Annotated in this window: 79 protein-coding genes; 35 read left to right on the forward strand and 44 right to left on the reverse strand. The window is 45.2% G+C overall.

Annotated elements, in window-relative coordinates:
• Positions 1 to 45: 45 nt before the first annotated feature.
• From QUB13_RS18375 to QUB13_RS18385, 3 genes are all read left to right on the forward strand, one after another.
• Positions 46 to 342 (forward strand): hypothetical protein, encoded by a 297-nt coding sequence (locus QUB13_RS18375; protein ID WP_333383144.1) that lies wholly within the window; start codon positions 46 to 48, stop codon positions 340 to 342.
• Between the two features lie 124 nt (positions 343 to 466).
• Positions 467 to 1,090, forward strand: a complete 624-nt coding sequence (locus QUB13_RS18380; RefSeq protein WP_333383147.1) for a restriction endonuclease subunit R — start codon at positions 467 to 469, stop codon at positions 1,088 to 1,090.
• A 132-nt stretch (positions 1,091 to 1,222) separates the two neighbouring features.
• Complete coding sequence (locus tag QUB13_RS18385) at positions 1,223 to 2,494, forward strand: bifunctional sterol desaturase/short chain dehydrogenase (protein ID WP_333383149.1); 1,272 nt, start codon at positions 1,223 to 1,225, stop codon at positions 2,492 to 2,494.
• A gap of 110 nt (positions 2,495 to 2,604) precedes the next feature.
• On the opposite strand, the gene QUB13_RS18390 is transcribed toward QUB13_RS18385, so the two are convergent.
• The 6 genes from QUB13_RS18390 to QUB13_RS18415 all read right to left on the reverse strand — a co-directional run bounded on the left by QUB13_RS18390 (position 2,605) and on the right by QUB13_RS18415 (position 7,605).
• Positions 2,605 to 3,420, reverse strand: a complete 816-nt coding sequence (locus tag QUB13_RS18390; protein WP_333383152.1) for a phytanoyl-CoA dioxygenase family protein — start codon at positions 3,418 to 3,420, stop codon at positions 2,605 to 2,607.
• Between the two features lie 182 nt (positions 3,421 to 3,602).
• Positions 3,603 to 4,202, reverse strand: a complete 600-nt coding sequence (locus QUB13_RS18395; protein WP_194064944.1) for a glyoxalase-like domain protein — start codon at positions 4,200 to 4,202, stop codon at positions 3,603 to 3,605.
• Between the two features lie 294 nt (positions 4,203 to 4,496).
• On the reverse strand, positions 4,497 to 4,709 hold the full coding sequence (locus QUB13_RS18400; protein ID WP_333383155.1) for a hypothetical protein: 213 nt from the start codon (positions 4,707 to 4,709) through the stop codon (positions 4,497 to 4,499).
• Positions 4,710 to 4,731: 22 nt separating this feature from the next.
• Positions 4,732 to 5,280: a hypothetical protein gene (locus tag QUB13_RS18405; RefSeq protein ID WP_333383157.1), complete on the reverse strand. Its 549-nt coding sequence runs from the start codon at positions 5,278 to 5,280 to the stop codon at positions 4,732 to 4,734.
• A 66-nt stretch (positions 5,281 to 5,346) separates the two neighbouring features.
• On the reverse strand, positions 5,347 to 5,592 hold the full coding sequence (locus QUB13_RS18410; protein WP_333383159.1) for a hypothetical protein: 246 nt from the start codon (positions 5,590 to 5,592) through the stop codon (positions 5,347 to 5,349).
• Between the two features lie 576 nt (positions 5,593 to 6,168).
• A complete protein-coding gene (locus tag QUB13_RS18415; protein ID WP_333383161.1) occupies positions 6,169 to 7,605 on the reverse strand; it encodes a tyrosine-type recombinase/integrase in 1,437 nt (478 codons plus the stop codon).
• A 174-nt stretch (positions 7,606 to 7,779) separates the two neighbouring features.
• On the opposite strand from QUB13_RS18415, the gene QUB13_RS18420 reads away from it, so the two are divergent.
• Positions 7,780 to 8,184: a gamma-glutamylcyclotransferase family protein gene (locus tag QUB13_RS18420; protein WP_333383165.1), complete on the forward strand. Its 405-nt coding sequence runs from the start codon at positions 7,780 to 7,782 to the stop codon at positions 8,182 to 8,184.
• Positions 8,185 to 8,188: 4 nt separating this feature from the next.
• Here QUB13_RS18420 and QUB13_RS18425 read toward each other — a convergent pair whose 3' ends face one another.
• The 3 genes from QUB13_RS18425 to QUB13_RS18435 form a co-directional block, all read right to left on the reverse strand.
• A complete protein-coding gene (locus QUB13_RS18425) occupies positions 8,189 to 8,923 on the reverse strand; it encodes a response regulator transcription factor (RefSeq protein WP_333383168.1) in 735 nt (244 codons plus the stop codon).
• A 47-nt stretch (positions 8,924 to 8,970) separates the two neighbouring features.
• Positions 8,971 to 9,240: an ATP-binding protein gene (locus QUB13_RS18430; protein WP_333383171.1), complete on the reverse strand. Its 270-nt coding sequence runs from the start codon at positions 9,238 to 9,240 to the stop codon at positions 8,971 to 8,973.
• A gap of 480 nt (positions 9,241 to 9,720) precedes the next feature.
• Complete coding sequence (locus QUB13_RS18435; protein WP_442922180.1) at positions 9,721 to 10,557, reverse strand: IS5 family transposase; 837 nt, start codon at positions 10,555 to 10,557, stop codon at positions 9,721 to 9,723.
• Positions 10,558 to 10,816: 259 nt separating this feature from the next.
• On the opposite strand from QUB13_RS18435, the gene QUB13_RS18440 reads away from it, so the two are divergent.
• Positions 10,817 to 13,282: an NACHT domain-containing protein gene (locus QUB13_RS18440; protein ID WP_333383175.1), complete on the forward strand. Its 2,466-nt coding sequence runs from the start codon at positions 10,817 to 10,819 to the stop codon at positions 13,280 to 13,282.
• Positions 13,283 to 13,451: 169 nt separating this feature from the next.
• On the opposite strand, the gene QUB13_RS18445 is transcribed toward QUB13_RS18440, so the two are convergent.
• The 3 genes from QUB13_RS18445 to QUB13_RS18455 form a co-directional block, all read right to left on the reverse strand.
• On the reverse strand, positions 13,452 to 14,012 hold the full coding sequence (locus QUB13_RS18445; RefSeq protein ID WP_333383178.1) for an anti-sigma factor family protein: 561 nt from the start codon (positions 14,010 to 14,012) through the stop codon (positions 13,452 to 13,454).
• Between the two features lie 337 nt (positions 14,013 to 14,349).
• Positions 14,350 to 15,009: a sigma-70 family RNA polymerase sigma factor gene (locus QUB13_RS18450; RefSeq protein ID WP_194012629.1), complete on the reverse strand. Its 660-nt coding sequence runs from the start codon at positions 15,007 to 15,009 to the stop codon at positions 14,350 to 14,352.
• A gap of 163 nt (positions 15,010 to 15,172) precedes the next feature.
• Positions 15,173 to 15,661 (reverse strand): molybdenum cofactor biosynthesis protein MoaE, encoded by a 489-nt coding sequence (locus QUB13_RS18455; protein ID WP_333383321.1) that lies wholly within the window; start codon positions 15,659 to 15,661, stop codon positions 15,173 to 15,175.
• A 114-nt stretch (positions 15,662 to 15,775) separates the two neighbouring features.
• Here QUB13_RS18455 and QUB13_RS18460 point away from each other — a divergent pair, with 114 nt between their 5' ends.
• On the forward strand, positions 15,776 to 15,955 hold the full coding sequence (locus QUB13_RS18460) for a hypothetical protein (protein ID WP_333383181.1): 180 nt from the start codon (positions 15,776 to 15,778) through the stop codon (positions 15,953 to 15,955).
• Between the two features lie 344 nt (positions 15,956 to 16,299).
• Positions 16,300 to 16,677 carry an SH3 domain-containing protein gene (locus QUB13_RS18465; RefSeq protein WP_333383185.1) on the forward strand — a complete coding sequence of 126 codons (378 nt, stop codon included), beginning with the start codon at positions 16,300 to 16,302 and terminating at the stop codon, positions 16,675 to 16,677.
• A gap of 140 nt (positions 16,678 to 16,817) precedes the next feature.
• Here QUB13_RS18465 and QUB13_RS18470 read toward each other — a convergent pair whose 3' ends face one another.
• Positions 16,818 to 17,798 carry an aspartate carbamoyltransferase catalytic subunit gene (locus tag QUB13_RS18470; RefSeq protein WP_333088075.1) on the reverse strand — a complete coding sequence of 327 codons (981 nt, stop codon included), beginning with the start codon at positions 17,796 to 17,798 and terminating at the stop codon, positions 16,818 to 16,820.
• A 1,029-nt stretch (positions 17,799 to 18,827) separates the two neighbouring features.
• Between QUB13_RS18470 and QUB13_RS18475 the strand changes: the two genes are divergently transcribed.
• Complete coding sequence (locus tag QUB13_RS18475; RefSeq protein ID WP_006631282.1) at positions 18,828 to 19,046, forward strand: DUF4327 family protein; 219 nt, start codon at positions 18,828 to 18,830, stop codon at positions 19,044 to 19,046.
• A 200-nt stretch (positions 19,047 to 19,246) separates the two neighbouring features.
• Here QUB13_RS18475 and QUB13_RS18480 read toward each other — a convergent pair whose 3' ends face one another.
• The 8 genes from QUB13_RS18480 to QUB13_RS18515 form a co-directional block, all read right to left on the reverse strand.
• Positions 19,247 to 20,488, reverse strand: a complete 1,242-nt coding sequence (locus tag QUB13_RS18480; protein ID WP_333383189.1) for a protein kinase domain-containing protein — start codon at positions 20,486 to 20,488, stop codon at positions 19,247 to 19,249.
• Positions 20,489 to 21,036: 548 nt separating this feature from the next.
• Positions 21,037 to 23,322, reverse strand: a complete 2,286-nt coding sequence (locus tag QUB13_RS18485; protein ID WP_333383192.1) for a serine/threonine phosphatase — start codon at positions 23,320 to 23,322, stop codon at positions 21,037 to 21,039.
• A 332-nt stretch (positions 23,323 to 23,654) separates the two neighbouring features.
• Positions 23,655 to 26,219 carry a single-stranded-DNA-specific exonuclease RecJ gene (locus tag QUB13_RS18490; protein ID WP_333383195.1) on the reverse strand — a complete coding sequence of 855 codons (2,565 nt, stop codon included), beginning with the start codon at positions 26,217 to 26,219 and terminating at the stop codon, positions 23,655 to 23,657.
• A 478-nt stretch (positions 26,220 to 26,697) separates the two neighbouring features.
• Positions 26,698 to 27,513 (reverse strand): PD-(D/E)XK nuclease family protein, encoded by an 816-nt coding sequence (locus QUB13_RS18495; protein ID WP_333383198.1) that lies wholly within the window; start codon positions 27,511 to 27,513, stop codon positions 26,698 to 26,700.
• Positions 27,514 to 27,673: 160 nt separating this feature from the next.
• Entirely contained in the window at positions 27,674 to 28,321 is a 648-nt protein-coding gene (locus QUB13_RS18500) for a Uma2 family endonuclease (protein ID WP_333088086.1), read from the reverse strand.
• 79 nt (positions 28,322 to 28,400) lie between these two features.
• A complete protein-coding gene (locus tag QUB13_RS18505; protein WP_333383201.1) occupies positions 28,401 to 29,069 on the reverse strand; it encodes a Uma2 family endonuclease in 669 nt (222 codons plus the stop codon).
• A 193-nt stretch (positions 29,070 to 29,262) separates the two neighbouring features.
• Positions 29,263 to 29,847: a PAP/fibrillin family protein gene (locus tag QUB13_RS18510; RefSeq protein WP_333383204.1), complete on the reverse strand. Its 585-nt coding sequence runs from the start codon at positions 29,845 to 29,847 to the stop codon at positions 29,263 to 29,265.
• Between the two features lie 299 nt (positions 29,848 to 30,146).
• Complete coding sequence (locus tag QUB13_RS18515; RefSeq protein WP_333383207.1) at positions 30,147 to 31,826, reverse strand: glycosyltransferase family 4 protein; 1,680 nt, start codon at positions 31,824 to 31,826, stop codon at positions 30,147 to 30,149.
• A 391-nt stretch (positions 31,827 to 32,217) separates the two neighbouring features.
• On the opposite strand from QUB13_RS18515, the gene QUB13_RS18520 reads away from it, so the two are divergent.
• From QUB13_RS18520 to QUB13_RS18530, 3 genes are all read left to right on the forward strand, one after another.
• The gene (locus QUB13_RS18520; RefSeq protein WP_194010307.1) at positions 32,218 to 32,457 is read left to right on the forward strand and encodes a DUF3134 domain-containing protein; all 240 of its coding nucleotides are present in this window, start codon (positions 32,218 to 32,220) and stop codon (positions 32,455 to 32,457) included.
• Positions 32,458 to 32,587: 130 nt separating this feature from the next.
• Positions 32,588 to 33,703, forward strand: coding sequence for a phospho-N-acetylmuramoyl-pentapeptide-transferase (mraY, locus tag QUB13_RS18525; RefSeq protein ID WP_333383211.1), 1,116 nt, complete (start codon positions 32,588 to 32,590; stop codon positions 33,701 to 33,703).
• A 216-nt stretch (positions 33,704 to 33,919) separates the two neighbouring features.
• Complete coding sequence (locus QUB13_RS18530; protein ID WP_333383213.1) at positions 33,920 to 34,909, forward strand: glycosyltransferase; 990 nt, start codon at positions 33,920 to 33,922, stop codon at positions 34,907 to 34,909.
• A gap of 32 nt (positions 34,910 to 34,941) precedes the next feature.
• Here the strand turns inward: QUB13_RS18530 and QUB13_RS18535 are convergent, their stop codons facing one another.
• Both QUB13_RS18535 and QUB13_RS18540 read right to left on the reverse strand, forming a co-directional pair.
• On the reverse strand, positions 34,942 to 35,877 hold the full coding sequence (locus QUB13_RS18535; RefSeq protein ID WP_333383216.1) for a DUF4214 domain-containing protein: 936 nt from the start codon (positions 35,875 to 35,877) through the stop codon (positions 34,942 to 34,944).
• Between the two features lie 182 nt (positions 35,878 to 36,059).
• The gene (locus QUB13_RS18540) at positions 36,060 to 36,218 is read right to left on the reverse strand and encodes a hypothetical protein (protein ID WP_333383219.1); all 159 of its coding nucleotides are present in this window, start codon (positions 36,216 to 36,218) and stop codon (positions 36,060 to 36,062) included.
• A 395-nt stretch (positions 36,219 to 36,613) separates the two neighbouring features.
• Between QUB13_RS18540 and QUB13_RS18545 the strand changes: the two genes are divergently transcribed.
• The 6 genes from QUB13_RS18545 (at position 36,614) to QUB13_RS18570 (ending at position 43,910) form a co-directional block, all read left to right on the forward strand.
• Positions 36,614 to 38,473, forward strand: coding sequence for an NAD(P)H-quinone oxidoreductase subunit F (locus tag QUB13_RS18545; protein ID WP_333383222.1), 1,860 nt, complete (start codon positions 36,614 to 36,616; stop codon positions 38,471 to 38,473).
• A gap of 175 nt (positions 38,474 to 38,648) precedes the next feature.
• Positions 38,649 to 39,368, forward strand: coding sequence for a carbonic anhydrase (locus QUB13_RS18550; RefSeq protein WP_333383225.1), 720 nt, complete (start codon positions 38,649 to 38,651; stop codon positions 39,366 to 39,368).
• 107 nt (positions 39,369 to 39,475) lie between these two features.
• On the forward strand, positions 39,476 to 40,981 hold the full coding sequence (locus QUB13_RS18555; protein ID WP_333383228.1) for an NADH-quinone oxidoreductase subunit M: 1,506 nt from the start codon (positions 39,476 to 39,478) through the stop codon (positions 40,979 to 40,981).
• Positions 40,982 to 41,449: 468 nt separating this feature from the next.
• Complete coding sequence (locus QUB13_RS18560) at positions 41,450 to 41,770, forward strand: hypothetical protein (RefSeq protein WP_333383231.1); 321 nt, start codon at positions 41,450 to 41,452, stop codon at positions 41,768 to 41,770.
• Between the two features lie 216 nt (positions 41,771 to 41,986).
• Complete coding sequence (locus tag QUB13_RS18565) at positions 41,987 to 43,309, forward strand: CO2 hydration protein (RefSeq protein WP_333383235.1); 1,323 nt, start codon at positions 41,987 to 41,989, stop codon at positions 43,307 to 43,309.
• Between the two features lie 394 nt (positions 43,310 to 43,703).
• Entirely contained in the window at positions 43,704 to 43,910 is a 207-nt protein-coding gene (locus tag QUB13_RS18570) for a hypothetical protein (protein WP_333248265.1), read from the forward strand.
• Positions 43,911 to 44,055: 145 nt separating this feature from the next.
• Here QUB13_RS18570 and QUB13_RS18575 read toward each other — a convergent pair whose 3' ends face one another.
• The 3 genes from QUB13_RS18575 to QUB13_RS18585 all read right to left on the reverse strand — a co-directional run bounded on the left by QUB13_RS18575 (position 44,056) and on the right by QUB13_RS18585 (position 45,054).
• Complete coding sequence (locus QUB13_RS18575) at positions 44,056 to 44,274, reverse strand: type II toxin-antitoxin system HicB family antitoxin (RefSeq protein ID WP_333383324.1); 219 nt, start codon at positions 44,272 to 44,274, stop codon at positions 44,056 to 44,058.
• A 113-nt stretch (positions 44,275 to 44,387) separates the two neighbouring features.
• Positions 44,388 to 44,531: a hypothetical protein gene (locus QUB13_RS18580; protein WP_333383238.1), complete on the reverse strand. Its 144-nt coding sequence runs from the start codon at positions 44,529 to 44,531 to the stop codon at positions 44,388 to 44,390.
• 52 nt (positions 44,532 to 44,583) lie between these two features.
• Positions 44,584 to 45,054, reverse strand: coding sequence for a hypothetical protein (locus QUB13_RS18585; protein ID WP_333383241.1), 471 nt, complete (start codon positions 45,052 to 45,054; stop codon positions 44,584 to 44,586).
• A 167-nt stretch (positions 45,055 to 45,221) separates the two neighbouring features.
• On the opposite strand from QUB13_RS18585, the gene QUB13_RS18590 reads away from it, so the two are divergent.
• The 5 genes from QUB13_RS18590 (at position 45,222) to QUB13_RS18610 (ending at position 46,696) form a co-directional block, all read left to right on the forward strand.
• Entirely contained in the window at positions 45,222 to 45,434 is a 213-nt protein-coding gene (locus QUB13_RS18590) for a helix-turn-helix domain-containing protein (protein ID WP_006631306.1), read from the forward strand.
• Positions 45,435 to 45,495: 61 nt separating this feature from the next.
• The gene (locus QUB13_RS18595) at positions 45,496 to 45,714 is read left to right on the forward strand and encodes a helix-turn-helix domain-containing protein (RefSeq protein ID WP_194010317.1); all 219 of its coding nucleotides are present in this window, start codon (positions 45,496 to 45,498) and stop codon (positions 45,712 to 45,714) included.
• A gap of 77 nt (positions 45,715 to 45,791) precedes the next feature.
• Complete coding sequence (locus tag QUB13_RS18600; protein ID WP_193974409.1) at positions 45,792 to 46,004, forward strand: helix-turn-helix domain-containing protein; 213 nt, start codon at positions 45,792 to 45,794, stop codon at positions 46,002 to 46,004.
• Positions 46,005 to 46,158: 154 nt separating this feature from the next.
• Complete coding sequence (locus QUB13_RS18605) at positions 46,159 to 46,353, forward strand: hypothetical protein (RefSeq protein ID WP_236506337.1); 195 nt, start codon at positions 46,159 to 46,161, stop codon at positions 46,351 to 46,353.
• Positions 46,354 to 46,501: 148 nt separating this feature from the next.
• On the forward strand, positions 46,502 to 46,696 hold the full coding sequence (locus tag QUB13_RS18610) for a hypothetical protein (RefSeq protein ID WP_190744088.1): 195 nt from the start codon (positions 46,502 to 46,504) through the stop codon (positions 46,694 to 46,696).
• 124 nt (positions 46,697 to 46,820) lie between these two features.
• On the opposite strand, the gene QUB13_RS18615 is transcribed toward QUB13_RS18610, so the two are convergent.
• From QUB13_RS18615 to QUB13_RS18630, 4 genes are all read right to left on the reverse strand, one after another.
• Positions 46,821 to 48,908 (reverse strand): NACHT domain-containing protein, encoded by a 2,088-nt coding sequence (locus QUB13_RS18615; RefSeq protein WP_333383244.1) that lies wholly within the window; start codon positions 48,906 to 48,908, stop codon positions 46,821 to 46,823.
• A gap of 269 nt (positions 48,909 to 49,177) precedes the next feature.
• On the reverse strand, positions 49,178 to 51,403 hold the full coding sequence (gene psaB / locus QUB13_RS18620) for a photosystem I core protein PsaB (RefSeq protein WP_333383247.1): 2,226 nt from the start codon (positions 51,401 to 51,403) through the stop codon (positions 49,178 to 49,180).
• Between the two features lie 108 nt (positions 51,404 to 51,511).
• Positions 51,512 to 53,806: a photosystem I core protein PsaA gene (gene psaA / locus QUB13_RS18625; RefSeq protein ID WP_194010323.1), complete on the reverse strand. Its 2,295-nt coding sequence runs from the start codon at positions 53,804 to 53,806 to the stop codon at positions 51,512 to 51,514.
• A 68-nt stretch (positions 53,807 to 53,874) separates the two neighbouring features.
• Entirely contained in the window at positions 53,875 to 54,021 is a 147-nt protein-coding gene (locus QUB13_RS18630) for a hypothetical protein (RefSeq protein ID WP_333383251.1), read from the reverse strand.
• Positions 54,022 to 54,448: 427 nt separating this feature from the next.
• Between QUB13_RS18630 and QUB13_RS18635 the strand changes: the two genes are divergently transcribed.
• From QUB13_RS18635 to QUB13_RS18645, 3 genes are all read left to right on the forward strand, one after another.
• Positions 54,449 to 56,011, forward strand: coding sequence for a hypothetical protein (locus tag QUB13_RS18635; RefSeq protein ID WP_333383254.1), 1,563 nt, complete (start codon positions 54,449 to 54,451; stop codon positions 56,009 to 56,011).
• A gap of 122 nt (positions 56,012 to 56,133) precedes the next feature.
• Complete coding sequence (gene arsM, locus QUB13_RS18640) at positions 56,134 to 57,102, forward strand: arsenosugar biosynthesis arsenite methyltransferase ArsM (protein WP_333383257.1); 969 nt, start codon at positions 56,134 to 56,136, stop codon at positions 57,100 to 57,102.
• Between the two features lie 202 nt (positions 57,103 to 57,304).
• Positions 57,305 to 58,345, forward strand: a complete 1,041-nt coding sequence (locus tag QUB13_RS18645; protein WP_333383260.1) for a DNA cytosine methyltransferase — start codon at positions 57,305 to 57,307, stop codon at positions 58,343 to 58,345.
• Here the strand turns inward: QUB13_RS18645 and QUB13_RS18650 are convergent.
• On the reverse strand, positions 58,342 to 59,040 hold the full coding sequence (locus QUB13_RS18650) for an MAE_28990/MAE_18760 family HEPN-like nuclease (RefSeq protein ID WP_333383263.1): 699 nt from the start codon (positions 59,038 to 59,040) through the stop codon (positions 58,342 to 58,344). The two genes, QUB13_RS18645 and QUB13_RS18650, sit on opposite strands and share 4 nt — an antisense overlap.
• Complete coding sequence (locus tag QUB13_RS18655) at positions 59,037 to 60,143, reverse strand: DUF262 domain-containing protein (RefSeq protein ID WP_333383267.1); 1,107 nt, start codon at positions 60,141 to 60,143, stop codon at positions 59,037 to 59,039. Before QUB13_RS18655 ends, QUB13_RS18650 begins: the two co-directional genes overlap by 4 nt.
• A 310-nt stretch (positions 60,144 to 60,453) precedes the next feature.
• On the opposite strand from QUB13_RS18655, the gene QUB13_RS18660 reads away from it, so the two are divergent.
• Entirely contained in the window at positions 60,454 to 62,094 is a 1,641-nt protein-coding gene (locus QUB13_RS18660; protein WP_333383270.1) for a thioredoxin-like domain-containing protein, read from the forward strand.
• Positions 62,095 to 62,226: 132 nt separating this feature from the next.
• On the opposite strand, the gene QUB13_RS18665 is transcribed toward QUB13_RS18660, so the two are convergent.
• Together QUB13_RS18665 and QUB13_RS18670 are read right to left on the reverse strand one after the other, a co-directional pair.
• Complete coding sequence (locus QUB13_RS18665; RefSeq protein WP_333383273.1) at positions 62,227 to 63,030, reverse strand: circadian clock KaiB family protein; 804 nt, start codon at positions 63,028 to 63,030, stop codon at positions 62,227 to 62,229.
• A 68-nt stretch (positions 63,031 to 63,098) separates the two neighbouring features.
• On the reverse strand, positions 63,099 to 64,379 hold the full coding sequence (locus tag QUB13_RS18670; RefSeq protein WP_333383327.1) for a type IV pilus twitching motility protein PilT: 1,281 nt from the start codon (positions 64,377 to 64,379) through the stop codon (positions 63,099 to 63,101).
• Positions 64,380 to 64,683: 304 nt separating this feature from the next.
• Between QUB13_RS18670 and QUB13_RS18675 the strand changes: the two genes are divergently transcribed.
• From QUB13_RS18675 to QUB13_RS18690, 4 genes are all read left to right on the forward strand, one after another.
• Positions 64,684 to 66,081 (forward strand): amidase, encoded by a 1,398-nt coding sequence (locus tag QUB13_RS18675; protein WP_333383276.1) that lies wholly within the window; start codon positions 64,684 to 64,686, stop codon positions 66,079 to 66,081.
• A 218-nt stretch (positions 66,082 to 66,299) separates the two neighbouring features.
• Positions 66,300 to 68,303: a cation:proton antiporter domain-containing protein gene (locus tag QUB13_RS18680; RefSeq protein ID WP_333383279.1), complete on the forward strand. Its 2,004-nt coding sequence runs from the start codon at positions 66,300 to 66,302 to the stop codon at positions 68,301 to 68,303.
• A gap of 213 nt (positions 68,304 to 68,516) precedes the next feature.
• Positions 68,517 to 68,660, forward strand: a complete 144-nt coding sequence (locus QUB13_RS18685; RefSeq protein WP_333383283.1) for a hypothetical protein — start codon at positions 68,517 to 68,519, stop codon at positions 68,658 to 68,660.
• Between the two features lie 69 nt (positions 68,661 to 68,729).
• Complete coding sequence (locus QUB13_RS18690) at positions 68,730 to 70,388, forward strand: alpha/beta hydrolase (protein ID WP_333383286.1); 1,659 nt, start codon at positions 68,730 to 68,732, stop codon at positions 70,386 to 70,388.
• 1,070 nt (positions 70,389 to 71,458) lie between these two features.
• Here the strand turns inward: QUB13_RS18690 and ilvC are convergent.
• On the reverse strand, positions 71,459 to 72,508 hold the full coding sequence (gene ilvC / locus QUB13_RS18695; protein WP_194066123.1) for a ketol-acid reductoisomerase: 1,050 nt from the start codon (positions 72,506 to 72,508) through the stop codon (positions 71,459 to 71,461).
• Between the two features lie 310 nt (positions 72,509 to 72,818).
• On the opposite strand from ilvC, the gene gloA2 reads away from it, so the two are divergent.
• Together gloA2 and QUB13_RS18705 are read left to right on the forward strand one after the other, a co-directional pair.
• Positions 72,819 to 73,205: an SMU1112c/YaeR family gloxylase I-like metalloprotein gene (gloA2, locus tag QUB13_RS18700; RefSeq protein WP_194066122.1), complete on the forward strand. Its 387-nt coding sequence runs from the start codon at positions 72,819 to 72,821 to the stop codon at positions 73,203 to 73,205.
• Between the two features lie 109 nt (positions 73,206 to 73,314).
• Positions 73,315 to 74,607 (forward strand): endonuclease/exonuclease/phosphatase family protein, encoded by a 1,293-nt coding sequence (locus QUB13_RS18705; protein WP_333383290.1) that lies wholly within the window; start codon positions 73,315 to 73,317, stop codon positions 74,605 to 74,607.
• On the opposite strand, the gene QUB13_RS18710 is transcribed toward QUB13_RS18705, so the two are convergent.
• The 4 genes from QUB13_RS18710 to QUB13_RS18725 all read right to left on the reverse strand — a co-directional run bounded on the left by QUB13_RS18710 (position 74,574) and on the right by QUB13_RS18725 (position 79,432).
• Positions 74,574 to 76,256, reverse strand: coding sequence for a dynamin family protein (locus QUB13_RS18710; protein ID WP_333383294.1), 1,683 nt, complete (start codon positions 76,254 to 76,256; stop codon positions 74,574 to 74,576). The two genes, QUB13_RS18705 and QUB13_RS18710, sit on opposite strands and share 34 nt — an antisense overlap.
• A gap of 14 nt (positions 76,257 to 76,270) precedes the next feature.
• The gene (locus QUB13_RS18715; RefSeq protein ID WP_333383296.1) at positions 76,271 to 78,349 is read right to left on the reverse strand and encodes a dynamin family protein; all 2,079 of its coding nucleotides are present in this window, start codon (positions 78,347 to 78,349) and stop codon (positions 76,271 to 76,273) included.
• Between the two features lie 33 nt (positions 78,350 to 78,382).
• Entirely contained in the window at positions 78,383 to 78,715 is a 333-nt protein-coding gene (locus tag QUB13_RS18720; protein WP_333196572.1) for a hypothetical protein, read from the reverse strand.
• 195 nt (positions 78,716 to 78,910) lie between these two features.
• The gene (locus QUB13_RS18725) at positions 78,911 to 79,432 is read right to left on the reverse strand and encodes a pentapeptide repeat-containing protein (RefSeq protein WP_333088135.1); all 522 of its coding nucleotides are present in this window, start codon (positions 79,430 to 79,432) and stop codon (positions 78,911 to 78,913) included.
• A gap of 230 nt (positions 79,433 to 79,662) precedes the next feature.
• On the opposite strand from QUB13_RS18725, the gene QUB13_RS18730 reads away from it, so the two are divergent.
• Positions 79,663 to 81,201, forward strand: coding sequence for a SagB/ThcOx family dehydrogenase (locus QUB13_RS18730; protein ID WP_333383301.1), 1,539 nt, complete (start codon positions 79,663 to 79,665; stop codon positions 81,199 to 81,201).
• 43 nt (positions 81,202 to 81,244) lie between these two features.
• Here the strand turns inward: QUB13_RS18730 and darG are convergent, their stop codons facing one another.
• From darG to QUB13_RS18755, 5 genes are all read right to left on the reverse strand, one after another.
• Positions 81,245 to 82,279 (reverse strand): type II toxin-antitoxin system antitoxin DNA ADP-ribosyl glycohydrolase DarG, encoded by a 1,035-nt coding sequence (gene darG, locus QUB13_RS18735; RefSeq protein WP_333383304.1) that lies wholly within the window; start codon positions 82,277 to 82,279, stop codon positions 81,245 to 81,247.
• A 25-nt stretch (positions 82,280 to 82,304) separates the two neighbouring features.
• Positions 82,305 to 82,931: a type II toxin-antitoxin system toxin DNA ADP-ribosyl transferase DarT gene (gene darT, locus QUB13_RS18740; protein ID WP_333383307.1), complete on the reverse strand. Its 627-nt coding sequence runs from the start codon at positions 82,929 to 82,931 to the stop codon at positions 82,305 to 82,307.
• An 85-nt stretch (positions 82,932 to 83,016) separates the two neighbouring features.
• Positions 83,017 to 84,402 (reverse strand): tRNA uridine-5-carboxymethylaminomethyl(34) synthesis GTPase MnmE, encoded by a 1,386-nt coding sequence (gene mnmE, locus QUB13_RS18745; RefSeq protein WP_333383310.1) that lies wholly within the window; start codon positions 84,400 to 84,402, stop codon positions 83,017 to 83,019.
• 25 nt (positions 84,403 to 84,427) lie between these two features.
• A complete protein-coding gene (locus QUB13_RS18750; RefSeq protein WP_333383313.1) occupies positions 84,428 to 84,784 on the reverse strand; it encodes a type II toxin-antitoxin system PemK/MazF family toxin in 357 nt (118 codons plus the stop codon).
• Positions 84,781 to 84,990 (reverse strand): hypothetical protein, encoded by a 210-nt coding sequence (locus tag QUB13_RS18755; protein ID WP_333383316.1) that lies wholly within the window; start codon positions 84,988 to 84,990, stop codon positions 84,781 to 84,783. Before QUB13_RS18755 ends, QUB13_RS18750 begins: the two co-directional genes overlap by 4 nt.
• Before the next feature lie 363 nt (positions 84,991 to 85,353).
• Here QUB13_RS18755 and QUB13_RS18760 point away from each other — a divergent pair, with 363 nt between their 5' ends.
• Complete coding sequence (locus tag QUB13_RS18760; protein WP_333383318.1) at positions 85,354 to 87,555, forward strand: tetratricopeptide repeat protein; 2,202 nt, start codon at positions 85,354 to 85,356, stop codon at positions 87,553 to 87,555.
• Positions 87,556 to 87,953: 398 nt separating this feature from the next.
• Positions 87,954 to 90,140: a tetratricopeptide repeat protein gene (locus QUB13_RS18765; protein WP_333383330.1), complete on the forward strand. Its 2,187-nt coding sequence runs from the start codon at positions 87,954 to 87,956 to the stop codon at positions 90,138 to 90,140.
• Positions 90,141 to 90,218 lie beyond the last annotated feature (78 nt).

Consider the following 90,218-nt stretch of genomic DNA (forward strand, 5'->3'; position numbering starts at 1 on the left):
AAACTTATATTGCCGAGGCGCTCTCAAATTCACTCATCTTTCTAAATGCTGTTTTCTGACTTTTTCAGCAAGCCCTACGTAGTTGTTATGTGGTCGATCGACCCTAAAGACTTTTTTCAACCATCGGCGGCTGCTATAACCCGCAGTGTGCTGTCTCAAGCGACATCGGGGGCGATCGTATTGTTGCACGACGGCGGGGGCGATCGCCAGCAAACAGTCGAGGCCGTGTCGGCAATTATTCCCAAACTCAAACAGCAGGGATACCGTTTTGTCACCGTGCCGCAATTGCTGCAAATGCAAGCAGCCCAAAAACAGCCAAATGGCGATCTCAAGCCCAAATAAACAAAAACCTCAACAAAATCAACTCTACCCATCTGCGTTCACCTGCGTTTATCTGCCTTTATCTGCGGTTGCAATCACACTTATGCTAAAATTATTACCAATAATTTAAACTCGATAAATTATAATGCAAAAACTTCAAGCAAGAGATATTAACCTCCGCTATCTAATCGATAACTTCGGCTTGCAGCGAGTTCGTAAAGCTGATTTTTTCCCAGAATGGCAAGAAAACTTGCCGGAAGTAACAGACTCAGAAAAACAATTACTCGATCGCGTTCAAGACATATACTTCAACTTGGTAGACAGCCCGCCTGTTTGGGAAAATGCAGTCAAACTGACGATAGTCAGCCCTATTTTGTTTATTGCCGGTCTGTTTGAGTCTCCTTTTCAAGTCAAAGCCGAAAAATCGATATCCATTCAAGAGGAAGACGAAGGCAGAATCATCGAAGGCAGAATAGATATCCTAATCATGAAAGCAAACTTGTGGGTGACAGTAATTGAATCCAAACAACTTTCGTTTTCAACGGACGAAGCACTCGCACAACTCCTGACATATATGCTGGCAGATCCCAATCCTGAAACTCCTACTTTTGGGATGATTTCTACAGGTGCTAACTTCTCTTTTGTGAAGTTAGTCACAGGGGAAACTCCCCAGTATGCCCGATCGGCTGAATTTGTTATTTCCAATCCCGGCAATGAATTGTACCGCGTTTTGCAGATTTTAAAACGCCTAAGTCAACTGCCCGACTAGCAATAAAAGCAATTTTAAGCTTTGTTTTAAAACAGACAATATCTAATATCATGTCCGCCGATAACGACCGCGACCGAACCTTTTTTATGACCAGACATGATATAATATCTTAAATTTATAACTTCTGCGAGTATGGTAAATTACTGGATAGTCGGCGCTGTAGCAATAGCTTCTGTGTTTTGGGCAGAAATCATCCGAGACTTTTATCACGTCGCGTCTCATTATGTGCCGCCTTTGCAAAAGCTGCACAATTGGCATCACCGCGTTTTCCGCCCGAATTTGACTGCTGTCAGCGAGACAATTTACAAGCAAGCACACTGGCGTCACGATGTGCCCGAAGCTGCGGCGATGATGGTTTTGGGCTTGTTGCTGTGGCTTTTAGCTTATTTTGTGATGCCGGCATATCACTGGGGCGCAGCAGCAGGTTGTATTTATACTTTAGGCTTTTTGTTGAGTGCGATCGCCCGCGCGTGTGGCATTAAAGGTGCAGACGAATTAACCGACATCACCCACCAACCGGGAGAATTCCAGACTACCCCCGGCAACTGGTTCGTTAATAAACCTTATCATTGGCGGCATCACTTCGACAATCAAAATGCTTACTATTGCGGTACTTTCACCTTAATAGATAAACTTATGGGAACAGCACTTTCTCTTAAAGGCAAAACTGTAGCCGTCACCGGTGCATCGGGAACTTTAGGGCGTTTGCTTCTCAAACACCTGCACAAAGCTGGTGCAAAAGTTATCGCCCTATCCTCTGGAAACGAGCAAATTACTTTGAATGTAGGCGGCGATATTTTGCCTGTAAAAACTGTAATTTGGCACGCTGGCGCAGAGGCAGATTTAGCTCAATTGTTAGAAAAAATCGATATTCTCGTCATCAATCACGGGATTAACGTACAGGGAGAAAGAACCGGAGAGGCGATCGCAAATTCATACGAAATTAACACTTTTTCGGCGTGGCGACTGATGGAACTCTTTTTCTTAACAGTCCGAACTAACGAAAACATCGCTTGCAAAGAAGTCTGGATCAATACTTCCGAAGCAGAAGTGATTCCCGCTGTCAGCCCGCTGTACGAACTCAGCAAACGCGCCTTGGGAGATTTAGTTACTTTGCGGAGGCTGGATGCGCCCTGCATCGTTCGCAAGCTGATTTTAGGGCCGTTTAAAAGCAACTTAAACCCGATCGGCATTATGTCGCCAGACTGGGTAGCGCAGCAAATTGTCAAACAAGCTAAAGCCGATGTCCGCAATATCATTGTCACCATCAATCCTTTAACTTTGATCGTTTTCCCAGTTAAAGAGTTTTTTGTTTCTCTCTACTTCCAAATCTTCAGCCGGAAAGCAGTCTCTTTGACAGATATAGAATTAGAGCGATCGGGCGTTGAAGTAATAACTAAGTGATATCAAATCCGGTTAAATCAACCTAATGCTTCTAGGGTTCTAGGTGAAGTACGAATGACTTACGAAGTACATTCGGGCTTCACCTAGTGAGGGTACAGTAAGAATTGGTATTACTTCTTTCCTACCAACTCTGCTCTCTTTAGAAGTAGTTTCAGCCTGCTTGGCAACAGTTCCTTAAGATTCCAGCGATAACCAACGTATTTCAAATGATTCCAGGGGTTCAGGAAACCTGTATGAAGATTAACAAACTCTGGCTGGGATTTACCGTTACGGGCAACCACAAAATAGGGTGGTTTGAGAGAAGGATCGACGTGATTTAGGGACATATACTCAATCACGTAAGCCCAGCGGGTTTCCTGCGAAACATTAGGTGTTGTACTGTGAAGTGTCAGCGAGGAAAACAAAACAAGATCCCCCGCTTCTGCTTCAATGAAGAGTGGACTCTCAGGAGTTCCATCATACACAGCATAGTTACCTTCAAATTTGTGCCGCAGCCGTTTTTTGTGACTCCCCGGTTGTAGCCAAAGCCCACCATTTTCGGGGGTCATTCTGGTCAGTGCAATCCACAGTTGGTAGTGATTATCCTTAAGGTTGCTGTAGCCATTATCCTGATGCCAAGGAAAGGTTTCTGCTCCAGGTCCTTTGGCTACTGCCTGATCCCACCGCACCCAGAAATTTGGACCAATGAATTGTGCAAGCAGTTCCACAAGTCGGGGTTGAGAGATGAAGTTTTGGATCTTTTCACTGTATTGGAATAGCTGACTGTGAAAAGTTAAGCTTCCTTTATTCAGATTATTGTCCATGTGCTTCGGATCGGCTTCTTTAATATCCTCGATCAGTGTTCTCATCTCGGCTTCTGAAAAAAAAACCCGGAGCTTAACATATCCATCTTGATTAAACTGATCAATTAATTTTGTCTGTCCCATTTGCTTTACCTCTTGAATCAAGTTCTCAGTTTTAAACAATGTTTGGTGAAAATTAAAGATTTAGTTAAGTTGCAACGGAGAGGAAGAAGTCATAGCAACAATAACTTGTAAACTCGTAACTTTAGAAACCCGCTTTCTGGGAGAAACCGGATTTCTATATCTAAATTTTTTTGCCTGTGAGCTTAATTACTAACCTCGGCCATTTCAATCACGCGGCCGTCATAATCCTTGACCAAAAAATTCAGCGGCTTTTCCCGGCGAATTTTATAACTAATACCCCTAGTTTGTACCCTCATCAATAGCTGATCCAAACAATCGCGATCGAAACAAACGTGACGCTGGCGATTTTTTTCCCCTACACCGGCGCCGCTAATAATGTGCAGTTGAGTATTTTTCATCAACTGATACCACAAACCCTCGGGACTCCCCATCGTTTGAGAGCTCGTTCCCCTGCCGACATTCGGCGACAAATACAGGGGGTCGATACCCGTGGTTCCCAAGGTTTGCTCGTAATTGTAGTAGTAATGCAGCGGCACTTCTGCTACGGGCAGGTTTAGCATACCTTCATAAAACTCCCTGGCTTGTCCGAGATCCGATACCATCACCGTGTGTACCTTCGGAGCACTGGTGAGAAACATCCACATCGCCCCCGCATAGGCGGCCAGCAGCATCACCATAATCCCTTGAGTCGAAAACAAGCTGTCGAGGGGCAGGTCTGGCAAAAAAGAGCTCACGTACAAGGGCTGAAGTCCAAAAGCAATAAAACTAACTGTTAGAGTCATGAATTATAAGAAAGGGTAAACAACGAAATTTATCAAGATTGCCGTCGCGATCGCCCGCGAGACTTAAACTATTAGCTTAGCCATCTATCTTTTGACAAATCACCTAAAATCAATAGTTTCAAGCATTTTCAGACTAGATTCTAGAAATTTTCTAGTTGTTTAACGTATTTAGTACATCCTAGCCGTTGAGAATGCTTACCTAAACGAGTTAATTTTCTAGTCACATTCTAGCGCTGTAAGTACATTTATAAAATACACCCCTGTAAAAAGGGGGGTGTAAATTGAAAATACGTGTCAGCCTTTGAATCCAGAATTACCAGCGATCCAATTTTCAATTTTATCTAATCGATTAGATAGAAATTCTATTTGTAATCGGATGCCAACTCGTTCGGCTTCGGCTTCTTTAACCCCTTTAATAGTTTGATTGAGTTGTTGAATAATAGGTATTAAAGCAGCAATTACACCAATCACTAAAAATAAATCAATCCAAAAACTGATGTTCTGCACTAGCAATCCTCAAGACAGGTGGTTATTCGTTTTTCTTGTTAGCCAATTTACTTTTGTCTGTGAAGGTGCTGTTAATTGAAACTCTAGAACCTGCTGCCGTCTTAAAGTAAGTAGGTTTTTTGGTTCCACTGAAAGAGGTATTAATCCACAGGATTATTGCGGTTAAGCTCATAGTAGAAGGTACTCGCATAGTAACCTCTTTAATTGGTTTTTGTACACCCTTAATTTTACGAGTATATCCGCCCCCGGTTGGAACTTTGATAGCTCTGCCAATAATTTTCGCGGAATCACTTTTTACGGTTCCCGCGCCCGCACTGTTTGGAGTAACAGGTGTTGTACCAGTACCGCCCGTTACTACCTTCTTTTTTGGAATGAATAATGTTGCCCCTTCTAATGCCGTGCTAGTAGGTGTAATGCCAAAATGATCGACAAAATCCTCACGAACCTTGAAAGTTGTGTAACCAGTTGGATCTACTAGCGCTGCTACTGTTACCGATTGCGTCCCTTTTTTATCTTTAGCGGCAGCTATTTCAGCCTCTAGAGCTGCTTTAGTTTCTGCAAGTGTTGCCATAATTTACTTCCTTTTGTTAAGTGAATATCCTCCACCACAAAATGAAATTGCGGTGGAAAATATTGTTTAGTACACCGCTACAGCTTCTACAGCCGTGCCTGTGGTGTTTATGTTTACTGTAATTGGAATACTGAGGGTAACGCTTTTAGTACCCGCGACATCATCGGTAACGTTAGAAGAGACAATTCTACGAACAGTTACACCGGGGGCGGCTGCTGCAACCGCAATAATTTGCGCGTTGGTTATCTCTTCGATAAGCTGTAATAATTGTCCTTCGAGGGTTGTAGCCGTTAAGGTTGCTATAGCTGCCATGTTTGTTTTTGGTGAATTTACTTTGTAATTTAAGATTACAATACATCAGAGCCTATTCAATCCTTGATGGAGTTGTCTAAACCCTATAGGTTCTGACAATTTTTTTCTTAAATTAGCAATTAAATTTCATTCTCAATATACATACAATAGGATTGAAGTAAAATAATATGGCACAAAAAAAGCACCCTGCTAAAGGTGCTTTATCTGATTTACACCCCCCTTTTTACAGGGGTGTATTTACATAATGTGACTAGACACTGATTAGATCAGGATTTTTGTGATTGCTATCAGCGTTTAATTGTGTCAAAACCCGGCTTTAATAAGACAATTAACACCGTTGTTCATCTTGACAAGGCTAGGGGGGGATTTACACGCTTCCAATCGCCCCCTTCAGCGCTATCTTATCCCCTTCTCTTTACATCCCATTTTATCCCTACCTTGTAATACATACCTCTGCTATATCATTATATAAATTTTGCTTATCTGTCATTTTTAGGCACAAAAAAAGCACCCTGCTAAAGGTGCTTTATCTGATTTACACCCCCCTTTTTACAGGGGTGTATTTACATAATGTGACTAGACACTGATTAAGTCGGGATTCTCAGTCCTGCATAAATAGTGTCTGAGGATGACATCTACACTGTTACCGCAAGAGGTAGCTATATAGAGCAATGAATCTGTGTTGTGCTTATTAGCGTGTGCTGTAAGCGTAATATAAGTGTGTCTGGTATGGTACAAGCTCAAGTAGGTTTCGAGCTTGCCATCCTCTACCAATTGAGAAACTACCGCACCAAAATGATATGTTTTCATGGTTCCATCTGCAAGCATCTTTTTGATGCTATTACCCGCCCATGCGTTCGACAGACTAGCGTATTTGATGTACTTCCCTTTTTTACTAGGGAATACTAAATCAGACTTACTAGCACTTTTTATCTCAAGTAATATCTCTCTTAATCGAGAATCGTTTTTGAAATAAAATATTCGTACCTCACCCGTTTTAGTTTCTTTGATTTTGTTAGTACAAGTACCAATCGATTTTGAGAATCGAATAGTACCCCGGTTAAAATCAATATCACCCCAATTAAGCGCTACCGCTTCTGATGTGCGGCAACCAGTGAGAAAGTAGAATTCAATCAATGGCGCTAGGTAACGGTTGGTTGAATTTTCATTTTCATAGAAAGCTTTGATAATAGTATCGCGCTCTATTTTGGTAAAAGCACGTCTATCCTCTTCTAAAGCTTTCTCATCCTGTACTTCGTGCCAACTAATAAGTTCACCGTTAACAACCTTGTCAGCATATTTATCCTGAGTTGTTACGGTAGGTTTGCTGAATTTACCCGCTAAAAACGGGTTTTCAGTAGTAGCATTAATCGCTTCCTTTGATTTACAAAAATCAAAAGCCCTTGATAGTTCGTTCATAAGGTAAGGCTTCCGACAAACCTTTATCTTATCAAACTCTTCTATTATCAGCGCTTTGTCGCTTAACTTTACCGTTGACAGATGGGTTTCTAGTTGACTGTAGGTCTTTAAATTGTTATCCCATTTTTTGCCAAAAATGACATTAGTAAACCCGTTAAACATTACCTTAAAAGTGGTCTCTTCAACGGTTGTCACTTTCCATTCAAGGTAACGCTCCCAACACTCACCTACCGTTATCTCAGGCTCTAACTGAGTTGTGCCAGGTAACTGTAGTACATCGGCTATTTTGGCGTATTTACCGCCTCCCAAACCGTACTTAGCAAGGGTAAGGTCAAATAACTTATCCCATTCTGGATGGTCTAAATCACTCTCTATTGCGATCGCAATTTGAGCGGCACGCTTACGATCAGCCGGGTTGTCAGCTTTAAAGCCATACTTGGTCAAATAAAGGTACTTGGGCTTACCCTTTAACGATTTACCGTCTAGTGTCTCCCATAGCGGCGTGTGACGCTTAGGGAAGGATAGGCGGATCGAGTTGCCATCAGTGGCAACCTTGATGTCACAATCCAACTGGGGATGCTTATCAGCTCTCATTTGATATTTCTCCTGAAACTATTGATTTGTCAATGTTCTGGTTTTCTAGATATTTTCTAGATTATTGCCCGTTACCGGGTCAATCACACTATGCAGATGCCTAGAATCATAAGGATAGCACAATTTTGCGTCAGCCATCTATCTTAGCAAAAACTAGCGGTTAGGCCCTACCCGATGAAAGTCTTTGTCTACGGTACTCTCAAACCGGGGGAGTGCAACTACCGGCGCTACTGCGAGGGAAAGGTTGTGGATGCTTGCCCCGCGATCGCCCGCGGTCAACTTTTTGCGCTGCCGGTCGGTTATCCTGCGATGGTGGCCGGAGAAGGCATCGTCTGCGGTTTTCTCCTTTGTTTCGCTCGATCGGCTATTTTGGAAGATTTAGACCGACTTGAAGACTACGATCCGCTGCGGGAACCGACACAAAACGAATATCAGCGGCAGGAAATCGAAATCTGCGATCGACAATTCAAACCTCTAGGCACGGCTTGGGCTTACTTCATGCTACCCGATCGCGTTCGTGCTCTAGGAGGCATCTGGCTGCTCGATGGGACGTGGGAAAATAGGTTTTTCACAAAATAAAACGTTAATGCCGATGAGCTGAGGAAATTGCCATTGCCGCGGGCGAGGGCGGCTCGAACCTGTAACCGTAACCGCGAACAGTTTTAATAAACTGCGATCCTGTAGCATCAACTTGAATCATTTTCTTGCGAATCTGGCCGATATGTACGCTAACAACTTTCTCTTCTTCTGTGTTGCTGCAGTTCCAACCCCAGATTTTTTCGATTAGCTGTTGGCGACTCCAAGATTCACCGGAATGACTTGCCAAAAAATACAAAATATTAAATTCCAAGGTTGTTAACTTGATAATTTTGTCGTTGAGTGTTGCTTCCCGACGCGCTGAATCGATCGCGAATCGATCGAATATCATACGAGATGGAGTAACACACCTCATCCGTCTCAACACAACTTCGATCCGCATTGCCAACTCCGCCAGACCAAATGGTTTGCAGATATAGTCATCAGCACCGACAGACAGGACTTTAAGTCGATCGGCTTCTTCTGTGCGGCTGCTTAGCATGACCACAAAAACATTAGTACGGCGCTGCATTTCCTGGCAAAGATGATAGCCTGTAGTATCCGGCAAATTCCAATCTAGAACTACTAGCATTGGCTTGAATTCCTCAAACAATGCTAAAGCAGTCTCGCCATCTGCTGCCGAATCTACTTGATATTTCTGATTTAAAAAACGATGAACTAGAGTGCGGATGGCTGTGTCATCATCCACAACTAGAATTTTGGGAGCAGTATTAGTAGTCATCACAAAAAAATATCTTTCTTATTAGTTAAAAGTTGACGATTACAGATTTAGTCAAGCATAAATCCCAGCTCTCTCCAAATAACAGGCAATTCTTCAAGCAACTTAGCTTGGAGGTCAAAAGGCTCTCCCATATCCCAAATTTTGACTTCTAGACGTTCGTTAAACACGGTTATTTCAAGGTCGATCGGAGTTTGAAAGGGCAGATTTTTGTGTGCGTGGCGAACAGCATTTGTAAATCCTTCTATCGTAGCAAGTTTGCACTGCTGCAAAACTGCTTCTGGAATGGGTAGATCCTCAATAACTGCTCGACCCACCATAAAACTTGTGCAACACTATTGAGGTCAGTGTTTAGTTGAAGGTGAATTGTTTTAGTTGGCTGATTGTAACTTCGATAAAAGTGGCGATTGTGTCCTTTTTTAAATCCAAAATTCAAGCTGTTTAAAAAAATAACTGCCCGCTTCAAATAACCAGATTGATTCGTCTGCTGGGGTGACATTGTGTCGGGCTGAAAATTTTTCACAATTAACAGACAGTTGCGATTGTCAGAAGTGCGTGTATAGCTTAGCTTGTCGGCAATTTTGCTAATAAGTTTTATGCCGATTCCACGGGAGGGGATTTCATTGATATTATTTCTCATGTTGCTATCCTTTCTCATCATTTAATAGGTGATTTTGAGAGACACAAGAGAGTGGCATTTTGAAGGATTAATTTTGGATGATTTATGCCTAACTTTTCCCCTATGCCGTGCATTAGACCTCTTGCAAAAAAGATATATGTTATAATCAGAGGTTTTAAATTTAATCCCCTAGAGCTAACTCATAATTGTAAATTGCTGACAACAAATTACAACGCAGACCATAACGGCGACGGCGATTCCGATAACGACTCGACAATATTTTAAAAATTTTGAGACTCCGATTAACGTGTTCAATCACAATTCGCTCCTGTGCTAGAACTCGATTGTAGTCTTTTTCTATTCGAGAAAGTTTCCCATTTTTAGGTTTCTTTCTAGGGATATAACTATTGGGGTGATAATCCTTTATCCCTTGATAGCCACTATCTTGTAAGCTATTTGTTTCGGGATGAAAATGAGTTTTACTTTTTTTAAACAAGTTAAAGTCATGGCAATGCCCTGGTCCAAAAGCAGTGCAAATAATTTCTCTTGTCTCTTGATTAATTACCAATTGAGTTTTTAGAGTATGACATTTTTTCTTGCCTGAGTAATATCTTTTTTGTTTTTTTTTGGGTCGTTCAATCGCTGTTTCTGTGACATCCATCACCACGACCTCTGGATAATCAGAGTTTTTTAGTAATGCTTTCTTCCCAGGAATACGGAACTTTCCCGTTTTCATTAAAGTTGATTCGATATCAGTTACAATTCGGCAAATAGTTGATTCAGATACTCCCCAACTTGTCCCAATATGAAAATATGTTCGATATTCTCGCCAATATTCCAAGGATCCTAAGACCTGTTCTTCTAGAGTTAGGATGGTGCGACGTCCTCTTCTGTCTTTAGGATTTTCTACGGCAAACTTTTCTAAGGCATTAACCATTGCTTTTAGGGTTTGAATCTTGATACCAAATCTACGTTGAAATTGATCGGGTTTCAAATTTAGGTAAGATTGATTTTTCATGATTTACTTATTGTGTAACGACAACATAACTTTTTAGCATTTTATCCTGTTTATAGCAAGACAAGAGTGAAAATAGCTGAGGGGTTGGGATTCAATCAACTCAAGCAAAACTTTTCATTATATCATAAAATTATTTTGCAAGAGGTCTATTAGTTGTCAGGATCATTTTCTCTTGGTTGCTGGGGTCTTGACAAACTCAGTTTGCGATCGCTAAACTGATCTAAAATTGACATTGACAAATACAAAAGTAAATTATATAATGACGACCCTCAAAGCCTCTGACGAGGGATTAGTAAAAATTAGGCAAGCTAGAAGAGAGAGGGGCTCGACGATAGAAGACCCCAGATGGCTAGTAGAAGCTAGTCAAATATTAGAACCCGATCGCGCTTGGACAGAGGCAGGGCCCTATGCCGATGGCCTATCGCTGCCAACTTGGAGGCGTTTTTTAGCAGGAAGAGAACCAATTAAAGCCCATGCTTTCAAGGCTTTCTGCACGGTTTTGCAGTTGGATTGGGAAGAAATTGTCGATCGTCCTCCTTTAGCCTCCCCTTACCAAGTGGGGGTTGGGGGGGTTAGAGATTTTTGCCAACAGCCTATTGATTCGGTAGTGGAAGAGATACGGCAAAAATGCCACAGCAAAATCCAACAGCTTTACAGCAAAATGCAACTGTTGGATATTGCACAGCCCGTTGATGTCAGCAACCTCTACGTTGAAGTCAACATTTTGGAGGAAATTACCAGTTGGCAGCCGGGAGAAATTCGCGATTTATTGAGAGACTTCAACCCAGATGCGGATAACTTTAATCGCTTGGGATTGGGTAAAGTACGCCAGAAACGAGTACCAGGATTGGATGCGGTAAAATCTCACTCTAAACTGATGGTACTGGGCAAACCTGGTTCCGGTAAAACTACTTTTTTGAAACACATCGCCATTCAGTGCGATCGGGCAAAATTTGAAGCAAACAAAATACCGATTTTTATCCCTCTAAAAACCTTTGCTGAAATCGCTAATTTTGATTTATTAGAATATATCAGCGACGAATTTGCCAGTTGCGGAGTTGAGGGGCGATCGCAAACTGAATTCGCACTCAGTCAAGGCAGAGGTTTGATTTTATTGGACGGCTTAGATGAAGTACCAGAATCAGATAGCGATGCAGTCGTCAGACAGATTCGTCAGTTTGCCGGAAAGTATTACAACAATCAGTTTATTATTACCTGTAGAATTGCCGCTGCTAAGTACAGATTTCACGACGAAGCCTTTACCTGTGTTGAGGTAGCCGATTTTAATGATAAGCAAATCGCTGCCTTTGCGATCAATTGGTATGTGGCTTTTTCCCAGAATATGGAGGCAGGGAAAGCTTTAGCATCTCAATTTGTAGAGAAGCTGACACTGCAAAAAAATCAGCAAATCCGAGAACTGGCAGTAACGCCTATCTTGTTAAATTTGACTTGTTTAGTATTCCAAGCAAAAGCTGATTTTCCATCCAACCGAGCCAAGTTGTATGAGGAAGGAATGGAAATAATGCTCAGAAAATGGGATGAAACCAGAGGCATTCAACGGGATGAAGTTTATCGCGCTTTGAATTTGTGTCGCAAGAAACATTTACTTGCTTTTGTGGCAGCTATTACTTTCGATCGGGGGGATTATTTTGTTGAAAAAAACACAGTTCAGCAATTGATTGCTGATTATCTAGCTAACTTACCCGATGCCACAACTAACCGCGTTCAGTTGGAGAGCGATAGTGAGGGTGTGCTGAAGGCGATCGAGGCACAACATGGATTATTAGTGGAAAGGGCAAGAGGGATTTATTCATTTTCTCATCTAACATTCCAAGAGTATTTTACTGCTACAGAAATAGTTAACAATTCTGCTCCACAAGCTTTGGAAAAACTGGTCAGCCACCTGACCGAGAAGCGTTGGCGAGAAGTCTCGTTGTTAGCAGTTGGGATGTTGCAAAAAGCTGATGACTTGTTGCTGTCAATGAAGCAGAAAGTTGATGGAGTCATCGCTGACGATGAGCAGTTACAGCAGTTCCTAGTGTGGATCAACAAAAAATCCCTTTCTGTTGATTGTGCCTACAAACCTGCGGCAGTTAGAGCATTTTACTTGACCCTTGAATATCCCCTCCTTGACTGCGGCTTTGCCCTTTCTCTTGACCCTTGTCTGAAAAAAGTTGTGGGACAAGCTCTGGAACAGGTTCTTAACCTTGCACTTGAAGGTGCTCTTGACCTTGCCCTGAATACCGTCCTTAAGGATGCGCTTGAGCCTACTCTTGGTTACATCAGGCTTACCCTTGAACGTACCCTCGTCCCTAACCTTGACCTTGTTCTTGAATGCGACCTTGTACCTGCCCTTAAGCCTGAACAAAGGCAAGGGATACAAGAACTTCTGGAACAACTGCCCGATCCAAAAAGTGACAAAGAGATATTTGCAAAATGGTGGCAAGATAACGGTCAGGCTTGGGATAAGCGATTAAGACAAATGATGATTTTGTATCGCGATGTGCGTCGCGTTTGGCAATTTAGCGAGCAGCAGAAGTCATTGCTGAAAAATTATTACGATGCTAATAAATTGCTGGTAAAGTGCCTCAATAGCGGTTGTAATGTATCTCCTGCTGTGCGGCAGGAAATTGAGGAGACATTGCTGTTGCCGATCGCCAATATCCAAAAAATCGGTGACAAGTGCGTGAAGCGAAGCTATCCCGTAGGGAATCGCCCGCTCTAATTCCACTCGCTACCTACTCGGATATCAAGATGCGATCGCCCCACAATTCGTCATTCAAAGCCGAGGAAGCGTCAAAGAATCTATCCACCTTGAAAAACTGGGAAAAACAGCAAAAAGCCCCCTTTTTTAGGGAGCTTAGCAACTTCAGTTACTGCTCAAAAATGCAATCCTACTGCGCCTTTGGCAATGACTTTTGAGGGGTTGCTACACCAACTTTGGGAATATCCACGATCGGCGCATTCACCCCAATCATCAAATCGTTGGGATTAAGAATCTCTACCACCGGCTCGTTCAAAGCCACAACCAAACCATCAGATTCAGCAGGAAGGGGCGATCGAGCAAACTGGGGAGCAAACAATTGGCGGCCCCCACCGACACCAGACACCGCCGCAATCAACAAAGCTGCGATCGCACCTCCACCCAAAACCCAATTTCGTTTCGTCTTGCGTTCAACCCGCTGCAAAACCTTCGCCGCCAAATCCTGTGCCGATTGTTCCGCAGCCGGCACCGGCATTGAGCTAAAACTTCGCTGCATACTCAAAAGTCGCGAGTACAAACGCTTCGTCGCGGGGTCATTTGTCAGCAATTCTTCAACTTCTCGGCGTTCTGTCGCCGTCACTTCGCCGTCAAGGTAGGCACTCAGCAATTCAAAGCGATCGCGCATCATGGTAGTTACATTGCCCTGGGGATAATTGTTGTTAGCTGGAGTTTCACCGAGTGAATCCCCCATACGTTGCTGATTCTGATTTCTTGCTGATTCAAAGTTATGATTCATCTTTCACACCACTCGATAAAATTGGGAGAAGTACGCGATCGCTTTTAAAATGATTGACTCTTTATTTAGATTGTAAAATAGAAGCTTTGATGTCATAATAAACTTCATCAAATTTTCTTCACCTCGCCCAAAAACCGATACAATCTCCTCACTTTTGTCCTGCCGATATCCTAATTTTAGACTTTTGTGCGCTCTCCTTTGATTCACCCACCGACAAGTAAATCTAAAATCTCAAACTTGTAGGGCGAAATCTAAAATCTCAAATCTAGAATCTAAAATCGAATGAATTTTGCTAATGACCGTCAAGATATTTTTGCAATTGCAACTGCAATCTTTGACGAGCTCTAGCAATTCTAGACTTGACCGTTCCCAGAGAAACTCCGGTTATTTCCGCTATTTCCTCATAGGCTAAACCTTCAATTTCTCTCAAAACAATTGTCGTGCGGAAAACTTCCGGCAAATCGGCGATCGCCGATCGCAACTCGTCATAAAATTCTCTAGTCGTCAAATCATCATCAGGCCCCGGACTGTCCGCCGGAATTTCCCAATCAATCTCTCCATCTTCCAGAGCCCTGGGTACGTCCAGGGACAGAGGAGTTCGCACGCGCTTGCGCTTTCGCAACTCATCGTAAAACAAATTAGTGGCGATGCGACTCAGCCAGCCCCGAAATTTAACAGGCTCTTGCAAGCGGTTAATATTGCGGTAGACACGAATCCAGACTTCCTGAGCCAAGTCGGCTCGGTCTTGCCAATCGGGGGCCAAGTGATAGAGAACCCTGTCTACGTGGGACTGATACCGCTTCAACAGTTCTGAAAAAGCTGTGCTCTCAGGTCGGCTTCCTTCCTGACATCGCAACACCAAGTCATAATTAGAGAGTTTTTCGGCTGGCAATTGCACTCTTTGAACGGTCGCCACAACCGCAGACCAGGACACGGAAATAAAGTCGCTCATGGGTGGAATTGGCTCATCGAACATTCCACAGTTGTTGACGCTGACCGATCGTCACAAGTTCCCAAACAGGGGAAGAGATGGAGACTGGGGCATGGGACACGATCCCGAAAAGCCTTGATAACAAACAACCAATAACCAATGACTAATGACTGATGACTAATGACTAATGACTGACCTCGCACGCTCCAATACTAACCCAACTGCTAGAACCGTCGGCCCAATGTTCCTTTTTCCAAATCGGTACGTTGTGTTTGAGCGTATCTATGGCGTATTGACAAGCTGCAAAGGCAGAGTCGCGGTGGGGACAGCCAACAGCTACCAGTACGCTGATTTCCCCCACCTGCAAGTGTCCGACGCGGTGGTGAATGACGACCCGATTGACATCGGCCCACTGGCGGCGGATTTCCGTAGCAATTTGCTGGAATACTCGCACGGCCATTGGTTCGTAGGCTTGATATTCTAGGGAAACTACAGCTTGACCGTCAGTTTGGTTGCGGACTGTACCGCTCATCATTACCACCGCTCCGTTGGCGGGGTCATCTGCCAAAGTGTATATTTCTTCTACAGATAACGGCGCTATGGTAATGGCGAAGCTGTCTGATTCATGACATTGAGGTATTGTGCCGATCGCAAGTGCAGAAAGAGAGTTCATTGCCAAAGAGGTGATGCTGGAGAACTCTATCGATCTTGACACAAATCAAGTCGCGATCGATTTATCTTGCATCATGTCACGCATACATAAAAATCAATTTTTAGCAATATAGTTGTGAAGCCTAGCTATCTATCTTCGGGAATCTGCCCGAATAGTTGTAGCAGTGCGATCGGCAAAAATATAACTCACCAGAATCAAATTCCGACAGTGTTTAAAGGCGAGCAGCCTGTTTGCGCGATCGCCCATAGCTATCTATCGGCAATCGCAAATCAATCAGCAAGCACAGCAACATAAGTCGTATTATGCCAGAGTCGCAGTAAGCAATTTCTAAGCCCAAGCGATGACTGCGTTCCCTTTTTGATGACACAGTTAAGTTTAATTCGGCGCTCATACCGAGCCGCGCCGTCCAAATTTTTAGGAAAAAATGTAAACTTTATTTATTTTTTGTTCCGCAATGCTGGTTAAATGACATGATGTACTTGTGCAGATTTCAGGCAAAGCCAGCGAATACTCGGCAAAGCAAGACTGTAGCACCCTTTTGTACCTTTTTTTACCCACAAATTAATGGTTTGGGTGTTAATCTAACGTTTTGACCTGAGTCTGCATCAACAACTGTTAACAACAATCATGAGGAAACTATGGAAGCACTAGCATTGAATCATTCTTTTGTTGCTTATGAATCTCCAGAGTCCGAACTCCAACTGGAATTGAAAATTCCTAAATCTGCATTGGTCGGCGTTGCAGGTATGGCAGTAGCCTTATCTGTTGTTAGCGTCACTGGCGAAGCGCAGGCAGCTTGCCACTACAAGCGCTGCGGCGGCGGTCACAACCATCACAGCTACCGCGAAGTTGCCACCAACGGCGGTCGTCTGAATATCCGCCACCGCCCCAATGGCTGTTCTCGTGTCATCGGCAAGTTATACAGGGGAGATAACGTAAAATTGACCGGTCGTTACAGACACGGCTGGGCCCAACTCAAAGGTGGCGGCTGGGTTTCTAGTGCATGGCTCAACTAATTCTTAACTAGAGAAATTTACATTTTCTAGAAAGAATTTTAATCGTTATCCGGGTAGACCGGGTAACGATTATATTTTAAAGAGGCGATAGATCCTGAGAATCATCGAAGATCCGAAATTAATCACTAACAGCCCACCACCTAAACTTTACCGCCGCCGATCAGATACAGTAAAGCCATCCGCACCGCTACGCCGCTGGTAACTTGCTGAGAAATCAGGCTAAATTGGGGATCGTCCATCAAGTCCGAGCTAATTTCCACGCCGCGGTTAACCGGGCCTGGGTGCAAAACCTTCACATCCGGCTTGCAGAGTTTGAGCCGATCGCGCGTCACCCCATACAAAGAATGATACTCTCGTAAACTCGGCAGCAAATGCTGGCTCATCCGTTCCTTTTGCAGCCGCAAAGTCATCACAAAATCAGCATCAGCCAAAGCAGGTTCAAGCTGCCAGTGCAAAAATAACTTACCTGGACGAACATCGCCGCACTCAGCAAACAACAGCGGTAGCAAAGTCGGCGGCCCGGCCAAATGAACTTCAGCCCCAGAAGCCGTGAGACTCCAAATATTAGACCTCGCCACCCGCGAATGCAAGATATCCCCCACCACAGCAATTTTTTTGCCCGCTAAAAGTTCCAGCCGCGGGCCTTCGCTATCTAACAGAGAACAGATAGTAAATAAATCTAGCAAACCTTGGGACGGGTGTTCGTGCTGGCCGTCTCCTGCATTGAGAACGCTGACTCTCGAACCCAACCGATCCATTTCCGAAGCAATTGTGCTGGGAACTCCAGCTTGTTCGTGGCGGACTACCATCAAATCCGTTCCCATCGCCAGATAAGTCTTAGCTGTATCCAGAATAGTCTCTCCCTTGGTCAGAGAAGAACTACCAGGGGTAAAATTCAGCGTATCCGCCGACAGCCGCTTCGCCGCCAATTCAAAACTGTTGCGAGTCCGGGTGGAGGGTTCAAAAAACAAATTCGCGACCACTTGACCCTGCAGGGCCGGCACTTTCTTCGTGCGGCGGCCGAGCACCTCCCGAAAACTGGCCGCAGTTTGCAGCACCGTGTCGTATTCGTCGGAGGTAAAATCAGCTAGAGTGAGAATGTGTCGCCTTGTCCAAGTCATGCAATTTTAGATTTTAGATTTTAGATTTTAGATTTAGTGCATCATGACTATAGCGCGTTGCGTGAGAACCCCGGTCTTTTAAGCCGGGGATGAAACGCAGTTGCAGCCTTTAGGCGGCGAGTAATCTGTGTTATAATTTTAACAATGCGGAACAAGTGTATCAACTACGTATTGAACCATTCCTAGAACGGTGAGATCCCGGGCAGTAAGACACCCTCAGCATTTTTGTCTGAGAAAGACTTTTGAGACAGCCAAGCAGCGCAGGATGGGGAGCGTACCGAACTGGCAAGAGTGTTGAAAAGTGCGAACGAAAGCATAAGGCAAAAAGTAAGCGTAATTGCACCACCAAAAGGTAGTTGTTTTGAACGTCTAGAGGTGTCTTGACAGCGCCTTTAAGAGTGTCAAAGCTTCTTAAGAATCTCCGTACCTTCAGGTCGGAGAGTGTCAAGGGTTGGGAACTTGCTGGCACGCCTGCGTCGGGCGGCCTAGAATGTTCTACCGACAGTCGCGCGGATTCCGCTCAACATTATCTAACCATTTTTGACCGCCTTTGCCGTCATTAGAGCTATAATTAGTTTATGCAGTTGAGTCCCCACTGTGGCAGCTTTCACTAGCGCCGAAGTTGAAACGAATGCTTGACTCGCCCGAAAGCGGAAATTAGACTGTAGCAGCGAAAGAGTAATTTCAGTCGATCGCCAACTCAGCCTTGTCAAAAATAAGCCGAACGCAGCCTTTGCAGCATATGCTATGATATGTGGAAACAATCGAGGCGGCAAACTTCCCACGGCCGCTCGACAGCATATAGCGTGACATTTTAAAGATGATTAATTCTTTGAAGTCAATCTTGACTCTTCAGTCTTGCTTATAGGCCCTTGTCAAAACGAACTGTGTTAAGATACAAGTTGAATATGTAGCTTCCCGAAAAAAATCTACACGTATCTTGGCTAGACGGTTCTTGGCGAAACTGCGATAAAGAGTGTGCGCTGGGAAGTGGTAATTACACAAGATTTAAACAATTCAAGAGGTATTATGAGCCAGCAGGTTATACAGCCGATGGTTAAGTTCCAGCGTCAGGTGCATTCTCTCGTCACGTCTGACATTATCAAGCCGACAGACAGTATTTGGAAAATAGCTTTGCTTTATGGGGACGAATGGCCTTACTGGAAACAGCAACTCCTAGAGTTTGATTTTTCTATGCAAGATCCCGTTAGCGAGTTGATCGCTGTAGAAGCTTGGGACGAGGAATAACAGCCCAGACGGAGGACTTTGGTATCTGGGAGAAATTAACAGGCGATCGGGTAAATTTATCAATAAATTTGCCGCTTCTAACTTCTTCCTGATGACGTTGGACGTTGGGCGTTGGACGTTCGATCGATCGTTCGATCGCTCACGACATCGCACTAAGGACTGATGACTAATGACTAATGACCAATGACTAATGACTTCTCTTAAAGGCAAGCTGCTAAAGCTCTAGCTAATTGTTTAGCGGTTTGAAAACGATCGCCCGGTTTAGTTGCAGTGGTTCGCAAAATGGTCTCGCGCAACGAACGTGCGATCGTCGGAATATTTTCCAGCTTAAACCCGTAACCTTGAGTTATTTTGCCATAAAACTTTTGAGGGCTTTCGCCCGTCAGCAAAAAAATTAAAGTAGGCCCGATCGCATATAAATCAGACTGAGGGAGAGGTTGTCCCCGGTCTTGTTCCGGTGCGGTGTAGCCTTCAACGCCGATGCGAGTGCCCGGTGGAGTGCCGATTTCTTTAACCGCACCAAAATCCAGCACTGTAATGCCATTGTCGCGGTGGCGCACCAGCAAATTAGCAGGTTTAATATCCCGGTGGACGATCGGGGGTTTTTGAGAGTGAATGTAATCCAAAATTTCACAGGTTTGGATCATCCACTCGATCGCCTGTTTGGGAGCAACAGGGCCGCGGTTGTAGATGCGTTTTTCTAAATCCTCGCCGTGAAGCATTTCCATTACTAAATATTTTTTCCCCCCTTCGACAAAAAAGTCAAAAAACTGAGGAATTCCCGGATGGTGGAGAGCCTTGAGAGTTTTAGCTTCGCGTTCAAACAGTTCTTGAGCTTTACCTATTTGAGCCATATCAGCATTCATTTCTTTGAGGACTACCAAAGAAGCTGCGGGAGAACTTCCGGGTTTTTGAGCTTTGGCTTTCTCTCGATCCCAAGCTAAAGTCGTTGTCCCCATACCGCCTTGGCCCAAGGTTCGCAGCACTTGGTAGTGACGGACAGTGCGATCGACTTTAATCGGTTCGCCGCAGTGGATGCAGAATAAATTCCCCGGCGGGTTTCCCGCGTGGGTACACCTCGGGGTGGCAGTATGGGCGGTAGGGATCGCCTCAATTTTGCCGCCGAGTTCAATCGTGACAGCTTGGAAATGCAGAGTTGGGCCGCCCCGCGCCAACTGGATCAGCACACCGTCGGAGATCCAACCCTGAGACATCAGAATACCGTTAACAAAAGTGCCATTTGTTCCCGAATTGACTAAGTACCACTGACTGTCGGTGCCGCTTTTAACTCTTTGCAATTCCAAGTGTTCGCGCGACACAAGAGCATTGGGGATCACAACGTGATTTTCAGGAGAACGGCCGATGCGGACAATGGACTCGCTCTCGAAACTCCACTGTTGCAGGGGGGTCTGTTTTTCTGGATCTAAAAGAGTCAGCAGCATTTTCGATTCATAGGATTAATTCTGCCCGGTAAGATCTATATAAGGTGGACAAGACTGATATCAAGGACAGATTTGAAATTTATTTCTTGCTTATTTCTAGGGAGTCGGTTGCTTCTAGTCTACAGGCGGGAATTCAGGACGGCGTATCCTTACTCACCAAACTCACGGATAACGGGAATTAGAGATCGAATCATTGCTGCGTTTAAGTCCCGATCGAGCAACAAATAGTCAGACTCACAATCACAAACTCGTTTTTTTGGCATTGGTTGCTTGTTACCGCCAGCCCCACAAGTTTTTGATGATGGATATGTCGAAGGGTTGACAGTTAACTGTTACCTCTGGCTAAAAGGAAGAAAATTGAAACAATGAATAATTTTGTTTTATTTCCCGCTCAAAGGAGGAGGCTTTAAACCCATTTTTCTCGGTAAGAGGACAGAAAGTCAAGCCTTGCCCGGAAAAGGCCGTTCCTGTTCTCGAACGCCCAACAATTACAGTTTTAACCTAGCGGGCGAGGGCGCTGCTTTGGAACAGTGGACAGCATCCAAATTCTAAAATCGAAATGCGCCTACCTGGGCGCGAATGATAATTGCCGTGAGGTTGTCGTGACCGTTGCGTTTGTTGCCTAATTCAATCAACTCGGCAACTCCGCGATCGAGATTAGCTTGGGGATTCAACAGGGGTTCGAGAGTGCTGGGCCAATTAGTTTCGAGCAAATCATTATCTGTCAGACCGTCGGAGGCCAAAATCAATAAAGTATCTTCGCACAAGTCTAAAAACTGCACGTCAGGCTTGAGAAAATTACCGTCTCGCGGGCCGAGGGCTTGAGTTAGTTGATAGGCGTCGGGACGGGAATAAGCAGTTTCCGGGTCAATCCCGCGCTTAATTTCGCGCTGTCCGACTTCGTGGTCTGAGGTAATTTTTTCTAGGGGCTGGCCTTTTCTGAGTCGGTAGAGGCGGCTGTCACCGACGTGGGCCACGGCGAATTTGGTGTCTTGAACTAAGACTGCGACTAAAGTTGTACCCATGCGGGCGCTGCCGGAGCGTTTGTCGTTTTGATTGATTTCAAAGATGGCTTTGTTGGCGAGGATCACTCCTTCGCGGATGGTGTCGGCCTGGGGGAGTTGATTTTCCCAACAGTTTTGAAAGAAGTCTCTGAGGGTTTCAGCGGCTAGTTGACTTGCTACTTCTCCGCTGTCGTGTCCGCCCATCCCGTCGCAGAGAATGTAAAGCCCTTTGGTTTGAAAGATGCGACCGAAGCAGGTTTCGAGTTTGTCTATCTGAGTCCAGATGCTGAAGAAGTCTTCGTTGTGGTCGCGGGTGCGGCCGACATCGGTGAGGCCTGAGTCTTCTAAGCTGTACATCTGGACTGGCATGGGCTGCGTTAAGACTTCGCCAGCGTCGGAGGGCGAGTTGTCGGGGATGCTATTTTGGAAACGGGTGGGGGTTAGGGTTAAGGTTGCTGCTGGTGGGGTTTGGAGTTCGAGGGGAACGGTTTCTAGGCGCGATCGCAATTCTTCGATGGTGTCAATCTCGCCTCGGTACATTTGTTGCAGCAGTTCCAGCAATGCGCCAAACTGAGTGCGAGCGGACTGGTTAAATATCGTCTCCCACAATTGCCCCAAATCTATTAGTTGCAGGTTTGAGCCGGCGGGTTCGGGATAGAGGTATTGCATCCGCAAAGAGGCAAAGGAAAAGGAAGTGTCGGGGTTGACTCGCAAATTTGTCAGTTCCAGCAAGCTTTGCCGACAGCGCCAAGGTTCTAGGGCTGCCCACAGTTCTGTCATTTCGTGCAGCCAGTACACAATTTGCTGGATGGATGTTTCCGGCTGACTCCACCGTTCTACCAGCAGCGGCCATTGGGAGCAGTTTTCTAGCAGCAGCACTGCCTGTTTGTTGTCTGACCAGCTATCGTGAATGACTGGCAGGTTGTGAGAGAATTGCCAGCGGAGTGCTAGATAAGGTTCGGCTATGCCTTGGCAAAGCTCTGCTAAGGCCGAATTGGTCGAATTGTCTCCGTCTTGGATTGCTTTGTAGGGTGAAGTTCGTTTGGCGACGCTGGCAGAGTTGGCTGCTAACATTGCTTTGAGCGGTGACATTTGCAGCGGCTGAGTGTCTAATACTTTTACTGCTACTGTGTCTGAGGGTTTTCTCGCCGGCAGGGTTTCTAGGAGTTGGTAACGCTGCTGGCGGTCTAGATAATCTCCCGCAGGCTGGGAAGAAATTAAATATTCGGAATTGGGGACGGGGATTTCTGGGGATTGGGGAGATGCGACCTCGGGGTTCTCTGTTGTTTGTGGGGGCGGAGCTGGCTGTGGTGCGGTGATGAAATTGCTTTCAGATAAGGTTATTTCGCGCTCTGGTGCTGTTATAGAGCTTTTTTGGTCTGTTTGCAAGGATGCGGGGACGATCGCCTCCACGATGTTTTCTGGGTCAATATTTTCTGGGCTGCTGAATTCGGCGGCATCGGGCTGCGGAGAATTTGGTGCGGCGGCTGTTGCTGCGTCGGCGGTAATTTCTGTTTTAATCGGGTTGGCGATCGGTTCGGGAGAGTTTTGGGCTGATGCGGTTTGTGGAAGGTTGTCGGTTTTTTGGGCAAATTCGGCTGGGGGTATGGTTGACTGGTCTGGCGGGACTGCTAGAAATTTCGACGGACTGCAGATAATTGCCCGCCACACTTGACCTGTTGCGACTCCGCAATTTTGACATAATGCGGCGCTAACAGCGACTTGGGCTCCGCATTCATGGCAAGGTTTGTAAATTAGGGAATTTCCGCATTGTTGACAAAACTTGTTTAGATTGGGATTTTCAAATTGGCAGCGGGGACAGAGGATCATAGGGCTTTTAAATTGGAGATGTGCGATCGACTCAAAGCGGTGGGGAAGTTTTTGGTTTTGGGCTGTGAGTTATGACTTTTGAGTTTTTGGGCGTGACTCGCAAGGGATAACTCCCATTGTCCTATGCCTTATTTTACCGGCATCAATTGAGAACTAAGATATTTATTAGAACTGAGTTGTTGTACCGGCGTCAGGAATCGGTCTGTCAAGCGATCTCCACAACAAAGTTTTTTGCTTCACAACCTTTGGGGCCCCGCGCCACCAGCGTAAGCGTGAACTCATAGTTGGACAAAGCCCGAAGCCCCTGTTTAACAATGGTTGCAAAGATTAGGTTAAAAGAAATTTTCTGTATAATCTTCTTGGACAACGGTTTCTCGGGCGATCGACACAATGGTGGAAAGGGGTACTTCACAAAAATATTTCCTGCGGAATTGTTCTTCGGAGACTGCTGCTAGGAATTGCGCTACAAAACCGACTGCTGGCGGAAAATTGGGCTCGTCGAATTGGGTTGAGGGACTAGAAAATAAGGCTTTGGAGATTTTCTCTCCCTTTTCTGCGGTTTCCGGTTGTCTGGTGATGTGAAAAGCTCGATCGCGATAATTGACTTGGAAACCGAGATTTTTTAGGGTTGTGAACCCCCATCGCAGGGGTGTGTCGCCGATGCCTAGTTTTTGAGTTAGTTGGTGCCTGGTGACTGGTTTGTTGGTGCGGCTGAGGTATTTGGCGATGCCGATAAGCTGTTGGCAGATTTGCTGTGGGGGCAATGGTGGGGGTAAACTGTAGGCGATCGCCAGTTTTTGCTTAGTCTGCTGCGCTTTCCGAAACCAGATCCGCAGTTCGTCCCAGCTTGCTGGACATTCTTTGAGGATAATTGAGTTTTCGCGATCGGCTATTTCCAAATAGTCGGGATTTTCTGCCAGCATTTGAGATCCCAAGTTTCTGCTAGCTGCTAACAACTCTTCATCGTTATTTCTATTCCGCCAGTCTACAATCCAATCTATTTTTGTCTGGGGATTAACTTGTTTCTCATCCCTGGATTCCTGCACAGAAATCAACCGCACTTCATAGTCCGACGTGTAAGTATTGAAATCAAGTTCGACAGTTGCATCGCACCGCCCTTGGGGAACTTCGTCTCGGTAGTGTCCCCACCAAATGCCGGGAAATCCTGTATCGCTAGATTCATCCCAAACTTCAAAAGAAGTTTTGATATACTTTACTTGGTTTCCTTTTAAATCTTGAATATTCTTATTTTTGATATTCTGAAACCAGCAGTTTTCAACCAGCAATTTTGGTGCAGGGTTGCCCATGCCGCAAGGTTCGAGCAATTTGAGTTCTTGAAATAACTCTTTTCCTAACTCGGTTACAGTAATTTTTAAATCTGCTTGAACGGAGGCTGCTGTTAAACTATCTGGGCTGTATTGTTGTCGGAGTTGTTGATTTACGGCATCGGTAAATATAGGAATATTTTCAACAGGGAGACTCAATCCGGCGGCGAAGGGATGACCGCCGAATCTGTCCAATAAATGCGCTTGGTCTTTGACTAATTGGTAAAGGTCGATTTGATTGGCGGAACGCGCCGAACCCCTGGCTATTGGGGATTTGGAATTTAGGATTTGGGATGGAGAAAGTGTTGCCAAATCCGGGTTTAAAGAATCAATTACTTGTGTTTCCGCAAGACTGGGGTTAATTTTTTCGCTTCCTTCTGTGCAGAATAAAATTACCGGGCGGCCGTATTCCTGGGCGATTTGTCCTGCGACTAATCCTAATACTCCTACGGGCCATTGGGGGTCGCTGAGGACAATAACGCTAGTAGTTGAAAGGTCGAGTTTGGCGAGTTTTTCGGCTGCATCTTTGGCAACATCTTTTTGTAAAGATTTGCGTCGGGTGTTGGCAATTTCGGTTAAATTTGCTAGTTCTTCGCAGCGTTTTTTGTCGCGGCTGGTGAGGAGTTCTACGCAGAATTTGGCGTCGCCTTGAATGCGGCTGACGGCGTTGATTCTGGGGCCAATGCCGAAGGAAATGTCGGTTGGGCGATCGCCTGTTCTTTTGCACAAATCGAGCAATTTTGCAACTCCCGGACGGGTGGGATTTGTGATTTGTTTTTGCAGTTGTTCTATGCCGATTTGTGCTAAATGGCGGCTGTCTCCTGTAAGTTGGACTAAATCGGCAATTAAGCCGATCGCCACTAATTCCAATAAATCTGTGAGCGGGCGCTGCGGAATATCCGGCAGTGTGTGATACAATGCTTCGATTAATTTGTAAGCTACCGCAACGCCAGACAGGTTAAACAGTTGGTGGTTGGAGGGAAAGTAGCGGGGATTGATGATTGCTGTCGCTGGCGGGCGATCGTCCGGTAATGTATGATGATCCGTGATAATTGTATCGATATTTAAGCTAGTAGCATATTCGATTTCAGCAATATTTGTACTGCCGGTATCGCAGGTAATAATTAAGCTAATTCCAGATTCATGTAATTTATCTATGCCGGGGATATTGAGTCCGTGAGATTCAGTTAAGCGGTTGGGAATGTAATAAGTTAGTTGGTCATTTTGAACAAAAAACTCTCCCAATCCGTCCCAAAGTACCGATGTTGAAGTTATGCCATCGGCATCGAAATCTCCCCAGATTGCGACTTTCTCGCTGTTGTTTATTGCTTGCTGAATTCGTGCGATCGCCCAGTTCATTTCTAGTCCGAATTCAAACGGACTTGCTGGCTGGTAAAGTTGGGGGTTTAGAAAACCAGGGATTAGTTCTGGATTGTCAATTCCTCTGTGCCAGAGAAGTGCCGCCGCATAGTTTCCGGGGAGTCCTGGCGCGTGTTTTCTAACAGCTTGGATTAGCCAATCGGGGGGTTGGGCTATGGGTTGATTTTGCCAATTTTGAGTTAATTCGACCATTTTATTTTAGATATTTAAATTGATTTTTTGAGTAACTAAGTTAACCATAATTCTGTAGGGACGGGTTCACCAACAATCTTTAATTAAAATCCACAATATAGCCTTTCTCAAGCGTGGTGAGGTATGCCCAATGCCCAATGCCCAATGCCCTATGCCCGACAGTACCTCATCTTTGGCTTGAAAGGCTATATCTATAAACCCGCCCCTCGCTTGCTAACAAATCAGAAACCCGTTTTCTTCCTAAATTTCTCGTTTATAGCCGCAAAAATTCGTATAAACCGGGTTTCTAGCATCCCAATGCGTCCAAGATTGAAACTGTCCGAAGATTTTGCATAGTAAAAGGTTTAATTATATCGCGTCCTGTCGGTTGACTGCAATAAAATTGGTTCGCAGCATCGCACAGAAGTCGTGTGAAACTGCGGATTTAAGTCCGCACTACAAACTGTTTTTTATTATGGTCGATCGACCGAACATAATATTAAATAGATATTTCCTCGATTATAGCAAGATTTGGCAGCCAATTTGCGGGAGTTTCTGCCGGAAGGTTTAGTGAGGAAATTTGGGTGTCTTGGGTGCGGTTGCATCTAGTGGCGAATTGACAGGAATCGCACAGATTGGCACTAATTTCTACTTGCGGGAAGAATTCGCCGCCTTCTGTATAGCGCTGTCGCCAGTCGGTTAGCTGCTGCAATATTTGGGTTAAATCTTGTTTGGTGCGATCGTGTTCTGTTTGATTGTAAGAAAATGTGAGTTTTTGTGGCGGTTCTTTTCCTTGGAATTGGACGAACCAGTATGTCATAGAAACTTGTTCGGGGGAATAATCGCTGGTTTCGACTAAGACGTATAAATAGAGGCGAGTTTGCCAACTTTCGGCTATCCATTTAGATTTTTGAGGGCGGGGATAGGTTTTCCAGTCGAGGATTTGGGCTGTGTTGGGTTCGGCGATTAATAAATCGTAGATAACTGTGAATAGGTAGTCTTGAAAAATTAAGATGCGCGGATGTTCGGCTTGACGGAAAATGCGATCGCTACTTTCTGAGTTTGCGAAAAGTTCGGGGGCGGCGTTGATAAATGCTGCTACACAGCGCCCCAGTTCGGCGTCTTGTTGGATGATGGATTCAATGGGAAGTCCGAGTTCTCGCTGCTGCATCAAGAGGTGAAAGTGGCTACCCAATGTGAGTTTTTCTTTGTGTTCTGGGGATGCGGTGGTGGCGAGGAGTTCTAGGTAGCTGTATTGAAATTTGCGGGGGCATTCTTCGAGGATTTTGAGTTGGGTTTGGGAGAGTCGGAGCATTTTTATTTAGGAGATATTAAGGATTTTTGGTAAAGTTTTGTTGTGCAAATTATCAAATTTAGGCGTATCCAGCCTGGACGACTTGGAGAAACGTCTCACAAATCATTGAGGATTGCTATAGCTATTGAATACGATCGCCCTTTTCCCATCCCAAATCCATTCATAACGATCGCAATACCTCTTCAAACTCTCGCAGCGCCACACTAGAACCAATCTGCCAAGCGCGATCGCAATATTGAGGAATTAGCGTTTTGAGATCGTAACCGGGAAACCAGCGACTCGTTTGAGACTCTCGATACTGCTGTGACTCGAACTGATAAATGAATAATTGACTTTGACGGTAAACCCAGAGTTCCAAAGGTGCGATCGCTTGATAATCCTCTGGTTTAGTAGTGCAAGTCAGGTCAATTTCAATCGCTAAATCTGGGGGTGGATCTGTTTCTAAATCAATGCGCTCATTGCCTAATATCTGTTCCCTATTCTCGATATAAAAACAGTAATCTGGTTCAATTCCCTGTTGGTTAATCCGCTTCAGCGTAATTGGGGTAAATGCGTCCCAATCTCTGCCGACATGACGTAGCAAAGCTTTGACAAAATCTGCCAGTATATCTGCATTCTTACCGTGTCTTGGCAATGGTGACATAATTCTAATTTCTTGAGTCTTGCTACTGTAACGAATTCTCAATCCAGCTTTATCCTCTCGACTGGCTAGCAATGCCTCGTAATCTTCCCAAGTTCTAAATCGCAGAATGAGTTCGTCTCCTGCTGCGAGAGAAATTGTATCTTCAGTAATTGTTGGTAATACCATATTTTTCAATTCCCGGTCAATATGACTTCTTCCTAATCATAGCAAAGTTAGAGTTAGCATTCGCACGTTCCCAAACAACCTACAAGTACCCAATTTGTTGAGCAAACCACATTGCCGCCGTCCCATTTCCTTCAGTCAAAAGTTTCAAAGTCTCCGACAGCAAAGCAATTGGCAATCCCTCAAGTGCTACAGAAAATTCGCACTGCTCATATTTTCCATTCTCCTGCAATCGAAATGCTAATACTCTCACACCATTAATATCTACTACCCAATATTCAGGAATTCCCAAAGCAGCATACAAGCGCTTTTTTTCATCTAAATCGCTCGTCAAAGTAGTATCGGAAATCTCTGCGACTAAATCGGGAACTCGTGAATTATTGAGGTTAATGCGTCGCGGTTCTCCTTTTTGGGATTGGTGGAAGTCTCCGCCAATGTATAAAACTTTATCGGGTGCACCTGAACCCACTTTAGGTTTTTCAATGACACAACCGCTAAGAGAATCAAAATTTTGTCCTGCTTTGGTGGTAAACCACACAAAAAATATGATTGTAAAAATATCGTTAAATCTGGCGTGTTGAGGCCCTTCGTTACCCATGTTTATCCAAATATATTCTTCGTGAAAGAATATTTTTGCTTGCTCAAATTTGGGATTTTCGCAAGCAGCTACATAATCTTCCCATGTCGCGGGTTGCCATTGAGGAATTTCGTCCGCTTTAGGAAGGATGAATTTTGCAGTTGTAGAAGTCATAATTCAAAACCAAATTAAGGATAACTTTGTCCTAAATGAAGTTGATAGTTATCTGCTGGGAACCAAGAAACCCGGTTTTTGCTGACAAGACACGTTACCAACCGCAAAAACCGCAAAAAAGCTGATTTCTTTATCATTTTAGATCGATCGCAACTTTCAAGCAAAAGATCGATCGCACTCAAACATCACAAAATCACTCTTTTGTCAAGACAAAAACACTTCCTTCATTGCCGCGCCCGATCCGCAAATCGCCATCTAAATAAGTAATATCCAGCCATCCCTGCTGTTCCCGCGCATCCAGCTTGAAATCTACAGCAGCAAACTTTTTCCCCGACTCAATCTCATCGATATATTTTGCCGGAGATTCATAGCCAATCAACCTGCTTAAACCCAAAATCGATCGCTCAAATTTCACCTGCACTCGCCGTTCAGAGGTAGCCTCAAATCTCGCAGCTACGCTGACAATTCCTTCTAAATAAGGCAATCCGTAAACTTCGGCAATGTTATAAATTTTTGATTCTTTGACGCGGATAGATTGATAAATTTGACCTAATTTTAACAGCGGAAAACTGTCAATATTCAACAGGGCGCGGCTGCTGGTGTACAACAACCGCCAATCACCTTCTAAAAGCTCTGCGGCTTCGACGGGGCGAGATGTGGGGTTGTAATCTTCCAATTGGGCGATCGCACTTAAAATCGCCTGTTTGTCGTTGGGAGTCGCCAGCAAACCGCGATTCTTACCAGCAATTATCTCTAATAGTGCAGATTTTTTAAGCATAATTTTTTAAGAGTCAGTAGTCAGTAGTCAGTAGTCAGTAGTCAGTAGTCAGTAGTCAGTAGTCAGTAGTCAGTAGTCAGTAGTCGGTAGTCATTAGTCATTAGTCATTAGCAGTTTTTAGGGGCGGATTTAGCTAAGGATATATGATACAAATGACTGAAAAAATGGCAAAGCCCGCCCTCTTCTTCTCTGTACGTAGTGCGAACCCTAGATTTATTTTAATCTTCAGTCTAGCCGCGAAAATCGTTTGATAAGGAGTGGTTTCAACCGCCGAATCTTATTCGATTTAGCATGAACCATTACCGATTCCCAATGACTAACACGCCAAATTTTACGAGATAGAGTAGCGTCCGATACAGGTGCGCTAATTCTTGCTCGTTTTTGGCATAAAGCCTGAGAATTTCGCCCGCGCTGACAGTACCTTTTTGCTCGATCGCCTTTAACATCTCCATCTGAATCTTAACAGAGATTCTTCGGTCTTGACCGAAACTGCTAAACCAAATAGTCTGCAACTCTTTCAGAAGTTCTGGTGTGGCGATCGCACCCAGACTCAGCACCATATCATTGGTTAAAGTTCTAGTCGCATAATGGCCCAACACCCGAAACGGATCGTCGCTTAGCGGATAAGGCGGTTTCCCTGGTTTTAAAGGTGCCGATTCCGGTGCCGAAATCCGAATTTCTGCTAATTCCCGCCACAACTGTTCGTAAGCAGCAATTACTACTTTCCAATCATAAATCTCCCTCGCCCTTTGTCGGGCATTTTCACCCATCCGCTTTCTCAATTCCGCGCTGTCAATTAACAGACACAAAGCACGGGTACAAGCATCAATATCAACTGCTGTGGCTAAGGAAGTGTGACCCATGTAAGTCGGCCAATTCAAACTACCGTCGAGATAATTTAAGGCTAAATCCAAACAAACTTCTGGCGGCGGGATGAGTGTGGGAATGCGGAAGCCATCGATTTCGTGGCGTACTGATTCTTTGTATCCGTTCCAATCAGAAACTATGGCCGGCAGTCCGTTAGCCATTGCTTCGATTGGTGTCAGTCCGAAGGTTTCTTGAATGTTATCGGAAAGCGAAATAAAAATGTCGGCGGCCGACCAAATATTAATTCTAATTTCCGGCTTTCTGCCGTCTAAAAAAATAGCATTTACCGAGGGACAAAATATTTGCGCGCTATTTTTAAAGTCGGGTTCTTCTCTCAAATCTTCGATCCAACCGGCTTGAATTAGGTGGATTTTAGCTTTAGTCTGCTGTGCTGCCCGTTCTAAAGCGATGTACATTGGTACGGGATGGGCTTTTGCCGAAAAAGTTAATCTACCGACAAACAACACAACAATATCGCCGGGAGAAATGCCGAGTTCTTGTCGCTGTTGGCGGCGGCTGTTAACTGCTTCCACACCCTGCGGAAACGCGCTGCAATCGACTCCTAGGGGAATAATTGGCAATTTGATCAAAATTTCCGGTTGACCGCCGTTGCGCTGCGCTAAATATTCTGACCACTGCGTCAAAACTCCTTCTACTGCTGTTTTCACGGCCCCAGAGGTGCAGATCAGCGCGTCCCAAGGCTGTGTCGGTGCGGCGATCGAATCGCCGATCGCCTCCATGACATATTTTGTACCGATTGTGTGGGTAACGCCGCAAATGCTGTAGGCCCGCTGATCGACAAATCTGCGCGCCCAAGCCAGGTCTGCCAGGGCCGGATCGGGTCGGTAAATTGTCCCCGGTTGAGATAGCAAATCCGATCGTTGTGTGGGAATCCAGCGGACTTTCCGAGGTGTTTCCAGCCAAGGTTCGATGCGGGCACAAAATTCCTCAAAAGTGGTTTGGCTATCTGCACAACAGTAGAGAGAGTCAGCGGTGCCGTGTTGGACTAAGCTTTTGAGAAATCCTTCTCCGGCTGCATGACGCCCCAGAAGTCTCTTTCCTGTGGTGTCGTAACCCTCTTTGTTGTATAAAACGGCTGCGGTGGTATCCATCCTGAGATTTATTGCTTGAGAGTTGACTGAACAATGTAGAGGGTATTCGCCATCAGGCTTCACTCGAAAACCAGGAGAGTGTTGTGAATCTGCCGCTTGCCAGAGAGCCCTGCGTCCTGGATCTGTTAAAGGGCGATCGTCTCAGATTACAATACTTACGGCTAAAAAAGGATTGGCAAGAGCGGATTTTAGTGTTATTCTGGGGCCCATGCTCGGGACAAGTTCCTTTTCGGTCTGCCATCCTATCGAGATCCGGAAGCAAACAGTCTCTGTGGTATAATGCCCTAGCGCTGCTAAATGCCGGATGTGCAAGCGATTGATCGAAAGAGCAGTCACTCGGCAAAATATTACCTCTACTCGATCGCGTCTTTCCGTTTAGAAACCGAGAATCATGTATAACCCATCTCTGCGCCAAATCCCTCGCCACTTGCCTGCCGACGTAATTCCATTAAAGCAGGAATCATCTCTTTTAGACTGGTTGGAATCTCAGAATCGCCTGTTAGCAAGGGATGTCCAAGAACCCAACTATCTCAACGAAGAAGAATTTCCCGAACTGATGGCAGTTGACGACAATCCTTACGATGATTTAGAAGAAGAAGCGGAAGATGATGCCGGTGCAGGCGACGAATAACGGATAACAGGGTGAAAGAATCAACCGGAAACAGGGAATAAAAACTAAGAGATTTTGCAATCTCCGGTATCCCACCCTATTCCTCAATTGTCAATTGCTTATTCTCAAATGGTGTGTGTGCAGGAGTGATATGGATAACTTTGTCGATGAAAGAATCCCTTTTAGTATACCTTTCAAACTTACAGGTCGGAATTTATTGCTCGTGCTGGGTTTTGGACTTGGCATTGTAGCGATCGGTTTAGATGTAGCATCTGGCAGATTTTTGAATTTGCCTCGATCGCTATTTTTACCGCTAGTGGTTTGTGCTTTCGTTGCATCGGGATTGGGCTATCTAGTAGTTCCCGTACTCCAAAAACTGAAAGCAGGACAAATAATTCGCGAAGACGGCCCCCAAGCCCACTTGAAAAAAGCCGGAACTCCAACAATGGGCGGAGTTTTTTTTGTACCGGCGGGAGTCGCAGTCGCTTTACTCTGGTCTAATTTTAACTCAGACGTTGTGGCAGTATCGGCTTTAACTTTAGCTTACTGTTTCATCGGCTGGCTGGATGACTGGCAAATTCTGCGCCACAAGTCGAATAAAGGTATTTCACCTCGGATGAAATTGGCTTTGCAAATAGGTTTTGCAGCTTTATTTTGTCTGTGGTTAATGTTGCACAATCCAGCAATTTCTACGAATATTGCTTTGCCTTTCGGTTGGGTATTGCCTTTGGGTTTGCTGTTTTGGCCGCTGGCGGGTTTTGTGTTAGTTGCTGAAAGCAATGCTACTAATCTTACCGACGGCATTGATGGGTTGATGGGAGGTTTAGGGGCGATCGCACTTTTGGGATTAGGCGCATCTGTAGCCTCAACTTCTCCAGAATTAATGATATTTTGCGCCTGCATTAGCGGCAGTTGTCTCGGTTTCTTAACTCACAATCGCAATCCAGCCAAAGTGTTTATGGGCGATACAGGGGCCTTAGCTTTGGGCGGTGCGTTGGGTGCGGTAGCTTTATTAACAAACAGCCTTTGGATATTATTAATTATCAGCGGGATTTTCTTTGTAGAAACGCTGTCGGTAATTGCTCAAGTAGGTTATTACAAAGCTACAAAAGGCCCGGATGGCATCGGCAAGCGTCTGTTAAAAATGGCTCCGCTGCACCATCATTTAGAACTGTGCGGCTGGCTGGAAACTCAGGTTGTTGGTATCTTTTACTTAACTAACGGGGTGTTAGTGTTAATGATTTTGATGTTGTCTAGCAATAGTTAACAGCGGATTATTAATAGACTTTACAGCATATGTAGCTGATGTTTTCTGCCATGTTAAAAAACAAATAAGATGCCCGTTCCACAAGAACTCAATGCAGTTGTGGAACGGGCATTTTGCCAGTTTTAGATTAAAAAAAGCCTCAAAAAAGGTAAAATAAAACTGGTTCGTAGTAAGGACTTTAGTCCTGATTGACTCAACAACCAGCAGAGAGGATGAATGAACAGTGCGGAGTTTTTACCCTTTGTTTCGGTTGTGGTACCTGTTTACAACGGTGAGAGGGATTTGCCGGATTTAATCGAGTGTTTGCGATCGCAAACTTACCCGCGACACAGTGTAGAATATCTCATAGTAGACAACAACAGTCGCGATCGCACTTCAGCAATTATCCAAACAGCTACAAACTTGAACCCCCCCTCAGTCCCCCCCTTGGTAAGGGGGGGAGGCAATTTGGATAGAATAACCATTCGCCACCTCACCGAAAACCAGATTCAAAGTTCCTACGCCGCCCGCAATAAAGGGATTCGCGCCTCCACAGGCGAAATCATCGCCTTTACCGATGCAGACTGTCGCCCCGAAACTCAATGGTTGGAAAATTTAGTTAAACCGTTTGCTGACTTAGAAATAGGAATTACCTGCGGTGAAATCCTCGCCCTCCCCGGTAATAGTCTCTTAGAAAAACACGCAGCCCGCGACAATACTTTATCTCAAAAACATACTCTCGCTCACCCTTTTTGTCCCTACGGTCAAACGGCAAACTTAGCTGTACGCAGGCATATTTTAGCACGAGTCGGTTTATTTCGCCCGTACCTTACGAGTGGTGGCGATGCGGATTTGTGCTGGCGGATGTTGCGGGAAACATCCTATAAAATGTATTTTGCCGAAAATGCGATCGTCCGACACCGCCACCGTTCTACAATAAAACAGTTGCAAAGTCAATGGTATCGGTACGGCGAATCTAATAAATATTTGCACGAACTCCACGGCGTCGATTTGATGCGTGAATTTACCACAGGCGAATATTTGTATCGGCTGGCTAGGTGGCTGTTAAAAGAGTTGCCGGTTGCTGCGGCTAAAAGTGATCTCGCCCGCCTCGATCTGGTAGATTTGTTACATACGCCGATCGGTCTTTTGAATGTTAGGGCAAGGGCGAGGGGACAGCGACAAGCCAAACTGCCTTTAGCAGCTCGGAAAATCCCACAATTATAACTGTACGTCCGTTATTTTTAAATTTGTTGCGCTTAAATTTGTGCCAATCGAGACTGGGATTCCTTGGGAGATAGGTGGAATTGTGTTAATAAAGTTGATGTTCCTTTCCGCTTCGCTCTCATGTCTAATGCTGTTTGATAAAGTTCCCAATCTTCGCGATTGAGATGTCTTAGCTCATTCACGATTTCGCTGTCCTTCAGTATACTTTTTACCAAAGAGTTATAGCCGTCATATTTGTTTGTGTTTTCATGGGTTATTTGGATTTCTGGCCAATTTAACATCTCGCCAATATCTGTTAAATCATCTTTAAAAAATGCTTGGATTCCTACAAAATCAAAATCAGTTATATTGCGTCCCCCAACGTATTGAGACATTTCATTACGCAGTTTAGGAATCTTGGCAAATTCCACTATATCTAAGTTGTTTTTTTGCAGATAATTGTGCCAACTCTCATCTTCAGTACGAGGGAGAGTTTTCCAAAAAAAATACAAAGAAATTAACCGAAGAATAGGATCTCTCAACCATATTATTTCTTTTATATTAGCATGGCGAAAATACTTTCTCGCAGGAACATGACCGTGTATTACTTTTATTGCTTGCGGATCTGCACCTTCACTTAATGCTAAGGACTCCTGCAAAAAACCAGCGATTTTCTCTATACCGTAAACCTGTGTTAAAGCTATAAAAAAACTTGTTCCTGCCGTTTTTGGTATGTGGTATGACATAATTTCCAAACCGGGCAATCCTAAAATACTTTTTTGCCATTCACTTATAAAATTAAATTCCGGTGACTGCAAAAACGAGCTGAGGATTTCCGACCGTGTAAGTTCGCGGTTTTGCAATTTATGAAGAAATAAGTTTTTACCATCTGCGTCGGAATCGCGTTTAAAATAAGTACGGTAAACTTCTTCCACAAAAGCTTCATCATCAAGTTGCTCTGTTCCTTGCAAAAAATATTTTTCGTTCATCACTAAAGGTTATACACAACAGATAGTAGGTGAAAAAATGTTCCTAACCATAGTATAAATTATAACTGGCGATCGCTTATATGCAAGTGCGATTCATGAATTTACCTGTTTTTAGTATCTCGTTATTGCTCATTTACTCGCGATCGGGCTATTGACAACAGGAGAATATTGGTATCCGCTGGCTAGTGGCTGTTAAAGGAATTACCGATTGCTGCTGCTAAAAGCGATTTTGCCCGCGCCGATCTGGTAGATTTGTTAGATGCGCCGATCGGTCTTTTGAATGTTAGAGCAAGGGCGATCGGACAGCGACAAGCCAAACTGCCTTTAGCAGCACGGGACATTGAGCAGCTTTAATCCTTAGAACAAGACAGGGCGGTAGAAACCTCGTCTGGACAGGCTTGCACCCACTCGAAAGCGGGTTGAAGACCTATGTTGTCCTCTTGGGTATGGAGAGGTGTTCGGCAAGGGAAGTCGAGTCGCAGACGTCGTTTGTGTAAACCAGGTTTCAATCGCCCTCTGATATTTGCATCATATAAGTACAGTTTATCTGTATATAAGTACCCTGAATCAGGGAATATGAAAATTTCAGGCAATCCTTAATATAAAATTAATAAGTCTATTCTGAAGCGCCGGCTTCAAAACGACAAGAAATTCGCAGTCACCCCAAAATTTCTTTACTGGCGATCGAGATTATTCTCAGATTATTAATTTTTTGTAACATTTACAGGTAGTGCCAATGGCTCAAATCCTACTCCAGACCGTTTGGTTTATACCTTGCTACCCACTCATCGGCGCATTTCTGTCGATACTGTGGTTTCCTGGACTAACCCGCCGCACGGGCCCTAGACCCTCCGGTTACATAAACGCCATTTTAACCTTCTTCGCTTTCGCCCACGGCGTCATAGCCCTAACCGCAGCCTGGAACCAACCGGCACAACAGCAGTTGATTCCCTGGCTGAACGTCGCAGGTTTAGACCTCACCATTCCCGTAGAAATCTCTGTTGTCACCGTCGGGGCTACAGTTTTGATTACCGGACTAAACTTTGTGGCGCAGGTTTATGCCTTCGGCTACATGGAAATGGACTGGGGCTGGGCGAGGTTCTTCTCCCTGATGGGGCTGTTTGAAGCGGGGATGTGCAGCTTAGTTTTGTCCAACTCCCTGTTTTTCAGCTACATGATTCTGGAAGTCCTGACTCTGGGAACTTACCTGCTAATCGGGTTGTGGTTCAATCAATCTTTGGTAGTGACGGGAGCCCGCGACGCTTTCTTGACTAAGCGGGTGGGAGACTTATTCCTACTGATGGGAGTAGTTGCAATTCTGCCGCTGGCTGGAACTTGGAACTTTGACGAGTTGGCAGTTTGGGCTCAGACTGCAAACATTGACCCCACCGTCGCCACGCTGTTGAGTTTAGCTTTGATTGCCGGCCCGATGGGCAAATGCGCCCAATTTCCCCTGCACCTGTGGCTGGATGAAGCGATGGAAGGCCCCTTGCCGGCAACGATTTTGCGGAACACGGTAGTTGTGGAAACCGGCGCTTGGATTTTGATTAAATTGCAGCCGGTCATCGCTTTGTCGCCCGTGGGACTGAAGACAACTATTATTGTAGGTGCTGCAACGGCTGTTGGTGCTTCCTTAATTGCGATCGCCCAAATCGACATCAAGCGCACGCTATCTTATATAGTTAGCTCTTACATGGGCTTAGTATTTATCGCCGTCGGTACCGGACAAACCCAAACAGCTTTGACATTGATATTTGCTTATTCCTTGGCAATGGGTTTGCTGGTGATGAGCATTGGTTCAGTAGTTTGGAACAGCATCACTCAAGATGTCCGAGCTCTCGGCGGTTTGTGGCCCAAGCGTCCAATATCCGGCATATCGTTTCTTGTCGGCGCTGCAGGAGTGATTGGACTGCCACCATTCGGCTGCTTCTGGGCTTTATCGGAACTAGCAGGCGGGCTTTGGAATACCCACCCTTCACTGTTAGGAATAGTGCTGTTTGTCAACGGCGTAACTGCTTTTGGCTTAGTGCGCGTTTTCGGTTTAGTTTTCGGCGGCAAACCAAAGCAAATGACCGAACGTTCCCCCGAAGTTTCCTGGCCTTTTATCTTGCCGATGACCGTGTTAATGGGATTTACCTTGCACGTTCCGCACTTGCTCGCCGCGTGGCAACTTTTGCCTTTGGCAACTTTGAATTATACTGCGGCCGGACTGTTAGTTTTGTCAAGCGCGATCGGCATCGGTGCAGGGGCATTTATTTATCTCAACGAAAAGTGGGAAAAACCGGTGCGAATTGGTTCTCAAGCCGTACAAGACTTCTTTGCCTACGACTTTTACACCGCCAAACTTTACCGCGTCACAGTGGTATTTGCCGTCGGTCTGGTATCCCAAATCATATCCTGGGTCGATCGCAATATTGTTGACGGATTCGTAAATTTAATAGGTTTTGCCACAGTTTTAGGCGGTCAAAGTCTCAAATACAACGTCAACGGTCAAACTCAATTTTACGCCCTGACTATTTTGTTCGGAGTTGCACTTTTGGGACTGCTAGTAAGCTGGCCTTTGTTGGCTCGTCTCTCGCTGATTGTTGGCGGGTAAAGAGATATAACATTTAAAATTTTAGGTGACATTTATAACCTAAAATCTTAAATAAATGAATTCTCGAATAAAGATTTCAAACACTTAAAATTTTAGGTGACATTTATAACCTAAAATCTTAAATAAATGAATTCTCGAATAAAGATTTCAAACCCGCTCCAACAATCCCAAGTACATGAAAGACAATAACCGACCAGTCAATCTTTCCCGACGTAATTCAATCAAATTTGTAGCAGGAGCAATAGGTACAGGAATACTCGCAGCACGAGTAGGCGCTGATGTGGCTGCACCGGCACCAGCAATTGCTCAAAATGACATGAATCCCGATGCAGCTTTGAAAAGCTTAATGGATGGGAACAAGCGATTTGTTGACAAAAAACGCACAAGTCCCCACCAAGACTTCCCCCGCCTCACCGAAATTGCCAAAGCTCAAAAACCCTTTGCTGCTATTCTTGGCTGTGCAGATTCCCGCTTTCCTTCCGAGATTATTTTCGATCAGGGATTTGGAGATTTATTTGTCTGTCGCGTGGCCGGAAATGTGGCTACCCCAGAAGAAATTGGCAGCTTGGAATTTGGCACTCTGGTACTCGGAGCAAAAGTGCTTGTGGTAGTCGGGCATAAAAGATGCGGTGCGGTAGACGCAACCATCAAAGGAGCTCAGGTTCCCGGTCAAATTGGCAGTTTGCTAGAAGCAATTAAGCCTGCTGTAGAAAGCTCGAAAGGTCAAACGGGCGATCATCTAGAAAATGCCTCAAAAGCCAATGTTTTGCTACAAGCTAAAAGGTTGAAAGCATCTCCAGTCATCTCTAAGTTAATTGAGGAGAATAAACTGAAAGTTGTGGGTGGATACTACGATTTAGACACTGGTGTAGTCAGCATTATTGCTGATTCGTGATGCAATTTTTGATTGACAATTTGGGGTAAAGTTAACATCTAAACTCTCAAATTATCAATCACAAAAACATAGAAACTTGATTCTTTACTCTTCACTCTTCACACATTATGCTTAGTGCCTTGCTCTGGTTGCCCGCGTTGGGCGCTGCGGTAGTGGGTTTCTTACCAGGAAATATCAATGCAATGCGACTGCGCTCAATAGCCTCCGCCTTCGCTGTTGCTATTTTCCTGTTAAATATCTTGCTGCTGACTCAATTTGACACGACAAATTCAGGACTGCAATTTCAAGAATATTTGCCTTGGATTCCCCAATTAGGTTTGAGCTACAACTTAGGGGTTGACGGCTTATCTTTGCCGCTAATTGTTTTAACCGGATTGTTGACGCTATTAGTGATTTACGGCACCGGCGAAGGAATAGCTCGTCCACAGCTTTACTACGCGATGATTTTGCTGATCAATGCGGGTGTCGTTGGGGCATTGATGTCTCAAAATTTGCTGTTGTTCGTACTTTTTTACGAGCTAGAATTAATTCCTTTTTACCTCTTAATTGCGATTTGGGGTGGCAAGCAGCGGGAATACGCGGCGATGAAGTTTCTGATTTATACGGCTGTTTCGGGACTTTTAGTTTTAGCTGGATTTTTGGGTGTAGCTTGGCTGAGCGGCTCTTTAAACTTCGATTACAGTGCGATTACTACTCAAGACTTGTCCTTTAAAACTCAATTAATCCTGCTAACTATTGTGCTGATTGGGTTGGGAATTAAAATTCCTTTAGTGCCCCTTCATACATGGCTGCCGGATGCCTACGTCGAAGCTTCGCCAGCAACAGCAATTTTGTTGGGAGGTGTTTTGGCGAAATTGGGAACTTACGGCTTAATCCGGTTTGGTTTGCAGTTGTTTCCCGAAACTTGGTCGATTGTCGCTCCCGGTTTAGCGATAATCGGGACAGTCAGCGTGATGTACGGTGCTTTGAGCGCGATCGCCCAAAAAGATATCAAGCGCATGGTAGCCTATAGTTCGATCGGGCATATGGGCTACATCCTCGTCGCCTGTGCCGCCGGAACAAAACTCGCCTTAATCGGTGCAGTCGGGCAAATGGTAAGCCACGGCTTGATTTTAGCTTTGCTATTTTATCTAGTAGGCATCATCGAAACCAAAGCCGGCACGCGGGATTTGGACGTGCTCAACGGCTTGATGAATCCGCTGCGGGGTTTGCCCACAGCAAGTTCGCTGTTAGTTTTGGGAGGCATGGCAAGCGCCGGCATTCCCGGTTTAGTCGGTTTTATCGCCGAATTTTTAGTATTCCAAGGCAGTTTTTCAGCATTTCCAATTCCGACTTTACTGTGCATTTTAGCCTCCGGGTTAACAGCAGTTTACTTTGTAATTCTGCTCAACCGCACCTGTTTTGGAAAGTTGGACAACGCCACGGCTTACTACCCTCCAGTTAAGTTTGCCGAAAATATGCCAGCCCTAGTCTTAGCCACTCTCATTTTCTTCTTGGGAGTGCAACCGGTGTGGCTGTTGAAGTGGAGCGAATCTACTACAAATGCGATGGCAGTAACTCTGTCAACGGGCAGATATTCTCAAGTAGCTGTCAGCTATCAGCCGGATAAATAGAGCGTGAGAAAGTGGAGGATGGAAAAAGTACGAGTCTTTTATGATTCTGCTTTCTTCTTCTTTCTGCTTTCTTCTTCTTCCTTCGGCAGATTATCAATGTGTTAAAATAGGATACATCCGTCAAAGACTGGTGCTTGACAAATAGACGCTAGAGTTTAACCGACTGACAAAATAGCACTGATTGCTAGGAAATAAAAACTCATGAAACGGGAAAATATTTTTAGTTTTCTCGCAATGCTTTAAATCAGTCGATCTGTCCGCGCCAAGAAATCTTGATTCCTTTGAATTGCAAATGTGTTACACTCAAAAAAGAATCAGATACAGGAACTAATAAAACAATAAAATCTAGTTTCTGTTGCCGGATAGAAACAGCAGTAAGGAGTAAGTAAAAATTGCTCATGAAACACACACACAAAATTAGTTTATGTGCAGCAGCACTTGGTCTTTTAGTCGCAGAAACTTCTGCTATTGCCCAAGCTAGAACCCGAATTGCCGATTTGCAAAAACCGAGAACAGCAACTACCATTTCTGGCAGTAATAGGTTTCGGAGAAGCTGATGAAAATGAGTGGATTATTGACGACGGTAGCGGTCAAGTGAGAGTCGATGGCGGCTCCCGAAAGAAGCGCAACATCAATTTATCCAAAGGCGAAACGATCGTAGTTGTAGGTGAGATGGACGAAGATGAATTTGATGCTTTCTCTATTACGCGATGGGACGGCTCAACGATAAACATTCGCTCTCCAAAACGCCGGCAGCATTCGGATGACCATGATGATGACGATAGATAACAGCGACAGGACTTGCGCGCTCATGTGATTGATTTGACATATACCTGATAGGCGCAAAGCGATCGGCAAGTATCCTAAATGGGGCAGTAAAGGGCTACACAATCGTACAAGTGTGCCCTGCACTCCCCATAAAAGCTGAAGGTATCAGCGCGCCCCCCAAGCCGCAGAATTGGGCAATTTCTAAATATTGAAATTCACTCAAACTAAGGAAAAAAAATGGTACAAACTCCTACAAAACCAGCAACTAAACTCCCTCCTTCCAAGCACGAATTTGCAGATGTAATCCACAGGCTGGAAGCCGGCGGCGCAATGATTCCCGATACGCCGGAAAATCTGATGCAAATCATCGCGATTTGGAAAGCCTACGCGGTACCGATGGACTTCTACTGGCGGGATTTGCTTTACATCGCCGAACGGGTATTTTTACACCCGCTTCCCTTCTTTAAATACTTCTTACCCCAGGAGTATTTAGACTTGCAAAATCACTATGCAGGTGACGATGCAGATTTGCGGATTTGGCGGGGAACTGGTAGCGCCCATCCAGAACTTTTGGAGTTCATGGAAAAAGGGGAAATTGGTAAACAGCCACGACTTTTTCACCATTTGTGGCACGATCGCATTAACATGGAATTTGCCGAAGAAGTTATGAGGTCGATGCTTTGGCACCGGGGGATGTACGTTCCCGTCAATCAGTTTGACCCTTATCTCGACACCGACGAATACAAAGCTAATGCCGATCGCGCCATTAAAGCTTACTTCAAAAAAGATCCGTTCATGCTGGCGCTGCACAAAGCATTCCCGGATTTGTTTTTAGAACAGTGCCGCCAAATGTCTTATTACAGCAATCTCGGCTTGTTTTGGGAAGTAATGGCCCCGGTGTTTTTTGAAGTTTCCGACTTGTACGACGAAGGCAAAGTTACCACAGTCCCGCAGGCGATGGATTTCATCACAAATGGCATATTTGCGATCGCCGGTCGTCCGATTTACCACCACGTTGTCATCGACGGAGAAACCTACGAAATAATCCCGAAATCTAAAGGTTTCACTTGGCTGTACGAAGCAGCGCTACCTTATGTAGAAGCTATATTTTACCGCACTTCGCCGTTCCGGGGAACCAAATCGTACAACGCGCAAGCCAAGGAAGTTCCCGACGATCAAAAAGACTTCCACTACGGAGTTTTGTATGCAGATAAATTCCCAGTAGGTACTGCCGGAATTCCGCCGACTTTGCTAGCACAAGATATGCTGCACTTCCTGCCGCCTTATTTGATGGATTTCTACAAACAGCGGTGTCGCGGCGAGGATGATATTCTCAATCAAATTGGCGTAACGTTCCAGCGATCGATGTACTGCGTTACTTCGGGGGTGATTCAAGCTTTGCGGGTTGCCCTACTGTATCCTTTGGACGATCCAAATCCGAAGCATTTGAAGGCGAATCGGGCGTTTTTCGAGTCTCAGATCGATCGCTTCTGCCGCCCGGAATACGGCATGAAATACGCAGCGAAGTTGAAGAACATTCAGACTTCAGATTACAGATAAAAGATGTTGGCGGGCGGGCTAGAATCCCACCACACAACAGAACTCATTCTTTGTGGAACAGGCATTTTGCCTGTTCTCGACAATGGTGCAAAATATAAGTTGCAACTGACATGGAAAAAAGAGAGTTGTTTAATCGATTTCAAAAAAGGTATGATATTAAATAAATTAGCATCATAAATATACACCTCTCTCTTCTCCTCCTCTGCGCTCTCTGCGCTCTCTGTGGTAAAAAAAATCCAATCTAAAAAAGAATCATGAATAGCCAAGATATCGCAAAATATATCAAAGCAACCGATTAAATAAATTAGCATCATAAATATACATCTCTCTCTTCTCCTCCTCTGCGCTCTCTGCGCTCTCTGCGGTCAAAAAAAATCCAATCTAAAAAAGAATCATGAATAGCCAAGATGTCGCAAAATATATCGAAGCAACCGACGGGATTTCTAAACCGTGGCTGTTGGTGCAACTGCGGCTGAAAAAACTGCAAGAAAGGCGATCGGAGATTTCGACTGAAGAATATATGATAGAACTTGCCGACCTCCACCGGGATTTAATGAATCTGGGCGAATGGTGGGTGGGAATCGAAGATGAAGTGTTTTAAAAGTTAAATCGCGATCGGTAAAATCAGCAATTCATCAATAGTCTAATTCCATCATCTAGTTGTCTCAGTTTAATAGACAAAGAGAACAGGCGATTCACGAAGAAGGATAGCTGCGATTCACAAACTTTTCGGCCTTGGATTATACTCAGGCGATTTGAAGAATGCTAGGTTCCGGGATGGGTTCACCTTCTTCCTGCCAAGCTTCTAGATACATTTCGAGCACTTCTTCGCCATGTCGGATGGCTGCTTCGCGGGTTTTGCAGTGGGTACAGGGCATGATAACGCGATCGGCAAATTCTGGAATAGTCACTAGGAAAAGTTGATCTTCGTCAGACCATTGGATGCTGATACTGTATCGATTCATGAATCTTCCTGCTTTAACTCGTCGAGTTCCGCTAACAATATTGCCAACTGCTTCTCTCTCATAGCGTGGCACATCATCTCCGTCTTTGCCTGGAATTGTTAAGGTTTTGCAAATCAAAGGATGCTGCTATCTCTCATGGCTACGTTTTCCGCGTTTTGCCAAATAAAGCCTTCGCGGGTAATCTGAGCTTTTAACTCGCGAATTTTTCTAGGCATGGTGATTGTCCATTTTCTACCTCCATTGTATCCATTAGCCATTTATTTGAATTGTGCCTGTGCCCATTCTCACAGTTGCTCGTGCGATCGCACTTTAAAATTTTTCCATTAAATCTTTTTCTTGGGCATAAACATCTCGTAGCTGTTGCAGCGCGGCCCCAGAAATAACTGATTTAACATTAGCTACCAAGAGCCCCCACTCCAGCAATCTGTCAACTGAAACAGCTTTTTTAAACTTGTGCGTGTAGAATTTAGTCCAAAATGCCGGTGCTAGCTTGCTTTTCCAGCGTTTGTACCATCTGCCAAAATCTTGAATGGCGATCGGCTTTACTTCTATAATTGGGGGAAAATCGGCGTAGCTGACAAAGCGGCTGATGTGTTTGGCGTGCACGTAAACCATGTAGCGGCAGCATTCGATGCGGTAAATGTCGTCTACTGCGATATCGAACAGCAGTGCGACTGTTTCTTCGGTGACGAATCGCGCCAGCGGATGCAGGATGGGAGATTTGTGAATTATCTTTGATTCTGCGATCGTCGATGATTTTCTCGAAGTATCTGATATCATAGTAAGTGCCTATTCTGATTGTAGATAAATCTATTGATGGTAGGTCAGACAGCTAGTAACTGTCTATTTAAGTTTTGAAAACGATCGCCTTTTAGTTTTCGAGGCCAGAGGGCGATCGCTTTTTCAGATGAAATTATTGTAAGGTGTTGTAACACCCATTGTCAAGCATGGGTTTAGTTAGAATTAAAGTCAGAGAACTAGCCGCCGAGAAAGGCTGGACATTCAAGGAAGTTTCAGAACGTTCTGGGGTGGTGTACAACACTGTCAAGCACTATGCCCGCTGTCCCGGGCTGACAACGGTTGACTTTACCTTACTGCTGAAATTAGCTCGAACTTTTGATGTGATGATTGAGGATTTGGTTGAGGTTTTGGAGGAATAGCCGATCGCTTTTTCAGATATCTAATATTAAACGACAGCAGATTGTCATTTGTCAAGTAAGTATGAGTAAAGGGTTAGTGAGGTTGCGGATTCGGGAGTTTGCAGAGCAGAATGGATGGACGCTTAAGGAAGTTTCCGATCGATCGGGCATTGGTTACAGCACCATCAGAAACTATGCCCAATGTCAAGGCATGACAACCGTTAATTTCGCCTACTTACATAGGTTGGCTCGCATTTTCGATATTATGATTGAGGATTTGGTAGAGATTTTGGAGGAATAGCCGATCGACCTTGAGCATCCTCGGTCAAAATAATCTATCTTTATAAAATAACTACGCAATTGCATCAACTATCAAGCATGGGTTTAGTCAGGCTAAAAATTCGGGAACTAGCGGCGGAGAAGGGCTGGACGCTTAAGGAAGTATCCGATCGCTCTGGGGTAATTTATAGCACCGTCAGAAGCTATGCTCGGCGTCCTGAAATGGCAATGGTAGACTTTACTTGCCTGCGGAGGTTAGCTCGAACTTTTGATGTGATGATTGAGGATTTGGTTGAGGTTTTGGAAGAATAGCCGATAGACCTTAAGTTGTCTAGACCGGGGGCGATCGCTTTTTTGGATTTTTTACACTATAGCATGATTAATTGTAGTTAGTCAAACATTATTTTACTTAATCGTACTAAGGATGGTAACATCAAGGAAAGTTATTAATAGTTGATTATTCTTCGTGGCTAAAACTAATACGGCGATCGCGGTCAGTTCCGTGATAAAGGAAGTCATTCAAAAACAAGCCCAAGCGACAAGACTAACTCAGAAGGAAGTCGTGTACTTGGGAATGCTGGCAATTGATGCACTCGATAAGGAAAGCCGCCAAGAGTTGGCTGACAAAGTACATCAAATGCAGGTAAATGGGGAGATTTGAGGGGTTGAGGGCGATCGACCTTTCCACCCTTCTATAAACCTTTGTATTTCGTCTTTTCAAGACGCGCTTAATCGCTTTGCATCGCAGCTAAAAGCTGAGGTTAAAAGTGCTAAGATTTAATCGAAGTTATTAATCTCCCGTTACCTTTGTGACTAGAGCCAGTACCGCCATTGGAGTCAGCCCCATAATTAAGGAACTTGTGCAGAAAAAGGCGCTAGCAACCCGACTAACGCTGAAGGAAATTATCTATGTTGGGATGCTGGCGATCGACGAGTTGGACGAAAAGCGCTTGCAAGAATTGGCTGACAAGGTGCATCAGATGCAGGTGAATGGGGAGATTTGAAGAAAAAGGAAAACCAGGTGGGTGTCCAGAAACCGGGTTTTTTACGAAATACTTCGTTGTAACAGACAAGTTAGCTAAAAACCCGGTTTCTTTAGTCGTAGTGCGTAACTCAAGAGCGATCGTCTCAAATGGTAGAATTCTCTGGAACTACCAACATCCGCGATTCTATTTCTTCCCAGGTTTTTGCTGATATTCTCACTGCTGCTTCTTTGCATCCGACGATCAGATAATTGGCATATAAATAATCTGTCAGCACCTTTACTTCTTCCTGAGATAATTTGACTATTTCTATATTGAGATGGAGTGCGTTACACCAGGTATCTAAAAGGCCATCTAAAAATGCTAAGTCTGTTTGGTCGGATTGGTTAGCATCAAGAAATCGATCTTTGAGTGCTATCAGTTGAGCAATCAGTTCAGTCCAATTCACATCCTTGAAGATTTTGATTTTTTTAAATTCTTCGGCGATAGTGATGGCGTAGGCGTAGGCGTTGGCGTTGCCGATGGCGTTGCCGATGGCGATCAAGTTGGGGTAGGCGATAGCGATGCCGTTAACGTTGGCGATGGCGTTGGCGATGCCCTTAACGTTGGCGTTGCCGATGGCGATAGCGATCGCCAGAGCACGTTTACCCACAGGCTTATAATTACCTTCCGAGTCCTTAGTCGCTGCATCTGCCCATTGCAATAGCCCTTGCAACTTCGGCGTGTTAATGTACTTTTGAGCTTCTTTTTCCATTAACAGCAGCAAGCCATCAGCCCCATTTTTTGCACGCACCAACCCCGCTACCAACAAAAACACTTCTGGCCAGCGTAGATCGGAAAGATGGCCGGTAACTAACTGCTCAATTAAATTATTATCAGCAATATATTGCGCCGTGAGATATTCCTGAAGCGTCAAATGCGAAAACGAGAACACATCCTCAGCTCGTTCTACCAAAATCCCCTGTTGAACGGCAATAGCTTTCAGAACCGCCTCACCGTCTAAATGCTTCGGTGCATTCAAATTGCCTGCTAAAAAAGTTTTGATTTCCTCAACCACTTCTCGCTGCGAAAAAAACAGCTTATCACTCTCAAAACCAGTATAAGCAATCTCCGATAACAAACTCTCTTCTAACTCCGTGCTGAGTCCTTGATAAATTTCCTCTTTCTGAATACGCTTTTCCGCCGCCCATTCTTCCAACAATATCCGCAAAGCCTGTTTGTAAAGAGCACTGCGATTATTCGGAAATTTTTGCGAACGGTCATAAATGAGGCAGAGGAAAGTTAGCAATAATGGCGTGTGGGCTAACTCCTTAGCTGCTGCATATTCTGGCTTTTGCAATAACTCCCAACATTTTTGAGCAGTTCCCGCTTGTTTATCAACCTCAGACTGAAACCAGTTACCAATAAATTGCTCAATTTGAGTATCGTCAAAGTCGGCAATTTTTACATCCGTAAAGCGTTGAAAGTTGTTTCTATAAGCGGCTGTGCGACAAGAGACAATGAAGCTATTTTTATCATAGCGGTCAACAAAATTTTGAATTTTACTAATGACTTCATTGGTGTTGACTGTCGGCACTTCATCCAATCCATCCAGCAAGATTAACAGCTTTCCCTGCTCTAATGCCTTAGCGATAAATTGCTCAGAAGAGGGAAAGCCACAAATGCTAAACTCTTCAACAATTAATTTTTCTATGTCTATCTGGCTAGATGTAAAGCTTTTAAGTTCGATAAAAACAGGAATGCGATCGTGCTTAAATCCGCCTTTTTTGCCCTTCAGTGCTTCGAGTCCTATTTTCCGCAAAAATGTAGATTTTCCCGCTCCGGGCTGCCCTAACACCATCAAATATTGCTTCTGATTAGCAATTTTTAGCCCTTCTTGCTTCTTGCAATCTTGCTGCTGAAAACTTCGCTTCTTTGCTTTGCGGTAAGCTTCTTCTAAATTTTGGATTGATTCAAAACTGCGGATTTCTTGGTCATCCAAAAACTGCACAGCAGTATAAACCGATTCTAATGGCACAGCCTCCCGCATTCCCAATACTTTCAGCATACCGTGACGCTTGATGTAGCGTTTGCTGTATTCCCCCGATGCCGTGTAAATTAGCTGTTTAGTTTCCTCATTTAGCTTTTTGCCCATCAAACCGAGAAACTTGCCACCACTTTCAAAGACTGACTGGAAAATGGGCAGGGCGATACCGCTAACACAACTTGTAATTAATGGTTCTAATCCTGTCATAGAAGTATTAATAAGTTTTTTATGATTATCGCACTTATTCCTGCTTGATATCAATTCCGGTTGCACTCCTTATGATAGAGGAGACGGCAGTGCCGTGTCCCTACCCAAAATAATATTGTAGGGACACGGCACTGCCGTCTCCTAATTTCGACTAATAATAATTCCGATCTACCGGATTTGATATCATTTCCATTAACCAAAATACCAAAAAAATCCCCCGCCAGAAGGCAGGGGATTTCATTTAATTACCTAGAAACCAGAATTCAGAATTACCCGAATTTCCCGGCCGTCGAGGCAATTACAAAGGCCGCGTAAGTGAAGACATTACCCACCGTAAAGTGAACTAAGCCAACCAAACGACCTTGGACGATCGACAAAGCAACAGGCTTGTCTTTCCAGCGAACCAAGTTAGCCAAAGGAGTGCGCTCGTGAGCCCAAACCAAAGTCTCGATCAGCTCTTGCCAGTAACCTCTCCAAGAGATCAGGAACATGAAACCAGTTGCCCAAACCAGGTGTCCGAATAAGAATATCCAGGCCCAGATAGACAAGTTGTTTGTACCATACGGGTTGTAACCGTTGATCAACTGAGAAGAATACAGCCAGAGGTAATCGCGGAACCAGCCCATCAGGTAGGTAGAAGACTCATTGAACTGAGCCACGTTACCTTGCCAGATGCCTAGGTGCTTCCAGTGCCAGTAGAACGTTACCCAAGCTAGGGTGTTCAACATCCAGAAAACAGACAGGTACATGGCGTCCCAAGCAGAGACATCGCAGGTACCGCCACGGCCGGGGCCGTCGCAAGGGAAAGCATAACCGAAGTCTTTTTTGTCCGGCATCAGCTTAGAACCGCGTGCATCCAGAGCGCCCTTGACCAAGATCAAGGTGGTGGTGTGCAAGCCAAGTGCGATCGCGTGGTGAACCAAGAAATCGCCAGGTCCGATCGCCAAGAACAGAGAGTTAGTGCTGCTGTTAATTCCGTCCAACCAGCCTGGGAGCCACACGTTAGCGTAGTTCGGCCAAGCGGTAGAAGCAATACTGTCAGGGTTAGACAACAGTACGTCCATGCCGTACAGAGCCTTTCCGTGAGCAGCTTGAATGAACTGTGCGAACACTGGTTCAATCAAGATTTGTTTTTCGGGAGTTCCGAAAGCGACTACAACGTCGTTGTGAACGTACAGGCCGAGAGTGTGGAAGCCCAAGAACAGCGATACCCAGCTCAAGTGAGAGATAATCGCTTCTTTGTGCTGCAACACGCGATCGAGCACGTTACCTTTATTTGCTTCAGGATCGTAGTCCCGCACCAAGAAGATAGCTCCGTGGGCGAAAGCGCCGACCATGATGAAACCAGCAATGTACTGGTGGTGGGTGTACAACGCAGCCATTGTCGTGTGATCCTGCGCCATGAAAGCGTAGGGAGGCATCGCGTACATATGCTGTGCTACCAGGGAGGTGATCACGCCTAAAGCAGCGAGGTGCCAACCCAATTGGAAGTGCAGCGAGTTGTTGTAGGTCTCGTAAATGCCTTGGTGAGGCATATTGAACGGGCCTTCAACTTTTTTGCCAAAGAAATCTTTGGCGTCACACATTTCTTTGATGCTGTGACCGATACCGAAGTTAGTCCGGTACATATGACCGGCAACGATAAACAGAACTGCGATCGCCAAGTGGTGATGAGCAATATCTGTCAACCACAGAGATTCTGTCTGAGGATGGAAGCCACCCAAGAAAGTCAGAATTGCTGTTCCTGCACCTTCGGCAGTACCGAAGACATGGCTCGCTGCATCTGGGTTTTCGGCGTATACGCCCCAGTTACCCGTGAAGAACGGAGCCAAACCTGCTGGGTGAGGCGGAGTTGACAAGAAGTTGTCCCAACCTACGTGCTGTCCGCGAGATTCGGGGATAGCAACGTGAACCATGTGACCCGTCCAAGCCAAAGAGCTGACACCGAACAAACCAGCCAAGTGGTGGTTGAGGCGAGATTCAGCATTCTTGAACCAAGACAAGCTCGGGCGGTACTTGGGCTGAAGGTGCAACCAACCTGCGAACAGCATGACAGAAGCCAGCAGTAGCAAGAAGATAGCTCCTTGATACAGGTCGCCGTTAGTCCGAACCCCTTGGGTGTACCACCAGTGGTATACGCCGGAGTAAGAGATGTCAACAGGGTTAGAAGCGCCAGCTTGAGTGAAAGCTTCTACTGCAGGAGCACCGAATTGAGGGTCCCAAATCGCGTGAGCGATCGGGCGGACATTTAGGGGGTCTTTAATCCACTGTTCAAAGTTACCTTGCCATGCTACGTGGAACAGGCTGCCCGAAGTCCACAAGAAAATGATTGCTAGGTGGCCGAAGTGAGAAGCAAAAATCTTTTGGTAAAGATTTTCTTCGGTCATGCCATCGTGGCTTTCAAAATCGTGCGCTGTGGCAATCCCGTACCAGATCCGCCGTGTGGTCGGGTCTTGGGCAAGGTCTTGGCTAAATTTTGGAAATTTCGTTGCCATAAGCCTTGATTAATCCTGAATCCTGAACGTTGAAGAGGTTCGGTTCCGAGGTTTGGATTCTGGGTTTGAGATTGCTCCCAAATCCTGAATCCAAAACCTAAAGGTAGTTTACCCTACCGAGATGATTCGCGCTAGGAAGAATGCCCAAGTAGTGACAATTCCTCCCAGGAGGTAGTGAGCTACACCCACTGCCCGACCCTGAATAATGCTCAGAGCGCGAGGCTGAATCGACGGAGACACTTTGAGTTTGTTATGAGCCCAAACAATGGACTCAATCAGTTCTTGCCAGTAGCCGCGGCCGCTGAACAGGAACATCAAGCTGAAAGCGAATACGAAGTGTCCGGCTAGGAACATCAGACCGTAGGCCGACAGTGCCGAACCGTAGGACTGAATTACCTGAGAAGCTTGCGCCCACAGGAAGTCCCGCAGCCAGCCGTTAATCGTGATCGCACTTTGTGCGAAGTTGCCGCCGGTGATGTGAGAAATTGTGCCGTCTGGCGATACTGTTCCCCACACGTCCGACTGCATTTTCCAGCTAAAGTGGAAAATCACGATCGAGATGCAGTTGTACATCCAGAACAAGCCGAGGAAAACGTGATCCCAACCGGATACTTGGCAGGTGCCGCCACGGCCGGGGCCGTCGCAAGGGAACCGGAAGCCCAAGTTACCTTTGTCAGGAACCAAGCGTGAACTGCGTGCAAACAACACGCCCTTCAAAAGAATCAGGACTGTAACGTGAATTGTGAAAGCGTGGATGTGGTGGATTAAAAAGTCCGCCGTACCCAATTCGATCGGCATCATCGCTATTTTGCCACCGACTACTACTGCACCGCCGCCAAAAGCGTGGCTGACGATTTCCGTAGCATTAGGCGCTGTTGTTCCCGGAGCCAAAGCGTGGATGTTTTGCACCCACTGGGCAAATATCGGACGCAACTGAATCCCGGTATCCGAGAACAAATCTTGAGGACGACCGAAAGCCCGCATTGTATCGTTGTGAACGTACAAACCGAAGCTGTGGAAGCCTAAGAATATGCAAACCCAGTTGAGGTGAGAGATAATTGCATCTCTATGGCGGATTACGCGATCGAGCAAGTTATTAACGTGCTGAGTCGGATTGTAATCTCGCACCATGAAAATTGCTGCGTGAGCCGCTGCTCCAACAATCAGGAATCCGCCAATCCACATGTGGTGGGTGAACAGGGATAGCTGAGTCGGGTAGTCGGTTGCGATGTACGGATACGGAGGCATCGCGTACATGTGGTGAGCCACGATGATGCTCAAAGAGCCCATCCAGGCCAAGTTCCACGACAGTTGGCAGTGCCAAGACTGTGTGAAAATTTCGTACATTCCCTTGTGGCCTTCGCCAGTGAAGGGGCCTTTGTGAGCTTCCAGAACTTCTTTGAAGCTGTGGCCAATGCCCCAGTTCGTGCGATAGAAGTGTCCAGCGACGATGAACAGCACTGCCAAAGCTAAGTGATGGTGCGCTGTATCTGTCAGCCACAAACCGCCTGTAGTAGGGTTCAGACCGCCTTTGAAGGTCAGGAAGTCTGCGTATGCGCCCCAGTTGAGGGTGAAGAAGGGGGTTAAACCTTTTGCGAAACTCGGGTAGATGTCAGCCATCAAGCCCGGTGTCAAAATCCACTCATGCGGCAGGGGGATATCAGCAACTGTTTTAATCAGCTTGCCGCCCACTGTCAGGGGTGCGCCTGCATCTATCGCGTCCATGCAAGCATTTATCGGCAGAGCAACGTGAATTTGTTGTCCTGCAAAGCCCAAGCATCCGCAGCCGAGCAAACCTGCCAAGTGGTGGTTCATCATCGATTCTACGTTCTGAAACCATTCCAGTTTCGGAGCGCGGACGTGATAGTGGAACCAACCGGCAAATAGCATCAAAGCTGCCATTACCAAAGCGCCGATCGCAGTGCAATATAGCTGGTATGAGTTAGTGATGCCATTAGCGCGCCACAGTTGAAACAGACCAGAGGTGATCTGAATTCCGTGAAAGCCGCCGCCTACATCTGCATTTAAAATTTCTTGACCAAAAATCGGCCAAACCACTTGAGCGCTGGGCTTAATGGCTGTTGGATCTGTCAGCCAAGCTTCGTAGTTGGAGAATTTAGCGCCGTGGAAATATGCGCCGCTTAACCATACGAAAATTACTGCCAAGTGGCCGAAGTGAGCGCTAAAGATTTTGCGCGAAACGTCTTCTAAATCACTTGTATGACTGTCGAAGTCGTGAGCGTTAGCGTGGAGGTTCCAAATCCAAGTGGTGGTTTTTGGCCCCTTAGCTAGAGTGCGATCGAAATGTCCCGGTTTAGACCACTTCTCGAAAGAAGTTGGAACGGGATCTTTATCGACTACTACCCTAACTTTTACCTCTCGCTCTGGAGGACTAATGGTCATGAAGACTCTCCTCTCGGTAAGACAAGGAACGAGAACTGAATACTGTATCTGACATTTCCCACGCTTAATTAGGCGGGGTATTCTCGGTTGACCGATACTGCTTGCACTTCACTCTTTGCAGAGTTAGATACAGGTGTACCGTTTCCCCAAGCGTTTTGCTTCTCTAAAGAAGCCAGTTCCCCAGTGTCGCTAACAATATATCTGGGTACTGCCAACTCTTCTCGTTATCTGAAGCAACCGATCGCATCCTTAATATCAGGTTTGATGCGGCTGCTCCTTTTGAGGGAGTTTTATGAATTATAAGCTTGCTACAGGACTATTCATCGCTTGTTAACAATACTTAAAAAACCTTCTATTCTCGATGGAATTAGCCCTTTATTTTTCACATAGCCTTGCAAAAGTCAAGGGGTATTGCAATTAAATTTACAAAACTCAAAGATAAGGTAATTGAGGAATACTAAGTTTATAGAGAGATTTTTGGGAAAACGGCTGCGAGATTTCTTCGCGAGCTCGGATTAGTCGCCCGCAGACGCTCAATCGCAGGAAGAGAGCTCTCAGGAATTCTCGATCGGCAATTCCCCAATACAACATTCAGTTTTGGGCTATAGTTCCCTATGAGAAGGCTTCTAGGAGTATGGTTGCGTGATTGGCATCAATTGGCACAGAACGGTTGCGGGCAGGCTGGTGGCATTGTTCGCAGCAGCAGTATTAATTTTCGGTTTAGCAAGTTGTGGGGCGCGCGAGTCCGAATTCCCCGCATCAGGGAACAAGAGTGGCTCAGCTACCGCCCCAGCAAACAAAATTTCAGAGGTTTCTCCCCCAGAAGCCATTCAACAACTGCGTCAGGCGCTAGAAATATATCAGCCTCAAATTAGTATTTTGAATCCCAAACCTGACGAAGTGCTTCAGGATATAAATGTGTCCGTTCAGTTCCAAGTAAAGAACTTACCCCTTTTCAAAGACGCAAACTTGGGTTTGGGGCCCCACCTGCAAGTTTTATTAGACAACCAACCTTATGCAGCAGTTTACGACATCAACCAGCCTTTAACACTCTCAGACTTAGAACCCGGAACCCATACCCTGCGGGTGTTCGCGGCTCGTCCTTGGGAAGAAAGCTTTAAAAACGAAGGTGCTTACGCCCAAACCACCTTCCACATTTTTACCAAAACACAGAACAATAATCCCGATCGAACATTGCCCCTATTAACGTACAACAGCCCCCAAGGCAGCTACGGGGCAGAACCCATCATGCTTGACTTTTACCTGACAAATGCTCCCCTGCACCAAGTGGCGCAACAAAATTCCCAAGATGAAATACTCGATTGGAAAATTCGAGCCACAGTTAACGGCCAAAGCTTTGCGATCGACCAGTGGCAACCTATATATCTTAAAGGATTCAAGCCAGGGAAAAACTGGGTACAGCTAGAATTAATCGACGAGGCGGGAAATAGCGTCAAAAACGCCTTTAACAACACAGCCAAACTGGTAAATTACCAACCCCAGGAGCAAGACACCCTTTCCAAATTAGTGCGGGGTTCCCTAACGGTAGCAGATGCTCGCGGCATAGTCGATCGCACCTACCAAGCCCCCACACCAACCCCAACCCCAGAACCAACACCCCCACCAACAGTAGAAAAAATACCAGCAGCCGAACCCGAAACAGCAGTTCCAGAAACCCCAGTAACCCAACCTAACTTAGATAGAACAATTGCTCCCGAAGTTGCACCCGTTCAAATAACAGAACCCGCACCCACAGCCACCCCGCAACTCCAAGCACCGAAAATTGTGGAACCAGTTCAAGAAATAGAACCACAACCCACAACAACACCAGAATTAGAATCACCGAAAATTGTGGAACCAGTTCAAGAAATAGAACCACAACCCACAGCAACCCCACAACTACAAACCCCCAAACTTGTAGAACCAATTAAAACAATAGAACCGATACAAACAGCACCCCCAACACAAAAACAGGAAGATGGAGGATACTACAATCGGTTCCGCAACTTTTTGCATCAAGTTACCGAACCCGATACCTTTTCAAATTCTCCAACTCTGCCAGAAATAACCGAAAAAGCTCCAATACCAAAAATAGTCGCTCCTGCACTACCAGAAACATCTCCCAATCTGATAGCGCCAGCGCCCCCAGTTGCCACTCCCGAAAACTCCCAATCAGCCCCAGAACGAACAGTTTTTGAACCATAAAACCCGCCCAAATCCGAACAAAAAGTCAAATTTGAAACCTAAATATTTCTGAATTAATCAGCGTTCATCCGCGTAAATCCGCCTCAATCTGCAGTCAAAAACAAAAACCAGAAAAATCAAAAATGACCTATCTCGAAACTGCGGCCCAATTCTATAGCGACGTAGCCGAAACCCCCCAAATCGGACTTTGCTGCGTCCAAAGCAGCCCCTTGCAACTGCCAGGATTAAACATCCCCCAACAAATGCAAGAAATGAACTACGGCTGCGGCACAACAGTTCACGCCGCCGAACTTGTCGGTAATCCCATCGTGCTTTATGTCGGAGTCGGCGGCGGCTTAGAAGCACTGCAATTTGCTTATTTTTCTCGACAAAAAGGAGCAGTGATTGCCGTTGACCCGGTTGCAACAATGCGAGAGGCGGCTGCACGCAACTTGCAAAAGGCAGCCCAAGAAAATGATTGGTTTGATGCGAGTTTTGTAGAAATTCGCGAAGGCGATGCTTTTGCGTTGCCGGTGCCGGATGCCTCTGTCGATGTTGTTGCACAAAATTGCTTGTTTAATATCTTTGAACCGGCGGATTTAGCTAAGGCATTAAAAGAGACCTATCGAGTGTTGAAGCCAGGGGGTAGGTTGTTAATGAGCGATCCGATCGCAACTCGCCCCATTCCGCAACATTTGAAGGAAGACCAACGCTTGCGGGCTTTGTGTTTGTCGGGGGCTCTGATCTACGCAGAATACGTTCAACACCTTGTAGGTGTGGGCTTTGGGCAAGTGGAAGTCCGGGCGCGCCGTCCTTACCGGTTGCTCGACAAACACAATTACAAATTGGATGCGGATTTGCTGTTAGAAAGCCTCGATACAGTGTCTTTTAAAGTGGACATTCCCCCGGATGGCGCTTGTATTTTCACTGGCAAGACGGCGATTTACGCGGGGTCTGATGAGATATTTGATGACGGTGCAGGTCACGTTTTGCAGCGGGGAGTTCCGGCGGCAGTGTGCGATAAAACGGCTGGGAAGTTGGGGGGATTGATGCCGGATAAGGTGTTGATTACTGATTCGACTTGGCACTATGATGGCGGCGGTTGCTGTTAGTTGAAAAAGCAGCGGGGTGGTTGAAATCGGGGCCATACAAACAAATCTGGGCGGTATATTTGCCAATCGTGGGGTATACAGAAGTTTTCAACCGCATCAGGTACAATCAGTCAAAGTAACACGCTAACTCGCTGTCTTGTAGTTTGCAGCCAAATAAGCTAGACTACCCTGTTGGTTCGGGTATCCTAACAAGAGCGAGTTAATGACTAGAAGCATCTCTACAGTAGATTTATTTTGTGGTGCTGGAGGACTAACGCATGGGTTTGAACAAGCAGGTCTTCCAGTCAAAGCTGGATATGATATTGATCCTGCGTGTAAATTTCCATACGAACACAACAACAAAGCAAAATTTATATTACAAGATGTCGCAAATATCAGCGGTTCTGATTTAGCAGAACATTTTTCTACAAGTAGTATAAGCATTTTAGCCGGATGCGCTCCTTGTCAACCATTTTCCAGTTATTCAAGACGTTACAACGATCGACAATTGAAGTGGAAACTATGTCGCGATTTTGCTCGTCTCATTGAAGAATGCCAACCGGATATTATTTCAATGGAAAATGTACTTCAGTTAAAACATCATGCGGTTTTTGAAGAATTTATCACTGAGTTGAAAAAGTTAAACTATTACTTTGAATCTTATGAAGTTAACTGTCTAGATTATGGAATTCCTCAATCTCGAAAGCGATTAGTCTTACTTGCTTCAAAATTTGGCGAAATTAATTTAATTCCATCGACACATCAGCCAAAATTGTACAAAACAGTACGAGAAACTATAGAAAACCTTGAACCTCTTTCTGCGGGTGAATCCTCTAAAATAGATCGTCTGCATAGATGTAGTAAACTTTCGGATCTAAATCTGCGCCGTATTCGTGCTTCCCAACCTGGAGGAACTTGGCGAGATTGGCCTCAAGACTTAATTGCAGAATGCCACCTAAAAAAGAGTGGTAAAACCTATCCGGGAGTATATGGTCGAATGGAGTGGGATAAACCCAGCCCAACTATTACTACGCAATGTTTTGGTTTTGGTAATGGTCGGTTTGGTCATCCCGAACAAGATAGGGCAATTTCTCTCAGAGAAGCAGCTTTATTACAAACTTTTCCACTAGAATATGAGTTTGTAGCCCATGATGAATCAAGATCGATCGATCTAGTAGGACGCTTGATTGGCAATGCTGTGCCTGTCAAACTTGGTCAAGTAATTGCTCACAGTATACTAAATCATATTGAACAGTTTATTTAAGCAGTGCCTGCCGTAGCTGAATCTAAGTAGTCTTGATTTGATAAATATTGTTCAATATTTTGCAGTATTTGCCTTAAATATCTGACTGTGTTATTCTTGATTTCTAATAACTCATTGGCAGTCTTATCTTTGCCTACGTCCGCAAAAGATTTAAAACCATGTGCTAAATCATTTCTATTGGTTTTAATAATTAGTAAATCACTGCCATTTCCAGTTTTGGCATAGTTAGTCAAATGAGAAAATCCATATTCTGTCGCCGTTGCTCTTATTTTTAGTCCATCAATATTACCTGAAAATAAATCTTTTTTATCGAAGCCTGCAGTAATAATATCGAGCGAAATGGCTGTTATACTTGAAAAAATTATGTCAGGGTTTCTCTTTTTTAAGTTTTTGAGCACGATTTTCTTGAGTTCAGGTTTAACTTGGTCGTAAGAAATGCCTCTACCTCGAAGTTCATCAAATATTGCTTCGATAGCATTTCGCATTGTTGCTTCCACTAGGTTATAGAGCAACAGAAAACCACTAGCTTTTAACGTCTTGATTAACTCAGAATCAATTTCTTTGATTTTTGGGATTCCTCCCTGACCTTGCATACTTAATTTAGTAGTTCCCTGCTCCAAACTCTTCAAGAACATAAAATATTTGCTCACTTCTTGAGAACGTTCATTGAAGTCCTGAAATAATGTGCTAGTCATGCTTTATCGAGAAGTCGATCGCGAACATATTCAATACGCTTAATTACTTTAGGTTTGGAGTTACTTGCGTCAGAGGTAGTATATTCCTTAAATTCTGGTGAGTCAAGCCATTTCATTGACTTTGGCACAAGATCGCTTTTTTCTCTTAAGGCAAGTGCAACACCTACAGAAATTGCCTCGAATCGAATTCTTGGTGTTTTGACATGACCTTTTAATTTGCTAAATCCATTGGAAAAGTATTTTTCAACAAAGTCTAACATTTTGTGAAATTCAGAGCGCATACCGTCTTGGTTAATTCCAACATGGTTATGTTCTTCTAGATATTCGTTAAGAAATTCATTAACTCGTTTGTCAAAGTTTTTATAATTATTTAAATATGCAAAAAAACGCAGGACAAATTCTTCTGGTTCCCGTTTGCGAACAAGTGCCTCCGACAAGGGGCATAGTTTAATAAATTTGGGAGTTTTGGCAAGTTCTTCAAGAAGATTGACAAATGGGCCAGGAGATATGCCTCTACGCTTCTCCATGTCATTTAGTTGGACGCTACCAGTATTGATGCGCTCAAACATATCCCGTCGGGTTTCTTCATCAGCTTGCTCAGTCAAGACAATCATGCGAATGGTAGATCTGTTAAATCGTCTCTGTCTTGCCAGCGGTAAATCGCTGAATTTGAAGTTGTTAAGATTTCTGAGTTTTTCTAATTCAGACAGCTTTAGCTTGTTACTTAGAAATCTGTCTAAAGTACGGATACGTTGGGTTCCATCAACAATTTCTAGCCTACCTAAATCATCCTCATCATCTTCTGGCTTGGGCGGCAAATCGGCAACAAAAATATAGGGTATGGGTAGTCCTAGAAAGATAGATTCAATAAACTTTGACTGCCGAGTTTCTTCCCAAATCAGCTCTCGTTGATAGTCTGGTATGTACAATTCGCTGATGTCTTCCTCTAGCCCATCTCTATATTTCTGGACAAGCACTTCCACTGGATATTCTTTTGTGTCATAGTCAACTGTTTTTTGCTTTTCCCGAATTTCTGCTTCTGCGGCTTCTCTTTGTTTATCTGTAATCTCTGGTTCCGGTGGTATTTTTGAGGCTTTTGCCATTTTGATCTCCTGTTCTGGCAGAATGTGTGTCTCAGAAGTACATAAAAATTTGGGATAAAATATCAAGTATACACTGGTAGCCGTCGCCTTTGAGTGATTGAGGAGAAATCGAATATGAAATATTTTAGGCGTTCCCTGACAGAGCCTGAAAGTGGATGAATTCGCCATCGGGCCTCACCCCCCTCTTGTGGTACAGGCACTCCGACCTGTACCACAAGCCCTCGTTTAACCTCCCCTTTCCCCCATCCGGTGAAACTTCCCGCTAAATTAAAGAAGGTAAAAAATTATTCAGACCCTACCAGGAGATGCCATGCCTCGCGTCAGAGCACCAGAATTCCCCGTAAAGTACCCGTGGCTTAACACCGAGAAACCTTTATCCATTGAATCCTTAAAAGGGCGCGTCGTCCTCCTCGACTTCTGGACGTACTGCTGCATCAACTGCTTGCACGTCCTCCCAGACTTAAAATACCTGGAAAAAAAATATAAAGATTCTCTCACAATTATCGGCGTGCACTCGGCTAAATTTGAAAACGAAAAAGAAGTAGAAAATATCCGTCAAGCTATTCTCCGCTACGATATTGAACATCCGGTAATTGTAGACAGCGGCATGAAAGTTTGGCAAAGCTACGCCGTTCGCTCTTGGCCGACTTTAATGGTGATAGATCCCGAAAGTTATGTCGTCGGCTTTGTTTCCGGCGAGGGCAATAGAGAAGCACTTGACGAGTTAGTTGGCAAGTTAGTTGCTGAATACAAAGATAAAAATGCGATCGCCTTTAAAGAACTTCGTTTCAGCTTAGAAAAACAGCGCAAACCTCTGTCAACTCCCCTGGCTTTTCCCGGTAAAGTGCTGGCATTTGCCATTACTTCAACGGAGGCAAAACAGCTTCACCAACATGAGGCGCTTTTGGGCGAAATGACTGAGAACAATCAATCTGTGGATGAAACTGTATTGCCGGGGCCTGCGAACTCAGTTCAACAAAGCTTGGTTGGTTCTTGCTTGTTTGTTGCAGATTCTGGACACAATCGAATTGTTGTTAGCTCTACTGAAGGTGAAGTGCTGCACGTCATCGGTACAGGGAAACCGGGTTTAACTGATGGCAAGTTTGAAGAAGCTGAGTTTTCTGCCCCTCAAGGTATGGCTTTTGATGCAGAAGGTCAAATTCTTTATGTTGCTGATACGGAAAATCACGCTCTCAGAAAGATTGATTTTACAACTGAGCGGGTGGAAACTGTTGCTGGTACTGGCGAACAAAGTCACGAAATTGCACCCCGCAGCGGCAAGGGTTTAGAGACGCAATTGAATTCGCCTTGGGATTTAGAAAGGGTTGGCGATCGACTTTTTATCGCTATGGCGGGCTCGCACCAAATTTGGGAAATGCAGTTAGATACTGGTACGATCGGCACTTATGCAGGTACGGGTCGGGAATCTTGTGTTGACGGAAATCTGGCAGAATCTGCTTTTTCTCAGCCCAGCGGCTTGGCTACGGATCGATCGGAGTTGTTTGTTGCTGACAGCGAAATTAGTTCGATTCGCGCCCTCGGTGTAGATGAAGACCCGAAGGTGCGTACAGTCTGCGGTAGCGGTGAACTGTTTGGTTTTGGGGATAAAGATGGCCGCGGTGAAGATGTGAGATTGCAGCACTGTTTGGGTGTGGAATACAGTCAAAATTATCTGTGGGTTGCTGATACTTACAATCACAAAATTAAGCGGATCGACCACCGCAGCGGTACTTGCATAACGATGATTGGAGATGGTACTGCAGGTTTGGCTGACGGTACTGGTCTCAAGGCTCGGTTTTCTGAACCTTCAGGCTTGAGCGCGATCGGGTCTCATTTGTTTGTTGCTGATACAAACAATCATGTCATTCGGCGAGTTGAGTTGGATACGCTGGAAGTCACAACTTTAGATTTAGGGGGTTTGTGCGCGCCGGATGTTTGTCTTCCTGATTGATCCGATCAACTTTGGGAACATCTGTGCGGAGAGTCAATCCGACGAAAATGGCAGCGATAGCACTTGGATTTTTCACAGCGAATACTCCTGCAAAACCGAGTGCGATCGCCAGTATTCAATAATCGCTAAAATCTAAAATTCTGAATTGCTCAGCAACCTCACTATTTTTTCGGCATCGTTCAATTCGCCGACAATTCGCCGCACCGGTTTGGGCCAAATTTTAATCAAAGTAGGTGTTGCTGAAATCTGATCTGCCTCAGCTTGTTCGGGATGTTTTAAAACATCAATTACTTTTAAAGTGTAGGGAAGATTGAGGGATTTTTCTAACAATTGATGTAATGTTTCGAGGGTGCGTTCGGTGCTCTGGTTGATGCCGGAAACAAACAGCCGCAAAACGTATCCTAGAGTTGGTGGCGGTGGAGTGATGGCTGCGGGTTGGGGAAGCGCCACCTGCAGAGATTGTCCAAAGCGCCAGGGAGGTACGATCGGGAAACTGCCAAAGTCCGATCGCCCAACCGAGAGGGGATACTGTACAACTAAGTCGTGATTTTCCCAGAGTTCGGGGAATTGTTTGTAATAAGTGGCGATCGCCATCGGTTCGCACATTTCGTCGCTGCGGGCCTCCCAAACCAAGTCCCCAGTGCCAAAAATGGCGTTCAGCAGCGTTTGATGGCGCAGCACCGGCGGGTATGCCTCGGCGACAACCCGCAACTCTCGATCGCTCCGATCGCCCCAACAGTCAACGGTGGCCGTGTAGCAAGGTATCAAAAAATGTGGCGGTTCCGACAAACCGAGTATTTCCTGTAAAGCTACGCACAACTGCAAGTGCCACTGATTTTGCTTGCGGGGGTCTATGCAATAGATTAAGTCTCCCCCCGGTGTAAACAGCGCAATGCCTTTGAAAAATTCCGGCAAACTCGGGCGATCGACTTTCATTGAAGTACACACATAAAAGTTAACTTTTAACAGTTAACAGTTAACTGTTAAAAGTTAACACTCGAATTTTAGACTCGACCTCGGAGCATCTGAGCCATTTCGTTCGGGGCCGGCGAGTTTTCTACACAAAGCTCTTCAGTAATCCGGCCTTCTTGATAAAGACCGTAGAGCGACTTATTCATCGTCGTCATGCCTTCATAAGTATCTTTGATCATGATTTGATTAATTTCCTCATTCTGCCCCTTCAGAATGTATTCCTTAACCACGTCGGTATTGATCAGAACGTCGTGGAAAGCTGCCCGCTTGCCGTCTGTGGTTTTGCACAGCAGTTGAGCAATAATCGCCACTAGGGATTCGGAAATTGACACCCGTATGGCCTCTTGTTCTTCCGCCGCGAACATATCCAGAATCCGGTTCAGGGTTTTAATCGCACTGTTGGTGTGCAGGGTTCCTGCAACTAAGTGACCGGTTTGAGAGGCTTTGAGGGCGATTTCCACCGTCTCTCTGTCCCGAATTTCTCCGACTAGCAGCATATCCGGGTCTTGTCGCAGAGCGCCTTTGAGAGCATTTATAAACTTGAGGGTGTGCCGGCCGACTTCGCGGTGCTTGATCAAGGATTTTTTGCTTTCGTGTACGAATTCTACCGGGTCTTCGATCGTAATGATGTTGTAGGCTTTATTCTTGTTGATGTAGTCGATCATGGCGGCCAAGGTGGTAGACTTGCCCGAACCTGTCGGGCCCGTCACCAAAATCAGTCCTTTGTGGTAGCCGCATATTTTCTTAAAGACATCTGGCAGCTTCAATTCCTCCATTGTCATGATTTTGGCAGGAATTAGCCGCAGCACCATCGCCGGGCCTGCCAAGGAGTCCATGCAACTGATCCGGATGCGGACAAAGCCGAAGTCGAAAGCGCCGTCAAAGTCTAGGGTTTTTTGGAAAATTTCTATTTCTTCATCGCTCATGCACTCGCGCAGCCAGCCAAAAAACGTATCTAAATCTGTCTGTGGATAGCCGATGTCGGCAATTTCGCCCCTGGTACGGAAGCGAGGGAATTCGTTTACTCCGAGGTGAAGGTCGGATACTCCTTCTTCTTTGGCTCGGATTACTAGCTCTTTCAAAGTCGGAACTCCGCCGTTGCTAGAGTTGGGGTTTTTAGGTGTGGCTGAAGATTGAGGCGCTGGTGCGGGCGCTGGTGCTGGTGCGGCTGCTGGTGCGGCTGCTGGCGGTGCTGGTGGGGGGGGCATTCCTGCTGCTCTGGGAATGCCTGGGACTGGAGGGCGGGGCAGCCCTGGAGGTGGGGGTGCTCCGGGTACGGGCGGGCGAGGTGCTGGCGGGTGCTGTTGTGTCATATGCGCTACCTTGGTTTGCTGAGAAGGCTGACTCGAACAGAGGATTTGTGGAAGTGGCACAATGCCGATCGCCCGAAGAGCGTCTCTTGCACAAAAGCTGGACTCTTCCGATCAGTCTATCCCAAAAGAAGAGCACACTGTTGCACCCGTAAGGAAATATTCTGCCCCTTGCAGGATGCGAGTCAAATCGAGCTACTATCAAATATGGATTTTCGACATGGGAAATATTTTTTTCCAGCCCACATTTTTACCTAGTGAGTAAGTATAAATTGATACTCAATAAAGCCGTTAAGGACTTAAACCGATGAATTCTGTCGATCGGGCTTTTACTCCAGCCCTGGAATTAGCGAAGTCGATCCGCGATCGGGAAGTATCGCCTCTAGAAATTGTCAATCTGTACTTGGAACGGATCGATCGATTAAACCATCAGCTTGGTAGTTATTTTACAGTAACGGCCGATCGGGCGATCGAACTAGCGACAGCGCAAACCGAACACCTAGCAGGCTTAAACAAGTCAGAGGAATTGCCACCGTTTTTCGGAGTGCCGATCGCCATCAAAGACTTGACACCAGTGGCCGACATTCCCTGTACTTACGGAGTTCAGGCATTGCACGGTAACATATCTCCCTACAACGAGTCAGTAGTCTGGCGGATCAAAGCAGCCGGATTTAACATTCTGGGCAAAACAGCAACCTCTCAAATAGGCTCATTGCCTTACACCGAGCCCCCAGGTTTCCGGCCCGCGCGCAATCCCTGGAATTTAGGCTACACGCCCGGAGGTTCCAGCGGCGGCTCAGCAGCGGCTGTAGCGGCCGGTTTGTGCGCGATCGCCCAAGGTTCAGACGGCGGCGGTTCGATCCGAGGCCCAGCTTCCGCCTGCGGTTTAGTCGGCATCAAACCATCGCGCGGGCGAGTTTCCTGGGCACCAGTCGGAGACTACCTAAGCGGCATTTCTGCCAACGGCCCTCTAGCGCGTACCGTGGCTGACGCGGCCGCACTTTTGGATGTAATGTCAGGGTACACAACCGGCGATCCGTACTGGCTACCAGACCCAAATCCCACGTTTCTAGAGTCTGCCAGTGAAAAATTGGGCAAGCTGCGAATTGCTTTTTCTACCAATATTGCTCCCGTCGGTGAGGCAGCGCCTGTGTGTCAGCAAGCGGTGCTCGATACCGTAAAATTATTGGCAGATTTGGGTCACGATGTCGAACCGGGATGCCCTGATTTTACGGGTTTAATCGAACCCTTTACAGTAATTTGGCAGTCTGGGGCGGGTGCAAGCGGCATTCCCAGCAAAGTTTTGGAACCGATGAATCGCTGGTTGTTGGAAAGAACTGTTTCTGCGGGAGAATATCTGCGGGCGGTGAATCAAATGCAGGTTATTTCACGGCGGATTGTGGGATTCTTTGAAAATTTTGATGTCTTAGTTTTACCGACTTATATGCACTCGCCAATTGGCATCGGCGAGTGGGCTGATTTGAGTTGTGAGGAAACTTTGCAGCGGATTATTAATTGGGTTGCTCCTTGTCCGCCATTTAATGCTAGCGGTTTGCCTGCGATCGCACTTCCGGCAATTTTAGATAACAACGGTTTACCCGTGGGCATTCAAATTATCGGGCGACCGGCAGCGGAAGCAACTTTAATTGCTTTGGCGGCGCAAATGGAAGCAGCAAAACCTTTCCCAGTTTTGAATTTTCAATAGGTTTGTAGTGAGGACTAAAGTCCTTGGATTTAGATAAAGACTAAAGTCCTCACTACAAACCGATATTTTGCTAAAAAACCGAGTCAATTCCGGTCACTTGTAGTTATTGACAATAACAACTGCAATTTTTCCAAAATCCCTCTTTAGATTGATAAATATTTAGAGTTTTTAGGGAAAAATTAGTAGCAATTCTGTGCGAATATGTAGGATAAAAATTTATGCTAGCTTCCGGGCCAATTACCGCTCCAGTTCCCGTTTTTCTGGTTCTTTTAGCAATCATGCTAATCGCCCCTCTAGTATTTGAGCGCTTGCGATTGCCGGGAATAGTCGGTTTGATTATTGCTGGCGTAATCGTCGGGCCCAACGGTCTCAATTTGCTGCAACGAGACGCTACTATTGTTTTGTTAGGTACTGTAGGATTGCTGTTTTTGATGTTCCTAGCGGGACTGGAAACTAGCCTCGATGACCTCAAACTAAATGCTGACAAAGCTATCATATTTGGCCTGGCTACTTTTGCCCTACCGATGATATTGGGGACTGGAGCAATGCTGCTGTTGGGGTATAGCTTGCTTGCTTCAATTTTAGTCGCTTCTTGTTTAGCTACCCACACGCTTTTAGCCCTACCAATTTTGACAAAATTGGGATTGATGCGAACTCAGACTATTACTGCGACTTTGGGCGGGACTTTAATTACAAATGTCTTGGGACTGTTGGTGCTGGCAATTGTTGTTAAAGCTCACAAAGGAAATCTTACTCTCGATTTTTGGCTGTTTCTAATTCCATCTCTTGCTATTTACACTTTTGCTACTTTGTGGGGAGTCCCCAAAATCGGCCGCTGGTTTTTTAAGAAATTTGGTCACGACGAAAACGCCGAATTTATGTTTGTACTGGCTACGCTGTTTTTGGTTTCTTACGCAGCCGAAATGATTCAGATTGAGCCAATTATTGGTGCGTTTTTATCGGGAATTGCCATTACTCAAATCATCCCCAAAATGAGTCCGCTGATGAATCGGATTGAGTTTATTGGGAATACGCTGTTTGTGCCGTTTTTTCTGATTTCTGTGGGGATGTTGATCGATCCGCTAATTTTGGTGAAGCAGCCGCAGTCTTTGTTGGTGGCGGGGGTGATAATTTTAGCAGAATTGGTGAGCAAGTTTTTGGCAGCTTGGATACCGGGGAAAATCTTTGGTTTTAAGTTTCCCAACATTATGGTAATGTTTGGTCTTTCTGCTGCTCAAGCTGCTTCTACTTTGGCTGCAATTACGGTTGCTTTTAACATTAAATTGGTCGATCGCGTAGTGGTGAACGGCATCATTGCCATGATTTTAGTAACTTGTGTCGCTTCTCCTTGGATTGTATCTCGGTGGGGTCAACAAATGCAGGAGCCGGAGTCAAGTTTACCGGCTGCTACTTCGGGAAAGCATTCATGGGGAGATCGAGTTTTAGTACCTGTTGCTAACCCGAATACGGAAGATAATTTGCTGCGTTTGGCTTTGATTTTAGCTAAAACATCCCAGGGAACTTTGCTACCTCTGCATATTTTGTCCGATCGCGGGGAACCAATTTCGCCGGCACAGAAAATGCAGCAAACTCAACTTTTGAGGGCTGCGGAAACTGTCGCTAACGCCGCTGATTGTGCGGTGGAACCGATCGCGAGGATAGATGATGCGATCGATCGCGGAATTCTGCGGAGCGCAACCGAACGCGAGGCTAGTTTAATTGTTTGCGGTTGGAAGGGATTTTCCACGACTCGCGACAATTTTTTTGGCAGCATTATTGACAATATAGTGAGGCGATCGCCCGTACCGGTACTAATTGCTCGATTTCCCCATCCTATCCAGAATACAGCCAGAGTTATTTTGGCGATAACTGACAGCGATTTGAATCGGTTTGGATTTGCGGAAACCGTGGATATTGCTAAGAGTTTGGCCCAGGAACTTAAGGCGACTTTGCAAGTGTTGTTGGTGGCGAAAAAACGCGCACAAGCTAATAAAAGTGCCACTGAGATAGAAATTCTTTCTGAGATACCGATAAATCGGGTGCGGGGAAATTTTGTCAAGCAGGTTTCGCAGCAGTTGTTAGAACATGATTTGCTGATTTTACCAACAATTTATCAGCCGCAGAATTTGTGGGAACAACCGGGAACTCTTAAAGAACCGGAATCGATCGCCCGCGCTCATCAAGATCTTTCGATGCTTGTTGTTTATTTCCCTAAATCTTAAGTGAGATTTTAACCGCAGATCGTCCGATAGACCTGCATTCATCTGCGGTTAAAATGCAAGAGAGTCTATTTTACAGCGGATTTACTCTCGCTTGCTGGCCGATATCAAGTGTATGGAATTAGCAGCGACAAGCAAAGTATACTTGAGCTGCATAAATATTCAATCGAGCAGGTTAACTGCAGATTTGAAGCTGATAAACACTGATGGACGCATATGCTTCTGTGTTTTACTTTAACGCTGTGCGATCGTCCTCGCTGGCTTTCGGTGATGGAAGCCCTTCGAGCAAAGCCGATCGCACTAATACAAAAAATTATACAAAAATTAGATCGCACTTCAACACAATTTCTCGACATCTGAGGCAATTTTTCGGTATCTGGGAGAATTCTGAGAATATAGTGATATTGTTTCTAGTTGAATTAAGTAAAAATGAGCATTAGACCCCATTTCAGATGGTTTTCTTCAATGGTGAGTGTTTGTAGCGCGATCGCGATCGGCACTTTCAGCAGCTTCACATCCTCTGCAAAAGCTGCAGAAACCGTTGTTCTCCGCAAAGGTATTTTAGAATCGTCAATATCGGTTGCCGATTTGCGCGAACTCGCAAAAACCGGAAAAGTACCCAAAAAACTGCAAACATACGCCGATTTGCTGTCTGACTCACAGCGCGGTCAAATTTTTGGCGCGCTAACTGCGAAAATCCCCCTCAATGTAGTCGGTTTGAGCAACTTGCTAAATACGCGCATTGGGAGTGCGATCCTGACTGATTTGACGACAGTCATACCGAGGCGCGACGGTGCCGGTGTCCAAGCGCTGCGAGCCGCTTTGGTGTTGGGTGCGAACGCACCGGAAGGCTTGTCGGTACTGAGTTTTATAGAATCTTATCCGAGTTCGCGGGTAGTCGTGGATCTCGATCGAGCTTTCTCGGTTTTGGGAAATTTGAACGCGGGTTTTTGGCAAACTCAGCGGTTTATGGCGGCGATCGCACCTCAGTTAGCAGCCACTAAATCCGCGTTTAACCTGCCTTTCGACCCTAGCCTACCGGGCCCCAATTCGGTGCAGGTGTTGAAGCTAGATTTGAACGACAGCGCCCGCAACCGGCGCATTCCGGTTGATGTCTATTGGTCGAAAGCTGCGACGGCTGACAAACCAACGATCGTCTTTTCTCACGGTTTGGGTTCTGTCCGCACGGATTTGCGCTATTTGGCCGAGCATTTAGCGTCTTACGGCTATGTGGTGGCTGCTTTGGAACATCCGGGAAGCAACGAAACGAACACCAATGCTGCGATTGCGGGTAAGTCTCGGTTATTAGCTCCTCAAGAGTTTTTAGACCGTCCCAAGGACATCAGTTTTGTGCTTGACGAACTGGCAAAATTGAACAAAACGGATGATAACTTGCGGGGAAAAATCGCGATCGACCGATCGGTCGTAATTGGCTATTCCTTCGGCGGCGCAACAGCCTTGTCCGTAGCCGGTGCCGAACTGCAATTGAGCGGGCTCAAACAGCGCTGTCAGGGCGATTTGATTGGATTTAGCTTGGGCGAAGGCATTCAGTGCGCGGCTGCGGGATTGCCCGAAGAACGGTATCAATTGCGGGATGGGAGGATTAAAAGGGCGATCGTCATGAATCCCACAACATCATTACTATTTGGAGAAACAGGCTTAAGTAAAATTAAGATTCCCACATTAATAGTAGCATCTTCAGCAGACAAAACAACACCCGCCTTAGTCGAACAAATTGCCGGCTTCCCAAAAATTCCCTCACCCAAATGGCTAGTCGGATTTGTAGGAGGAACCCACTTAAGCGTCAAAGATCCGAGTACAACCTTAGACCAAGTTGGGAGGCCGAGCACAGTAATTACCGGCGATGAACTTGTCGGCGACCAAGCCGCGAGCATACGCAATTATATTAAAGTTATCAGTTTGGCAATGGCCGCTCAACTAACAGCAGAAGCCGACAAATATGCGATCTTTTTAACCCCAGAATACGCGCAATTTGCCTCAACAAACGCAATTCCGGTGCGCCTAATAACAGAAATTCCCCCAGAAACTAATGCAGTCGTGCAAACTTTCATTCAAGGGAATAAGTAGTCAGTGGTCAGCAGTCAGTAGTCAGTAGTCAGTTGTCAGTTGTCAGTTGTCAGTTGTCAGTTGTCAGTTGTCAGTAGTTGCTCGTTACCAGGCTCTGCCGGGTAATGCAGATCCGGAGGCTCTACCTCCTTTGAGGAAAGCAACTTACAGGAGAGAGGACTTTAGGAGGTGTTTAAGTTATTAAGTTTTCGATCCTAATTAACAAAAATGCACCCATAAACTATTTCCCACAACTTCGATTTTTGCTAATAACTTGTTATATCGTTTTCGGTTGGCTCGGAATGATGTTAACTGTTAACTGTTAAACGTTGCACCCAAATCTTGCCGAAGTGTCCAACCATCAGGAAACTGCACGCGCTATTATCCTACAATTAATCCCGGAATCGTTACATCTTTCACCGACGAAAATTGATTATTTTGGGGTAGGGAAACGGCATGGCCGTGTCCGACTCTGCTGAGGTCTATTTTTCTTGAGCCGTTGCTGATATATTTTGTCCGTACCAGGGCAAAATATAACAAAGCGCTTTCACAAACTCCACTCCCAAACTGCCATGCCTAAAAAAAATGTTATTCCGCTGTTGCTTTTGTTTATAGTCCTGTTTACCCTTTACGGTGACAGTTTAACTTTTCTGCCCAAACCGATAAGAGATACCAGCGTCGCCAGTAGAAATTTCTTCGTCGGGTTGTGGCCGAATTGGCTGAGGCCGAGAGATTTCAACGAGCAAAGGCAACAGGATATTGATAAATTGCAAAAAAGTCCTACTCCCAGTAGATAGTTTTGAGCTACCAGCGACAAACCAGGTTTCTTTAACAATATCTAGCCACTTTTTTGTCAAAAACTAAAAATCCATAACTTAAACATCTGTCACTCCTCTCTCTCCAGAAACGACAAGGTAGAGAGAGGCAGAGTCTCCGCACCTGCATTACCAGGCAGAGCCTGGTAACGAGCAACGAGCAATTTTACTCCGCACTTTAGGGTTAGTTAGCAGTTCAGATTTTAGATTGTTCGTTCAATCTAAAATCTCAAACTTATTCGGAGCAAAGCCGAAGAATCTAAAATTTACAATCGATTAGGCTTGCTTTTTCAACCAGCTAAACATAGCTCGCAAATCTTTGCCAACTTCTTCAATGGGATGTTCTGCTTCTTGACGGCGCATGGAAGTAAAACCTGGTTTGCCGGCTTGGTTTTCGAGAACGAATTCGCGAGCAAATTGACCGGATTGAATTTCGCTGAGAATTTTCCGCATTTCGGCGCGGGTGTCATCGGTGACGATGCGGGGGCCGCGAGTTAAATCGCCGTATTCTGCGGTATTGGAGATGCTGTCGCGCATTTTGGCGAGGCCTCCTTCTACTACTAAGTCAACGATAAGTTTAACTTCGTGCAAACATTCAAAATAAGCTAATTCTGGTTGATATCCAGCGTCAACTAAGGTTTCAAATCCAGCTTTAATTAAGGCGCTCAAACCGCCGCACAAAACTACTTGTTCGCCAAAAAGATCGGTTTCTGTTTCTTCGCGGAAAGTGGTTTCTAGGATGCCGGCTCTGGTGCCGCCGATACCTTTAGCATAGGCCATTGCCCGATCGCGCGCTTGACCGGAAGCATCTTGATATACTGCAAACAAACTCGGAACGCCTTCCCCTTGTTCGTAAGTCCGGCGCACCAAATGTCCGGGGCCTTTGGGGGCTACCATTACTACGTCTACGTTGGCTGGGGGCACAACTTGGCCGAAGTGAATGTTAAAACCGTGAGCAAATGCTAAAACATTTCCTTCGGAAAGATTCGGTTCGATTTGTTCTTTGTAAATAGTTTTTTGAACTTCATCGGGTAATAAAATCATGATGAAGTCAGCGGCGGCGGCTGCTTTGTCTACCGGGTGAACTGTTAAACCCGCCTCGGTTGCTTTGGCTGCAGATTTGCTACCGGGATACAAGCCGACAACGACATTCATACCGCTGTCTTTGAGGTTGAGGGCGTGGGCGTGTCCTTGGGAACCGTAGCCAATGATAGCAATTGTTTTGTTGGCTAACAGGTCTAGGTTAGCGTCGGTGTCGTAATACATACGGGCCATAATGCTTGTCTCCTGAGATGCAAATTGGGTGATTGACTGCAAAACTCTCATCTTATCAAGTAGGGTGCTTTTTTTTGCAGAAATTTTTCAATTAAGATTTGGACGGGGGAAAATAAAGGTCGATCGCCCTGAATGTCGCAGGGTTTGTCGCCGAGTCTGCGATCGTCAAATATAATTGGTTAATAGCGTGCTGTGCATTTGAAAAAACCTCACATCTTGCACTATTCTCGCTTAACAGGCTCTCCGGCCTGTTCCACAAGAAAATTTACTCCTTGTGGAACAGGCCGGAGAGCCTGTTCATAAAAGCTTATTGAGAATGGTGGAACATCTCAGAAAAACCCAACTAACTAACTTTTTTCAGATGAAAATAAAGGCAATACATCATGTGGCGATTATTTGCTCGGATTACGAAGCGTCGAAGAAATTTTATGTAGAAGTATTAGGATGTTCCATTATCAAAGAAACTTTCCGAACCGAGAGAAATTCTTACAAACTAGATTTGCGAGTCGGAAATGGCGACACCATCGAGCTTTTCTCATTTTCCCATCCTCCTGAAAGAATTAACAATCCTGAAGCCTGTGGCTTGAGACATTTAGCTTTTGCAGTTGAGAACATAGAAGCATCAGTTGCTTACTTAAAATCCCAACAAGTAGAAGTAGAAGAAATTCGCCTTGACGAAATTACCGAAAAAAGGTTTACATTTTTCCGAGACCCCGACAATTTACCATTAGAAATATATGAGAATTAAGGAGTCTATTTATTTTTTCAAGCCGTTATTAAGTCAACCAGTCCGTAGTGCTGACTATAGAAATTGCATCATTCATTCCCCTCTAAAATCTAAAATATAAAATTGTATAATGGACAGATTGATCAGAAACACAATCACCATCGGATTGCCTGCTTTAATGCTATTTATCGCCATATTAGCTACAGGTAAAACAGGTGACGCAGCCGTTTGGTCGGGTTTGGTCAAAGTCGGCGGTTCCTTTGGTATGCTGATCGGTTTAGGTGTGTTGGTATTGGCAGGATTTGTTGCCAATTCTGTTAGTTATTTTGTGGTAGATAGCTTGCTGGTGAGATTTTATCAAAAGCGGCGAGAGTTGGAACAGGAAGAACAACTGGTAACAGAAATTGATAAGTGGCCGATTACCAACGACCTTAAAATCAAGCTCAAATGGGCGGTGATGCACAGCATCCCCAACAAAAACATTAGCTTAAAACACATAATTTTAAAATGGTTTATTATCGCAGTCACTGTAAATGCCCTATTTTCAATAGTCGGTTATTTGGGAGAATTAAACATTTTTTTTGAATTGAGTTCTCATTTTAAAATACAATATCTGCTGGTTGGTTTCTCTACTTTTATATTCTTCGCTCTGGTGCGCTCAAAAAAATTATGGTTGCTGGTGAGCGCATTTTGCATTATCATTAATGTGGCGGAAATTGTTCCTTGGTATTTTCCAGCGCCAGGATTTGCAGGAGCGACTCCCGGACAACACTTGCGGATTTTGCATTCAAATGTTTTAACGAGTAATCGGCGATATTCTGATGTGATATCGCTGGTAAAAGCAGAACAACCCGATATCGCGGTTTTTGTAGAAGTCAGCAGGTCTTGGGCTCGTGAGTTAGCGGTTTTAAGCGAGATGTTTCCTTACTCTTCGCAGCAACAAGAATCTGAGAAATTTGGTAGTGCCATCTACAGCAAGCTGCCTTTAGAAAATGTCTCGGTTAAAGCTTTTTCTAAGCAAAAAAAGAGTTTGTTGGCGGATGTGAAATTTCAAGGTAAAACTATTTCTATGATTCTTGCTCATCCGTCTGTGCCGGTCAAACAGCACAGTTTTATCGATCGCAACCAACAGCTAGCAGCCATCGGCGAGTATGCAGCCCAAGTCAAAAATCCGCTGATTGTGGTTGGGGATTTCAATACCACAATGTGGTCGCCATTTTACAAAAATATGGTAAAAACCGGAAACCTGCGAAATGCGCGATCGGGCTTTGGGATTTTACCGACTTGGCCGACTTTTATGCCGCTGGCTTATATTCCGATCGATCACTTTCTAGTCAGCAAAGAAATTGGTGTTTTAAAGATTCGTACTGGCCGCAATGTCGGTTCGGATCATTTGCCGTTAATTACAGATTTGGTCATTTGAAGGCAGGATTCGATATTTTCTAACAAATTATTGATTAACTGTATCTGGTATTGCTGAATATTTGTCTGTAGCGGTTCTTTGCTGTCTTGAAAACTGATAACTTTTCCGGCGATTTCCTTGTAGTGTTGCAGCATGGAAAAAGTATCGGTGCTGAAGCGGGCGAGATAGTTTTTAGCCGCCTCGCTGCAAATTTCCTTTACTTGATTTAGATAAGCTTCTGACGATTCAGGCGGCTTTTCATAGCCAGTTCTTTTATTCAAAATGTAGCTAGCACCGCCGACTACTGCAGCTCCCACAGGCCCGCCCAACAGCCAACCTAAGCCGGTGGCGATCGCCACTGGAGCCACTTCGCCCTCGATCGACTTTTGAGGTGGAGGCGGCGGCGGTTGCGGTAAAACGATTTGCGGGGCTGGGGGAAACGAAATCAAAAGTGCGATCGGCTGTTCTTTCTCAAAGAATTCGCAAGCTTTATTTACCCATTCTGCGATGGTTTGCTGCTGCTTCAAGACCTCTCGCTGAAATTTTAGATTCCACGCATCAAAACTCCCTTCGTGGAGCGACAGCGCCATTTCCGATTGATATCGCTGCAAAAATGTGGGCTGGTAAAGCCACATCTCGAAGTCAGAAACGCTGGCGTGAAAGCCTTTTGATATCAGTTTTTCGGCTTTTTGTTTAATTTCAATTTTGTTTTTGTGCTTTTGTTGAGCTGCGGCTATTTCGGCGGTGACAGTTTCAGATTTAGCTCGCAGAGATTGACAAATCTTAGTAGCTATCGCTTCAATTCTGGGTAACTTAACGGCTAGTTGTTCCTGTTGAGCTGCCACAATACTTTGCAAAGCCGATTCAAACGTGGCAATTCCTGTAGTTTGGGCGGCCGCCACATCTCCTTTCAGCCTCGCCCTCAAAGCCGGCAAAGCATCGACGCGGTAGATATTGCTAATATTGTTCGGCAAGTTGGATCGAAAACTTTCGGCAACAAACAATAACCGATTGTATACTTGTTTTTGGTCGTCTGGTTCGAGTAGATTGAGAAAATTGGCAACGAAGACGACAGTGTTGATTTGGCGATCGCTCAACCAATCTCTTAAGTTCTCTCGTTCCCCTAAAGTCATCAATTTGCGAGCATCTAAAACCTGCACAACCAAGTCAGCCGTTAGCAATTTATCTCTTACTAAATTATCCTGTTCTTCCCGATCGTTGGTTCCCGGCAAATCCAGCAATTCCACACCTGTTTTCAGGAAGGGATGGGGACAATAAACATTCACTGCCGCCACATCATCCCGCATTTGTCTCGCGTCGTCAAGGATGGCGTAGCGTTTCAACACATCAGTCCCCGGTTCGCTAATTTCCGTACCGTCTTTTAGAGTAATTTTTGCGTGCAATTCCTCGCCGTAGTTGACATAAATGGCAGCACCTGTAGTGGGCACGAGGTCGATCGGCAAAGCACGATTTCCCAACAAAGCATTCAGCAAAGTTGACTTGCCGTAATTAAACGGGCCAAAAACAGCAATTTGAAAAGTTGGTTTGGCGAGATAGTCGCAGATTGAGGTGGTATCTCGGTAAAGTTGGGAGTTTTTATCGAGTTCGAGGATGCCGAGTGCTGATTTGAGATTGTTAGTTAAATCTTGATAAATTTCGGGTTGTTGCATATTGTTGTTTTATCTCAGTTAGCAGATGCTAGGAAACCTTGATATATCGATTCAATACTCTGCGACTCGGCAGAAACATCAGCATCCAATTTTTTCAACCGCTCAGATTCAGCCTGACAATTAATCTCGCGAGATTCCTTTTGTTCCAGCAAATTATCTAACTCAGCTTTCCGAGAATTAATATCATCATTCATGCGATCGCCCACTTCCCGTCCGTAAACATCAAAACACTCTTTCACAGCATCGTGAATCGGCTGCCACTGCTCCTGAGCCACCTGCGGCAGATATTTCACCAACTCTTTTTTCGCCGCTTTCACCAATTGTTTGTGAGCTCCGTCTGCCTGCAAAACCCCAACTCCCATCCCCAACAAAGCCAAGTACAGCGGCCCCAAAACAATCCCGGTAAAACCAGCAAAAATCGTACTGACTCCCAACACAGTAATTAAGTTGAGCAGGATATTTTTCCAGTCAAAACCCGCTCCTGCCATTGCTACGCCCGCCAGATTTCCGGTCGTTAACGAAAACAATCCCATCGCCCATTTTGCCCAAGCTGGCGAGTTATCTTCGTTTGAGTTGCTGACTGCTGCTGGTATTTTTTGCCCGGTCAGTTTTTCGGTAATTTTTTCAGTCACTTTCGTGTAAGATGCTCCGTAATTTGCCGCACTTTGCGATAGCTGCGAAAATGCTGAATTCATCTCTTGTTCTGCGGTGAGAGTCCAAGCTGCTAGTTTGTCGTTGATGTACTGCTCGAATGCTCGTCTGAGCGATGCTTCAAAGGCTTCTCGCTTGTCTTGGCTGAAGAAATCCAGAAATTTCAGCTCGGGTTGATACCGCAAAAAGTCTGTTTCAAAGGTATTTTCTAAGTTGAGAACGTAGATGCGGAAAGAATCGGCGATCGCCCGCGATTTACTATCTCTAACTCCGATAATTTCTTGTTTAAATTCATCGCGAATCTGAGTCAGCTTTTTAAACTCCGGCTCAACTGAATTAATCTTTTCCTTCAACTCATTGACATCGCGATCGAGCAATGGTAATCTGCGCCCAACAGCTTCGCGGACGCGAGCAGAAATTTGACGCGCCAAAGTCCTCGCCGGACGCAGTTCAGAAATCGCCCTTTCCTGCGTCAAAAACGTATTCAGTGCCGCCATAAACTCGGGAAAACCAGTTCCTGCTAAATCCGCATCCGGGTTTTTAATCCGCAACCTGAGCGCCTTAATTGAGGTAATTGGAAACACTCGCTCCTCGTAAATATCGTGTCCTTCTGTTAAACAATATTCAGCCAAATTAGCTTTAAAAACCCGTTGCAATTTCCCTTCTGCTTCTGCCATTTCTTCAGGATCATCCGGGTCAATCAAACTTTCCCGCACCTGATCCCAAGCATTGATCAGAAAGAAAATGCTCAATCCGCGATTTTTGATGTAATTTTCTAGATAGCGTCTTTCACCCATTGTGCAAGGCTGAGTTGCTCTGAGTACGAACAAAATAGCGTGGCAGTTGTTGATGTAACCGAGAGATAATTCGTTGCGGGATTCTGTATCGTTCAGCCCGGGACTGTCTACTATTTCTATGCCTTTTTCTAACAAAGGTAAGGGATATTCTACTACGGCACAGTCGATATCTGGAAATGCTGGTTTCTTTTCTTCTTCTAGGCGTTTTGCCTCAGCGGGGTCAATTGTGTAGTTCTGTTTGAAACTTTTAAAATCGAGCTGTTTGGGACTTTTGCCGTCATTGAAATAAACGGTGACTTTTTTTTCTGCACCGTAGCGCAAAATCGTCAGCAAAGCCGTACAGGGATTTACGTCGCTGGGCAGTAAGTTTTCGCCGATCAAGGCATTGAGAAAAGTGCTTTTGCCGCGTTTCATGTCGCCTAAAACTAGCAGCCTAAAGACTCCTTGGCGCAAGTTTTTGCTGGCGAGAGTGATGTCGGCGTTTTCTGTTTCTAAACCGAGTTTTCCCGATGCTGCAGCTCCTGCTAATTCTGATTCGTTGATGGCTGTGGCGATGTTGCTGAGGCGATCGGCAATTTCGCGGCGGACGGCGGCTACTCGCTCTAAATCGTTGAGAAAACTGCTGGTTTCTACTTTAAGGTTCATGGGTATTTACTGATATTTTATGGCTGTAAATTTTCAATTTATATCTTCTTCAATAAACATTTTGTAAGCGCTCAAAGCAATGAATCCAACTATCAGCGTAGTTGCCAGCCAAGATGCGATGCGAACTGCAACGACAACAGCAATGACAATGCCTGTAAATTGAGCTACGGCTAGGATTTTTCTGCGCCACTGTTTGAGTTTGCCGTTAACTTGGCTGTCGGATTCTTCGTACTTGCGTGTTAGATGTTCTGGCACTGAGCGGTCGATTTCGGCTTCTAGTTCGCGGAGCCAAATTTCTTGTTCGCGCCTCCGCAAATCTTGTTTTTTGTGCCGAAGTTCTCTGGCTGTTTTGTCGGGAAAATTCATAAATTATATCTTATTTTCCACTGAAAAAATGTGTTAGTTATTGTCAATGTTGCAAAGCGATAAGTTCTCTACGACTGTAACTCACATTTTCCGCCGTGTCGAGAAATGTTAATAAATTTTAAAAAGGGCGATTCCCGCTCGGGATAGCTACGCTTCATGATTAATGAAGCCGATCGCCCGCAGCGCTGGAAATCATCAATATCCTTCGGGGCTGATGGTAGTGCGATCGCACTCAGCTTCCGACAAATCTGCCAAGCGCGATCGAAATAAGTTGCAGCCAGCTAATTGAGCTTTAGTTAACTTTGCTTTCTCCAAATTAGCTCTGCTCAAATCCGCATTGCTCAAATCGGCATTGCTCAAATCGGCATTGTACAAATCCGCACCTTGTAAATTAGCTTTCTGCAAATTAGCACCTTGCAAATTAGCGTGGCGTAAATTAGCTCTTGATAAATTTGCTCCTGACAAATTAGCTTCTGACAAGTTTGCTTGATAAAGCTGAATGTCGCCCAATTCAGCATCCTGCAACTGTGTTTGAAAAAGATTGGCTTGAGTCAGATTTCCGTAGGGCAAATAAGTTCGCCTCAAAACGCTACCAGAAAGGTTGATTTCTGCTAAATCTGCTTGAAATAAATTATGTTCACTTAGGTCAACTGCGTCAAAATTTCGCTTGCCTTCAGAATACTGAGCTAGCAATTGCTCAGCGCTTAGCTTTTGCATATTCATCTCTTTATGAGGACAGCTATTGTAGCCAGTCCATAACGATAATAAAGGGCTATTACTGTTTGCGTATTTATACCTAAGCATTCTCTTATGTTAAGCTTGTGTAACAACGAGCGCATTTTTTCTAAGATTTTTTTTATATTTGTAAATTTCTGGCTGGCTCGGTCAGTAACCAGTCAGTAATCTCAAGATCGATCGACAAACCAAAGCCCATCTTCTACTGAAATATGCCAGAACTTCCTCTTTCTATGGCTGAGCACTACCACGAGCGGACGAAATATGACCCTGAAACCCTTGCTGCCAAAAGCAGACAGCTAGATTGGACAGAGCAACCGGTGCCGTTCAAAGAATATAAAATTGGTGCGTATTTTGACCTAAAGCCTTATATAAAAGACCCCTCGGACGATCGCGATGCCGCGGCTGATGCCGGTTGGTGGCACCGCTTGTCGAGCTTGTTGCTGTGCAGCTACGGGTTGACTGCGAAGGTGCAGACGCTAGATGAGAGTTATCTGTATTTGCGATCCGCACCGTCGGCGGGCGGGCTGTACCCTGCAGAGGTTTATTTAATCTCCCGCGGCACGCCACATTTGCCCGCCGGACTCTACAACTATCAGTGCAGAACTCATTCACTCGTTCATTTTTGGAACAGTGAAGTTTGGTCGGGGTTGCAAGCTGCTTGTTTCGGATCGCCGGCGCTCGAAAATACCCAACTGGCGATCGCGATTACTACTGTTTTCTTCCGTTCTTCTTGGCGTTACGAAGACCGAGCTTACCGCAGAATTTTCCTCGACACCGGTCATTTATTGAGCAATATCGAGTTAGCTTGTGCCATCAACGATTACCGACCTCACCTGATTGGAGGATTCGCCGATGCAGCTATCAATGAATTACTGTACATCGACTCGGAGCAAGAAGGAGCGATTTGTGTAGTTGCGTTAGCCGACTTGCTGGATATCGACCAAAATTTGCCCAAATTCAAAACAGCTTTGCCCGGAAACACCACAACAGATTATCCTAAAATTTCCGAAGGTCAACTGTTGGGATACCTCCACAAAGCGACACAGTTAGACTCAGACCCCACCGGAACGGATGGCTGGAAATTTGATGAAAGGGAAGGTGATTTAGAGGATAAATACAACTTTCCATTTTGTACTAAAATTTCGACTGTCAGTCCTTCGATTCCTTGGGGAGTCAATCTGGAAACTTTAGAAACAACTATCCTCAAAAGGCGTTCTACCCGCGCTTATACTGGTGCTTCTTTGAGCTTGGGCGAACTGTTAGCTTTGCTCGATTTTACTTACCAGCCGCAGCACTATATAGACCAAGGATTAGACGGTTATCCCGATTATTTCGATCTGAGTTTGATCGAGACTTTTATTGCTGTTTCGGGAGTGCACGGGTTGGAGGAAGGCTGTTATTATTATGCTCCGAAAGCTCAAGAATTGCGGCAAATTCGGTTTAAAAATTTCCGCAGGGAGTTGCATTTTTTGTGTTTGGGGCAAGATTTGGGCCGAGATGCGGGGGCGCTGTTGTTTCACACGGCGGATTTGAACAGGGCTGTAGCAAAATATGGCGATCGGGTTTACCGCTATTTGCACATGGATGCGGGTCATTTGGGCCAGCGGTTGAATTTAGCAGCCGTTCAACTGCGTTTGGGTGTTAGCGGTATCGCGGGCTTTTTTGACGATCGCGTCAATGACGTTCTCGGTATTCCTACAAGCGAGGCCGTGCTTTATATTACTACTCTGGGAAGACCGCGATCGTGAATTTTAGTCATCAAACGGCCGTAGTTAGAAGGCAGAATGTATCCTAAAAAAACCAACCCTGCTCGCGAAGCCGCTGCCACGCTTTGCGAATATGTTGAGGCTTAAATAGTTCGCTCTTGCGAATGTTCCATTCGCGCACAAGTTCGATCGCTCTTTCGCAATCCTCTGCTGCTTCCCTATTTTCCCCAACAACCCAGTGAACAGTTGCCAACAGTTCCATCCCGTAAGGAGTTTCAAAACCATTAATTAACCCGCTCACACGCTCTAGTCTAATATTAGCATCAGCAGCATTTTGTAAAAAATCCCGCGCGGCTATTTTACCTTGAGACAACACATAGATTTGTGCCTCTTGGCTTCTGTCTCCATAACCTCGAATATAATGCCCTTCCAGCTTCTGCAAAACATGATTTAGATTATTTGCGTAGGGCCCGTACTTTTCTTTCACATACTGTAATTTTAGCGGTTCACCTGCTACCTGAAGAAAATAAGCTAGCTTTTGAATTTCCAGCATTGTCAAGCGATAGCCAGGAATTCCGTACAATTCTAGCAAGCTAATAAATAAGGCACGAGCGCGAGTCATTTGGGGTTTTTCGGTAGCAATCGGCATCGAATCAGCTTGGGGAGCAGCCTGCGGTTCAAACAGCAAAACTTGCACGTTTGGCAGTTCTAAAAAAGCTGATTCAATTAGCGGTTTGACTGTCTTCCAAGACAAGCCACCATTCCCGCAACCTAGCGGAGGAACAGCAATAGAAGTGATGCCCAATTGCTTTACTTCCTGAATCAAAGCTTTTAGTCCAGTTTGAATATCTTCGATTTTTGATTTGTCTCTCCAGTGGCGTTTAGTCGGAAAATTAATAATGTATCGGGGATTGAATAGATTGCCAGTAGATATTACAAACATTTGTCCGGGCTGCACTTCCCTCGCCCGACAAGCTTTTTCATATTTACGAAAATTATCGGGATATGCCTGCTTGAATTGCAAGGCAATTCCTTTGCCCATAACTCCAACACAATTAACTGTGTTCACTAAGGCTTCTGCATTTGCTTCTAAAAGGTTGCCTTCCTGAATTTCAATCACTTTAATTTTCCGATTCTTTTTTATCTTAATAATACCATTGTTGGCGAATTATTACTGAGGGTTTATGTGTAAAATTTTGTAAAATATTCTCTGTCTGTGATTTGATTGTAGAATTGATAACGCCGATTTCTGTGATTAAGTGCCAAGGGAAAAAGTTGCGAACTAAGAATTCGGCTTGACGCCTACGCTTTCTGTCGTTGTCTTCGTTTGTGTCGTTCCAGTAACGGGATTCCATAACATCCCAGTCGATTTGCTCTAGATGGTTGAGGTCGTCAAAAAACTCGGTGAATGCCATGACTGCATGACCGTCAGTAAAAACAAAATCTAAACCCGCAGCATCTATATTCTCTACACTAGAAACTAGGTGAATGACTGTTGATTGACCTTGACTGCAGCTTTTTAAATTGCCCCGATTAATGGTGTATAACATCGGAGAGCGCGGAGCAAAATAAAATGGAACATAATCGTGCAGTACGCCGCCTGAACCGCAGGGAACGCGGATTCTAGCGCGACGATCTTGGATATTTTCGTAGGCGATATTAGTGTAGTTAGTTTGTGTCTCTAGCATAACGTTGTAAGCTAACAATCCACCTTCTGACAAGATAGATTCTAGATTTTCAATGTGCGTGATGTGGTAAATAGGTAATGGCACTGCTGTTATGTGTTTGCTGTTTCAGGTTGAACACACAATTATAATACCTGCTTGGCAGTTAAAGATAAATAATCTTTTACCATTGCTATTTCCCAATGCAAAACTTGCTAAATATTCTGTCTAGCACTGATTCTGTCACTTCTTCGCCCGTAACTTCTCCCAATGCTTGAATTGCTCCGCGCAAATCTATTGTCCAAAAATCTAAAGGCAATTTGTTGCTAATAGTATCCGTGCACTGTTCCAGAGAAATTTTGGCTTTGGTTAAGGCTGCTGCTTGCCGCTGATTGATTGCTAAATCGGAGTTTGCTGCTTGCAAATTTCCGTGGCTGACGGCATCTAAGATGGCTGTTTCTAAGTCTTCTATGCCTCGATCTAGGGCAGCAGATGCGGTGACGGCGGGGTGAATTTCCGAGGAAAAAGGTAGTTCGGGGATGGTTTTTACTAGGTCGATTTTGTTGATGATTATAATTAGCTGGCGGTGCTTTACTTGTTCGTAAATTTCGGAATCGCCCTCTGTCCAACCAGATTCTGCGTCAATTGTCAATAATACTAAATCAGCTTGTTTTGCTGCAGCGCGCGATCGCTCTACGCCAATTTTTTCTACCTTGTCTTCAGTTTCCCGAATGCCGGCAGTATCGAGCACCTGCACCGGAATGCCGCCCACAACTAGCTGCGATTCTACCACATCCCGCGTCGTACCCGGCAAATCTGTAACGATCGCCCGATCGCACTTACTCCAAGCATTCAACAAACTCGACTTTCCCACATTCGGCCGCCCCACAATCGCCACTTTCAAACCGGTTCTCAACAATTCTCCGCGATCCGCCGTCGTCAAAATTATTGACAATTCCGCCAAAACACGATTTATTTCCAAACAAGTTTTAGCTTCATCTAAAGGCGGCAAATCTTCCTCAAAATCAATTCTCGCCTCAATTTCTGCCAGCAAATCCAAACAAGTTGTTCTTAATTTGCGAATTGGCTGCGCTAATTTTCCCTGCAAACCAGCTAAAGCACTTTGTGCAGCAGCGGGAGATTTTGCTCCCACCAAATCTGAAATGCTTTCAGCCTGAGTTAAATCGAGCCTCCCGTTCAAAAAAGCCCGCAGCGAAAACTCTCCCGGCTGCGCCAATCTCGCCCCGCTTTCCAAACACAACTGCAAGACTTGCTGGACGGCAATAATCCCGCCGTGACAGTGAAATTCCACCACATCTTCGCGGGTGAAAGAACGTGGCGCTTTCATAATTAACAGCAAAGCTTCATCGACTAATTCTTGAGTTTTTGGGTGGCGGATGTGGCCGTAAAGAATGCGGTGAGACTCCCAAATTTGCTGTCCTGGGGCGCGAAACAGAGTTTCGGCAATTTTTAAGGCTGCAGCACCGGAAAGTCGCACAATGGCGACGCTGCCTTGTTGGGGAACTATGGCGGTGGCGATCGCTGCGATCGTTCCTCCTTTTGTTAGTGATTCAGCCATTTTTAATTGCTCTATAGTTCAATAATTATCTCGATCGCCCTATCTGCAATGCCTCGATTATATAGGCATTTAATTGCTGTATATAGAGATTTCCTAATTCACCCAATCGTCTGATAATTAATCTGCGTTGGAGGGTAGCTATTCGAGTTACTCTAACTTTAGATGATACTCGCAATCCAGTTGCTGGAAATTCTATATCTTCCACATTCAGGGCAAACTCTTCATTGTTTAATCTTGCAACATTTTGAGAGGAAATAAAGCAAACAGTAACTTCATCAGGATTTGAGATAGCACACAGCACTAAAGCAGGACGCAATTTCATCTGACTCAAATCAGTAAATGGAAATTGTACTAATACAATATCTCCTTTTTTTAGTATCACGCAATAGGTTCTCCATCTTCGATCGTATAAATATCAGGTTCGTCCTGCAAAAAATCAAAACAGCCACCGTTTTGAGCAAACTGCATAAGTTCCTGAGTCGAAGGATAAGGGATGTTTTCTAGTAATTTGTCCGTAATCGCTAATTGCTCGTCTGCAGAGAGAGATAAGATAACTTGAATTAGGGAGTCAACCAGTTGTACGTTCATTTTAAGTCATCTGTTGCTCGGTTACTAAATTATACTATAAGTTCAGGGTTTGCATTTACAGTCAACCGATACGGGCTGCAGACTGGGACTAATCTTAATGCTATAGTCCTCGACGCAGAAATTGGTTTTTTACGGAAATACTGCATCCCGGCTTTTAACACTGCGTCCAGGACTGCTCAAATTCAGACAAGGCTCAAAGTTGCGGCGATAGCCTTTCTTTAAATTGCCAGCACCTGTAGTCCTACTACTGGCTATTTTTTCGGCTGCTTGGCACACCGGAATCAATAGCTAAAAGTTTGACACCACAGTGAGCTATCCTGATTTCATGCGATAATGGAACATTGACAGGGTAGAGGGCAGAGTATGATTGGTCAACTTCTAGACAGACGTTACCGCATCATTAAAGTCACAGACTCAAATGAGGTGGGAAAAACTTATTTAGCAGCAGATACTCACCGTCCCGGGTATCCGCAATGCACGGTTCGAGAAATGCGGCTTCCCGGCACAAGTTCGCAAACTCCCGAATTAGTCAAAGTTATATTTCAAAGAAACGCAGAAATAATTGAGGAATTGGGTAAACACGACAAAATTCCCGAATTATTGGCGTATTTTGAGGAAAATCAAAGTTTATACTTAATTGAAGAATTTATTGTCGGTTCACCTTTGAGTCAAGAACTGATTGTCGGTGAAGCTTGGCAAGAAGATGAAGTAATTACTTTGCTATCATCGATATTAGAAATTTTGGCCTTCATCCATTCCAAGGGGTTTATTCACCGCAGAATTCAACCAGACAGAGTTATCCGGCGCGAGTCAGACGGAAAATTTGTGTTGGTTGACTTTAGCTTAGACAAAGAAATTAACCCGGAACTTGTTAATTGTGATTTGTGGGCGCAAACTCCGCCGAAGTCTGTTAAATCGCCTTTGGGAAAAAAACAGGAGTTGGCGGTGCAGGCTTTGTACGTGCCGATCGAGCAATCGCAAGGCAACCCCCACTACAATAGCGACATCTACGCTCTAGGTACGATCGCCCAGCTTGCGGTAACGGGACTCTCACCCAAGGAACTCAGCGCCCTGAGAAATAACAAAAAAGGCGATATTCCGTGGCACAATCGGGCAACTTGTTCGGCGACTCTAGCACGTATTATCGATCGAATGGTGCGCTCCGACAAAGAAGAACGCTATCACGAAGCAGCCGAAGTTTTGGCAGACATCAAACAAATCGCCGTAAAATGGGATGCCCCTCCATCGCCAGCCACCATCATCACCAAGCCTACGAGTAAACCGCCCATCCAGCGCCCTACTAAACTGCTGCTGTTGGCTGCAATAGTCTCCGCTTCGCTCTTAACAGCAGTCATCATGTACTTCGGACATATTAAAAGTCCGGCGAGGGCGAAAGAATTGTTCGCCCGTGGCGTGGCTAAGGCACAACAAGGTGACAAAACAGGCGCGATCGCCGATTATACCCAAGCCATCGCCCTGAATGCTGGCGATGCCGAAACTTTCTACAAGCGGGCTAATGCTCGCTACGACATGGGTGCGACAGAGCAAGCAAAGGCAGATTATACGCAAGCAATTAAAGTCAATCCGAGCCACACCAAAGCCATCTATAATCGAGGTTTGGCGCGCCTCGACACAGGCGACAAGCGGGGGGCCGTGGAGGATTTTACCCAAGTATTGCGGCTGAGTCCGAGCGACGGTGAGGCATACTCTCAGCGGGGTTTAGTCTACTACGATTTGGCAGACTACCGCACCGCAATTGAAGACTACACTCAAGCAATTCGGCTCACTCCCAACGATGCTGTAGCTTACAGCAATCGGGGTTTAGCTCGATCGGCCTCTGGCGACAAAACTGGAGCAATGGCAGATTTTACCCAAGCGATTCAAATTAGCCCCAAACAAGCTAGCGTTTACTACAGTCGCGGTCGATCGCGCTTTAATCTGGCAGATTATCAAGGAGCGATGGAAGATTATAGTAAGGCGATCGAATTGGAACCAAAACAAGCTGATGCTTATACCAATCGGTGCAGCGCTTACTTAAATTTGGCCACCTACGACAAAGCGATTGAAGATTGCACCCAAGCAATTAATCTCGATCCCAAGGATGAAGCAGCTTACAACAACCGCTGCATTGCTTATCTGAATTTAAAACAGTTTCAAAAGGCTGCTGAAGATTGCAGTTTGGCGATCGGACTTAACAGCAACAATCCCAAAGCATACAGCAATCGAGGATTAGCTCGATCGGCTTCGGGAGACAAACTCGGCGCTGTGGAAGATTTTACCAGAGCAATTGGACTCAATCCCAGCGATGCCGTAGCTTACAGCAATCGCGGTAGCCTGTACTCAGAACAAAAAAATTACCCTTTAGCGGTTGAGGATTTCGCTCAGTCGCTGCGGCTCAACCCCAACAATGCTACTGCTTTTTACAGCCGGGGCCTCGTGCGCCGCCAACTCAAAGATCGGGCTGGGGCGATCGAAGATTTTCAGAAAGCTGCAACACTGTTTCTAGAACAAGGAAGAGCCGATGGTTTCCAAAACGCACAAGCACAAATAAATGACCCTAAATAAACTATTAGTCAGTAGTCATTAGTCAGTAGTCATTAGTCATTAGTCATTAGTTGTTAGTTGTTGGGAATTGGTTATTGGTTATTGGTTATTGGTTATTGGTTATTGGTTATTGGTTATTGGTTACTTGCTACGAATTTCCAATTTTCAATTTTCACTTCCCAATAACAACTAACAACTAACAACTAACAGCTAACAGTTAACAGCTAACAGCTAACAGCTAACAGTCATCAGTCATTAGTTATCAGGAACAACGAACAATGAAGAATGAGGCAGAAAAAAAGAAAAAGGCAAAATCACCAATCAGCAATTCCCAATCACCAACTCCAAATTACCAATTTCCCGCGATAAACTCCCAATTTACAAATCCCAATTACCAATTATCAAATATCGATATGAACATGGTTGGTCAACTTTTAGATAGGCGTTATCGAGTAGTGCAAATTCTCAGTTCAGGAGCTTTTGGACAAACTTATTTAGCTGTCGATACTCGCCGACCTGGCCACCCTCAATGTGTAGTAAAACAACTTCGTCCTCCCAGCAACACTTCCGCAGTTCTCAAAACAGCTTACCGCTTATTTAAACAAGAAGCAGAAATATTAGAAAAGCTAGGAAAACACGATCAAATTCCATTTTTACTCGCTTATTTTGAAGAAAGCAATCAATTCTACCTGGTAGAAGAGTTTGTTCCCGGACACGCCCTAAATCGGGAAATTGTTGCCGGTCAACCTTGGCGGGAAGAACGAGTGCTGTCGTTGTTGGAAGAAATATTACAACTTCTCGCCTTCGTACACTCTCAGGGAGTGATTCACCGCGACGTTAATCCTTCCAACTTAATCCGCCGCAAACCAGACAGCAAATTAGTTTTAATTGACTTCGGTTCAGTTAAAGAAGTTGCGAATCACGTCATCGATTTCGATACAGAATTTCCGCGCACCATTGCGACGGGGACTCCGGCTTATATGCCGATCGAGCAATTTCAAGGCAACCCCCAATTTAGCAGCGATCTCTATGCCGTAGGGATGATGGCAATCCAAGCTATCACGGGTTTACCCGGTACCGATTTGCCAAAATTGCAAGATCCGAGTCCTTCTCACACCGGGGAAATTGTTTGGCGCAACCGAGCTCAATGTTCTCCGGGATTGGCAAATATAATTGACAAAATGGTCTGTCACCAATTTGGCAAACGCTATCAATCGGCTGAGGACGTTTTGGCCGCTCTCAGCAAGCTGACGCATCGCCAAGAACCTCATACAGCTCAACAGAAAAGTAGGGCTCCTAGTAGTTTACGGTCTGTTGATAGTTTTGCATCACGTTTTGGCCCTCGGTTTGGGTGGCTGATTTTGGCTGGATTAGGGGCAATATCTCTGGTATTTCTGTTGAGTTATTGCAGCCGCCCGAATCCGATTAAAGCTAAGGAATATTACGAACTGGGAGTAGAAAAGTCTCGCAATCAAGATGCGGCGGCAGCTTTGGAAGCTTTCAACAAGTCAATTCAATTAAATCCTAACAATGCTGATAGTTTTTATCTGCGGGGCAATGCTAATTACGATTTAAAAAAATATCAAGAAGCAATTGCAGATTATTCTCAGGCGATCGCCCTAAATCCTAAATATTTTAAGGCTTATTTTAACCGGGGATTAGCCCGCAACGATTTTAACGACAAGCGCGGGGCGATTGAGGATTATACTCAGGTTTTGAAGATCCAGCCCAACGATGTTGATACATATTATGAAAGAGGAATTACCTATTTAGAACTACAAGATTACAATATGGCTATTCAGGATTTTACTGAAGCAATTCGGTTGCAGCCGAAGCTGGTTAAAGCTTATCATTCGCGGGGGCTGGCTCGCGCTGGGAGCGGAGATTTGCAGGGGGCGATCGGAGATTATACTGAAGCAATTAAACTCGACGCTCAGAATGTTGATGCTTTCTACAGTCGGGGGAGAGCTCGCTTTCACCTAGGAGATTATCAGGGAGCTTTGGCGGATTATTCTCAGGTAATTGTGATCGATCCCAAGAGTGGAGATGCTTACACTAATCGTTGTAGCACGCAGTTGAATTTGGGAGCGTATCAAGCAGCAATTGACGATTGCACTCAGGCAATTTCACTGAGCGATGAGGATGGGGTTCCTTATAACAATCGCTGCATTGCTTATTTAAATTTGAAGGATTATCCGAAAGCAATTGCTGATTGCACCCAAGCAGTGACACTAAATCCGAACAATTATAATGCTTTTAACAATCGTGCTTTAGCTCGCATCGCAGGGGGTGACACCCAGGGGGCGATCGCAGATTTTACTGCAGCAATCGGCCTCAATCCCAACAATGCGGAAGCTTACGCCAATCGGGCGAAGGTTTACCAGCAGTTAAATAATTACAATAGTGCGATCGGCGATTATGTGCAAGCCATTCGGCTGAATCCGAATTATGCAGCAGCTTACTACGGTAGAGGAATGGTTCGCCGCTCGTTGGGAGACAAAGCAGGAGCAATTAGCGACTTAGAAAAAGCGGGCAAAATCTTTCTCGATCAAGGACTGACTGGCGGTTACAAAGACACACAATTTGAGATCGAAAAAATTAAGTAGCTAGTTGTTAGTTGTTAGTTGTTAGTTGTTAGTTGTTAGTTGTTAGTTGTTAGTTGTTAGTTGTTAGTTGTTAGTTGT

Source organism: Microcoleus sp. B4-D4 (assembly GCF_036705185.1).
Lineage (GTDB): Bacteria > Cyanobacteriota > Cyanobacteriia > Cyanobacteriales > Microcoleaceae > Microcoleus.

Bases quoted from the DNA above. Each gene is read 5' to 3' on its own strand.
- QUB13_RS18410 (WP_333383159.1), bottom strand. From the start codon at position 5,592: ATGGCAGCTATAGCAACCTTAACGGCTACAACCCTCGAAGGACAATTA.
- QUB13_RS18470 (WP_333088075.1), bottom strand. From the start codon at position 17,798: ATGACTTGGACAAGGCGACACATTCTCACTCTAGCTGATTTTACCTCC.
- QUB13_RS18500 (WP_333088086.1), bottom strand. From the start codon at position 28,321: ATGGTATTACCAACAATTACTGAAGATACAATTTCTCTCGCAGCAGGA.
- QUB13_RS18505 (WP_333383201.1), bottom strand. From the start codon at position 29,069: ATGACTTCTACAACTGCAAAATTCATCCTTCCTAAAGCGGACGAAATT.
- psaB (WP_333383247.1), bottom strand. From the start codon at position 51,403: ATGGCAACGAAATTTCCAAAATTTAGCCAAGACCTTGCCCAAGACCCG.
- QUB13_RS18530 (WP_333383213.1), top strand. From the start codon at position 33,920: ATGAACAGTGCGGAGTTTTTACCCTTTGTTTCGGTTGTGGTACCTGTT.
- QUB13_RS18425 (WP_333383168.1), bottom strand. From the start codon at position 8,923: ATGACTACTAATACTGCTCCCAAAATTCTAGTTGTGGATGATGACACA.
- QUB13_RS18455 (WP_333383321.1), bottom strand. From the start codon at position 15,661: ATGAACTCTCTTTCTGCACTTGCGATCGGCACAATACCTCAATGTCAT.
- QUB13_RS18670 (WP_333383327.1), bottom strand. From the start codon at position 64,379: ATGACACAACAGCACCCGCCAGCACCTCGCCCGCCCGTACCCGGAGCA.
- QUB13_RS18675 (WP_333383276.1), top strand. From the start codon at position 64,684: ATGAATTCTGTCGATCGGGCTTTTACTCCAGCCCTGGAATTAGCGAAG.
- QUB13_RS18445 (WP_333383178.1), bottom strand. From the start codon at position 14,012: ATGGGGGATTCACTCGGTGAAACTCCAGCTAACAACAATTATCCCCAG.
- ilvC (WP_194066123.1), bottom strand. From the start codon at position 72,508: ATGAGAGTTTTGCAGTCAATCACCCAATTTGCATCTCAGGAGACAAGC.
- QUB13_RS18485 (WP_333383192.1), bottom strand. From the start codon at position 23,322: ATGATCCTCTGTCCCCGCTGCCAATTTGAAAATCCCAATCTAAACAAG.
- QUB13_RS18465 (WP_333383185.1), top strand. From the start codon at position 16,300: ATGGAAGCACTAGCATTGAATCATTCTTTTGTTGCTTATGAATCTCCA.
- QUB13_RS18555 (WP_333383228.1), top strand. From the start codon at position 39,476: ATGCTTAGTGCCTTGCTCTGGTTGCCCGCGTTGGGCGCTGCGGTAGTG.
- QUB13_RS18590 (WP_006631306.1), top strand. From the start codon at position 45,222: ATGGGTTTAGTTAGAATTAAAGTCAGAGAACTAGCCGCCGAGAAAGGC.
- QUB13_RS18760 (WP_333383318.1), top strand. From the start codon at position 85,354: ATGATTGGTCAACTTCTAGACAGACGTTACCGCATCATTAAAGTCACA.
- QUB13_RS18680 (WP_333383279.1), top strand. From the start codon at position 66,300: ATGCTAGCTTCCGGGCCAATTACCGCTCCAGTTCCCGTTTTTCTGGTT.
- QUB13_RS18615 (WP_333383244.1), bottom strand. From the start codon at position 48,908: ATGACAGGATTAGAACCATTAATTACAAGTTGTGTTAGCGGTATCGCC.
- QUB13_RS18725 (WP_333088135.1), bottom strand. From the start codon at position 79,432: ATGCAAAAGCTAAGCGCTGAGCAATTGCTAGCTCAGTATTCTGAAGGC.
- QUB13_RS18685 (WP_333383283.1), top strand. From the start codon at position 68,517: ATGCTTCTGTGTTTTACTTTAACGCTGTGCGATCGTCCTCGCTGGCTT.
- QUB13_RS18660 (WP_333383270.1), top strand. From the start codon at position 60,454: ATGCCTCGCGTCAGAGCACCAGAATTCCCCGTAAAGTACCCGTGGCTT.
- QUB13_RS18510 (WP_333383204.1), bottom strand. From the start codon at position 29,847: ATGCTTAAAAAATCTGCACTATTAGAGATAATTGCTGGTAAGAATCGC.
- QUB13_RS18520 (WP_194010307.1), top strand. From the start codon at position 32,218: ATGTATAACCCATCTCTGCGCCAAATCCCTCGCCACTTGCCTGCCGAC.
- QUB13_RS18645 (WP_333383260.1), top strand. From the start codon at position 57,305: ATGACTAGAAGCATCTCTACAGTAGATTTATTTTGTGGTGCTGGAGGA.
- mnmE (WP_333383310.1), bottom strand. From the start codon at position 84,402: ATGGCTGAATCACTAACAAAAGGAGGAACGATCGCAGCGATCGCCACC.
- QUB13_RS18490 (WP_333383195.1), bottom strand. From the start codon at position 26,219: ATGGTCGAATTAACTCAAAATTGGCAAAATCAACCCATAGCCCAACCC.
- QUB13_RS18690 (WP_333383286.1), top strand. From the start codon at position 68,730: ATGAGCATTAGACCCCATTTCAGATGGTTTTCTTCAATGGTGAGTGTT.
- QUB13_RS18430 (WP_333383171.1), bottom strand. From the start codon at position 9,240: ATGGTGGGTCGAGCAGTTATTGAGGATCTACCCATTCCAGAAGCAGTT.
- QUB13_RS18715 (WP_333383296.1), bottom strand. From the start codon at position 78,349: ATGAACCTTAAAGTAGAAACCAGCAGTTTTCTCAACGATTTAGAGCGA.
- QUB13_RS18385 (WP_333383149.1), top strand. From the start codon at position 1,223: ATGGTAAATTACTGGATAGTCGGCGCTGTAGCAATAGCTTCTGTGTTT.
- QUB13_RS18575 (WP_333383324.1), bottom strand. From the start codon at position 44,274: ATGAATCGATACAGTATCAGCATCCAATGGTCTGACGAAGATCAACTT.
- QUB13_RS18565 (WP_333383235.1), top strand. From the start codon at position 41,987: ATGGTACAAACTCCTACAAAACCAGCAACTAAACTCCCTCCTTCCAAG.
- QUB13_RS18580 (WP_333383238.1), bottom strand. From the start codon at position 44,531: ATGGCTAATGGATACAATGGAGGTAGAAAATGGACAATCACCATGCCT.
- QUB13_RS18540 (WP_333383219.1), bottom strand. From the start codon at position 36,218: ATGTCCCGTGCTGCTAAAGGCAGTTTGGCTTGTCGCTGTCCGATCGCC.
- QUB13_RS18705 (WP_333383290.1), top strand. From the start codon at position 73,315: ATGGACAGATTGATCAGAAACACAATCACCATCGGATTGCCTGCTTTA.
- QUB13_RS18570 (WP_333248265.1), top strand. From the start codon at position 43,704: ATGAATAGCCAAGATGTCGCAAAATATATCGAAGCAACCGACGGGATT.
- gloA2 (WP_194066122.1), top strand. From the start codon at position 72,819: ATGAAAATAAAGGCAATACATCATGTGGCGATTATTTGCTCGGATTAC.
- QUB13_RS18655 (WP_333383267.1), bottom strand. From the start codon at position 60,143: ATGGCAAAAGCCTCAAAAATACCACCGGAACCAGAGATTACAGATAAA.
- arsM (WP_333383257.1), top strand. From the start codon at position 56,134: ATGACCTATCTCGAAACTGCGGCCCAATTCTATAGCGACGTAGCCGAA.
- QUB13_RS18665 (WP_333383273.1), bottom strand. From the start codon at position 63,030: ATGAAAGTCGATCGCCCGAGTTTGCCGGAATTTTTCAAAGGCATTGCG.
- QUB13_RS18730 (WP_333383301.1), top strand. From the start codon at position 79,663: ATGCCAGAACTTCCTCTTTCTATGGCTGAGCACTACCACGAGCGGACG.
- QUB13_RS18450 (WP_194012629.1), bottom strand. From the start codon at position 15,009: ATGAGCGACTTTATTTCCGTGTCCTGGTCTGCGGTTGTGGCGACCGTT.
- QUB13_RS18515 (WP_333383207.1), bottom strand. From the start codon at position 31,826: ATGGATACCACCGCAGCCGTTTTATACAACAAAGAGGGTTACGACACC.
- QUB13_RS18475 (WP_006631282.1), top strand. From the start codon at position 18,828: ATGAGCCAGCAGGTTATACAGCCGATGGTTAAGTTCCAGCGTCAGGTG.
- QUB13_RS18435 (WP_442922180.1), bottom strand. From the start codon at position 10,557: ATGAAAAATCAATCTTACCTAAATTTGAAACCCGATCAATTTCAACGT.
- QUB13_RS18600 (WP_193974409.1), top strand. From the start codon at position 45,792: ATGGGTTTAGTCAGGCTAAAAATTCGGGAACTAGCGGCGGAGAAGGGC.
- QUB13_RS18595 (WP_194010317.1), top strand. From the start codon at position 45,496: ATGAGTAAAGGGTTAGTGAGGTTGCGGATTCGGGAGTTTGCAGAGCAG.
- QUB13_RS18405 (WP_333383157.1), bottom strand. From the start codon at position 5,280: ATGGCAACACTTGCAGAAACTAAAGCAGCTCTAGAGGCTGAAATAGCT.
- QUB13_RS18440 (WP_333383175.1), top strand. From the start codon at position 10,817: ATGACGACCCTCAAAGCCTCTGACGAGGGATTAGTAAAAATTAGGCAA.
- QUB13_RS18535 (WP_333383216.1), bottom strand. From the start codon at position 35,877: ATGAACGAAAAATATTTTTTGCAAGGAACAGAGCAACTTGATGATGAA.
- mraY (WP_333383211.1), top strand. From the start codon at position 32,588: ATGGATAACTTTGTCGATGAAAGAATCCCTTTTAGTATACCTTTCAAA.
- QUB13_RS18415 (WP_333383161.1), bottom strand. From the start codon at position 7,605: ATGAGAGCTGATAAGCATCCCCAGTTGGATTGTGACATCAAGGTTGCC.
- QUB13_RS18585 (WP_333383241.1), bottom strand. From the start codon at position 45,054: ATGATATCAGATACTTCGAGAAAATCATCGACGATCGCAGAATCAAAG.
- QUB13_RS18420 (WP_333383165.1), top strand. From the start codon at position 7,780: ATGAAAGTCTTTGTCTACGGTACTCTCAAACCGGGGGAGTGCAACTAC.
- QUB13_RS18720 (WP_333196572.1), bottom strand. From the start codon at position 78,715: ATGAATTTTCCCGACAAAACAGCCAGAGAACTTCGGCACAAAAAACAA.
- QUB13_RS18650 (WP_333383263.1), bottom strand. From the start codon at position 59,040: ATGACTAGCACATTATTTCAGGACTTCAATGAACGTTCTCAAGAAGTG.
- QUB13_RS18480 (WP_333383189.1), bottom strand. From the start codon at position 20,488: ATGCTGCTGACTCTTTTAGATCCAGAAAAACAGACCCCCCTGCAACAG.
- QUB13_RS18495 (WP_333383198.1), bottom strand. From the start codon at position 27,513: ATGCTCCGACTCTCCCAAACCCAACTCAAAATCCTCGAAGAATGCCCC.
- QUB13_RS18390 (WP_333383152.1), bottom strand. From the start codon at position 3,420: ATGGGACAGACAAAATTAATTGATCAGTTTAATCAAGATGGATATGTT.
- QUB13_RS18765 (WP_333383330.1), top strand. From the start codon at position 87,954: ATGGTTGGTCAACTTTTAGATAGGCGTTATCGAGTAGTGCAAATTCTC.
- QUB13_RS18710 (WP_333383294.1), bottom strand. From the start codon at position 76,256: ATGCAACAACCCGAAATTTATCAAGATTTAACTAACAATCTCAAATCA.
- QUB13_RS18550 (WP_333383225.1), top strand. From the start codon at position 38,649: ATGAAAGACAATAACCGACCAGTCAATCTTTCCCGACGTAATTCAATC.
- QUB13_RS18755 (WP_333383316.1), bottom strand. From the start codon at position 84,990: ATGAACGTACAACTGGTTGACTCCCTAATTCAAGTTATCTTATCTCTC.
- QUB13_RS18395 (WP_194064944.1), bottom strand. From the start codon at position 4,202: ATGACTCTAACAGTTAGTTTTATTGCTTTTGGACTTCAGCCCTTGTAC.
- psaA (WP_194010323.1), bottom strand. From the start codon at position 53,806: ATGACCATTAGTCCTCCAGAGCGAGAGGTAAAAGTTAGGGTAGTAGTC.
- QUB13_RS18380 (WP_333383147.1), top strand. From the start codon at position 467: ATGCAAAAACTTCAAGCAAGAGATATTAACCTCCGCTATCTAATCGAT.
- QUB13_RS18545 (WP_333383222.1), top strand. From the start codon at position 36,614: ATGGCTCAAATCCTACTCCAGACCGTTTGGTTTATACCTTGCTACCCA.
- QUB13_RS18375 (WP_333383144.1), top strand. From the start codon at position 46: ATGCTGTTTTCTGACTTTTTCAGCAAGCCCTACGTAGTTGTTATGTGG.